Consider the following 115,343-nt stretch of genomic DNA (forward strand, 5'->3'; position numbering starts at 1 on the left):
ACGGGCGAAACAGGTACAGGCAAAGAAGTATTTGCACAGGCTATTCACCAGGCAGGTAAAAGAGCGGCCAAAAGTTTTGTTGCCATCAATTGCTCGGCATTTAGCAAAGACTTATTGGAAGGTGAATTGTTCGGGCATAAGGCGGGCGCGTTCACGGGCGCAACCAAAGACCAGAAAGGCTTGTTGGAAGAGGCAAACAACGGTACTTTGTTTTTGGATGAGATTGGCGAAATGCCCGTTGAATTGCAGGCCAAGATTTTAAGGGTTTTGGAAAACGGCGAGTTCATTAAAATCGGTGAAACGAAACCCTCCAGAACTAACGTGCGCATCATTTCTGCTACCAACAGAGATCTAAAGAAGGAAGTTGAAGAAGGCAACTTCAGAGAAGACCTGTATTTCCGCTTGTCTGTTTTTCAGATTGCTTTACCCGCGCTGCGCGAAAGAAAAGAAGATATACCAGGCATTACTGAAATGTTCATTCAACAATTCGCCCATAAAATCAATAAACAAAATATTGGTATTTCTGCTCCGGCACAACAGGCATTGAACAATTATCAGTGGCCCGGAAATATCCGCGAGTTGAAAAATGTAATTGAGCGCGCCGTTATTCTTTGCGAAGGCCAGATTCAGCTTTCCGATTTGCCTGTTGAAATACAATCTTCAAATTTAACGGGCAAAACACTGTCTGCATTTTCAATTGCATCGGTGGAAAAATCACACATTCAAAAAGTGCTGAGCCACACCAAAGGCAACAAAGCTGAAGCTGCACGGCTGCTGGAGATCGGGATAGCCACCTTGTATAGAAAAATAGAAGAATACGGAATTGGTTGAGCTGAAGGAGAGATTACATACCTTTCACCTGTCATTGCTGGCATCAACTTTCACCTGAAATTTCATTCCTGCTATCCAACAATATTATTCGTTGCTGTCAAATAAAACTATCTCTCTCTCATTTTGATAAACGGCCTATCATTTTGATAGGTTTTTTTTATTAATAATACCAGGTCAATAACCTGAAACCCTTATTGATATTGGGTTTCAGAGTTAAAGATTCGAAATGGAACAGCATTTGGCATATAGCAATTAAAATATTTTAAAATGAAAAACCGTATGGAAACAAAACTGCAATCCTGGCACCTGCTGCTGATTTTTTATGGAAGCATTGCTTTATTTGGAATTGTTTACAGAATCATAACTGCATACACATGATAACAACAGTATTACTCATTGCGGCCGGTATTTTGTGCTTTGCAATCTTTTACCGCGCTATTAATTTCTTTGATAAGATATGACACTATTATTCATCATCGCCATTGCCGTATTTGTGTATATGTGCTATGTGCTTTTAAAACCGGAAAAATTTTAATCAGGTAAATAGTAAATAGTGAATTGGAAATAGACAGCGTTCTTTTTAACATACGACGTCCTTTAACCATCCACAATTAACTATTCACAATTAACCATTCACATTATAACAATGAACTCAGAAATTCTTGGTATCATCGCAATGTTTGCCATTACACTTTTACTAGGCCTTCCGCTCGGAAAGTACATGGCCAAGGTATATGCAGGTGAACGTACATTTTTAGACCCTCTGTTCAATCCGGTAGAAAAAATTTTTTTCAGGATCGGCGGCATTGATACAGGCAAAGAACAAAACTGGAAACAGCAAATGGTGGCATTGCTTACCATTAACCTGGTCTGGTTTTTATTAGGCATGTTCGTGTTTATGAACCAAAGCTGGTTGCCGCTTAATCCGGACGGCAATCCCAATCAATCTCCGGACCAGGCTTTCAATACCACCATTTCGTTTTTGGTGAACTGTAACCTGCAGCACTATTCAGGCGAAACAGGCGTGAGCTATTTGGGTCAGTTATATCTGATGTTCCTGCAATTTGTAACGGCTGCAACCGGTATGGCCGCCGCAGTCACCGTGTTTCATGCTTTACGCAAAGGCGCCCGCAATACATTGGGCAACTTCTATAACTTCTTTACTAAATCGGTTACAAGAGTTTTATTTCCTATCAGCATTGTCATTGCAGTTATTCTGTTATTAAACGGTACACCCATGACTTTTGAAGGAAAACAGCAAATGATAACAATGATGGGCGATACCACGCACGTCTCAACCGGCCCGGTATCAGCATTTGTGCCCATCAAGCATCTGGGAACCAACGGCGGAGGCTTCTTTGGAGCAAATACAGCGCATCCGTTGGAAAATGTAAACTACATCACCAATATGACCTTGATGGTTGCGCAAATGCTTATTCCTTTCGCCATGATTTTTGCTTTGGGTTTTTTCCTGAAAAGAAGAAGGCTAAGCTGGATGATCTTTGGTGTAATGACGGTTGGCTTTCTCATGCTTGCTATTCCAAATATTGTAATGGAAAGCCACGGCAATCCTGCCATTGCAGCTATGGGCGTAAATAATTCACTCGGGAATATGGAAGGCAAGGAAATACGTTTTGGCGCGCCCGCATCTGCATACTGGAGCATTGCCACTACAGTAATTTCCACCGGCTCTATCAACAGCATGCACGATAGTTATATGCCACTTAGTGGTATGAATATGATGCTTGCCATGATGATTAACTCATTCTACGGCGGTGTGGGTGTAGGCATACTTAACTTTTTTGTATTTATTATTCTGGCAGTTTTCATCAGCGGTTTAATGGTAGGAAGAACGCCCGAATTTATGGGAAGAAAAATTGGAGCAAAAGAAATGAAAATCGCGATGATTATAGCTCTATTGCATCCGCTGCTTATCCTTGCAGGTACAGCGCTTGCGGCTGCTTTACCATCGCAAACCGCCGCGACGCTTGCCAACCCCGGTTTTCACGGCTTCAGCGAAATGCTGTATGAATATACTTCCAGCGCCGCCAACAACGGCAGCGGTTTTGAGGGCCTTGGCGACAATACGCTTTGGTGGAACATCAGCACCGGCTTTGTACTCATCCTTTCCCGCTTTTTGCCCATCATCGGTCCCGTTGCTATCGCAGGTATCATTGCTAATAAAAAATACATTCCCGAAAGTGCAGGCACCCTCAAAACCGACACCGCCACCTTTGGCTTTATGGTTTTTGCAGTGATAATGATTGTGGCAGCGCTTGCGTTTTTCCCTGCATTGACGCTGGGACCGATCGCCGAATATTTTTCGTGAGCGGTGAGGATGGGTGAATGGTGAAATGGTTAATGGTGAGAAGTGAAATGTAAGAGGTGAGAAGTGAAATGTAAGAGGTGAGAGGTGAAATGTAAGAGGTGAGCGGTGAAGATGTAAAATATTATTATCATCTGCATTTACATCTTACTCACTAAGCTCTTTTTTAACCCATACATCAATTTTCCAATTTGGTCTAACTGGTTGGTTAATGATTCAAAATCGGATTCGTTTAAATAATTTAATTCAAAAGCAATGATAAATATAGTATCTACTTCAGAAAGCGACGCTATTGCAATGTCTAAAAACCGCACGAATTCCTTTTTTGTGCTTCGTGCAGCGCCTTCCGCAATATTTAATGGAATAGATAAAGTAGCTCTTCTTAATTGGAAAGTTATCCCCAACAATTCTTCCTTAGGGAAAGATTTAGTTATCCCATATACCTGTTTTACAAGAACAATACTTTCCGACCAGGCCTTTAATCTTTTGTGCGGCTTCATTGGTAAGCGTTTCCACAAAACTACTTCATACTTTTTTACTTTTTACTTTTTACTTCTCACATCTTATTTATTATTAAAATGTCAAAACATCCAAGAACCCATAAAATATTCGAGCCTGTATTTGTAAAAGAAGGCATTGCCCAGGCATTCCTAAAACTCAGTCCCGCCAAAATGTTCCGCAACCCGGTAATGTTTACTGTGTGGGTAGGTACAATTGTAATGATTGCCGTGTGTATTTGGATTGCAATATCCGGCAGCGCTGCGGCACAGGGCAGCCTTGCCTACAATGTTACTATTACGGTGTTGTTGTTTATCACGTTGTTGTTCGCAAATTTTGCGGAGGCCATTGCTGAAGCAAGGGGAAGGGCGCAAGCCAACAGCCTGCGTAAAACAAGAGAAGAAACACCTGCTAAAGCGGTAAATAGTGAATTGTTAATGGTGAATAGTGGCAAATCCATTGACAATTTACCATTCACCATTTACCCATCTTCACTGCTTAAAAAAGGCGACATCTTTGTTTGCGAAGCAGGCGATATCATTCCTACCGATGGAGAAATTATTGTAGGCCTCGCCACTATTGACGAAAGCGCTATTACCGGCGAGAGTGCACCTGTGATCCGCGAAGCAGGCGGCGATAAAAGTTCTGTAACCGGCGGCACAAAAGTGCTTTCCGACAAAATAATAGTACAGGTCACCACCGAGCCCGGCGAAAGTTTTTTAGATAAAATGATTGCATTGGTGGAAGGCGCCAGCCGCCAGAAAACACCTAATGAAATTGCGCTGACCATATTATTGGCAGGCTTTACGCTGGTATTCATTATTGTTACTATCACCCTCAAACCCTTTGCTGACTTCGCTTCTGCTCCCATTACCATTGCTGCACTGATTTCATTATTCGTGTGCCTGATACCTACAACCATCGGCGGTTTGCTTAGTGCTATTGGTATTGCAGGTATGGACAGGGCTTTGCGTGCTAATGTAATTACCAAAAGCGGTAAGGCTGTGGAAACTGCCGGCGACATTGATGTGCTGCTTTTAGATAAGACCGGGACCATAACTATTGGAAATAGAAAAGCAACACACTTTTGGCCGGCAAAAAATGTTGATGAACAAGAGTTCATTAAAGCTGCCGTATTCAGTTCTATGGCTGATGAAACGCCTGAAGGCAAATCTATTGTAGAGTTGGGTGAAATGTCAGATGTGGAAGGTGAAATGAAAAACAACCTCTCACTTCTTACCTCTCACATTTCACAAAGTATCCCGTTCACCGCCGAAACCCGCAGCAGCGGTGTAAATCTTAAAAACGGAATGCGCATACGCAAAGGTGCAACTGATGCAATAAAAAAGATCGTGGAAAGTGCAGGCAATATTTTGCCGGAAGATATGACCGTTAAAGTAAAAGAAATTTCCGGCAATGGCGGGACGCCGTTGGTTGTATCACAGGATGAGCAGGTTTTGGGAGTGGTAGAGCTGCAGGATATTATTAAACCGGGTATCCGCGAGCGGTTTCAGCGCCTGCGCAAAATGGGCATCAAAACAGTAATGGTTACAGGAGATAACCCGCTTACAGCGAAATATATTGCAGATAAAGCCGGCGTGGATGATTTTATTGCCGAAGCAAAGCCTGAAGATAAAATGAACTACATACGCAAAGAGCAGGCTGAAGGACGGCTGGTAGCAATGATGGGCGACGGTACAAATGATGCCCCTGCATTAGCCCAGGCAGATGTAGGAGTAGCAATGAACAGCGGTACACAGGCGGCCAAAGAGGCCGGCAACATGGTGGACCTGGACAATGATCCTACAAAATTGATTGAGGTGGTTGAGATAGGTAAGCAATTATTAATGACCCGCGGCACGCTTACCACTTTTAGCATAGCAAACGATGTGGCAAAATATTTTGCTATCATCCCGGCTTTATTCATTGCGGCTATCCCGGCATTGCAGGGGCTGAATATTATGAAGCTGCACAGCCCGGAAAGCGCTATACTGTCAGCGGTAATATTCAATGCGATTATTATCCCATTACTTATTCCGTTAGCAGTGAAAGGGGTAGCCTACAAACCGATCGGCGCAAGCGCGCTGCTGACAAGGAATTTGCTGATTTATGGTGTAGGCGGTGTAATAGTTCCGTTTGCAGGTATCAAGCTGATTGATATGGTGGTGTCATTAATATTTTAACTCTCAACTTTCAGTATAATGTCCTTTGCGGCTAATAATTTCAATGTTCTTACCAAGGTTAATTCTATACACCAGACGGTGTTCCTGGCCAATCCTGCGGCTCTAAAATCCTGCGAGCGGTTCAGGTTTCCCTATGCCTTCAAAAGGATTGCGCTTGATATCTATAAGAAGCTCATAAATTTTTTTGTAAATGGCTTTGTTGATAATGGACCAATCAAAAAACTGGTCAAAAGCATCCTGGTGAAAAATAAATTTCCGCTTCATTATTTCAATTTGGATAAAACCATATTGTCAAGTTCTTCCTCGTCTATTGTGACTGTATTTTTTCCGGCATCCATATCTGCTGCAGCTTTGGATATGCGTTCAGAGTATTTTTCCCGGGACTCTTTTTCCAACAAACCAAACTCTTCCGAAGCAGCAATGGAAATTTGCAACTGTCTTGAATTCTTGAACAACTTTTTTATCAATGCAATAAAATCAGCATTGAGTTCTTCGGGCTTTAAAAAAAACAAATGTTGTTTCCATACACTAATTTATTTATACAAATTAATCCATAAAAAATGAAAAAAAACTTAATTCCCGCAATTCGCCTCACATTGGTAATGCTTATTCTGTGTGTGGGCATCTATTCAGGCATCGTTTGGCTCATAGCGCAGGTAACGCCCAACTATGGCAAAGGCAAAATGGTTCAGGATAAAAACGGTAAAACCTATTATGCCAACATCGGGCAAAAGTTTGATAGCGATATGTACTTCAACAGCCGGCCATCTGCAGTCGATTACAATGCATCAGGCAGCGGTGGAAGTAACAAAGGGCCTAACAATCCTGAGCTTCTGAAAGATGTTCAGGAGCGTGTTGATTTATTCAAAGCTAAAAATCCCGGCGAAGAAGTTCCGGTTGAAATGGTTACGGCAAGCGGCAGTGGCCTGGACCCTGATATTTCTGTTGCAGCTGCCAATGCGCAAATTAACCGTATTGCCAGGGCAAGGCATATAATGCCTGGAGAGTTAAAACGGCTGGTTCAGCAGCATACAGCACAAGGGGCTTTTGGCCCTGCCAAGATCAATGTATTGAAATTAAATATTGCTTTGGATGGTGTGAAAAGGTGAAATAGTAAATAGTGAGAAGTAAAAAGTGAGAAGTAAAAAGTGAGAAGTGAAAAGTGAAAAGTTTCTCAGTCCTTACTCCTCATATCGCCTCCGCTTCTCCCAAAACTCAAAAAAATAAAAATGAGAAATATTCGTACGATTCTATTGCTGTGTATCATTACCTGCCTGCTGTTGGCAACGGCGCCTTCCTATGCGCAAACAGATAGTTCGAAAAAAGACTTCAACATCACAGCTTATGCTGAAGTTTTCTATGCTTATGATTTTGCAAAACCGCAAGATCATATCAGGCAGCCTTTTCTTTACGCGTATAACCGCCACAATACTTTCAGCCTGCATCTGGGAATGATTAAAGCCAATTATGACAATGATAAAGTAAGAGGAAACCTGGCGCTTATGGCCGGGACTTACAGCAACGACAATATGGCTGCTGAAGCCGGTGTGCTGAAAAATATCTACGAGGCCAATGTTGGTGTAAAGATCTCTAAAAAGGAAAATGTCTGGATCGATGCAGGTGTTCTTCCTTCCCATATTGGTTGGGAAAGCGCTGTAGGGAAAGACTGCCCCACGCTTACCAGAAGCATTGCGGCCGAGAACTCGCCTTACTTTGAGACCGGCGCGCGGCTTTCCTATACCTCACACAATAATAAATGGTACATCGCTGGTTTGTTGCTGAACGGATGGCAAAGAATAGAAAGAGTCAATGGAAACCATACGCCCGCGTTCGGCCAACAGCTTACGTATAAACCAAATGACCAGGTTACCATTAACAGCAGCTCTTTTATTGGCAATGATAAACCCGACAGCATCCGGCAAATGCGCTATTTCCATGATCTTTACGGGCAATTCAGCATAAATGAAAGCATTTCATTGACATTGGGTTTTGATATAGGTGCAGAACAGCAATCCAAAGGCAGTAGCCGTTACAACATCTGGTATACACCCAATGTTATTGCCAGCATAAGGCCCGATGAAAAATGGAACATTGGTCTGCGCGCTGAATATTTTAATGATAAAAATGGTGTTATCATTCCGGGAAGTAACGGGGCAGAAGGGTTCCGGACTTTTGGTTACTCTATGAATGTAGACAGGCTTATCACAGATAATTGCATATGGCGCATGGAAGCGCGGGGCTTCAACAGCAAGGATAGAATATTTATGAAAGACGGCCGCGCAACAAACAGCAATTTCTTTGTTACTTCCTCATTGGCAATATCCTTTTAATACCAGGGTTTTTTGATTGTTTTTAAATGTGTGAAGAAAAGTTTGCTTTAGCTTTGGATGACAATATTTTACAATGCCAAACTTTATATCCAATACCAGGTTCGGGCTGATCTCGAGATACATCAGGAGGCAGGTACTGTTGTTCAGAGAAGAAGCTGATGAAATAACGCACCACGAAATTGTAGAGAACGCACAGTACCGGGGCTACAACCTGTGGATACTGGCGTTTTCAATGGTATTGGCCAGTATCGGGCTCATCACCAACTCTGTTGCTGCCATCATAGGGGCCATGATCATATCTCCGTTAATGGGCCCCATCTTTGCTTTTGCCTATGCGCTGGCAATAAGGGATGTCAGCTTAAAAAGAAAAAGCATTTTTAACTGGATAGTAATGGTATTTGTAAGCCTGCTATCATCTTCAATTTTTTTTCTTATTAACCCTTTTGGCAAAAGCACGCCGCTGCTCAACGCATTTACACAGGCTTCTTTCTTCGATATCATGCTTGCTTTTTTTGGAGGAATGGCCGGCTTCATCGGTTTAATAAAAAAAGAAGGCACAAAGATCATTGCCGGTGTGGCTGTAGCTACTGCATGTATGCCGCCATTGTGTACAGCAGCTTATGGCATTGCCCATGCAGACCTGTCATATTTTGCCGGCGGTATGTACTTCTTCCTGATCAACTGTGTCTTTATAGGCTGGGGCACTTACTTTCTGGCAAGACTTATTTACCATGGTAAAAGAGTAAAGAACGAAAAGCTGCTGGCCAACTATAAAGTATGGTTGTGGAATATCTTTACCGTTCTTATGTTGGCGCCCGCTCTTTGGATTTCTTATAATAAATGGCATGCGCAATACGATACATCATTAGAAACAATGGGCGAAATTAATAATGAAAGAATAATTAAACTGGAAAATAAAATAAATCAAATGGACGCTGTCATTCATCGTTTACAAAAACAAAGCAATGGAAAACGGTAACACTCCTGAACACTTTTTAAACCTCATCAAAAAATCAAAACGGGGAAGGTTCAAGATCTACATCGGCATGAGCGCCGGTGTGGGTAAGACCTTTCGTATGCTGCAGGAGGCGCACACGCTATTGCGCAATGGTATTAATGTAAAGATAGGCTTCATTGAAACCCATAACCGCGCCGAAACCCATGCCCTGCTTGCGGGCCTGCCAGAAATTCCACGCAGAAAACTATTTTATAAAGGCAAAGAACTGGAGGAAATGGATACGGACGCCATTATCCACGACCGGCCGGAAGTAGTGTTGGTAGATGAACTGGCGCATACCAATATTGAAGGCAGCAGGAATAGCAAAAGATGGCAGGATGTAATGGACATCCTGGATGCAGGCATAAATGTAATCTCGGCGGTAAACATTCAGCATATTGAAAGCCTGAATGAAGATGTAAAAGAAATTACCGGCGTAAAGGTTGCCGAAAGGATCCCCGATAGTGTATTAAAAGATGCAGATGAAGTGGTGAATATTGATCTCCCGGCAGATGAATTAATAACCCGGTTAAAAGAAGGCAAGATATACCATGCAGATAAAATTCACACAGCGCTGAATAATTTTTTTAAAAATGAAAATATTCTCCAGCTCAGAGAACTTGCATTAAAGGAAGTGGCATCGGCAGTTGAGCGCAAAGTAGAAACGGAAATCCCCAAACAAGCCATGAAGCAGGAGCGCTTCCTGGCCTGCATCAGCAGTAACGAAAAGACTGCAAAGACCGTGATCCGTAAAACAGCGCGACTGGCAAATTATTACCACAGCAAATGGTTTGTACTGTATGTGGAAACGCCCGCAGAAAGCGCTGATAAAATTGCACTGGATAAGCAAAGGCACCTGATCAATCATTTTCAACTCGCTACAGAACTCGGCGCTGATATCATAAAGGTGAAATCTGAAAAAATTTCCACCGCTATTGTGGAACAGGCAGAACAGAGAAAGATCACTACCCTATGTATCGGAAAACCGCATCTTACTATGTGGCAGGTATTGGCTGCTTCCGGTGTTTTTAATAACCTGCTCAAAAAGCTAAGCGACAGTGATGTGGATATAGTGATTTTCTCATAATTAGTATGTTTCAACTAAATAATAAATGAAATGAAAATTAAGCAAAAGCTGTTTGTTGGCATCGGCGCGTTATTCATACTGGTTACATTGCTCAGTATATTATCCGGATTCTATATTACAAAGCTCTCAGGCGATATAAAAAATATTCTTGTGGCAAACTACAACTCCGTGGCCTATAGCCGCGAAATGTTGTTAGCGCTCGACGAAATACAAACCGACAGCAGCGCATATGCAAGATTTGATGCAAGCCTGAAAAAGCAACAAAAGAACGTTACCGAAATGGGTGAACGTGAAGCAACAAATAAGCTGGCCAATAAGTTTAGATCCCTGATCGCTAAAAATACCGACAGCCTGCTTTTCAAAGAAATCCGGAGCAACCTCACCGATGTGATGATGCTAAATATGGAAGCTATCCAGCGTAAAAGCGACGTTGCTCAAAAGTCGGCATCGGAAGCTATTAGCTGGGTCATGCTCGCAGGAACGCTTTCATTTTTCATAGCATTAGTTATGCTCGTCAACTTCCCGGGCGGGGTTGCCAATCCTATCAGGGAGCTTACCGCCAGCATGAAAAGCATCGCCGCCAAAAACTATTCGGAAAGGGTGCATATTGATAACAAAGATGAATTTGGTGAAATGGCAGATGCCTTTAACATAATGGCCGAAAAACTCCAGGAATACAACAACAGCAACCTGGCAAAACTGCTCACAGAAAAAAAGAGAATAGAAACACTTATTGATAATATCCAGGAGCCGGTGATAGGGCTGGATGAGCATAAGAATTTACTTTTTATTAATGAGGAGGCATTGGCTGTAACAAATACAAAAAGAGCAGACGTAATAAACAGGCCTGTTCAGGATTTAGCGGTAAATAATGACCTGATAAGAGTATTGGTTAAAGACCTGTTCCTGGCAACGAAAGACAGAGAACCGATAAAGATCTTCGCCAATGACAGGGAAAGCTATTTTCAAAAACAGATCATACCCATCAAAATTACGCCTACCGGCGAAACACAGGAAAAGCATATCGGCGATGTTATATTCCTGAAAAATATTACTTCTTACAAAGAACTGGATTTCGCCAAAACTAATTTTCTGGCAACTGTTTCTCATGAATTAAAAACGCCCATATCCTCCATTAAAATGAGCACGCAGCTTTTACAAAATGACGGGGTCGGTGAGTTGAACAAAGAGCAGAAAGAACTGGTAGAAAGTATTAAAGAAGATGCCCTGCGACTATTAAAGATCACCGGGGAGCTTTTAAATATGACGCAACTGGAAAGCGGGAAAATACAGTTGCAGATAACTGACACAGATCCGGCTGATTTAATCCGCTCTGCTGTTTCTAATAATTTTACAGTTGCTGAAGCCAAACACATCCGGGTTGCAGCAAATATTCCGCAGCAATTGCCTTTAGTCAGCGTAGACGGCGATAAGACGGTTTGGGTGCTTAATAATCTTATTTCAAATGCTGTCCGTCATTCTTACGAGTATGCCACGGTTGAGGTAGATGCAGGAATCGATGCAAAATTTGTAACCATCGCTGTAACCGATACAGGCCAGGGCATTGCGCCGCAATATGTCCATAAAATCTTCGACCGCTATTTCCGGATACCCGGCAGTAAAAAAGAAGGTACAGGCCTGGGGCTCGCTATAAGCCGCGAATTGCTTGAACAACAAGGCGGTAAAATAGAAGTGCAGAGTGAACTGGGCGCCGGTAGTGTGTTTAGGATTTATTTGCCGGTGAGCGCCTAATGCAACTATATGATTAAGAAGATGGCATAATTTAGTTGTACATGTAGTTTAATATTGGTTTGCAGTAAAAGGCACTGTGGCAATAGAATTTCTTATTTAATTTTATTAATTGAAATTTAAAAGGATACTTAATAATAGAACGGCTTCCTGTTCGACTATAAATTCATATATCCTACGTTAGATATAATTCTGAAAGATTTTGGCATTCCTGGCAATTAAACTTACAATAAGAGGTGAAAGTTTTGCATTGATTAAAAACGCTAGATATATTTTTAAGGAAAAAAATAAAATAAACGCGACATTTGACGTTGGAATTAACACTGCAATAAAAACCTATGTTGATTATGTGGTAAGCAGTACCGGTATCTATTTCTCATGATTTCCAGGTCATAATGGTTACAATAGTATCATGAAATAACCATAAGCAAAGTTGCATACCAACCGCGAATGAATAAAGGTTATTCCATGTGAATAAAGAAAAAATAAAAATTACATGAAGCAAATAATGTAGACTTTAAAAATAATTAAGAATGGCTGCAGGCTACTCCGCAAACCCGCTTTATAAAAAGCTTGGACTGAAAGAGGGTGACATTATTAAACTGATAAATGCACCTGCCAAGTATAAAGAGTTAATTGGCGATCTATATGCCAAATTGTATGTTGCCAACAAAGCAACTACTGACCTCAACTTTATTCACTTCTTCACTAACAGCTTAAAAGAACTGGAAAAGCAGTTGCCTTTACTAATGCAACAGATCAGGAAAGACGGTAGTATCTGGGTATCATGGTATAAGAAGAGCGCTGCACAAACTAGTGAATTAACTGAAAATGTCATTCGTGACACTGCGCTTGCTATGGGGCTGGTGGATGTAAAGGTCTGCGCTATTGATGAACAATGGTCGGGGCTTAAGTTGGTGTATAGGCTGAAAGATCGGTAGCAGAATAGTATTTTATTATTTACAGCCATAAGTATATTACCCGTTCAACAACGCCGATTCACCATTTAAATTACATTACCCGCAATATTATCTTCAACAACTACCACTGTACCGTTACATTTCAGTCTTATGGAATGACGTCGATTTACAGATATCGGTCGGCAACCGACAAACAATTCGCGCTACCTGACTCATATATGCGGAGATATTATCTCAGTGTACTTTTTTCTGTATTCGGCTGGAGTAAGCCCCGTAGTTTTTGAAAATAAATCCCTGAATGCCTTCGTGTCAGAATATCCAACTTCCTACAGCTTTGTGCCATCACTTATTTATCTCATCAATGATCTTCATTAACTTATTAAGCTGCGCCGGAGTTAATACACCATTGTAGTGAAACAGCACCTGGTAATCCTTATCAAGCAGCACCCATGTGGCAAAAGCGATAGGTTCAGGCCAGCTTAATGCTGTTGCAAGCCATGTATGCCTGTGGATGCACCGTTTGGCTTGAAATGGTAATCCCACCCGTGGAGTTTTATGCTTTCTTTACTTTCTGCGTCAAACTCTATGTAGTAAAAGCTATCGCTCTTTTTGTAAACTTGTTGTTTTTCCGAAGCTGGTTTTTCTGCATCCGTCAGTAGCTTCTGCGGCAAATTATACTACTGCAATTTCACCAGGAGAGAATTACAGCAATGCTAAATAATTACAACATTTATTATGGATTACAATAAACATAATAATTACAACTACTGCGGGTAAAATTATAAAATGTATGAAAGCTCGTATACACAGAAAAGCCCTGAAACGTACTGTTTACAAGGCTTTCTATCTGTGGGCCCACCTGGACTTGAACCAGGGACCACCTGATTATGAGTCAGGTGCTCTAACCAGCTGAGCTATAGGCCCGGAATTTTTCAGAGTGATTCTTAAAATTCGAGGACTGCAAAGTTAATGAAAAAATCAAATTAAATAATTTATTTTCGTCCAAAATTTATTGGATAAATGCAAAGCTTTAAAAACATTATTTTCGACCTCGGCGGCATCTTCATAGACATTCATTATCTCCGCACCAAAAAAGCATTTGAGAGCCTGGGCATAATGGATTTCGACAGTTTTTTTATGCAGCACCATTCCAACCCCCTGTTTGCCGGTTTTGAAAAAGGGCTGGTCACAGACGAAGATTTTTTTGAAGGCTTCAGAAAAGAAACAAACACCAGCCTTTCAGATGAGCAAATCACAAAAGCCTGGAATGCCATGCTCGGCGATTTCCGTAAAAGTTCCATCGACTGGCTGAAGAAAATAAGCGCAGATTACAAAGTGTTCCTGTACTCCAATACCAATCGCGTGCACCATATATTTTTTTCAAAGCTGTTTGCTGATACCATTGGCGGCACCTTGGAAAGCCTTTTTGAAAAAGCTTATTTTTCGCATGAATTGCACCATCGTAAACCTGACGCTGCGGGCTTCTTGGCCATTTTACAGCAACAGGGCCTTGCTGCCGGAGAAACGCTGTTTATAGACGATACACCCATCAATGTAGAAGCTGCATCGGCGCTGGGCATGCATACCATTCTCCTGCAAAGCCCGATGCGCGTGGAAGATATAAAGCTGTAGAATTAATCCTTCACCTCTTCAAACTCAATGTATTCGCCCTTGTCAGCAGGCTTGTGCGGAATGTTTTGATTGCTGTTGTCTGTAGCGCTGTGACCACTTTGCTGTGATTGCATCTCGCGCACTTTCCTCTTTACTTCAGCAGTCGTGCGCATTACAGGAAGCACAAAACCAACCGTGAAGCGGTAAACAAAGTATAAGAAGATGGCCAATAGTATGTATCCCATGTTTACAAATTTACTTCTCTTTGTACAATTATCGTTGATCTGCACTAAGATTAACAAAAGAGTTTCCTGTGTGGCTCAAACATTCAGCCACTTTGAATAGCTTTGCAATTATGCAGCCATCTTTTCCTAAAATACTGATTTTTGTCTTATTATCTGCTGTTTCACAAAAGGCGTTGGCACAGGAAATTGACAGTGCGGAGTTGGCAGATATCAAAGTCACAGGCTACATCAACCGGCAGGCTGTATTGCATATCCCCGGCGCGGTAAATGTGGTGGATACCGCACAAATGAATGCCCTCACCGGCAACACGCTGCTGCCCGCTCTGAATGCCTTGCCCGGCATTCGCATGGAAGAGCGTTCGCCTGCAAGCTACAGGCTTTCCCTGCGCGGCAGCCTGATGCGTTCGCCTTTTGGGGTGCGCAATGTAAAGGTGTACCTGCGCCATTTTCCCCTGACCGACGCAGGAGGCAATACCTACCTGAATATCCTTAGCAGGAATGCAGTAGAAAATATAGAAGTGCTCAAAGGCCCAGATGGCAGCCTCTTTGGCGCAAACTCCGGCGGTGTGGTGATTTTAAATCCTGATACGGATAACTTTCCGGACCAGGTAAAAGCAGAGGTGCGCACCGGTTCTTTTAATTTGTTTGAGGAAAATATACTATGGAGAAAAAACGCCGGAGGCCACACGCTGCGTGTGACACAGAGCTATGAATCTGCTGACAACTACAGGGTGAACAGTGCCGCTAAAAGATTTTTTGTTGATGTACACGACCGGTGGAGATATGCCAAAAACAGGGAGCTCGAGCTGCTGGCGCTCTATTCACGTTTGCAGTATCAAACACCGGGCGGGCTTACACAGGAGCAGATGCAAAAAGACCCGTGGCAGGCACGCCCGGCTACGAAAACTATGCCCGGCTCGGCAGAACAAAAAACAGGCACAGTGAATAAATATATGTTCGGCGGCCTCTCGCACAAAACAGATTTCTCTGAAAATCTCTCTCATCTGGTGGCGCTGTTTGCAGGCAATGCAGACTACATGAACAGGTTTATCACCAATGACGAAACCCGCGATGAGCCTACGTTTGGCTGGCGCAGCTATTTTACATACAGTGCTAAAACTTCAGTGTCGGGGAATTTTAACTGGAAATATACCCTGGGTACGGAAGGCGCACACACCAGGGTAAAGATCGCCAATTATGACAACAACAAAGGTGAAGCAGGAAATTTACAATCTGCCGCTGACATTAATACGCTGCAGCATTTTTATTTCAATAAAATTGACCTGTCATTTAACGGCAGGCTGTTTGTTGAAGCAGCCGTAAGCCTTAATTTTTATAAATATTTTTTCAAAGACACAGGCATCACCAAAAGCTTTGCGCCGCAATGGATGCCACGCGCGGCTTTCAGCTATGCGCTTGCAAGCAACTTCATCTGGCGGGGTTCGCTAAGTAAAGGCTATTCGCCGCCCACAACTGCAGAGATCCGCCCTTCGGACAATAAAATATATGATCAGCTTAATCCGGAGCATGGCTGGAACTACGAAAGCGGTTTCCGGCTAAACCTGCTGAACGGCAGGTTATTTGTTGATGCTTCTGTATTTCACTTCGGCCTGCACGATGCGATTGTGCGGCGTACAAATGAAGGTGGCGCCGAGTATTTTGTAAATGCTGGCAGTACAAAGCAGACAGGTATGGAAGCCTGGATGAATTATAAGCTCATAACGCCAGCTCAGCAATTGTTTGTAAAGAAACTGCACGTCAGCGCTGCATTCACCCGAAGCTTTTTCAGGTTTGCAGAGTATGTGTATGACGATAAAAATTATGCCGGCAACCTGATGACCGGTGTGCCCAAAACTATGCTGTCCAATACGCTGGCGGCAGATTTTCCTGCAAACCTGTCTTTATCGGTTTACTACAACTATACCTCATCACTGCCGCTGAATGATGCCAACGATGCGTTCGCAAAGCCGTATCACCTGCTGCAGGTAAAAGCAGGGAAAACTTTCCTGCTGAATAAATCATCTGTAACCCTGCATGTAGGAGCAGATAACCTGCTGAATGCAAGCTACAGCCTGGGCAACGACCTCAATGCGTTTGGGAAAAGGTATTACAATCCGGCAGCGCCCTGGAATTATTGGGTGGGCGTGGTATGGAAAGCAGGTACAAAAAAATAGCCGCAATATATGCAGCTATTTTCTTGAATATCGGAATAAACCATTTCTTGAATAGTTTACTTAATCAGGTGAAATTATTTAATTTCAACTTCAGCGCCTGCTTCTTTCAGTTTAGCAGCAACTTCGTCAGCTTCAGCTTTAGAAACGCCTTCTTTGATTGGTTTTGGAGCGCCATCAACTAATTCTTTAGCTTCTTTAAGGCCTAAACCGGTGATGTCTTTTACTACTTTCACAACACCCAATTTAGCAGCGCCTGCACTTGTAAGAACTACGTCAAAAGAAGTTTTTTCTTCTGCAGCAGCAGCGCCTCCGCCGGCAGCAGGTCCTGCTACAGCTACAGCAGCAGCTGCAGGCTCAATGCCGTACTCGTCTTTAAGGATTTGTGCTAATTCATTAACCTCTTTTACAGTAAGGTTTACTAACTGTTCAGCAAATTGTTTTAAGTCTGCCATGATTTTTTTACTTTTTAAACCGCCTTCATATTCACCGTGTGAATCCGGCGGGTGATGATTGATTTTTCCTCCACTTAAGCCCGGAGGATTAGGCTGTATGTTTACGCTTCCTGTGGAGCGCGTTCTTCCAAAGCTTTGATAAGGCCTGCAAGTTTGCTGCCGGCGTTCAGGCCGCTGATAACATTCTTGGCAGGAGACTGCAACAAGCCGATGATTTCACCGATAAGCTCGTCTTTGCCTTTGATGGTTTTCAGTGTCTGCAACTGATCGTCGCCTACGTATACGCTTCCGTCGAGGAAAGCTGCTTTCAGCACAGGTTTTTCGCCTTTTTCCTTACGGAAATCGCTGATGATGATGGCGGGATCTTTTGCATTGTTGGAAAACATCAGTGCGGTTACATTGTGCAAAGAATCAAATACGCCTGCATATCTTTCAGCATCCAGTGATTCCAACGCTTTTTTAATCAAAGTGTTTTTAGCCACTTTCATTTCAACTTCCTTATCGAAGCAGGCGCGGCGGAGCTGGCCGATCTGGCTCACTGTAAGCGCTTCTGTATTGGTGATGTAGAAGTTGGTATATTGAGAGAACTTTTCTTTCAAAAGTTCGATCACTTCATTTTTTTGTTCTTTAGTCATTTCTCGGAAATTTTAGTGTTGAACAGATTTGGTATCTACTGCAATGCCCGGGCTCATAGTGCTTGCAACACTAACGCTTTTTACGTAAGTACCTTTAGCGGCAGTTGGTTTTAGTTTCATCAAAGCATTGATCAGCTCCTGGCAGTTTTCAACTATTTTTTCAGGAGTGAAAGAAACACGGCCGATTGATGCGTGTACTATACCTGCTTTATCTACTTTAAAAGCAATTTTACCACCTTTTACTTCGTTTACCGCAGCTGCCACATCGTTGGTTACAGTGCCTGTTTTAGGGTTGGGCATCAGGTTTCTTGGGCCTAATACTTTACCAAGACGCCCAATCTTAGGCATTACAGAAGGAGTAGCGATGATCACGTCTACATCAGTCCATCCGCTGTCGATCTTAGCAATGTATTCATCCAGTCCTACATAGTCGGCGCCTGCAGCAGTTGCATCCGCTTCTTTATCCGGCGTGCATAAAACCAGTACAGATTTGGTTTTACCTGTACCATGCGGAAGGGTTACGGTGCCGCGTACCTGCTGGTCAGCTTTCCTGGGGTCTACGCCCAGGCGTACATGCAAGTCAACAGAACTGTCGAACTTGGTTGTGTTCACTTCTTTTACCAATGCAGAAGCTTCGGCAAGAGTATATAATTTGTTCTTTTCTATTTTCGCTTCAGCGACTTTTCTTTTTTTGGAAATTTTTGCCATCTCAAATTAGTTTTAAGGATTAATATTAATTTTCCCAGGGAGCGGCGCCTTCCACTGTTATTCCCAGGCTGCGGGCAGTACCGGCTACCAGTTTCATCGCGCTTTCCAGCGTAAAGCAGTTAAGATCGGGCATTTTGTCCTTAGCGATCTCTTCTACCTGTGCCCAGGTAACCTTGCCTACTTTGTTGCGATTGCTTTCCTTAGAACCTTTTTGAATTTTGGCTGCTTCCATCAGTTGGATAGCTGCAGGAGCAGTTTTGATAACGAAGTCGAAAGACTTGTCAGAATAAACCGTGATAACTACAGGAAGTACTTTTCCTGGTTTGTCCTGGGTTCTTGCATTGAATTGTTTGCAGAACTCCATAATGTTCACACCTTTGGAACCTAAGGCAGGCCCTACCGGTGGTGCAGGGTTGGCTTGTCCGCCCTTTACCTGCAACTTTACGAAACCTGAGATTTCTTTTGCCATTTTAATTAATTTTTTGGTGATAACGTCCCGCCCGGGGCGAGACTCCCAATACAATATTTCTTATAAAGAACTATTTGGGGCTGCAAAGGTAATCAATTCAGGGTAAATGACAAATATTTTTATATCAATATTTGCCAATGCGTACGTTGGCAGTCAGCAGTTTCCTGATTTCCGAAGCCTGCACGCTGCTCATGTCATCTTTCGGTATCAGGAAGAATGCTCTTTTATTAAAATAAAGATGGAAGAAGTGCGGTGTTTCAAAGAAGTTGGAAAAACGGTTCCATTCCCATTCCGACCTGCCGCGCGCATTTTCAATGCTGATATATTGTGGTGTAAAGCCCGCTGCAAAGCTGTCGCGGAAAGTGTTTTTAGATTTTTTGTAAATAATAAGCGGCAGGAGGTAAAAAACCACTATAAAAAAAGCCATCCAGATAAAAGAAGCCAGCAGGAATATCTGGGGATGTATTTTTTTCATAAAAAGAAATACGCCTGCCAGCACGGAAAATACAATCGTGATCACCGCCAATATTTTAATCTCCGGGCGCGAAATAAAATGATAGCGTAGCGCCTGTATCACTTTTTTCTTATCATAATTAAAAAGTATCTGCATATGCCGCTCTTATCGAAAAATAAGTTACAAATAGAGGCATTTATTTCGAAGAAATCAAAAATTTTTCGAATACTGTTTACGATCTTAAAATCCCATGCGCCAAAAGCGCGCTAATTTTGAAGGTTGTTTGTTTTTTCAGCAACTACAAAGGGCATCAAAAAATAGTTATTGATAAGGAATTTTACTACTTTTGCACATAATCTTATTCCGAAATTAGCACTTATGCAGCTATTGAATATTCTTTTATTACAGGCGGCGCAAACACAGCAGGCTTCAGGCACATCGGCGGAGTATATTCCCATTGTAGTGCATATTCTTTTTGCCCTGGCTTTTGTGGCGATACTGGTCTGGATATCGCACCTTTTGGGGCCCAAAAGGCCTACTGAAGTAAAGCTTGAAACTTTTGCCGGCGGCTTAAAAGAGCACCACGGCCACGCAAGGCAGCCGGTATCTGTAAAATACTTCCTGGTGGCTATTTTATTTGTGTTGTTCGACGTGGAAGTGATTTTCTTTTACCCCTATGCCGTGAACTTTAAAGCGCTTGGCTGGCAGGGCTTTATCACTGTATTGATATTTGTAAGCCTGTTTATAACCGGGTTGATTTATTTGTATAAGAAAGGTGCGCTGAATTGGGAAGATTAATATTGAATGAATCAAAACTAAGGAGAAAAAATTATGGCTCGTCCAGTAAGATTTAATATAAATGCAAAAGAGGCAGATATAAATGACAACATTGCACTGAGAGAAATGCCCGAAGGCCTCGCCGGTGAAGGTTATTTTGCTACCTCATTAGAAAAGGTGATAGGCATGGGAAGGCAGTTTTCCATGTGGCCCGTACCTTTTGCCACTTCCTGCTGCGGTATAGAATACATGGCCACGGTGGCCAGTAATTATGATATCGGCCGGTTTGGAGGGGAAAGGATGGCGCATGCACCACACCAGTGCGATGTGCTGATGGTAATGGGAACTATTTCCAAGAAAATGGCCCCCATTATTAAAAGAGTGTATGCGCAAATGGCAGAACCCAGGTGGGTGATGGCTATCGGCGCCTGCGCCTGTTCCGGCGGCATATTTGATACCTACTCTGTATTGCAGGGCATTGACCAGATTGTGCCGGTAGACGTATACGTTTCCGGCTGCCCGCCCCGCCCTGAAGGCATCATTGAGGGATTTATGCTCATACAGGAGCTCAACAGGAATGAAAGCCTGCGCCGCAGAAACAGTGAACATTACAAAGCATTATTAGGCACATACGGAATAGAATAATTACCAACCATGACAAACGAGTCTGTAAAAGAGAAATTAATAAGCACCTTCGGTGATAAGGTTTTCGCGTTCGATGAGCCTTACGGCATGCTAGAATTTCATATCCATGCCGAAGATAATATTGATATTTTAAGAGAATTGTATGAGAATGAAGCTTTCGCATTCCGTTTCCTGACCGATGTCACTGCGGTGCATTTCCCTCATAAAAAAGGACAGGAGTTTATGATCGTGTACCACCTGCACAACCTGGTGGACAATTTCAGGATGAGGATTAAGACTTCGCTTGATATAGAGAACTTAAATATTCAGTCAGCTACGGCGCTGTTCGAGTCTGCTAACTGGCAGGAAAGGGAAACCTATGACTTCTATGGTATCAATTTCGTGAACCATCCGAATTTAAAACGTATTTTAAACCCGGATGAAATGGATTATTTCCCCATGAGAAAAGAATACCCGCTGGAAGATCAGACCCGCCTGGATAAGGATAATGCAATGTTTGGAAGATAATTAAACACAAAATAATATATTCAACTCAAAATGGTTGAAGAACAGATACATACTAAAGACAACGAGCATATAAACCTTCCCGAAGGATTTATAGAGAAAAAAACGGTAACCATCAATTTCGGCCCTGCACACCCGGCTACGCACGGCGTGTTTCAAAATATTATGGAAATTGACGGCGAGCGCGTGGTTTCTACAGAAATGACGGTAGGCTATATTCACCGTGCTTTTGAGAAAATTGCAGAGCGCCGCCCGCTGTACCAGATCACACCGCTTACAGACAGGATGAACTATTGCTCAAGCCCCATCAACAACATGGGCTGGCATATGACCTGCGAAAAGCTTTTAAAAATACAGACGCCCAAACGCGTGGATTACATGCGCATCATTATCATGGAGCTGGCGCGTATTGCCGACCACATCATCTGCAACACCATTATTGTGCAGGATTCCGGCGCCTCTACGCCTTTCATCTACCTGATGCAGGACAGGGAGGCCATCTATGAAATTTATGAAGAGATCTGCGGATCACGCCTTACTACCAACATTGGCCGTATCGGCGGGTTCGAGCGCAATTTCAATGAGGTTGCCTGGAGAAAATTAGAAATTTTCCTGGAAAAGTTTCCGCATAAACTCAAAGAATTTGAAGCCCTTACCCAGCGCAACCGGATCTTCATGGACAGGACCATCGGCGTAGGGCCGATCTCTGCCGAACGTGCGCTGAACTATGGCTTTACAGGCCCCAACCTGCGTGCTACAGGCGTTGATTATGACGTAAGGATTCATACACCTTATTGCAGCTACGAGGATTTTGACCTGCAGGTGCCTGTAGGAAGCACAGGAGATGTTTACGACCGCTACCTGGTACGCAACCAGGAGATGTGGCAGTCTTACAGCCTCATCAAACAGGCGTATGAAAAGTGTATGGAATTTAAAGGAAAAGATGCAGAAGTGTATCATGCGGATGTGCCGGAGTATTATCTTCCCAAGAAAGAAGATGTATACACCAAGATGGAAGCATTGATCTGGCATTTTAAAATTATCATGGGCGAAACGGCTCTGCCGGCGGGTGAAGTTTACCACTCTGTGGAAGGTGGTAATGGCGAGCTGGGCTTCTACCTGATCAGCGATGGCGGCAGAACACCATACCGCCTGCATTTCAGGCGTCCGTGTTTTATTTATTACCAGGCATTTGAAGAGCTGATCAAAGGAGGGTTGCTGAGCGATGCGGTTATCAACATGAGTAGCCTGAACCTGATTGCAGGAGAAATGGATGCCTAAAGATTGGTAAGAAATACCAGGCAGAATTTAAAAGTTAAAGAACGAAATAGAGTATAATGATTCAGTTTTCGGAAGGTACGCTAAAAAAAGTGCAGGAGATTATAGCCCGCTATCCCGAAGGGAAGCAGAAAAGCGCTCTGATACCTGTTTTGCACCTGGCACAACAGGAGTCAGGAGGCTGGCTGGATGTGCCTGTGATGGATTATGTAGCAGGGTTGCTGCAGTTAGAGCCGATTGAAGTGTATGAGGTGGTTACGTTTTACAGCATGTTCCACACGAAGCCGGTAGGCAAATATGTGCTTGAAGTATGCCAGACCGGCCCCTGCATGCTCAACGGCAGCGACAACATCATTGCTTATATTGAAGAGAAGCTGAACATCGGGCCGGGTGAGACCACTCCCGACGGGATGTTTACCCTGAAAACTGTGGAATGCCTGGGTGCCTGCGGCTATGCGCCCATGCTGCAACTGGGAAAATTCTACAAAGAGCATTTAACCAGGGAAAAAGTAGATGCATTGATTGAGGAATGCAGATCCGGCGCTACGCTGGCAAAATAAAGAAATTTACAACGGCTTTTAATTTGATTTTTAATACAAAATGAAATTATTATTAGATAAAGCACACATTGAAGGCATTCGCTTCTTCGACACCTACCGCAAAAACGGCGGCTATACGGCAGTTGAAAAGGCGCTTAAAATGTCTCCGGATGAAGTTGTGGAAGAAGTAAAGAAGAGCGGGCTCAGAGGAAGAGGCGGCGCGGGCTTCCCCACAGGGCTTAAATGGTCTTTCCTGGCTAAACCAGAAGGCATTCCCCGCCACCTGGTGTGCAATGCAGACGAGTCTGAGCCGGGTACTTTTAAAGACAGGTATTTAATGGAATTTATTCCTCACCTGCTCATAGAAGGGCTGATTGTTTCAAGCTATGCATTGGGATCTAACAACACCTATATTTATATCCGCGGCGAATATGCGTGGATACCCGATATACTGGAACAGGCAATTGAAGAAGCAAGAAGCAACGGGTGGCTGGGTAAAAACATCCAGGGCAGCGGCTTCGATTGTGAGATATATGTGCACCGCGGTGCCGGCGCTTACATTTGCGGCGAAGAAACTGCTTTGCTCGAAAGCCTGGAAGGAAAACGAGGCAACCCGAGGATAAAACCTCCGTTCCCGGCCGTAAAAGGCGCCTGGGACCGGCCTACTGTGGTAAACAACGTGGAAACGCTGGCAGCGGTAGTTCCGATCATGAATATGGGCGGGGCAGCTTACGGAAACATAGGCGTAGGCAAATCTACAGGTACCAAACTTATTTCTGCCTGCGGCAACCTCAACAAGCCGGGCGTGTACGAGATACCTTTTGACCTGAGCGTAGAGGAATTTATATTCAGCGATGAATGGTGCGGCGGCATTCCCAACGGAAAACGTTTGAAAGCCTGCATTCCGGGCGGTTCATCTGTTCCTATTTTGCCCGCAAGCTTATTGCTGACTACTTCTACCGGCGAAAAAAGGCTGATGAATTATGAAAGCCTTTCTGAAGGGGGCTTTGCCACGGGATCGATGCTGGGCTCCGGCGGTTTTATTGTGTTGGATGAAGACCAGTGCGTGGTGAAACATACTTATACTTTGGCGCGTTTCTACCGTCATGAAAGTTGCGGTCAGTGTTCACCATGCAGGGAAGGCACCGGCTGGATGGAGAAAATATTGAAGAATATTGAAGACGGCCGCGGAAAAATGAGCGATATTGATTTATTGTGGGATATCCAGAGGAAGATTGAAGGCAATACCATTTGCCCGCTGGGCGATGCAGCAGCATGGCCGGTTGCAGCAGCCATCAGGCATTTCAGGGATGAGTTTGAATGGCATGTGACCAATCCGCAGGAAGCGCTGACAAGAAACTACGGCCTGGCAAATTATGCAGAACCAAGAATAACAGATACGGCGGCAGTACCGGCATAGTTGCTCCGCTGAAAAAGATATAAAATGGCTGAAGAACAATTATTTAAGGTAACCATTGACAACATTACCATAGAGGTTCCGGCAGGAACATCTATCCTGGAAGCTGCCAGGAAGATTGGCGGAGACGTTACACCCCCGGCCATGTGCTACTACAGCAAGCTGAAGGGTACCGGCGGTAAATGCCGTACCTGCCTGGTTGAGGTCAGCAAAGGCTCGGAAAAAGACCCGCGCCCTATGCCTAAGCTGGTGGCAAGCTGCCGCACAACCGTAATGGATGGCATGGAAGTAAAAAATATCACCTCCTCCAAAGTGGTGGATGCACGCGCAGGCGTAGTGGAGTTTCTGCTCATCAACCATCCGCTGGATTGCCCCATCTGCGACCAGGCAGGAGAGTGCCACCTGCAAGACCTCAGCTACGAACACGGCGATGCAGGCACACGCTTTGAGTTTGAAAAAAGAACTTTTAAAAAGGTTGACCTGGGAGATAAGATACAACTGCACATGACGCGCTGCATACTCTGCTACCGCTGTGTGTACCTGGCCGACCAGCTTACCAACAAAAGAGTACATGGTGTGCTCGACAGGGGCGATCATGCTCAAATAGCTACTTACATTAAAGAAAGCCTGGACAATGAATTTATCGGCAACGTAATAGACGTGTGCCCGGTAGGCGCATTGACAGACAGGACATTCCGTTTTAAAAACCGTGTTTGGTTCCTGAAGCCGCAGAACGCGCACAGGGACTGTCCTACCTGCAGCGGTAAAGCCACTGTATGGCTAAGAGGCGATGAAGTATTCCGCGTTACAGCCCGTAAAGATGAGTGGGGAGAAGTGGAAGACTGGATCTGTAATGAATGCCGCTTCGATAAGAAGCTCACCAGCGACTGGGTAATTGAGGGGCCAAGAGAGATCAACAGGCATTCCGTGATCTCGCAGAACCATTATACCAAAGAAACAAAAGACCCGCAGGAGTTTTTACCGGAAATTCTGGGCCGCAAGCCAAGGATTCTGCTCGACATCCATGATGTAAGCGATGTAGACAAGCCGGGCATAGACCTTAGCCTGATAGAAGGCCCTGCGCACTCAACGGATTTTGATACAAACACTAACGAAAACTACGAAAGCAAATGATATTGTTAGCTATTGACTGGTGGATAATCTTTGAGAAATTTATTCTCACAGTTATCGTAATTTTAGTATGCTTTCTGATAGCATTATATTCCACTTATGGCGAGCGTAAGGTTGCTGCCTTTATGCAGGACCGCCACGGCCCGAACCGTGCAGGCCCCTTCGGCTTGTTCCAGCCTTTAGCCGACGGCGCAAAATTTTTCTTTAAAGAAGAGGTTATACCCAATGCTGCCAACAAATGGCTTTTTATCTTAGGACCCATTATTGCCATGACCACCTCTTTGCTTACCAGCGCAGTAATACCCTGGGGAAGCCACCTGGAGATCGGCGGGCGTGTGATACAGCTACAGATAGCAGATGTAAACATTGGTATTTTATATGTGTTCGCCATCTTTAGCATCGGCGTGTATGGTATGATGATCGGCGGTTGGGCATCTAATAATAAATACTCACTGCTGGCATCCCTGCGCGGCGCTTCACAGATCATCAGCTATGAACTTGCACTGGGCATCACACTGATTGCAGTACTGATGATCTCCGGCACACTCAGCCTGAAGACAATTGTAGAGCAGCAAATGGCGCCGGGCGCTATGTGGAACATTGTATACCAGCCTCTGGGCTTTATTATATTTCTTATATGCATGTTTGCAGAGTGCAACCGTACCCCGTTTGACCTGGCAGAAGCCGAGCAGGAGCTGAACCAGGGCTATCACCAGGAATATTCTTCCATGAAATTCGGTTTTTACATGTTTTACGAGTATGTAAATATGTTTATTGCCGGTGCATTGATGTCTTCGCTTTATTTCGGCGGCTACGATATCCCTTTCTTTGACGAAAGCAGGCTTAGCACCAACTGGGCGGGTATATTAGGCATTATAACCATCGTGGTAAAATCATTGATATTTGTTTTCATATTTATGTGGGTAAGATGGACCATACCGCGTTTCCGGTATGATCAGCTGATGAAGTTAGGCTGGAGAGGGCTGCTGCCGCTGGCCCTGGCAAATATGCTTATCACGGCAGTGCTTGTATTGTTGTTTAATAAATAAGATTTTTTAAGAGGGAGATAATATGCAGAAGTTAACAGGCAAAAGTTACCAGGTAGACAGGCGCCCGATGAATTTCGGGGAGAAACTCTACCTGCCCATACTCAAAGGCATGGGCATTACCCTGAAACATATGTTCCAGAAAAAGGTAACTACTCAGTTTCCTGAAGAAAGACGTCCGTTCAGCCCGGTATTCAGAGGGCTGCATGTGCTGAACAGGGATGAGGAAGGCCGCGAACGCTGTACAGCGTGCGGGCTGTGCGCGCTGGCATGCCCTGCGGAAGCCATTACCATGGAAGCGGCAGAAAGGCTGGAAGGTGAAGAACATTTGTACCGAGAAGAAAAGTATGCAGCCAAGTACGAAATAAACATGTTGCGTTGCATCTTCTGCGGCCTGTGCGAAGAAGCCTGCCCCAAAGATGCTATTTACCTGAGTGAAACCTATCCGCCAACGGCTTTTGCCAGGCAGAAATTTATTTATAAAAAAGAAGATCTTTTAATACCTAACCCGATCACAGAAAAAGAAGCATACGAAAAAGCATTGGGCAAGGATATGGAAACAACTGCAGGAGCATTGAATAAAAGAAAATCGTAGTGTAATGATGGAACTAACTTCTATACTTTTTTGGATCTTGAGCGCAGCATCTATTGTGTGTGCTTTAATGGTGGTGATCAGTAAAAACCCCATGTACAGTGTGCTTTGGCTCATAGGCGTTTTTTTTACCATTTCAGGCCACTATGTAATGATGAACGCACAGTTCCTGGCAGTGGTGAACATTATTGTGTATGCCGGCGCCATTATGGTACTCTTTCTTTTCGTAATAATGCTCATTAACCTGGAAAATATCCCGCGGCCAAATAAAAATATCCGCATGAAGTTTATGGCAGTTGTCAGTGGCGGATTATTGCTGTGGATGTTCCTCTCTGCAATCCGCACGGCCGACGAGTTAAAGCCCGGACAGATGGTGGAAGTTAATACAGGCAGCATCGGGCTGATAGAAAACCTGGGAAAAACATTGTTTACGCAGTATGCCATACCGTTTGAAATATGCAGCGTTTTGTTTTTGAGCGCGATGGTGGGTGCCGTTGCAATTGGTAAAAAAGATTAAACTATAAATTTATAAAGACTTATGCCGGTAGAATATTATACAGCCTTATCAGCCATCTTGTTTACCATAGGTGTTGTGGGTGTGTTGTCAAGGCGCAATGCCATTATTATTTTTATGTGTGTGGAACTGATGCTCAACTCGGTAAACCTGCTGCTGGTAGCATTCTCTAAAATGCATCATGCAGCGCACCCGGCAACCGTGGCCGGTACGGAAGGGCAGCTGTTTGTGTTTTTTGTGATGGTAGTGGCTGCTGCAGAAGTGGCTGTGGGCCTGGCTATCATTGTGATGATGTACAGGAATGTGCGTTCCATAGATGTGAACTTCCTGAACAGGTTAAAAAATTAAAATCAGAAACGCTTTATAAATTATATTATGAATGTAGCTTTATTAGTGCCATTATTGCCTTTCCTGGGGTTTCTTATCAACGGGCTGTTCAGAAAACAACTGAGCAAATCCATGATAGGTATTGTTGGTTGCGGCGCCGTGCTGGCTTCTTTTCTTATTTCGTGCTATCTTTTCGGAAATGTGTATGCAGCATCTAAGCTCGGCAATGAAGCATCAACGGTTTATGCTTATTTCAATTTTATAAAAGTTGCAGATTTTACCATACCCTTTGCCTTCCAGATAGATCAGCTTTCTTCCATATTCCTCCTGATTATAACCGGTGTAGGGTTTTTGATACATGTGTATTCCACTTCTTACATGCACGAAGAGCCAAACGAACATTACGGCAGGTATTTCGCTTACCTGAACCTGTTCGTGTTCTCCATGTTGCTGCTGGTAATGGGCGCCAACTTTGTAGTAATGTTTATCGGCTGGGAGGGTGTAGGCCTTTGTTCTTACCTGCTCATCGGTTTCTGGTTCAAAGACATCAACAACAGCAAGGCTGCGCGCAAAGCATTTGTCATGAACAGGATCGGCGACTTTGGTTTCCTGATAGCTATTTTCTGGATCCTGGCTAAAGTTGGCTCTGCTGATTTTTCGGTTGTTTTCAACAATCCTTTACAATATTTTTCTACCGGGGATATTACCGCCATCACCTTATTGCTTTTCCTGGGAGCAACCGGAAAAAGTGCACAGATACCGCTTTATACCTGGCTGCCCGATGCCATGGCCGGGCCGACGCCTGTATCGGCTTTGATACATGCGGCAACCATGGTTACGGCCGGTATTTACATGGTGGCAAGAAGCAATATTTTATACACGCTGGCGCCAACTTCCATGATGATCGTTGCAATTGTGGGTGTTGCTACTGCTGTATTCGCTGCTACCATTGCGCTGAAGCAAAACGATATTAAAAAAGTGCTGGCATACTCTACGGTAAGCCAACTGGGATATATGTTCTTAGGCCTGGGCGTAGGCGCATTTGGCGGCGCGGTTTTCCACGTTATGACGCATGCCTTTTTTAAGGCCTGTTTGTTCCTTGGAGCAGGGTCTGTGATCCATGCAGTTGGCGGCGGGCAGGACATTCGCCGGATGGGCGGCCTGAAAAAATATATGCCCGTTACACACATTACCTTTTTGCTGGCATGTCTGGCTATTGCAGGCGTACCGCCGTTCTCGGGTTTTTTCTCTAAAGATGAGATACTCGCCGCGGCATTTGCCGGAAACCCGGTTTACTACGTATTGGGATTGATCGGCGCGCTGATGACAGCTTACTACATGTTTCGCTTGTATGGTATGACCTTCCTGGGCAAGTTCAGGGGAACTGCGGAGCAGGAAAAACATCTGCACGAGAGCCCCAAACCTATGACCATTGTGTTGATCGTGCTGGCAATACTCTCTGTTGGCGCCGGTTTGTTGGGCATACCTCCGGTAATGAAAGAAGGAGCACACGCGCTTAACAATTTCCTTGCGCCGGTTTTTGCCGACTCATTTGCTATCAGCCACCCCAAACACCCACCACACTCTACAGAATGGATGCTGATGGGAGTAACTACTTTGCTGGTGCTGGGCGTAATATTCTGGGCGTGGAAGAAATATGCCAACTATGCAGATAACAACCGTGAAGCTACAGGCCTGGCCAAAGTACTGGAAAATAAATGGTACGTAGATGAGCTGTACGATGGTATGATCGTAACACCACTGCACAGGTTTGCGGGCTTTTTGAAAAATGTAGTAGAGAAAATGGGTATTGACGGCCTGGTAAACGGCATGGGCAGCCTTGTGCATTACTCATCCAGGCAGTTGAGGCTGGTGCAGAATGGTAAGGTAGGATCTTATATTTTAATCATGGTATTGTCACTGGTAGGGTTGTTTGTATTGTTCTGGTTCCAGGGCGGCATATTAGATTTCGTTCATAAAATATTTGGATAGAGAAAGTTCGTGTAAAGCGCTTGCGGCAGAAACGATGCGAAAACTTTAAAAACACATTATGTTATATTTACTTATACTCATTCCGGTCTTAGCAGGTATAGGGCTATTCTTTGTAAAGGACAGAAGCGCTACAAAAGCCACGTCTTTGTTTGTTTCGGTAATAATTTTTTTGATAACGGTATGGCAGCTGGCATCGCCCGGCGTATTGCATACGGAAGCAGAATGGCTGCCGATGATGGGCGCTAAATTCAGCCTTACGGCAGATGGCATGGCCAAAATGTTGTGCCTGCTGAATGCTGTATCCATGCCGCTGATCCTTGCAGGTACCTATAACAATAATTACAGGCGCTCAGGCAGCTTTTACGCCCTGATGTTCCTGACGCAGGCTGGCATGATGGGCGTATTCCTTGCAGCAGATGTGTTGTTGTTCTACTTTTTCTGGGAGCTTGCCCTGATACCCGCTTATTTCCTGGCTTCCATGTGGGGAGGAGAAAAGCGCATCCAGGCAGCTTTTAAATTCTTTGTGTATACATTCATAGGATCTTTGCTTTTACTGATAGGAATCATTTACCTGTACACAAAAACTCCTGACAACTCTTTTGCCATAGCTTCATTTGCCAACCTTGACTTATCTGTCAGGGAACAAAACGTAGGCTTCTGGCTCTTCTTCTTTGCTTTTGCCATTAAGATGCCTATATTCCCTTTGCATACATGGCAGCCCCTGGCCTACCAGCAGTCTCCTACCGCAGCTACCGCTGTATTGAGTGGTGTAATGGTAAAAATGGGTATCTATGCCATGCTGCGTTTTGTGCTTCCGGTATTTGCTACCTCTACAGATCACTTTCAAAACATTATTATGTGGGCAGCTATCATTGGTATATTGTATGCTTCGCTGATAGCCATACGCAGCAACGATCTGAAAAAACTGGTTGCTTATTCTTCCATAGCGCATATTGGCGTAATGGCGGCGGCTATATTTTCTTACCAGAAACCCGGCGCCGAAGGCGTAATGCTGCAAATGTTTAACCACGGCATCAACGTAATAGGTCTGTGGATCGTGGTAAATGCTATAGAGCAACAATTGGGCACAAGAAAGATCAGTGAGCTTGGCGGACTGGCACAAAAAGCGCCTACGCTTGCTATACTGTTTACGATAATGGCGCTTGCCAACGTATCCCTGCCGCTTACCAACGCATTTGTGGGAGAATTTTTAATGTTCAACGGCATATTCAGGCACAGCATGTGGATGGCCATTGTAGCCTGTATTAGCATAATACTGGTGGCTGTGTATACGCTTAACATCATACAAAACGTATTTTATGGCACTACCAATGCACTTACCGAAAAAGCGCACGACAGCAATGCAGGCGTAAACACTGCATTGATATGTATAGCCTTGTTTATTTTGTTGCTGGGAGTTTACCCCGAACCTATATTGAACCTGACAAGAGATACTGTGACGGCTTTGTTTGCCAGATAATAAAATTAATTTTCTACCGGTAATTATTAATAAAAAGAGAGATGAACGCGATTATACTTTTAGCAATATTTGGAGTGATCATGATGCTGAGCAGTGCATTTATAAAGCGCAGGCGGACTTATAAATACATTGCCATAGGAGGCATAATCATCACGCTGATAGCAAATTTTTACGAAACGTATAACGGCGCTTTGGTGAATATTGACCTGCACGACCTGTTGCTTTTCACCCAGACCGGCTATCTCTTCAATACGATTATTTTATTGTCTACTGCCATTTATTTTATGCTGTCATCAGACGAGATCGGCCGCGTAGGCAGTAATGCTGGAGAATATTTTGCCTTGATATTCTTTGTGCTGTGTGGTATTTCCGTGCTTACCTGTTACAACAATCTCCTGATGTTATTCCTGGGTATAGAAATTATGTCCATACCCCTGTATATTCTCACAGGTTCTGAAAAGCGTAACCTGAAAGGCAATGAAGCAGCCTTGAAGTATTTTCTGATGGGCTCTTTTACTACCGGTGTGATGCTGATGGGGATAGCGCTTATCTACGGCGGCACAGGCACTTTCCAGCTTACAGGCGGCTATACAGACATTCCGCCCATGACTTCAGGTGTAAAATACATGTCTTTCTTTGATGTTACGGGTATGATATTATTGCTGGCCGCACTCGGTTTTAAGGTTTCAGCAGCGCCTTTCCATTTCTGGACCCCCGACGTGTACGATGGTGCGCCAAGCGTATTCACCTCATTTATGGCTACCATTGTAAAAGTAGGTGCGTTCGTTGCTTTCTATATTTTGTTTGCTGCAAGGGCTAATGAGCTGAGCGTTCAATGGAATGCTTCGGTAGGCATAAACTGGCATATGCTGTTTGCAGTAGTGATAGTGCTCACATTGCTTATAGGCAACATCACAGCAGTGTTCCAGTATAGCGTTAAACGCATGTTGGCGTACTCGAGTATTGCACAGGCCGGCTTTATGATGTTTGCCTTGTTCAGCCTGAACAAAATGGCAACGGAAGGGCTGGTATTGTATTCCGTAGCTTACAGCTTTGCCACCATTGGTATCTTTGCTGTGCTGATGAAATTAAAAGATTATTCTTACGACGGTTTTAACGGGCTGGCCAAAAAAGAGCCCGTATTGGCAGCCACAGCCATCGTATTTTTACTGTCGCTGACAGGCATACCGCTTACAGCAGGTTTTTTTGCAAAATATTACATGCTTGCTTCTGCCTTGCAGGTACCGGGGTACATGTGGCTGGTGATTGTAGCGGTTATTTTTGCCGCCGTAAGTGCCTACTATTATTTCAGGGTGATCCAGGCAATGTATTTCAAAGACGGAGAGCCAGAATTAAACAGTGAAATAAAAACAACTTTCAAAGCTGGGCTGATCATCCTGGCTGCTATTATTCTTCTGCTGGGCATTTTCCCGCAATATGTACTGAATTATTTGTATTTCTAAATATGCAGGAATAAAATAAGATATGGTAATGCTGGATAGCGTGGCAAACAGCTACCTGTTAAACAAAACCTTAAAGTAAAATGATGGCTTGCGCAACTGATCGCGCACCTGCATATCATTGAACATGCCGCTAAGCGTCTGCTGCAGGGCTTTGCTTTTGCCGGCTTTATTCACCACCCAGTTGAACAGCCAGGGCTGCTTCGTGAGTTTTTGCAGGGTTGCGCTGATCTTGAATTCTGCTCCGAAATAGCGCCATACAACCGCATCGTAATTTTCGCGGAAGAATGCCGCAGTGTAATTGTTTTGCTCTATTGCCTTCTCCGCTGCATGGGCTGCAAGCATGCCGCTGTAAAGCGCGTTGCCTATACCTTCGCCGCTGAACGGGTCTACCAGATGGGCTGCGTCACCGGCCAGCAGGTAGCCTTCGCCGGAAATAGCTGAAGGAGACATACGCATAGGCAATCCCCAGCCTGCGTTTTTGCCGGCAACCTCCGCTTTCACAAAACGATTTTTGATTGTAGGGTGCAAATCAATGATCTCCTGCATTTTATCCCGCAGATTGATCCTGTTGTTGCGTATATCTTCTGAAAGCATTACCAGGCCTACGTTTGACATGTTATTGGCCATAGGGAATATCCAGAAGTAACCCGGCAGCAGGCCTTTGATAAAATGCAGTTCTATAAAATTGTTTTCGTCCATGCCCTGCACGCCCTTATAATAGTTGCGTACACCAACTGCATAGGATTTTGCTTTGTCTTCTGCTAAGTGTATGTTTTTGCGCACCTGGCTTTTATCACCGTCAGCCGCAATGAGCAAGGAGGTTCTGTATTGCAGGGTTTGGTTGAGATATTTAAAATGCACTACAAACCCCGGGCTTCTTTCAACTGTAAGCCCCGATATGCCTGTAAATACCTCTGCATATTCACTCCTGGTTTTTTGAAAAAGAAAATGATCGAAATCAATGCGCCTGCAAGTAAAGCCGGTTATTTTCTCATTGCTGCCATTAAAAGGAATAGATATAGGCTTGCCGTTTGGAGCATAAAATTTTATGCCGCGGCTTAGCAGGGTGTTTCCGGAATCTTGTACAATTTCCTGGAGCCAATCGGGGTTAGCTTTGAGGAGCACCTGTGCAGTTTTACCGCTGCAACCGTCGCCGCAGACTTTATCCCGGGGAAATGTCTGTTTATCCAGCAGTAAATGCCTGATGCCTGCCTTTGAGAGAAACACAGAAGCGGCGCTGCCTGCGGGCCCCGCGCCTATGATGATCACCGGGATGTCTTGCATCTGCAATTAGTTAATTTTTGTAAGGACTTTGCTATAGTTTAAGGCATTGCTTCAGCAAATTTGCTGCTTTTATTTTTATAAAAAATTATTTTTCAGGAATTATTTCACAAAAAATCATTGAGGTGGGTGGGTGCAGATGGCTGGTGTCTTTAGGCTGAAATATAATGCCGGTATTGATGCTGCCCGGTTTCGGCTCAAAAGCAAGGTCATTGCATGTGTGTAAATTTTAGTTCGCCGCTTTGCGGCTGTTTTTAATGGTCGCATAGAATAGCCTTTATTCATTCACGGTTGGTATGCAACTTTGCTTATGGCTATTTCATTATACTATTATAACAAATTGCAGGCCTGAGCATTACCTGCCCGTAACCTGCAATCTGTAAATTTGCAATTTGCAATCAGCAACCTATTTCCCAAAGCTCACATCATCTACATTTATCCTTAAACGGTTGTTATTAGAGCGTAAGAAGGAGATGTTTACAATTTTGATACGCACGTCCTGCGTTGCTGTTGCATTGGTATTAAACACAGCTTCCGATAATACCCCGCGCGAGCCTGTTTGGGTACCAATCGACGTCCAGGTGGCGCCGCCGTCAACAGATTTAAATACTTCAATTTTTATTTCTTTATCGGCATCCGTGCTTTCGCTGAATTGCGAGCCGCCAAACTTCAGGGTAACTGTTTTCAGGCCTTTAATATCAAACTCAGTGTTGATAAAAGCTTCAAGCACATTGGTGCCCCTGAGCCTGATGGTTTTAGAACCGTTGCCTATATCGCCCGTGCCTGCAGAAGATGGCGTGCCGGGAATCGTTTCAGTGCCTAATCTCCAGTTGCCGGTTTCCAGGGCCTGTACTACGTTTTCTTCGTATTTTTTAGCAGTAGCCTTTTCAAAATCTTCTGTGATGGGGCCGGTAACGGGCGGTGTGCTCGTAGCATTTCTGCCACCTTCAATATCGGCCTGCGTACGCAAAATAAACTGTGGTTTATTATCATAAATAGAGACATAGCCTGTAACGCTCTTGGCACTATCATAGACGGTAATGCCGGATTTGTTTTGTATAAACGTTACGACCTCGCCGGTAGCATCTTTGATAAGTGATTTGCTTGGAAATAAAGCGTCTTTAATAGTGACCACAGTAGATTCCCAGGCTCTTGCATTGGCAATGATCTCTGCAATGGTGGCTACACGCGGAGTTACACTTCCCTTTCCGCTGACTTCTGAAGTTTCCACGCCGCTCACCTGTAAGCCGCCGCGGAATACGCTGAGCTTCAGCCCGCCCACGTACGCTGAGATTTTATCATTCAGATTGCCATCTGGGTTAAAACCTTTATTAAAGCGCAATTGTATGCCTGCGGTTGCATCCTGAACCCTATAATTTCCGGGAGACTCGTTGGAAGTATCTGATACAATCACGCCGTCGATCCGGATGCCTGCCGGGATGATAGAATCTCCCTTAGCATATTGCAGTAATTCTGCAATGGTGATGGTTTTTGCAACAGGTGCCTGTCCGCTGCATCTGGTACCGGTAAATTTCACATCAGCTGTGTCGCGGATAGTTAGCTGTATGGTTTTGTTGAAGACGCTTGATACACCAATCAAAGGTCCATTGCCCTGCGGTACAGGTAAGCCTGCAAAGGTGGCATAGCTGCTGTTTCTCATTACAATGGATTTTGTATCGTCACAGGGTTTAATGGTGAAGTTCACAGCGCTAACTTTTTGAGTGACATCCGCATAGGTCTTTGCAAGGTCTGCATCTTTAAATTCGGCATTGTTTATCTGTACCAATATGTTTAGCAACGGGTCATTGGCGCTGCCGTTAAATTCTGAAGGCTTTACTATTTTGGGAGTTACCTCATTGCCGAAAGAACCCGTAATAAGATACTTGCTGAACAGTGCTGAAGGAATGAGACCGAGATTCAAATACTTTCCGTCCTTATCCCGAACGGAGTCTAAACCAAGTTGTATATTTCCGCCATAATCTCCGAGCATCAGGCCTTTTACTTTTACATACACTCTTCTGCCAACAGGGTAGGAAGCATACAGGCTGTTCTGGTCCATTCGGATAGGTATGCCCCCGGTCTGGTCTTGTATGACTATTTGTTTGTAGAAATTTCCTGATTTATCATCAGCTACTACAATGCCTGAAATTACTTTATCCGCTTCGACTGTGATAAAAGACCCTTGCGTAGGATAGAGCGCTTTTAATTCCTGGATGGTCATTGTCACCGGGATATCAGGATCCTCATTGATAGGCGGTTGATCAAATTTTTTGTTACAGGAGAGTACGAACAATAGGCAGCCTATCGCCGTAATGCTCATTAATTGGTTTAAAAAATTATTTTTCATCTGTATGTTCATTTAAATTAATTAAAACGGAATATTACGCTGGCATAATAGTTTATGCCGTATGCATAGTAATATTTTGACGGAAATTTATTGGCGTTCAGTGTTTGAGGGTTATTGTCAAACCTGGCCTGTTCAAAACCGCCGGAGCGTATATTTGTATTGTTTAAAATATTATTAACACCCAGGTTAAAGACCAGGTAGCTCGGTTGATTGTTGAAGTAGTATTTTCTGGATAATCTTTTAGACCAGCCGCCGAAGAAATCCAGTGTAAATTGCGGTTCGTATTTTTCCTGCTTAATGGTAGATGTGTAAAAATCATTGACCTTAGGGTCTGTTATATCCAGGTTCTGGAAAATCTCTTTTGCTCTTTTCGAGGGTGCCGGATCAACCCACATGTTGTCGAAGTAGTTTGCCGTAAGGCTTACATACCAGTATTTCGGCGAACGATAAAAGAAGCCTGCGCTATATGCATTCTGCGGTGTGGAAGGAATGCGGTAGTCTTTCAGGTAGATTGTTTGCGGTGCAAATTTTTGCCCGCTGTTATCTATGGAAATAATGGCCTTTTGCCTGCTGTCGTAATAAGCTCTTCCGGCAAATGCTGCGCCATTGAATGTCAATGTTTGAGTGAGTTTTACTTCAAGTCCTATTTCAGTGCCAAAGAATAATTTATCTATACCGCTCAAAGAATAATTGATAAAATCCTGCCTTTCTATTACATCGCCGCCATCATAATAAAAACTTCTTACATCATAGCCATTTTTGCTTTGGGTGTAATAGGCGGTAAGCGTGGCTTTCACGCGTGGTGTTACAAGCCTGTAGCCGCCTTCAACGGTTTTAAATATCTCGCTTTGTACACTATCCTGCATCGTATTCTGCGTACGCGGAGCAATAAAAACATTTTCAAAGAAAGGTGGTGCGGTAAAGTAGCCTCCGTTTAAAAAGAAATAATTCCTTCCGTTGTACTTGTAAGTTACTCCCGCTTTGGCAGACACATTAGTAAAGTTTAGTTTTTTAGAATCTCCGTAGGATTGCTCCAGGAAAAGACCGTTCTTATTCAGGCCTGTCCTGTAAAAGTTTGACCGGGAAATTTCGCCGCCGGCAAAGAAATCAAAATTGTCCAGCACAATTATGCCCTGCGCCCAAGCAGCGGCACGGTTCATAGTCATGGTATAATCGTAGCCGTATTTTTCACCGGTTTTTACAATACGGTTGGGCGTGTTCACATCATGCTGCCATTTGTCTCTCTCCAATGGAAAAGCTCTTTGCGCAAACTGGTTGATGTTTACAAGGAAATCTCCGCCTAAAAGATCTTTCACTTCCTGGTAATAAGCATTTACCTGGTTTTGGAAATTGGCGCCGGCAGTCAGGGTCACTTTATCATTCAGTTGCGTTTTATACACCGTATTGGCCATGATCCTTTTCAGATCATTCACACGGTTAGATAAAATGTACAAGGAGCGTTTGCCTGTCAGCGTGTTGCCTGCATTGCCGTTAATGTTGTTCACAGTTTCTATGTTACCGTAGTTTACATCGTAGAGGCTGTGCCAGTTTATCTGCAATGCATCGGGATTATTCTTAAAATAATCGCGTAAAATATTGGCTTTATTCGGCTCGGTTAGGTCGTAATAGCTTGGCAGGTTCCGGTAATAATCCGGCCGCGGGTCAGGAGCATTGAACCAGTCTATGCCGGAAGTTTTTCTTTTGCCAAACACATAGGCTACAGAAGTCATCAGGCTGCTTTTGTTGGTTGGTTTGTACTCATGCACCGCCATAAACGCGGGTTGAAAAGTCTCAGCCACATTAGCATTTCTTTTTTTCCCGTTCTGGAAACCCCAGGCAGGGTTGTAGTAGTTTGTGCCTGCCAGGTCCATGGCTTCCTGGGTGCTTGGCGATTGGCGTCCGTTCTCAGTCGGCGTGCCGAAAGCTATCAGGGAAAATGTGTTTTTTGTGCCGATAAGCTTATCCACCGCAGCATAATAGCTCAGGCTTCTGTAATATGAGCCGGGTATATAGCCTTCATTAGCATAGCGCGGGCTGAGCATAAAACTGTAAGCCCAGCCTTTTTTATTAAATCCCGATCCGTGTGTCAATAGTATGCGATGGGTATAATTGCGGTTAGAAACAGCATAGCCTATTTGTGTTTGAGCCCATTGCGCACCGGCACGCATATCAATGTTGGTGTTAAGTCCAAGGCTGCCGATCGCAAAGTCGCCGGCGGCAAGGCCGTATGCATTTTCACGTGAGCGCATTACGTTGGTTAAGCCGGACCAGAGCCCGTAAGGTGTGAAACCGTTGTCGAGCCCCGTAAAGTCAATGCCGTTGAGATAAACAGCATCACCGTTTTCGTAACTGCGCAGCCTGAAGCGTGCCGGGCTGAAATTGTACGACACCGCAGAGAGGAAAGGGTCTCTCCCCGCTGTTAAAATGGATGATACCGTGCCCAAAGAGCCGTCTTCCAGATCATCGTCGTTAATGGTAATGGTTGGAAGATTATCTATAGCCTGCGATTTAATATCAGCGATCATAGAATCTGTGCGCGGAATGGTATCCGTGAGCAGATCTGCCTGTGCCATCAATGCTGAGCCTGAAACGAGTAGGAAAATCGTGAGTAAGCTTGCCTTCATAACATGTATTTTAGATTATAGCAAACAAATTGTATGTAAATATAAGCATTATTCGTTTTATTTGTTAAAAAAAGTTAACTTTATTTATTGGTATTCAGGTAAAGCGATGAAAAGGTAATTGATTGGTAAATATAAGCATATAATTCCCTGAGCAGAAACATACATTGAGCCATAAGAAGGTTGCATATGACCGAGGAATAAGCGAAGGTTCACTGCATGTTATTCCATGTGGCAAACAGAAAAACAAATTAAATATATACGCATGAAATAGCCATAGGCAAGGTTGCATACCAACCGCGAATGAATGAAGGCTATTCCATGTGACCATTAAAAAACAGCCGCAAAGCGGCGAACTAAAATATATACGCATGAAATAACCATAAAGATTAGGAATCTACACCAACCGGAATGAGTATTGAATCTAAAAAAATGGTTATTCCATGTGGCAAACAGAAAAAATAAAAATTATACACATGAAAAGATATTCACTGCTTACAATTTTTATCTGTGTCTTTATCTTTTGGGGTCAGGCACAAACTACTTATAAAACGGCAGTAGTAAGCTTTTACAACCTGGAAAATCTGTACGATACTATCTGGCACGGTAAAAATGATGATATTTCCTTTACCCCGCGAGGCTCAAAAGCTTATACTACAGCTATCTTTACCGATAAGATCAACAAACTGGCTACGGTTATTTCCCAGATCGGGACCGATGTAAATCCCGACGGCGCGGCTATCCTGGGCGTTGCGGAAGTGGAGAATCTTAGTGTTTTACAAACGCTGGTAGCACATCCGTTACTGGCAAAGAGAGGCTTAAAGATCATTCATTATGATTCTAAAGATTTCCGTGGTGTAGACGTGGCGCTGATATACAATCCAAAATATTTTCAGGTGGAAGCAAGTAAACCGTTGTATGTAGCCCTGCCAAGCGGCTCAAAGGATGCGGTTTTTACCAGGGATGTATTATGGGTTACAGGCAACATGGACGGCGAAAGGGTGGATGTGTTTGTGAACCACTGGCCAAGCCGTTCAGGCGGCGAGAAGAGGTCTATGCCGGGCAGGATGGCGGCTGCCAAAGCTGTACGCTCGGTAGTTGACAACCTGCTGAGCAATAATGCTGATGCAAAGATCATTGTCATGGGCGACCTGAATGACGATCCCGTGAATGAAAGCATCACTATTGGTTTGCGTGCTCACGGCGATGCCAGGAAGCTAAAAGCAGGAGATCTTTATAATCCATGGGTGGAATTTTACAAAAGCGGGCTGGGCACGCTGGCTTACCAGGATGCCTGGAGCCTGTTTGACCAGATCATTGTGTCGCCGGCTTTTCTTGACAAAAAGCAACAGGGTTTTTTCCTGTATAAGCATCATATCTTTAAACCCGGCTATCTGATAGAAAATATAGGCAAGTACAAGGGCTATCCTATGCGTACCTATAGCGGAGATGTGTACCGCGGGGGCTATAGCGACCACTTCCCCACCTACCTGGTGTTGTTGAAAAGAAGTGAGAGGTGAGAGGTGAAAAGTGCCATCCCTAAATAGTGTTGACCGTTTTTAAACTATTATCGTTGTGGATAATGTAGTCAAAAATAGTTTTTTGGTGCCGGGTGTTTTCCCTGGCATCATAGAATTTTATTTGGAAAGCTTTAGCGTCCTTTGCGCAGAGGCCAAAAAGAGTTTCAGTAACTGGATGATTGCAGTCAATTTCAAACATAATTCATAAACAGGCTATATTCCCAGCTTTTCTATGGCTGCTGCTGCAGCAGCCTGGCTGGCTTCTTTTTTATTGTAGCCGCGTCCTTCGGTTACAGGCGCACCGTTTAAAACAATGGCAACGGTAAATACCCTGCGCCCGCGGTCGTATTTCTCATCAATGGTTTCAAAAGAAAGCTGGTGGTTGTTTTTATTAGCCCAGCCGATGAGTTTATTTTTAAGGTTGATCTCTACCAGCTCCAGGTCTTCCACAAACAAATAAGGAATAACGATTTGGTTCAGTACCCACTTCTTGGTTTTCTCATAGCCTTTATCCAGGTAAACCGCGCCAACAATAGCCTCCAGTGTATTGCCAAAGATCTGGCTGTTCTTTATAGCGTTGTCGTGTTTGTTGAAGAAAGTAATATTGTTTAATCCCATCTTGATGGCAATAGCATTCAGCGTTTGCCTGTTCACCATTTTGCTGCGCATTTCTGTGAGGAAGCCTTCGTGCTTGTAAGGATATCTTTTAAACAGGTAATCTGCTATCACGGCGCCAAGCACCGCATCGCCGAGGTATTCCAGGCGTTCATTGTTTTCAATGGGGTTGTTGTTAGACGATGAATGGCTCAGTGCGCGCGTAAACAAGGGAGCATTGTTGAGCTTAAGCCCCAGGACATACTCAACCTGCTGTTTGGATGAAGATTTTTTTTTGCTGAAAATATTTTTCCTGATCAGTTTCACAAGATCATGCAACGTATTTCTTTACAATGATCGCAGCGTTGTGTCCGCCAAAGCCGAAGGTATTGCTAAGCGCTGCATTCACCGGCCTTTCCTGTGCCTTATTAAACGTCATGTTTAATTTCGGGTCAAGGTCTTCGTCGTCAGTAAAGTGGTTGATAGTAGGTGGTACAATATTATGCCTGATGCTCATAATACAAGCTATGGCTTCAATCACGCCGGCTGCACCCAGGCAGTGTCCTGTCATTGATTTGGTAGAGCTGATATTGAGCTTGTAAGCGTGTTCTCCGAATACATTCAGGATGGCTTTTATTTCTGCCATGTCTCCAAGTGGCGTAGAGGTGCCATGGGTATTGATGTAGCCAATTTCTTCTACATTCATATTGGCGTCTTTCAAAGCCTGTCGCATTACATTTTCCGCGCCCAGTCCCTCCGGATGAGGCGCTGTAATGTGGTAAGCGTCTGCAGTAGCGCCGCCGCCTGCAATTTCGCAATAGATTTTTGCACCCCGATTCAGGGCGCTCTCCAGTGTTTCTAAAACCAGTATGCCGCCTGCTTCGCCTATCACAAAGCCGTCTCTGTCCTTATCATAAGGCCGGGAAGCTGTCTGCGGATCATCGTTTCTTTCGCTGAGCGCTTTCATGGAGTTAAACCCGCCAACGCCTGCTTCGCTGATCACCGCTTCGCTGCCCCCTGTAAGCACAATGTCTGCTTTATCCATGCGCAATACATCCAACGCATTGATAATAGCGTGTGTACTGCTGGCACATGCACTCACCGTGGCATAGTTAGGCCCGCGGAGGTTGTGTCTCATAGACACTTGCCCGGGGGCAATGTCCAGGATCATTTTGGGGATGAAGAAAGGGCTGAAGCGTGGCGTGCCGTCGCCTTTAGCAAACTCCATCACCTCATTCTGGAAAGTGATAAGCCCGCCGATGCCGCTGCCAAGGATTACGCCGGTCCTGTCGGGATTGATGTTGTTCCTGTTGAGGCCTGCATCTGCCATTGCCTGGTCGCTGGCTACAATGGCCAGTTGGGCAAACCTGTCGAGTTTGCGCGCTTCTTTTTTGTCGAGCCCGTGTTCTTCGGGATTGAAATTCTTAATTTCGCAGGCAAATTTGGTCTTGAACTTAGAGGCATCAAAAAGAGTAATGGGTGCAGCTCCGGAAACCCCGTTCACTAATCCATTCCAATATTCTTCCAAAGTGTTTCCAAGTGGCGTGATCGCACCAATGCCAGTTACTACTACTCTCTTCTGATCCATAAAATTCTTTATAAAAGTTTTAATCAATATACGTAAAACCGTACTAACAGCGTGAAAAGGTATCAACGATGAGAGTACGGATTTATATCTTAAAGATTGTTGCTACCGCGAATATTATTTGGCGTGTTCTTCCAAATAGCTAACTGCCTGACCTACAGTAGTTATAGTTTCAGCCTGTTCGTCGGGAATAGAGATATTGAATTCTTTTTCAAATTCCATGATCAATTCAACGGTATCTAACGAATCGGCGCCCAAATCGTTGGTGAAGGAAGCCTCAGTAGTTACTTCTGATTCTTCCACGCCTAATTTGTCAACAATAATCTTTTTAACTCTGTTTTCGATTTCTGACATTGTAATTTAAATTTTAGTTACAAGGGCAAAAATAGATATTTTAATTAAAATAAAGAAGTTTCTCATCTTTTTTTTATTTAGCCTCCGGGCGTGCTTTTATGGAAAATTAATTAGTTGATTTTATTGATAAAAAAGATAAAAATTAATCAAAAAGAATTAATTTACGTGCAAGTTAATTATCCATTATGTCATTGCAATACATTGATTACGGAACAGCCCAGTACAAAGAAATGGTGAAATTAAAGAAAACTGTTCTTGAAAAAACTTTGGGAATAGATTTCAATACAGATTACCTTAAAATGGACCAGGACAATATCCTGCTGGGCTGCTACGACGACGGCAGGTTAGAAGGCTGTTGCCAGCTCAAAAGAATAGATGATAAAACCATGCAGCTGCGCCAGATGGCTGTAGCAAGCGGGCTACAGGGCAAGGGCATCGGCAAGGTGCTGTTGCGTTTTGCCGAAACGCTGGCAAAGGATCAGGGGTACAAACGCATTTACATGCATGCACCCGAGGCTTCCAGGGGCTTTTATGAAAAGTGCGGCTACGTGGTCTATGGCGAGCCTTTTTACAGGCAGGGCATCAGGCATTTGCTGATGGAAAAAAAGCTGTACAACATTTAGAAAATAAGATGTGCCTTGCTGGAAAGCTTATCAACATCTATCTCAGAGATCATTTGTACCTCTTTTGTTGAACGTACAATTTCTATAATTTCGTTGCAGGCTTCTTCATCAATATAATATTCACCTTTCATCAGCCATAGAAAATCTATGTGCTTAAATTCGGGTATCAGGTATTCGCCGTCGAAGGAATTGTCGTACAGGTAATGGGTTACTGCACTGTTCTGGATATTGTATTGGTAAACCGGAAAAAAATACTGCCGGTTTTTTTTACTGGTAATGATCTCAATATCTGTATTCAGCCGGAAGTCGTAGCCAAGCATTTTATTGATGTACCAACAGAATTTGTAATTCTTGAAATTGGTAACTATCCCGTAGGCTCGGCATCCCTCGAAGAAATCGTTGATCATTTCATCTACATTCAGCGAAAAGGTTTGCAATTTGGCCATAGGCAAATTTAGCCTGTTTTCCTGAATTCGTAAATAATTATACAAATCTAATTGTACTTTTGCCCTTCTCATGGGCAAAAACAATAAGAGTGTAAACATAGCTGTTGTTGGGAATCCGAATTGCGGCAAAAGTTCGCTTTTCAATCTGCTGACAGGGCTGCATCAGAAGATCGGTAACTTTCCCGGTGTAACTGTTGATAAAAAGACCGGCACGGCCAACCTGGGCGATGGCATTACCGCCAACGTGATCGACCTGCCCGGCACCTACAGCCTGTACCCGAGAAGAGAGGATGAATGGGTTACCTACAAATTACTGATGCAACAGGAGCCTGCGGTAAAACCAGATATTGTTTTACTGCTATTGGATGCCAGCAACCTTAAAAGAAATTTATTGTTTTGCAGCCAGCTGATAGACCTTAATTATAAGGTAGTAGTAGCCATGACCATGGGAGACATCGCTGCCAAAAAAGGGATTAAGATAGATGTGGACGGGCTTTCGCGCGAACTGGGCGTGCCCGTAGTGCCGGTAAACCCGCGTTCTGAAAAAGGCATACACGAATTAAAGAAAACACTGTCTTTTGCGGCAGGCTACCGCCCCGCAGAAATGGAGCATAATTTTATAGACAATAAGGCGCTGGCGCCTGAAGCCATTCGTGAGATCCAGTCAAAACATCCCGGCCTGCCATCTTATACAGCGCTGCACTACCTGATGCATCACCGCGAGCTTGACGGGGAAGAAAATAAAACAGTGTGCGAAATAAAAGACCGCCACCATTTCAACGATACAAAAATACAGGCGGAGGAGATATTGCACCGCTACCAGAAAATAAATCAGATACTGCAAAGCACCGTATCGGAGCCGGATCCGCTGAAGAAAAAAATTTTTACAGAAAGGATAGACAATATTTTACTGCACCGCTTCTGGGGCTATGTAATTTTAACGGCAGTTGTATTTCTTTTATTTCAAAGTATTTTCTGGCTGGCAAGTTTCCCGATGGATGCTATAGACAGCGGCTTTACACAACTCACATCATGGGTAGACGCTTTGCTGCCCGAAACCTGGTGGGCCGATCTTTTGGTGAACGGATTGTTGGCGGGTATCGGCGGCATTGTTATATTTATACCGCAGATCATGATCCTGTTCGGGCTCATCAGTGTGCTGGAAGATACGGGGTACATGGCACGCATTAGTTTTTTAATGGATAAGGTAATGCGCAAAGTAGGCCTCAACGGCAAGAGCGTAATGCCCATGATCAGCGGTTTTGCCTGTGCCATACCGGCCATCATGGCTACCCGCAACATTGAAAACAAAAAAGAAAGGCTGCTTACCATCCTCATAACACCGCTGATGAGTTGCAGTGCCAGATTGCCTGTATACATTATACTTACAGCGCTGGTGATACCCGATGTTTACTACTTTGGATTTATCTCTCTGCAGGGGCTGGTAATGATGGGGCTGTACCTCTTTGGCTTTGTAACGGCATTGGTGGTAAGTTATGTACTGAAGTTCCTCATTAACATACAGGAGAAAAGTTTTTTTATACTGGAGTTGCCTATTTATAAGGCTCCCCGCTGGAAAAATGTGGGTGTAACCATGCTGGAAAAAGGCAAAGTTTTCCTGGTAGAAGCCGGCAGGATCATTATGATCATCAGCCTTATTATCTGGTTCCTGAGCAGCTACGGCCCGGCCTCGCGCATGGAAAAGCTGGATCAGAAATATGAAACAATTGCGGCTGCAAATACTTATGGGGCTGAAGATATTGAAAGAAATTATTCCGCAGAAAAACTGGAAAACTCCTATGCAGGCATACTGGGCAAAGCTATAGAGCCGGCAATTGCACCGCTTGGCTTTGACTGGAAAATAGGCATTGCGTTGATTACTTCTTTTGCAGCCAGGGAAGTTTTTGTAGCCACCATGGCTACACTCTACAGTGTGGATGATGCAGATGAATCTACCTTAAAACAAAAAATGGCCAACGCAACACGCATGGACGGCTCCAAAGTCTATACGCTTGCAACGGGGCTTTCTTTATTGATATTTTATGTGCTTGCCATGCAGTGCATGGCCACACTTGCCATAGTGAAAAGAGAGACCAGAACGTGGAAGTGGCCTGTGTTCCAGCTTGTTTATATGACAGCATTAGCGTACCTGTTTAGCTGCATCGTATACCAACTGTTCAAATAGTGATATTTGCTTATTTAAAACATGATTATAATCACAAAAAAATTTCTGATCTAAAATGTCAGCGTAATATATTTTGTGATACATTTGTCTGTGCATTTTTTTAGAAAACGACTTAAAGAACATACTAAAGCTTAACCTTTAAAAAAACTTTTTTGTTTTTCAAGAAAATTCTTCTAAAATTGTGCCTTCGAAATTTTAAAACTAAAAACTAAAATTTATCATTTAAAAAAATTGTATTATGGCGGACATCAAACCAACTACTCCTGTAGCAACTAAAACAACAGCTACTCCGGTAAAAGCAAAAAAATCTTCAAACATTATTTCATGGATTGCTCCTTTTCTTTGTATTGTTTTGGGTTACGTTATCTGGCGTTTCTTGATCGGTCATCCATCAAACTTTACCAATCCTGATCCGAACGGTGGTTTCTGGCCCAGTCATGTAGGTCCTAAAGATGCGTTTTCCCGTATGTATGAAGGAGGTATTGTAGTACCGGTATTGCTTGGTACGCTTTTCACCTGTATCACTTTTGTGATTGAGAGAATGCTCAGCATTGCAAAAGCAGCAGGCAAAGGCAACATCAATGAATTTATCAGAAACGTACAGTTCGCTTTGGCAAACAAAGATGTAGATAAAGCTATTGCGCTTTGCGACAAACAAAGAGGTTCTGTAGGAAACGTAATGAAGCAAGGATTATTGAAATACAAAGAAATGATCCACGTGCCATCAGAAGAGTTAGATACAGATCAGAAATTAATGGTTATCCAGAAAGAAATTGAAGAAGCTACAGCGCTTGAATTGCCTATGCTGGAGAAAAACCTGGTATTCCTTTCAACCATATCTTCCGTAGCAACTTTGATCGGTCTGTTAGGTACGGTAATCGGTATGATTAAAGCGTTCTCTGCCCTGGGTGCTGAAGGCGGCGGTGGTAACGCTTCTGCAGAATTGTCTGTTGGTATCTCTGAGGCCCTGTATAACACGGCATTAGGTATCGGTACTTCTGCTATCGCTATCATCATGTACAACGTGTTTACTACACGTATCGACGGTATCACCTACGGTATTGATGAATCAGGCTTTACTTTACAACAAAGCTTCGCTGCTAACTACAAATAATTTTCTATATGTTTTTAGCTGTACCATGTGCAGCTAAAAACTTTTCTGATATTTTTTTTAAAAAAAATGCGGAAAATTTATGGAAAAGAGATGCATGGTGCATCTTATTAATGACACAAAACAAAAAATAAAAAATGGCAAGAGCGAAATTACCACGTAAGAGTACGTTTATTGATATGACCGCGATGTGTGACGTAACTTTCCTTTTGTTGTCTTTCTTTATCCTGACAACGAAATTTAAGCCCGATGAGACCATTGCCGTGCAGACGCCGAGCTCCGTTGCTACCAAGCCGGCGCCGGATAAGAATGTGATAACGATGACACTGGATAAAGACGGAAGAGCGTTTCTTTCTTTTTCAGAAGATCTGCAGGATCAGAAAAGGTCTATTATTGAAACAATCAATTCACAAAAGAACGCAGGACTGTCAGGAGGTGAAATAAACGCATTGGTAAAACAGGAGCTGATAGGCGTGCCCATTGCAAACCTGAAACAGCAGGCAACCCTTGATCCTAAGCAATTAGCCGGTCTTCCCGGAATTCCTGTAAAGGATACATCGAATAACGAGATGAGATTCTGGATCAGCGCTTATAACCAGGTATACCTGGGTAATGAAACCCCGCCCATGTTTCTTTTCAAAGGAGACAACGTATCTAAGTTCCCTCAGTTTAAAAATATCCTGAAAGCATTGACTGATAACAACGTGTTTAAGTTCTCAATGGTTACCAATCCCGAGCAGGCTCCGGAAGGTTCCGAACTGTGGAGAAAGCAAATGCTTGGTGGCGGTAAAGATAATGCAGAAACCGGCGCTCCGGAAGCATAAAACTATTTTTTAAAAAAGATTAAACTAAGCAGATATGGCAGATTTAGATACCTCGGCGCAGGACTCCAAGAAGAAAGGTCCAGGGGTCAAGAAAAGCGCTAAAAAATCTTTACGTGTGGATTTAACACCTATGGTGGATCTGGGATTTCTCCTGATTACGTTTTTCGTATTCACCACTACCATGAGCCAGCCTACAGGGATGTTCCTGAACATGCCTGACGATAAAGTGAAGCCGGGAGAAGAAACGCTAACTGCAGAGTCAGGAGCGCTAACGCTGTTGCTGGGCAAGAATAACCACATATACTACTATGAAGGCCAATTACAGGACAATTTTACCAACGTAAAGGCTTCTTCCTTCAAAGAGATCAGGGACGTGATACTGAATAAAAAGAAGAATACAGATCCTAAGAACTTTATGGTTATCATTAAACCGGGTAACGAAAGCACTTATAAAAATGTGGTAGATATTTTAGATGAAATGGCTATCAATGATATTGACCGTTATGCGTTGATAAATAATGTGGAAGAGTCAGATCAGCAGGCCATTACCCTGTCAGACGCAGCGAACCCCTAATTAAACAATTAAATTATTAAGATATGGATGCAAGTAAAATAGCAAATGCCGATTTTCTTGATATTCTTTTTGACCAACGGAATAAAGAATATGGAGCATACGAGCTAAGGAAGACCTATCGCAGGCGCCTCTGGGCCGCTGTTGTGGGAATGACTGTGATCGCCCTGGCTCTGGCAGGTTACCTGTTCTTTAACGTAGCCAATAAGAATAAAGAAAAGACGACAATGATGATCGAGGACATACAGTTGAGCCAGGTAGACCAGGCAAAAGTAGAGGCACCGCCACCTCCGCCATTGCCCCCGCCGCCACCTCCTCCGAAGTCCGAGCCGGTGAAATTAGATATTACTAAGTTTACTCCTCCAAAAGTAGCTCCGGATATACAGGTGAAAGAACCGCCAAAAACCCAGACCGAACTGAAAGAAGAACGTATCGGTTCATTTGACCAGGAAGGTTTGAAAACCGCAGCAGTAGCTCCTCCGGTAGAAGTTAGCGGCGCCGGTGGTAAAGCATTCGTAAACGTGGCAGCTACAGCAGCCCCTGCCGTGAAGGAAGACTATGATAAAGAGTTTACAACCGTACAGGTAGAAGCAAAATACCCGGGCGATTGGGAAAACTTCTTAAGAAGAAACCTGAACAACGATACACCCGTTGATAACGGTGCGCCTCCCGGACAATACAGGGTAACAGTTTCTTTCCGTGTGGATAAACAAGGAAATGTTACGGAAGTAAAAGCCCTGAACGATCCTGGTTATGGTACTGCCGCAGAAGCTGTAAGAGCTATTAAAGCGAGCGGTAAATGGGAGCCCGGTATTCAAAACAACCAGAAAGTAATCTCCCGTAAAAAACAAGCCATCGTGTTTGTAGTACAAGAATAATACTTAAAAAAACATAGATCTGATAAAAGTGGATATTGTAAAATATCCACTTTTTTATTTTATATTCGTTGCCCGTCTGATGCATACATGCAATAGCCATAAGGAAAAGTTGCATACCAACCGAAATGATTATATGGCATATTCCATGTGACGATTAAAAACAGCCGCAAGCGGCGCAAAAGCTATCTGCACTCATTGAAAAATAGTATATACGGATGAAACAACCCTTATCTGAAATTATCCTTGGCATAGACCCCGGTACACTGCAGCTCGGCTATTCGCTGGTGAGCTGCCGGGCAGAGAAGCTGGAGCTTATTGCTATGGGTACGCTGTTGCTTTCCTCCCATAAAGACATGTATGTACGGCTGGAAAAAATTCATGCAACCGTGCATGAACTGATAGCTTCTTACAAGCCTACCATATTTGCCATCGAAGCGCCATTCTTTGGCAAGAATGTGCAAAGTATGCTCAAGCTGGGCAGGGCGCAGGGAGTAGCTATTGCTGCAGCTATGCAGCACGGGCTGCCGGTGACAGAATATTCGCCCAAAAAAGTAAAGCAGTCTGTAACTGGTAACGGCAATGCATCGAAAGAGCAGGTGTGGGGCATGCTCAAAAATATTTTTGCCTTGCAGGAAGTGCCTCGCTACCTCGATGCCTCCGATGCACTCGCGGTAGCCATATGTCATTACTACCAGCTCAGCAGCCCGGTAAAAAGGGCTTCCTCAAATATGAAGAACTGGGCAGATTTCATTAAAAAAAATCCGGATAAGATCATAGGATAACAAACCAACATATTTATGTATACGCTGAAGAAATCTCTTGGCCAGCACTTTTTAAAAGATGAAACCGTTTCCCAAAAAATTGTTGAAGCGTTGCTGAACGAAAAGCCTGAGCGCTTGCTGGAGATAGGCCCCGGCGGCGGAGCGCTCACAAAATATTTACTTAAGATTGAGGGCATTGATTTCAAGGCAATTGAGCTGGATGAAGAAAAGGTACAGTACCTGTATAAACAATACCCAGCCATACAGGACAAACTTATCCATACAGATTTTCTCAAAGCCGTTAAGCCGTTTGAAGAAGCGTTCACTGTTGTCGGCAACTTTCCTTACAATATTTCTTCTCAGATAATGTTTAAAATTCTGGATTGGAAGGAAGAGGTGCCGCGCATCATCGGTATGTTTCAGAAAGAAGTGGCACAGAGAATTGCCGCCAGGCACGGTAACAAAACCTACGGCATTTTAAGTGTACTGATACAGGCTTTTTATGACACCACTTATTTGTTTGATGTACCTCCGGAAAGCTTTAACCCGCCTCCTAAAGTAATGAGCGGCGTGATAGAACTGAGGCTGCGCCATGATTTCCCGGAAATGAAAAGCCAGCGCCACTTCTTTAACCTGGTTAAAACAGCTTTTAACCAACGCAGGAAAATGCTGCGTAATGCAGTAAAGCCCTTGTTTCCGCCGGAAGCACTGCAGGATGAAATTTTTAATCTTCGTGCTGAACAGCTTTCCGTGGAAGATTTTGCCGCGCTTACATTTAAAATGCAATAAATTTTTTATTTTTGAAATAACCTATAATCTTATCACCATGCGTACATCTTTCTTCACCCTTGTACTTTTATTTTTATCGGTAAATGTTATGGCACAGGAAAACGTTACATATCAGAAACCTCCCAAAGAGATATTAGAGCTGGTAGATTTTAAAATGCCGCCGTCTGTACTGTTTAGCGAGAAGCAGAGGAAGGTTGTATTCCTTTACCGCAATACGTATAAAACATTGGCAGAAATATCCAGCCCTGAAATGAGGTTGGCAGGCCTGCGCATCAACCCGAAAACAAACATATCAAGTACTACTACGTACATTATTGACCTGGCAACCAAATCGCTGGATGCTGAAAAAATAAACAAGGTTGCCGGTTTGCCTGCTAATGCACAGCTTTCTAATTTCACTATGTCTCCCGATGAGCAATACATGGCTTTTACCAATACCGTATCAAAAGGCCTGGAGCTCTGGGTACTCGACATTGATAAAAACATGGCAAAGAAACTACCTGCCAAGTTGCTGAACGCTAATTTAGGCAACCCCATTTCCTGGTTCAGGGACAGTAAAAACCTATTGGTGCGAACAATTCCTGCCGGCCGCAAAGAGCTGATCAATTCGCAGGATACATTGCCCAAAGGCCCCATCGTATCTGTAAGTGACGGCACCAAAGCGCAGAACAGGACGTACCAGGATCTTTTGAAAGATAAAATTGATGAGCAGAATTTTGAAACGCTTGCTACATCTGAATTGCACAAAATATCACTTGATGGAAAATCTTCGGTATGGAAAACAAAATCCATGCACAGCGGCGTGAGCTTTTCACCGGATGGCAAATATGTACTGGTAGATGAAGTGCAACGCCCTTTCTCCTACATTGTACCCTACAGCCGTTTTCCTGAAATAACTACGGTGTACGATGCAGCAGGTAAAAAAGTAAAACTTATAAACAGCAAGCCTCTGATTGAAACCCTGCCGCAGGGATTTATGGCTGTGCAACAGGGTAAAAGAAACATTTCCTGGCGTGCCGACAAACCCTCAACGCTTTACTGGGTAGAGGCTTTAGACAAAGGCGATCCCGCTGAAAAAGTTGAATACAGGGACGAGCTTATTGTCTCAGACTTCCCTTTTACCAAAGAAGAAAAAATTGCCCGCACTAAGAACCGTTTTTCAGGAGTTACGTGGGGGGATGATAAAAACGCGGTGGTTTATGATTCGTGGTTCAACAACCGCAACAGCAAGATTTACCACATTGATCCATCATCCAGAGAAATGCAATCAAAGATCCTGTTCGACAGGAATTACCAGGATGCATACAGCAACCCCGGAAGGTTCGATACCAAAAAGAATGCATACAATTATAATGTCCTCAACCTGGATGCAGGCAACAATGCATTGTTGCTTGGTGAAGGCTTTACTGAAAAAGGCCAGTTCCCTTTTATAGATGAATACAACCTGTCAACCGGTAAATCACGCAGGCTATACCAGTCGGCTTATACAGATAAGGCAGAAAATCTTTCCAGGATCATAGACAGGGAAAAAGGAGAGGTATTTGTAAGCATTCAGTCCCCGGTAGAATACCCGAATTACTTTATCAGGAACATCAAAAATAATACCTTGAAACAGGTTACTGCTTTTGAGAATCCTTTTAAAAACATGAGTAAGGTAAAGAAAGAACTGATAACCTATAAAAGAGACGACGGGCTGGAGCTTACAGGCACCTTATACCTGCCTGCGGACTATGACGGTAAATCAAAATTGCCGCTCATTATCTGGGCATACCCGCAGGAATTTAAAAACAAGTCTACAGCGTCTCAGAACACCACCAACCCCAACGATTTTATATTCCCTTACTACGGCTCGCCGATTTACTGGGTTACCCGCGGCTATGCCATATTAGACGATGCCGCCTTCCCGATCGTGGGTGAAGGGAACAAAGAGCCCAACGATAATTTTATTGAGCAGTTGGTTGCCAATGGTAAGGCTGCTATTGATGTATTAGATAAGAGAGGCATCATAGACCGCAAAAGAGTTGCGGTTGGCGGACATTCTTACGGCGCGTTCATGACGGCAAACCTGCTGACTTATTCTGACCTCTTTGCTGCAGGCATTGCACGCAGCGGAGCTTACAACAGGACGCTTACCCCTTTTGGTTTCCAGAGTGAAGAAAGGCATTACTGGGACGCACCGGACGTGTACAATGCCATGTCGCCCTTTCAGAATGCACATAAAATGAAAACGCCATTACTGCTCATTCACGGCAATGACGACAACAACTCAGGCACCTTTACCATGCAGAGCGAAAGATATTTCAATGCCCTGAAAGGGCTGGGTGCGCCTGCGCGTTTGGTGTTGCTACCTAAAGAGAGCCACGGCTATGCAGCCAGGGAATCGATACTGCATGTTTTATGGGAGCAGGACCAATGGCTGGAAAAATACCTGAAGCCAGCAAAAAAACCAGTAGCAAAATAAAAAGTTTTTGTATCTAAAATGTGCGACCTTTGCGTAATTTTTAGCGTGATATGTCAACTTTAGATATAGTAATTTATTGCGGGATATTTGTTTTTTCTCTCACCGGGGCGCTGAATGCGCGTGCCCACCACATGGATATATTCGGCGCCATTGTGCTGGCTTTCGTGACTTCCTACGGTGGGGGTTCCATCAGAGATATTGTGATGGATGCCAGGCCTATTAACTGGATGAACGATAACCTGGCGCTGGCGCTTGTTATAACGCCGGTGATCATAATTTCCCTGGTAAAATTTAATTTCAACAGGCTGAGGAGGCTGATATTTTTTACCGATGCCGTAGGTTTGGGATTGTTTACAGTGGCAGGCATTGACCGCAGCGCGCAGTTTGGCGCCAATGAGCCCTACAGTTTGCTGATGGGAGTGGTTACAGCTACCTTTGGAGGCCTCATCGCCGATATTTTGTGCAACAATGTACCCAATCTGTTGAGGCGTGGAGAGCTGTATGCTACAGCCTGTGCCATCGGCGGAGCGGTGTATATTCTTTCAAAAAGGTTTGTAGAAGATTCCACATTCAGCCTGATCATCTGTATTTGCCTGATCGTGATCATCAGGATTATATCCAAATACAAAAAAGTGATGTTGCCTGAAGTGTAGTATCCGTCAGTCTTCTACGTACACCCGCTTTACGCGCCGGCCGATACCGGTGAGTATTTCATAAGTATTGGTTTCACACCAGGAAGCTAATTTTTCTATGGGCAGGTTGCTGCCGAATATTTCTACCACATCGCCTTCGTGCACATTATCAATACCGGTGATGTCTACCATAGTCATATCCATGCACACAATGCCTACCACCGGCGCCAGTTTGCCGTTGATAAAGACTGCGCCAGTGCCGTTGCTCATTTTGCGTTTAAAACCATCTGCGTAGCCTATGCGTATGGTTGCTATCACGGAGTCGCGCTGTAAGATCCCTTTGCGGTTGTAACCTACGCTTTCATTGGCTTTTAGGTGCCTTATCTGCGCAATGGTGGTCTTTAGAGCAATGGCAGGTTCCAGCAGCAGCTTCTTATTGTTGGTGCTGTCAATTCCATACAAGCCGATGCCCAGGCGCACCATGTCCATCTGCAGCTCCGGGTGTTGTATTATGCCGGCTGAGTTTGAGATATGCCTGAGGAAAGTATAGCCGGTATTTTGCTGAATCAGATCAGCACATTCGTTTAGCAGCGCAGCCTGCTGTGCCGTAAAAGCATCTTCCTGCTCATCTTCACTGGCTACCAGGTGGCTGAAAACAGATTTGATAACTACTTCCCTGCCTGCATTCAATATGGCTGTGATCCGCCCTATATCTTGCTTTTCAAAGCCGAGCCGGTGCATGCCTGTATCAATTTTTATGTGTACAGGATATTGTTGAAGGCCTTCGCGCCTGAGAAAGCTAATGAAAGAGTCAAGTATCTTAAAAGAATAGATCTCAGGTTCAAGATTGTAAGTCACTATTTTTTGAAAGGCATCTTCATCATCATCAATGTTCATGATCATTACAGGCAAGTGGATACCTGCATCGCGCAGCTCTACCGCTTCATCGGTGTATGCTACCGTAAGATAGTCTACATGGTTGTATTGCAGCAGGCTCGCTACTTCCAGGCTGCCGCTGCCATAGCCAAACGCTTTGACCATAGCCATCAGCCGGGTGCCTGCGGACAGGTTTTCTTTATAGGCCTTCAGGTTGTGCGCGATGGCTGAAAGATTTACTTCCAGGAAGGTGGAATGTATTTTCTTTTCAAAAAGCGGTACAATAGTTTCAAATAAAAAACTTCTTGCACCCTTGATCAGGATGGCCTCGTTTGCGTAAGCCTGTGAATTAAAATGATTGGTAAAGTCTTTGGCAGAAGTGTAAAATGTGGTTAAGTTCAATGCATCCTGCACTATATTTTTACGGCTCTGCCATTCCTGGCCTATGGCTATGAAACGGTTGATATGCCTTGCTTTCAGCATTTCTGTTACAGCGGTATAATCGCTATCCGCGGCATCCGGAATGTCGGAAAGTATAACTGTTTTGGTCAATGGCTGCTTTGATAAAAAGTCCAGCGCAATAGAAAGAGACTGCAGATCAAAACTGTAACTGTCGTTGATAAAAATGCAATTGTTGATACCGGGTAAAACCTGCATGCGCATCTCAACCGGCTGCAACAACAATATTCTTTCGATGATCTTGCCAACCGGTAAGCCAAAGTTCAGCGCTACAGCAATGCACATCAAGGCATTGTGCAAAGAGGCGTCATCGGTAAAGGGAATGTGTATTTTAAAACATGCATTTTGGTATACAAGAGCTATTTCAGTAAAACTATCCTGCTGTTTTATTTCTTTTACCCGAAGTGTACAGCTCGCTTTTGTACCGATGGAAAATATTTCGCAGGTTAGTGTTTCAGCCAGCATAGTGCTTGCCAGTGCATCATCTGTATGTGCAAAAACTATACGGCATTGCCTGAATAATCTGAGCTTTTCTGATAACTTTTCTTTTTTTGAGCTAAAATTATTTTCATGCGCTTCGCCGATATTAGTAAGTATGCCGATAGTGGGGTAGATAATTTTTTCAAGCTTATCCATCTCTTCTTTTTTTGAAATGCCTGCTTCTATAATTGCAAGGTCATTTTCGGAATTCATTTCCCATACGCTTAGCGGCACGCCGATCTGGGAGTTGTAGCTGCGCGGGCTTCTTACAATATCATAATCTTCAGAAAGCAGGGTGTAGAGCCATTCTTTCACAATGGTCTTGCCATTACTGCCGGTAATGCCTATTACCGGATAGCGGAATGATTGCCTGTGTTGTGCCGCTATTTTTTGCAAAGCATCTAAAGTATTGTCAACAAAAAGTACATTGGCACCTGGCAGGTTGGCGGTATAATTTTTTTCAACAATAAAGTTTCTTACACCCAGCTGATACACATCTTCCACAAAATTGTGGCCGTCCCTGTTTGCTGTGTGCAAAGCAAAGAATAAAGATTCGTGCGGGAAGGATATGCGCCGGCTGTCGGTAGATAAATGTTTAATAATATTATTGGTATGCATGATCGCTCTGCAGCCAAGCATTTCCTTTATCTGTTGAATTGAATACATAACCTTTTCTTGAGGCGTAAAGGTACAATTCAGAAAGAGAAAAGCGCTATAAAAACTTACAGCGCTTTGATCTTAACAGGTCACTTTACCTTTATACGCAAACCTGCTGAATGGCTTGTAAACTCAGGCGCATACATGCATTGAATGCTGGCAGTGCCCACGGAATAATCTCCGGAGTGTGTGATGTGTAATGGGTAATCAAATACGTACGTGCCTTTGCGCAGGTAGCTGATAAAGAAGTTGCTGGAAGCATCTTTGGTAGCTTCGTAGTAGCCAAGCCCGTCCTGCCATTTGTAACCGCTCAATACATTCACAGGCTCCATAGAAGCTGCACGCATATCTTTCAGGTGCAGGTATTCCATATCCCTGTCTGATTTTAATTCTACTCTTACCACAACCTTGTCGCCAATATTCAATACATCTCCGTTATTTACAGGCAGTAGTTTTTTGCCGGCGCCTGTATTTTTTTCTATGAACAGTTGCTTCTTTAAAGAGAGCGGCGTGGCTGCGGGTGTGATCTTATCCATCTCTTCAAAGTATTGCCAGTACACGCTGCCATAAGCCGGCGTACGATTAACATTGTTTTTATCGTTGGAAGAAGTTGTCACTTTTATATCCGCCATATCCCTGCCGGCCTGCTGTTGTGTAAATGTTTGTTTTACATATCCTGCACCTGCCTGTCCTTTCTCTGTGGAGATAGTTGTATTATTGCCCAACTGTATCACTACATTTTTGCTGCTGCCGATAAGGTTATTTACCTTTAGTAGGGCGTAACACGCATCGGCAGTGGCTTTGGTGGTACGCCAGTTGTTGGTTTGCTTGTTCCTGATCAGCCAGTTCTGCATACCGTTCACAGATTCGCGCAATGGATGGTTGTTTTCACCTTCGGCAATTTCATGGGTTACTTCTATCATCAGCGCCTGTTGTTCTATCGGCACCTGGTACCAGTAATATCCCCACTGCATATCTTTCCAGTAAGTACCCTGCACCTTGTCTTCCACAGCATTTTCCAGCAGCGATTTAAGGATAGTTTCCTTAGCAAAAACTTTTTCATTGTTCCTGTAAAAAATGCCTGCCAGCATGCCTTTGAAGTACGAAGACTGATCAATCCAGTATTTCTTCGCCTGCCCATAGAAGTATTTTTCTGCAGCAGTAGCCGGCTTTTTATCGAAATAGCTGTTGGCAAAAAGATAGTGTATCTGTAAGCCGCTCACATTGTTTTTAGTAAGGTCCTTACTGTATTTTTTCAGATCGTTATAATCTTTGGTAATGGCGTTCCGCAGGTATTGCCGCGCCTTAGCCGTGATCTGGTTCAGCGTGTTCAAACTGTTTGCCGGTACGGCCTCCAGCGTTTTTAACCTGCCAATGCCCGTAAGGATATATTGTGTAATGTACCTGTCTGCATCGCCGCCTTTGAACCAGGGGAAGGAGCCGTCAGCCAATTGCATATCGCTGAGCTGGTTGATGCTTTTATTAATACCTTCGCTCATTTTTGCCAGGTCGAACAACAGGGCAATATTTTTTCTTTGTTCAGTTTCATTTTCTGCCTGTACCAGCCACGGCGTTTCCTGCAGCAGTATTTGTTTCAGTTCCTGGTTTTTCTGCAGGTTACTTTGCAGCGCAGTTGAATCTTTCAGCCATTCATTGAATATTTGTTTAATGCCCGGTTTTGTGTTCACGATATGCGTAGCAAGCGCGTTGGCATAAAAACGGTTAAACACCTGCTCAGCACAATCATACGGATACTCCATGAGGTATGGCAGTGACTGCACGGCATACCAAACCGGGTTGGCAGTAAACTCTACAGTCAACGATTGCGTTTGCAATGTATTGCTGGTATGATTTTTTAATTTGTGGAATGTATAGTTTATTGTGGTATCACCCTGCTGGAACACAGGCATAGCCTCGGTTACAAGCATTTTATTGGTAAGTACGGGAATGATATGTTCTTCGCCGTCGCTGAATTTTCCCGATGTGCCTGCGATCTTTATAAGAATGGGCTCTGTGGCATCAGCAGGAATGGTTACCGGGAATTTCACAGAGGTGCTTTGCCGCGCAGCTGCTTTAAAGTTTACAGGAGTAGTCGGAGCCGTCCACCCGGTGATGGGTTCACGCGTAATGGCATTCAGTATCTGTATTTGTGCAATGCCGTCCAGGTTGTTTTCTGATAGGTTGCTGATTTTGGCGCTAAGCTCTGCCTTGTCGCCCGCACGTAGAAAGCGCGGCATGTTCGGTTGCACCATCATTGTTTTTTGTGAAACAATTTCTTTTTCGCTGTAGGCATGCTGCAGCGTTTTGGTGTATGCCAGGTTCATCCATTTCCATTTAGTCATTGCGTCCGGCATAGTAAATTCAAGCGTGTACGATCCATCTTTACTGGCATATACGTGCGGCAAAAAGAAAGCGGTTTCGTTGAAATTGGTTCGCAAAGGTTGCTGTATAGCGGGCTCTTCTTCTACACTTATAGGAGCTGCATCCGGACTGGCAGCTTGTTGCGCATTATCAGAGGAAATTACATGAATGTCTTTTAAATTTCCAGCGCTTGCGGCATCACCTTTATATCTGGCTTCTAACTGAACAGTTGTAAATTCCTTATCATATTCTTCTTTTACAAGTCCTCTTATCATAATACCACGCCTGTTTTCGTAATTAAGGTTCATAAAATAATATCGGTCAGAAAATATCAGGTGATCATATATTTTTGCTTTTATGCCATAAGAACTATTATAATGGTCTGCATTCGTGAATCCGCTTTGAGCCGTAAACTGCCTGTAGTCTGTATTCCAGGCATGATGCGGTATTTGGGTATTCGTTATAAATGGATTATGCCATTCATGAAGCCTGATTTCATCCAGTGAAGCATCATACATGGAGGAAAGCAGTTCTGCTTCTACATTTTTATTATTTTGGCCGGATATTTTTATCTGCCATTTCTCTTTCGCGCCGGGCTCGGTCTTATCCCTGAATGTAGCATACGCAATTTCCAGATTTTTGGTGCTGTCAGTCACCATCACTGTATTATCAGTGGTATACAGCCGGTTGTGTTTAATAAAGCCATAGACATAACTGGAAGCATTGAGATCGTTGGCAGTAGTGGTCTGTACAATTGTTTTAATCTCGTTATTCAGTTTGAAATCAGAAAATACTATTCCGGATTTTTCCCCGGGCTTAGCAGTTTTTTTTGCCTGCAATATATGTACATCTTCTGCCGCAGTACCTATTTTAAAGATATCCTGCTCCCCGATTTTACCTGCCGATTTTACTTTGCTTACCCACAGGTATTCTTTCTCTGTTAAACGAACGGCATCATCATTATAGATGCGTATATACTTCCTGTTTTCAACATCATTCCCGTTCTTGTCTTTTGCTGTGGCTTCTACCAGGTACCAGGCCGGTGCGAGCTTCGTGTTTCCCAGGCTGAAAGCTTTGTTTTCATTGGCTTCCGCGGTTTTGCTGTAAACTTCTTTAACCTTATTCCAGCTTGCTTTATCGGTTTCATTATCATACTCATCGTGGGGGAAATAGCTCAGGTAGGATTGTTTATCCATCACGAACTGATCCGGACGCTGCCAGTAGCGTTTGCGTATCAGGCGGCCAGGCATTTCCAGCGCATAAATTTTCACGGTAACAGTTGCGGGTACTTCCTGATCAGAAAGGTTTGTAGCTTTTACATTGACAGCTTTAAATTTACCCGCTTCTCCGTTTTCGTCATTTTCAATTTCCAAAATCAGCGACTGGCAGCCAATACTTATTGACGTGTTGGCCTCCCTGGTTTCGCCATTGTTATCGATAATTGCAGCTTCTACCTGGTAGTTAAATATTGGCTTCAGATTTTTATCAATACTCTCGTCAGGCACAGCTTTAAATGTAAAAGAAAATTTTCCGTTGGCATCTGTTGTTACAATCTCATTGTGTATTTGCGCACTGGGCCTATTTGGCATAAAGCCGCGCCATAGCCAGGGATAAGGATAACGTGCTAACCGCGTAACATTAATTTTCACCTGTGCGTTATCAATGGTATTGCCCGCAAATGCTTTGGCTGTGCCGGTTACGGTAATGCTGTCATTCAGCCTGTAATCGGTTTTGAGCGTATCCAGTTCAACGAAGAAAGTAGGGCGTTTATATTCTTCTACATTAAAATGAACAGTGCCGTTAAGTTCTTTCGTGTCGATAAAGAAGCTGCCGGTTAAAACATTCAATGGTAGTTTAAACGAACCGCTGAAACTACTGAATTCATTGGCCTTTACATATACAGAATCTATTATTTTATTGTTTGCGTCGTATAGCCTTACATTAATTTTGCCGGGGGAATTGTACAATTTCTTTTGTTTTGTTTTTTGCTCCAGCGTAGTGAGTATACCTTTAAAATATACAGTCTGCCCCGGCCGATACAAACTTCTGTCTGTGAAGAAATGTGCTTTGGCTTCATCATGTTCAAATTGTCCTGAGCTGATTTCAGGTTCACTTACGCTCTTCTCGTTGCTGTAATAATAGTAGTGCCCGTCAAACTCAATCCTGTCGCCGTCTTTGCTGATATAGCCGCGCCCTGTTGTTTTTAAGGGTGGAGCTTTCGCATAGCCCTTACTGTCTGTTGTTACAGTTGTATAAATAGGCGCTAAGTTTTTCGTGCCCGTTTGAAAGTGAATAACAGCGCCGGGTACAGGCTTTCCGGTTTCCCTGTGCAGTACAAAATAATTGCCTTCATTTTGCACATAGGCAAGATCTGAAACATCAAACAGCCGGGCAGAGAGTTTGCTTTTGATGCTGAAATCAGCATCGTCACTGGTTAAGAGCACATAGCGCCCTATTGGCAATGCATCAATTTTTATTTCGGTAAAGTGGTATTGATAGTCCTGCGGTAACGGCAGCTTTTGCATAAATGACTGCACTATGTTTTTGTTTTTTACAATAGCTTTCCAGAATATGTCGTTGTTGTAAAAATTTTCTTTGGATGTTCTTTCCCATTTTATAACCCGTACAAATAGCTGATCTGTATTTTTATATTTTAGCAGCGCACGCATGGGTTTTCCTGGAACATTGATGTTTTCCGTGGTGATCTCCACAGATTTATTAAGGATATGCTGCCTCAGGTTTTTTAACGCAGCCACTGCACTGGTGCTGTCGTTAGATGGTACAAACTTATTAATGATATCCAAAGCCGTGATGTATTTTAAGCGGTGGGTAGAATCTTTGTACATCTCATATTTTCCCGCCATATCGAAATAATATTGCGCCAGCAGGTAAGCGGCTTCTTTGGTGTATTTATTATCAGGATGTTTTTTGAGAATATTTTCCAGCGCCTGTACATACAACGTATCTTTCCCGGCTGCCGTTGCGTGTTGGTACATCCATGCTATGCGGTTTACATCTGCATCCACAAGGGCAGATGTGGCGTTGTTCGCCAGATAATATTTCAGCAGGTCCTGGAATGTTTCTACTGCTATTTGTTTGGAGGAAAGTGTATCTGCTGTTTGCAGCGGTAATTTTATAAACCGCTCTGCGGGTGAAAAATATTCAGGCTTATTGAGCAGGAATTCATTCTCCGGTTTTATGGCCAGGTCATCATTGTTTTTGTAATAATCCAGCTTGTAATTTACCAGCACATCATACATGGTCAGGCGGAGTCCGGGCGTATTGCCTTTTTCTATTACTGCGCTGTAATCCTTTAGCTGCGCTTGTTTCAGCGCTCCTGCGTTAACGAATATCGTATCAAAGATACCCGCGATGCGTTTGTTAAAATCAGATGCGTTCCAGGTAAGGATGTCCGCTTTGCCTGTGTTTTCTGCCTCTGCGCGCTGACGTATGCGCCAGCCGTTGTTGTTTTTATAATTTATCAGTTGCTGTGCCTGCAAGGCGTACAACAGGCTTTTTGCTACAGGCTCGCGGGTGGTTTTTATTTCATTGCCGATGGCTTGTACGTATTCATTGATCTCCTTGTCGCTGGACTTATCTTCCAGGTTGAATTTGTAGTACAAAGCCTTGATCATTTCACCGGCATCGCCATCTTTTTTTGCACGGTTGTAGATGTTGTTTACAATAACAAGCGCAGATTTAGGCAGTGATTTTTTTATGATCAGGGTATCTGCCTGCTGCCATTCTTTTTTATATTTATTCGTTTGAGCGTTAGAAGCCATGGCTGTAAAAATCAGTAAAGCAAAGAGAATAAGTTTCTGCATAAAGAATTATGTTTATTATAAGATGCAATCAACCTGTAAATTACATAAATGTGTATAATAAATTTAAATGCCGCTGTTAATTTAACGAAGCAAGACTTATTAAGCGGCCACGAATACACGAAAGCGCGAAGGTCTTTTTTGAAGCTTGTGTCTTCTTATGATTATTGTGGTAAAATAAATCCTCCGAAACACAAAGGGCCACAAGGGTTTGCGGAAGGTGCAACAGCGGCCGCGAAGACACGAAAGCGCGAAGGTCTTTTTTGAAGCTTGTGTTTTCTTTATGATTATTGTGGTAAAATAAATCCTCTGAAACACAAGCGCCACAAGGGTTTGCGGAAGGTGCACCAGCGGCCGCGAATACATGAAAGCGCGAAGGTCTTTTTTGAAGCTTGTGTCTTCTTATGATTATTGTGGTAAAATAAATCCTCTGAAATATAAGAGCCACAAGGGTTTGCACAAGGTGCACCAGCGGCCACGAATACACGAAAGCGCGAAGGTCTTTGGCGAAACTTTGAGTCTACATTCTGGTAAAAATAAAAAAGCGCCCGGATAGCCCGGACGCCTTAGTATATTTTGTTTAGCGAGGTGAATAGTCGTCTTCAAAATCGTCTGTTTCTAAAAACAGGTCATCGTCGTTACCGAAAATATCATCGTCTTCAAAGTTGAAATCTTCTTCCCCGTCTCCGCCTTTCTTCTTTCCTTTGGCAGGTTTTTTGGCAGCAGAAGATTTTGATTTCGGAATATCAAATTCATCAAAATCAGGGTCCCATTCTTCTTCATCGTCCACCGCATTCCAGTCGTCGCCTAATTCATCATCTTCAAAATCATCTTCATCCTCTCTATCTTCTTCTTTCGTTTTTTTAGCAGATGCATTCCTGCCCGCTTTTTTGGAAGGTACTATATCTTCATCCAAAAGTTCGTCATCATTTTCATCAAGTTCATCTTCATTTGTTTTCTTCTTAGAAAGAGGAACTTTATCCTGCGTTGTGTCTTTCACTTTCTGTGATTGTTTCTTTATAGGTTTTGCTGCCATAATTCAAAAAATTTCTATTGTAAAAATCTTATGTCTTTTCTAATCAAACAAAATTTTTTACTATAAAATTCAACTCGTTTATAAACTTACAATTTGTTCTCGTCCGGGGCCGTTAGATACGTATTTCACAGGGCATCCCAGGTATTCATTAATAAAATTAATATAATTTTTCATATCTGCGGGCAGGTTTTCGCCGGCGGTAATTACAGAGCTGTTTGTATTCCATCCTTTGAACGATTGGTAGAGCGGCTCTATGTTGTGTCTTTCCATTTGCAGCGGCAATTGCTGCGTGGTTCGGCCGTCTACATTGTACGCTGTGCAGACTTTTAATTCTTCAAAAGAATCAAGCACATCTGCTTTGGTCATGATCACCTGTGTGGCGCCGTTGATCATGCAGGCAAATCTCAGTGCAACGAGGTCTATCCATCCGCAACGGCGAGGGCGGCCTGTTGTAGCTCCGAATTCAGTGCCTATCTCTCTTAGTTTCTCGCCATTCTGGTCAAACAATTCCGTCGGGAACGGCCCGCTGCCTACACGTGTGCAGTAAGATTTGGTGATGCCGTACACTTCTTTGATCTTCTGCGGTGCAATGCCCAGGCCGGTACAAACGCCCGCAGAAATGGTGTTGGAAGAAGTTACAAAGGGGTAGGTGCCAAAATCAATATCCAGCAGCGCTGCCTGAGCGCCTTCTGCCAGTACTTTTTTGCCTTCGGTAATTTTATTGTTGATGAAATACTCACCGTTGATGATGTTGAGCTCACGCAAAAATTCTATTGCTTCAAAGAACTCTTCTTCCCATTGGGAAATGTCTTCATTAAACCCGAAATTATCCAGCAGCCGCTGGTGCTTCATGCGCAGCTTAATGTATTGCGAGGTGAAGTTCCTGTTGAGCAACTCGCCTACGCGCAAAGCGTTCCTGCCCGTTTTATCCATGTATGCAGGTCCTATACCTTTGAGGGTGGACCCGATCTTACCTTCGCCTTTCTGCATCTCGGAAGCCTTGTCCAGAGCGCGGTGTGTAGGAAGGATCAGGTTGGTTCTTTCAGAGATGTAAAGATTTTTCTTCACGTCGATGCCAAAAGAAGCCACATTGTCGCACTCTTTTTTCAGGGTAACAGGGTCAAGCACTACGCCGCCGCCAATGATGTTTATCTTTTCCTGGTGAAAGATGCCAGAAGGGATCTGGTGCAGTACTACTTTTTTATTGTCGACATACAAAGTATGTCCGGCATTGGGGCCGCCCTGAAAGCGGGCAACAATGTCGTAGGCCGGGGCGAAATAATCAACAACCTTTCCTTTGCCTTCATCGCCCCACTGTAAACCCAAAATAACGTCTACCATTTGTGTAAATAAATTATAATTGTAAAAGGCAAATTTAGTTAGTTTCACGCTAAATGTCAAACACATTTGTGCGCATGTTTTCTAAGCGTTCGTGGTATTAAATTAGAGCACTAAGGGGTAAGGTGGTAAGTTTTTATTTGCAGTCAGCTGCGCAGGATCTTTTCCATCTTCTTCCCCTTTGCCAGTTCGTCTGCCAGTTTATCGAGGTAGCGCACCTGGCGGGTTAAATCATCTTCTATTTCTTCGATCCGGTAGCCGCAGATAACGCCTGTAATGAGGTGTGCTTTCGGGTTTAGCTTAGCCTGGCTGAAAAAAGTTTCATAAGTCACCTCATCTTTTATCAGCTGCGCCAGTTTTTTGTTGTCGAATCCGGTGAGCCATTTTATTACCTCATGCAGCTCTTCCTGCGTTCTGCCTTTCTTCTGCACTTTAGCGAGCAGCAGCGGGTAAATCTTTGAGAAAGCCATATTGGCAATGCGTTTGCGGGCGGAGGATGTATTTTGCATATGATGAAAATATAAATTTTTAGTGATTAAATGCGATACGCGGCTTTATTGAGGTTAACTTTTATTCTTCTTTCTTTCTCATCAGCAATGATATGATGATCAGTGTGCCCAATACTGCTGAAATGCAGATTGCGGTTACGTTTCCCTGTGATCAGTTCCAGCCGGTTAAAAACCTTACAGTAACGATTTCTAAAGTGAAGCCTCAACGGTCACCGGTATTTCAAATTTACATTTTGTTTTTCAATTCTGTTTGCCGGGTCTGTTTTAACTTGTATACACAACAACCAGCGCGCTGTTGAGGTAAATGTATTTCCAAGCCAGGATGAATGTACACTGGCGCAAGCGTCCGCTTGTACCGGTAATGCTCGGATAGTCTGATCTTCGATATGTTCTACAGGGCATCAAGAGTGTAGATAAAAATAATTTTTAATCCGTAAAAGTTTTTTGAAGCAAAATTAATGCAAGTGCGATCCCTGCTAATAAACAGTTATTATTTTACACTCAGCAAACCAGTGAAATTTCGTAATTTTAATTATGGAAAGGTGGTTATTGTATTAGAGATTTTAAATCCCCCTATACTGCTTCGCGATTGCAAATCACGAAGAGCAGGGTTAGTTTTATCAATAAATATCAAAACCGATTTACATATTGTATAATAATGAAATATTCAAAGTCTCGTCGTGACAGATTATAAAAGTCAAGGTACATGGTAAAACATTATATAATTTTATTGATATGCTTGTGTATATCAATCTCTATCAGAGCTCAGTTTAATAAGATGTTTTTCAACAGTATAGATAATGATATACTGAGAACAGAAATTGCCAACTACATGAAGAGTAGTGATAGTGTTTTTTCCCAAAGAGCAGAAAAAGCTGTAGTTGTCGTTGTTGATAGTATAACAAATACTGAAATAGTTATAAGCATGCATACGCAAACTCATGGTCCTTTCTTGCTAAAAGAAAACATTCATTTTTTTGCAGTTATTAACAATAGGATTGTGCCTATAATAATTCCACAAATTAACTTCCTATCTCTTCCGCTGAATATTAAAAAGATGTATATCGAAAAAATATTTCCCAAGCAATTTGCATTTTTAAATAGAAGCAAATATGTTAATGGTCTAAAACAAGAGTTAGTGCCAAATTTTGATGAGGATTATATAAGGACGATTTATATACTTAGATAAAGCGAGATGTTGATGAATTAGGTAAATAATAAAGTGTAAGTCTCACACTGGCGCAAGCGTCCGCTTGTGCCGGTAATGGTTTGAATCTGCAACCCGCTCTTCTTGATGTTCCGCAGGGCATCTCTAAGCCTAGATAAAATAGATTGTAATCCGTAAAAGTTTTTGAAACATATTTAATGCAAGTACACCCTGCTAATAAACATTTATTATTTTACACCCACCAACAGTGAAATTTCGTAATTTTAATTATAGAAAGGCGGTTATTATATTAGAGATTTTAAATCCCCCGATACTGCTTCGCGATTGCAATCACGAAGAGCAGGGTAATTCTCTGCTATACACCACCAAATAGTAAGAACTCGTTACAAATTTTAATAGCTACAGGCGCAGGAGCATTAATAGGTGGAGCAACCTATGTTGTAGCTTCCCTACACTGGCACAAGCGGACGCTTGCGCCAGTAATCGGGGTGCCTATTCTTTTATATTGGAACTTTTGGCTTTCAAATTTATCAGCAATTCTTTATCTACCTACACTGGCGCAAGCGTCCGCTTGTGCCGGTAATGCACGGATAGTCCGATCTTCGATATGTTCCGCAGGGCATCTCTAAGCCTAGATAAAATAGATTTTAATCCGTAAAAGTTTTTGAAACATTTTTAATGCAAGTACACCCTGCTAATAAACATTTATTATTTTACACCCACCAACAGTGAAATTTCGTAATTTTAATTATGGAAAGGCGGTTATATTAGAGGTTTTAAATCACCTGATACTGCTTCGCGATTGCAAATCACGAATAGCAGGGTAATCCTCTGCTATACACCACCAAATAGTAAGAACCCGTTACAATTTTTAATAGTCGCAGGCGCAGGGGCATTAATAGGTGCAGCAACCTATGTTGTAGCTTCCCTACACTGGCACAAGCGGACACTTGCGCCAGTAATCGGGGTGCCTATTCATTTTATATTGGAACTTTGGCTTTCAAATTTATCAGCAATTCTTTATCTATTGTATGTAGCTTAGCTAAACGATTCAACCCCGGCACCCACATCTTCAAATGCTACACGACACAGTATAGAACGGTGGTACTATACAAAAAACAATTACCGCAGTAAAGCTGCTGCTTAATCATCGGGGTTTATCATTCCTTCCCAACTTTAGCCAATCCAACCTTGCGGGTGGATCAAATCAAGTATATTTTAAGGCTTCAGCACGCCCAGCTCATTGCCCACCTTAATGAACGCCGCAATGGCTTTGTCCAGGTGGTGTTGCTCGTGGGCGGCGCTGAGCTGTACACGAATGCGGGCCTTGTCTTTGGGCACCACCGGGTAGAAGAAGCCGGTCACGAAGATGCCTTCCTGTTGCAGGGCTGCAGCAAAGTTCTGTGCAATCACAGCATCATAGAGCATTACAGGTACAATGGGGTGTATGCCGGGCTTGATGTCGAAGCCTGCTGCGGTCATCTTTTCGCGGAAGTAGGCGGTGTTGTATTCCAGCTTGTCGCGCAGCTCGGTTGTTTCGCTTAGCATATCCAGGATGGCGATGGAGCCTCCCGTAATGGCCGGGGCCAGGGTGTTGGAGAACAAATAAGGACGGCTGCGCTGGCGCAGCATTTCAATGATCTCTTTCCTGCCGGAGGTGAAGCCGCCGCTTGCGCCTCCAAGGGCTTTGCCCAGTGTGCCGGTAATAATGTCTATCTTACCCATCACGCCGCAATGTTCGTGGGTGCCGCGGCCGGTTTTGCCAAGAAAGCCTGTAGAGTGGCTGTCGTCTACCATAACCACGGCATCGTATTTTTCTGCCAGATCTACAATTTTGTCCAGCTGGGCAATGGTGCCGTCCATAGAGAAGGAGCCGTCGGTAACAATGATGCGGCTGCGCAGGTGAGCGCTGTCCAGCAGCTTGGCTTCCAGGTCTTCCATATCATTGTGCTTATAGCGGTAACGCTGTGCTTTACACAGCCGCACCCCGTCAATGATCGAAGCATGGTTCAGCTCATCGCTGATGATGGCATCTGCTTCGCCAAACAGGGGCTCAAACACACCGCCATTGGCATCGAAGCAGGCAGCATACAAAATGGTATCTTCCGTGCCTAAGAAGGCAGATATTTTTCTTTCCAGTTCTTTGTGTATATCCTGTGTGCCGCAAATGAAGCGCACGCTGGAAAGACCGTAGCCTCTTTCTTCCAGCGTTTTCTGAGAAGCTGCTATAGCCTGCGGGTTATTGGAAAGTCCAAGGTAGTTGTTGGCACAAAAGTTCAGCAGCGTTTGCCCGTTTACCTGTATTTCCGCGCCTTGCGGGCTTTCAATCAATCTTTCTTTCTTAAACAGGCCGGCTTGGGCTATATCTTCCAGCTCTTCGCTGATGCGTTTTACAAAATGCTCATTCATGTATTTCAGATTTAGAATATGTGATAATTGGCTTATAAAAGTAAGTAAATTATTCTGTGGAAAACGCTGTTTCCAGTGCACAATCGTTTTTAACCTAATACTTTTTCCATGGCAATGCCGCGTGAGCCTTTTATCAGGATGTAAGCGTCCTGGAGTTGTTGCGCGCGCAGCCACTTGCCAGCCTCTTCCGGTGTGGGGAAATACAGGAAGTTGTGGCCGGTTTTTGCAAAGTCGCCGCCCACGAGTGCTACGTGCTTCCACTTGTATTGTGCTATCTGGTCCACCAGCTGCTGGTGTTCGGCTATGCTGTCTGCGCCCATTTCTTTCATGGCGCCCAGCACTAATACTTTTCTGCCGGATTCAATGCCGGCCATATTTTCTATGGCTGCCATCATGCTGGAAGGGTTGGCATTGTAGGCGTCAAAGATAATTTTATTGGTTCCCTGCTCCACCAGTTGCGAGCGGCTGTTCGAAGGTGTGTAGCCTGCAATAGCTGCTGCCACTACATCCTGGGGGATGTGAAAATATTTACCGACTGCTGCTGCGCAAAGTATGTTGGGCAGGTTGTAGTCTCCTACCAGTTGCGTTTCTATCATCGGTCCATCTTTGATCTGTACGGCTATATACGGCTTGTTGTGAGCAACGTTGCCGCTTACAAACCCTTTATGAATTCCGTAGGGAATAATTTTTTCAATACCGGCAGACATCTCGTGCAGGTAGTCATAATCATCAAAAATAAAAGCCGTGCCGTTATTGCCGCGAAGAAAATCAAACAATTCCCCTTTGGCTTTCCTTACACCTTCCGGGCTGCCGAAGCCTTCCAGGTGCGCCTTACCGCAGTTGGTAATAATGCCATGCGTGGGCAGTACGTATCTGCAATAGGCTTCTATCTCTTTCAGGTGGTTAGCGCCCATTTCTATTACAGCTATTTCGGCATCTTTTTTAATTTTCAGCAAAGTCAGCGGTATCCCGATGTGGTTGTTGAGGTTGCCCTCAGTAGTATATGTAATATATTTTGAGCTGAGCACGGTATGTATAAGCTCTTTGGTAGTGGTTTTGCCGTTGCTGCCCGTAATGGCTATAAAAGGAATGTCGAAAGTGCGGCGGTGGTGAAGTGCAAGTTCCTGCAGACTGCTCAGCACATCTTCTACCAGTAAAATCCTGTCATGCGGTGCGCCTGTAAGTTCATCAGCTACCACGTAAGCGGCGCCTGCATTCAGTGCATCGTGGGCAAATGCGTTGGCATTGAAGTTTGGCCCCTTCAGGGCAAAGAAAACATCGCCTGGTTGCAACTTTCTGGTATCTGTCTGTACGGTAGGATGCTGCAGGTACACCTGGTATAAATCGCCTGTGGAAATCATATAACAAAAATAGCAATTGATATTGACCAATTGCTGTTTTTAAAGGTGTTTATAAATATTAATTTATCCTGACTGTAATAATATTGTCCCTGCCGCCGCTTTCCTTAATCATAAGGGTGATGTTATAATCCCTGGTGCCCTGCAATTTTCCTGCAATATACTTGGTAGACCCCAGCTCTCTCTGTGAGATCAGGTTGAAACCGGAAATTTTCTCCGAATCAAAAAACGTCTTCAGGGTAATGGAAGCCTGTGAGCGGCTCACACTCCTCATCTCATCCCTTTCAGGCAGTTTAAAATCTATTACATCACTGAAATACCTGCTTATTTTATTTACGTCGGCCTCTTTTAATGCCTGGATGATATCAATATTTACCACGCTGGGTGTGTAAAATGCTGCATCAGTTTCGCTCTTATCATTGACAGCAAGCAGTGGTGTTTGCAGCAAACTAACAAATAATAAAGCCAAAATTATAATTAAGTTCTTCATTTCAACATCATGCTTAATTCTTCTATTGTAGATTAACTAAAAAACTGAACAATTTTTACGCCAAATTTATGGATTTTCATATAATATCCGGTAGTTGTTGGAAGATATAAATTTTACTAACTATAACTTATTCTAAAAGAAGTAGTTACGAGCTGCGTAGGTAAAGAAAATAACCAATGATTAACAAGTAATAAAATTTGCAAAAAACGAACAAAAATGCATTTTTGTTCGTTAAAATCTATGGGTACAACATTAAAAAGCCGTAATTTTGCACTGTGATCAGCTGCGGCCCAAAAACCGCGTCAATAGAAATAAGAGAGCAGCCGCACACATCGTGGTGAAGATTTTTGGTGCGGAAAAAATAAATACACACATGAAATAACCATAAAAATTAGGAATCTATACCAACCGAATGAGTATTGAATCTAAAAAGCTGGTTATTCCATGTGGCAACTGAAAAATAAATAAATACACACATGAAATAGCCATAAGCAAAGTTGCATACCAACAGTTAATGAATAATGGCTATTCCATGTGACCATAAAGAAAAAATAAAAAATACACACATGAATAACAAAGCAATGCTCATCATTATGGATGGATGGGGACTGGGACAAAATCCTAACGGCGATGCAATTAAACAAGCTAACACACCTTTTACAGACAGCCTTTATGAAAAATATCCGAATTCTACGCTGGTTACCTGCGGAGAAGCCGTAGGCCTGCCAGAGGGGCAAATGGGCAACAGCGAGGTTGGGCACCTGAACCTGGGTGCCGGCAGGATCGTGTATCAGGAGCTGCAACGCATCAACGTAGCCATTCGCGACCGTTCATTTCATCAGAACCAGGTATTGTTGCAGGCTATCAATACGGCAAAAGCCACATCAAAACCTTTTCACATCATCGGACTTGTAAGCGATGGCGGTGTACACAGCCACATTGACCATTTTAAAGCCGTGATAGATGTGTGCAAGGAGCAGGGCCTGGCAGACGTGTATGTACATGCCTTTACAGACGGAAGAGACTGTGACCCTAAAAGTGGCCTTGGCTTTATTGGCGAATTACAGGACTATATGAATGCCGCAGGCGTTGGGAAAATCGCCAGCATTACCGGCCGTTATTACGCCATGGACAGGGATAAACGCTGGGAGCGTGTAAAGCTGGCCTACGATGCGCTGGTAAACGGCGCCGGTGAGCAAAGCCACGACCTGCTGAAATCAATAGAGCAGTCCTACGAAAACGGTGTTACTGATGAGTTCATCAAACCCATTATCAATGCCGCGTTGGCCAACGATCCTAAAGCCAGGATCAAGGATGGCGATGTGGTGCTTTGCGCCAATTTCCGTACAGACAGGTGCCGCGAAATCACCATGGCGCTTTGCCAGGTAGACTTCCCCGAGTTTGATATGCACAGGCTGAAGCTCGATTATACCACTATGACAGAGTACGATGCTACTTTCCTCAATGTGAAGGTGATGTTTGAAAATGATAACCTGCACAATACGCTCGGCGAGGTGCTGCACGCTGCCGGCAAAAAGCAGATACGCATAGCAGAAACAGAAAAGTATCCGCACGTCACTTTCTTCTTCAGCGGCGGCCGCGAGCTGCCTTTCATGGGCGAGGAAAGGATTATGGCAGCTTCACCAAAAGTGGCCACCTATGACCTGCAGCCTGAAATGAGCGCTTTTGAACTGAGAGACAAGATCATCCCTGAAATTCAGAAAGAATCAGCCGATTTTATCTGCCTGAATTTTGCAAACACAGACATGGTGGGCCATACAGGCGTATTTTCAGCCGTAGTAAAAGCCGCAGAAACCGTGGATAGCTGCGTGGCAGCCATTGTACCTGAAGCCCTGGCGCACGGCTACTCCATCTTCCTGACTGCCGACCATGGCAATGCAGATAATATGGTGAATGAAGACGGTTCGCCCAATACACAGCATTCCATGAACCCGGTACCCTTGTTCTTTATCAGCAATACTTACCATACTACCCGGCTGAAACCAGGCAAGCTGGCCGATATTGCACCATCCATATTGAAAGTGATGGGTATAGAAGCGCCGATGGAAATGACGGGCGAGGTATTGGTAGATTAATGGTAATTAATGACAGAATATATCCATATAGGAAGAATTGTGGCATCGCACGGCGTGCACGGCGACGTAGTGGTTGTGCACAGCCTGGGCAGCCGCAACAATTTTAAAGACGTGAAGGCCCTGTTTGTGGAGCAGGTCAAAAATTCTTACATACCCCATTTCATCTCATCCGCCACCGCGCGTGATGCCGAGCAGACACAGGTAAAGCTGGAAGGGACAGACTCTAAGGAAAGTGCGCACAGGCTTATTAAAAAAAATGTGTGGATCACCGAAGCCGATTTTAACCGTATTGCAGATAAGAATGCACCCATTTCATTGCTCGGCTATAAAATCTATAACAGGCAGGATCTGTTGGGAACCGTGGAAGAAGTGATAGAGCAGCCGCACCAGGTGCTGCTAAAAACTAATTTTAAAAACAAAGAAGTACTTGTGCCCCTGCATGCAGGCACTTTGGAGGCCGTTGACAGGAAAACCAAAGAAGTGCGGGTAATACTTCCCGATGGTTTGTTAGAGATTTATTTGGAAAATTAATTGGGAAATAGGATTTTATACCTTACTTTGCATACGGATATGATTGATTTAAATTATTGTACTGCCTTACAATATTAGAAAAGCAACAACTTAAGTAGTGTTGCTTTTTTTAATGCAATTATATCAGCCTATTGCAGGAGCATGTAGCTTTATGAAGATGTTTCTTTATTTACACCTGTGAAAAATAAACTAATTGCACAGCCAGGTTGCCGGCAAATCTTTATTGCCGCGAAGAGAGTTTTCTCGCTTTTGTGGTTTTATGTTGCAGCAGGGGTGCCTTACGCCAAGTGATGGTACTTCCATACCTTAGAAGCTACGGGAGAAGCCGGCGCCATGTGAAGGCATATAGATGCTGTATGGTAAAAAATGTCAGCAAAAACATCCACCCTTTGGTGTTTCGCAAGTTGCTGTTATTTATTCCGCAGTGATTTTGCGGGTATGTTCATCCACGATGTCAATGTGCAGGTAGAGCGTTTCATCGGGTAGCAGGCCTGCTGCCTTTTCGGGCCATTCTATCAGGCATAATGCGCCTGCGTACAGCGCGTCTTCCACACCTGCTTGTATCGCTTCCTCTTCATCTTTTAAACGGTACCAGTCCATGTGAATGATCTTGCCGCAGGCTTCACTTTCATATTCGTTGATGATTGAAAAAGTAGGGCTCGACGACACATCTTTTATATGCAATACTTCCCTGCAAAGCGCATTGATGAAAGTGGTTTTGCCCGCGCCCATTGGCGCGTCAAACGCCCAGTAGCGCCGGTTTTGAAAGGCTTTGAAAAATGCGGCCGCGGCCGCGGCGATGTCTGTATGGGTAAAAGTTATTTCCACAAATATTTATTATCAAAAGTAATAAAATCAATTGACAGAAACTACCAGCTCTTTCAGCTATTGTATAAAAATCATTAATTTTATTGCTTAAACCAGATTCATGTACAAAAATATTTTCAGCTTGTTCTTCGGTTGTTTGTTTGTCACGGTAATGCAGGCGCAGGAATTGTATATGCCGCGTAATGTGAAAAAAGCTTATCTCCATGGCACCCGTTCCATGACGGGCGCACCCGGGAAAAACTATTGGCAGAATAAAGGTGTTTATGACATGCAGGTAACCGTAACCCCTGAAAACGGCATGGTGCAAGGGTTTGAGACGATCAGTTATTCTAATAACAGCCCTGATACCCTGTATGAATTAGCCCTAAGATTTGTAAACAACATGCACAAGCCCAATGTTGCCCGGAGCAGTACCGTGCCGATGCAATTTATTACACGGGGCTTGCAGATAACTTCTTTAAAGATCAATGGCGAGCCTTACAAAGTAAATTCAGACAACTGGGGTACGGTAGAAAAAATAAAGCTCACAGCTGCTTTGATGCCCCGCAGTAAAATGAATGTAGAGATAGCATGGAATTACCCCTTATCTGAGCTCAGCGGCAGGGAAGGCCGCATAGACAGTACCACTTTTTTTGTTGCCTACAGCTACCCGCGCATTTCTGTGTATGATGATTGCGACGGCTGGGATATGCTGGAACACAACGGCGCACAGGAGTTTTACAATGATTTCAATGATTATAAAGTGGCGGTAAAAGTGCCTGCAAACTACGTGGTATGGGCCACAGGCGACTTCCTGAATCCGGATGAAGTGCTGCAGCCGGCAATAGCTGCGCGGTTGAAAGATTCTTACGTTTCTGACAGTGTAGTACATATAGCCACGCGCGAAGAAATGATCGGCGGCAAAGTAACCAGGCAAAATGAATGGAATACCTGGAAGTTTAGCTATAACCACATTACGGATTTTACGTTCGCTATCAGCAATCATTACGTTTGGGACGGCGGCAGCACAATCGTTGATAAAAATACAAAACGCCGCGCTTCCATGCAGGCTGCCTACGCTGCTACTGCTGCAGACTTCACCAATTCTGTGGCTTGGGGAAAGCAGACATTGCATTATTATTCAAATGTAATGCCTGCTGTGCCGTATCCATACCCGAAAATGACTGCCTTTCACGGCTACGGCGATATGGAATTTCCTATGATGGTAAATGATGAAACAGTGCCCAACAATCTGTTGAGTGCACGCATGTTGCAGGACCATGAAATGTCGCACACGTATTTTCCTTTTTATATGGGTATTAACGAAGCGCGCTATGCCTTTATGGATGAAGGCTGGGCAGTATATTTTACGTACCGCTTATCCTGTGAGCTGTTCGGAAAGCAGGTGGGAGACAGCATCCTGGCAAACTCACGTATCAAACGCTGGAATGCAGATGCATCAGCAGAGATGGATATGCCACTAATTACAATGTCTTCTCAGCTTGCGGGCAAAGCGTACAGGGCAAACTCCTACAATAAAGCAGTAGCCGCCTATGCTGCTTTACATTCACTGCTGGGCGAAGAAAAATTCAGGCAGGCATTGCACCATTATATGAAGCTGTGGCATGGCAAACATCCCATTCCCTGGGATTTTTTCAATAGCTTTAATACAGCAACTGCACAAAACCTCAACTGGTTCTGGAACAACTGGTTTTTCTCCAGTCATTATATGGATTTAAAAATTGATGAAGTAAAAACCGGTAAAAAAGATTGTGTGGTAAAAGTCTCAAACCCTGGCGGGCTCTACATTCCTGCCAAAGTGATTGCCTACTATAGCGATGGCACCACAGCAGTTAAAGAAATACATGTAGCTCACTGGGGATTCAATAAATTAACCTACAAACAAATCTCTTTTGTACAGAAGCCAAATGTGGCGATCAGTAAAATAACGATAGACAACGGCGTATTTGCAGATGCAAATCCCGAAAATAATGTTTGGATGAAATAGTAAAACGATGCAGGAAGAAGATATTTTACCGGAAGAAAATACCGAAGAAGTTTACGAGCGTAAAACCTTTACCATAGATAAAGGGGAGGAGCCGAAGCGCGTGGATAAATGGTTGCAGGCACGACTCGAAAATGCTACCCGAAATAAAATACAACAGGCCATAGATATTGGTTTATTAACGGTGAACGGAAAGCCGGTAAAAAGCAATTACAAAATAAAGCCGGGCGACAACCTGGTGCTGCTGAGCCTGGTAAACCCGGAGTATTCAGAGATTGTACCTGAAAAAATGCCGCTCGATATTGTGTATGAAGATGATGCCGTGCTGGTGATCAACAAGCCGCATAACATGGTGGTACATCCGGGCGTAGGCAATTATTCAGGCACTTTGCTCAACGGTGTGGCCTGGCATTTAAAGGAGCACAATCCCGGCATTACAGAAGATACATTGCCGCGCTTCGGCATGGTGCACCGCATAGATAAAAATACCACCGGCCTGATACTGCTTGCTAAAACGCCCGAAGCTGCCGTGCACCTGGCTAAGCAGTTTTTTAACCATACCGTAGACAGAAAATACCTGGCAGTTGTTTGGGGCGATGTGCAGGAAGATGAAGGTACCATCAACGTGAATATCGCGCGCCACCAGCGTTTCAGGAAAATGTTTACGACTTATCCTGATGGGGAAACAGGCAAGACAGCCATTACCCATTATCGCGTGCTGGAAAGATTGAATTATGTAAGTGTTGTAGAATGCATGCTGGAAACAGGGCGCACCCACCAGATACGCGTACACATGAAATCCATCGGCCATACGCTTTTTAATGATTGGGAATACGGGGGTGATAAAATCCTGAAAGGCACTATCTATGCCAAATACAAACAGTTTGTAGAAAATTGTTTTGCTATTTGTCCCCGCTGTGCGTTACATGCAAAAACATTAGGCTTTGAGCATCCTGTCACCGGGCAGCGTATGTTTTTTGAATCCGCTTTGCCTGAAGATATGCAGCAGCTAATCGAGAAATGGCGAAAATATGTGCGTGTAAAACCGCTGGAAGAAGAGTAAAGTTTTTATGTATGCATATTGAAGAGATAAGAGCCTATTGCCTCAGCTTCGGTGAAGTAGAAGAGTCATTCCCTTTCGGCGATGATACACTCGTTTTTAAAACTAAAGGAAAAATATTCCTGCTGCTGTCGCTTGACAGTGAGGAGCTGCGTTTCAATGTAAAATGCGATCCGGAGGAAGCCATTGAGCTGCGCGAGAAATATGCAGCCATCCTCCCCGGATGGCACATGAACAAAAAGCACTGGAACACGGTGATCGTGAATGGTGAATTGCCCGGGGCACTGTTAAAACAGCAGATCAGCAATTCATACAGGCTGGTGCGCGGCAAGAAATAGCCTGTGCAACTTTCCAATGCAGGGATTAATGTTTACTTTTGCTTCCGTATCTCCTGCTTATAAAAATGAACAAAAGAATTTTCGTAGAAAAAAGAGGCCTTTTCGATGTAGAAAGTCCAAAGGTTTTTAATGAAATCAAAAGTATCGTTCCGCATATCCGAGACGTAAAAATCTATAATGTTTACGATATTTTTGGCTTGAATGATGAGGATTTTTCAAAGGTGGTAAACAGCACATTTGTAGACCCGGTGACTGATATTCTTCACCCGCAAAACCCGGCTAAAGAACTGCATTTCGCCACAGAATATCTCCCCGGGCAATACGACCAGCGAGCCGATTCAGCACAGCAGTGTATTGCCCTGCTAACCGGTAATAACGCTGCCCGGGTACGTAGCGGCAAGCTCTTCGAACTTTTTGGCATTTTTGAAAATGATCTGGCGAAAATCAGGCACCTGCTCATCAACCAGGTAGAATCCCAGGAGAAAGATTTAGCGCGGCTTGAAATCCCGGCAGAAGAAATGCCGCATCCGGTAATTACGCATGAGGGTTTCAAAGATCTTAATGCCGGCGCACTCAAAAATTTCTACGAAAAACATGGCTTCGCCTTTGACCTGGACGATCTGCAGCATATTCAGCATTATTTTAAATCCGAAAACCGCAATCCTACAGAAACCGAACTGAAAGTTCTGGACACCTATTGGAGCGACCACTGCCGGCACACAACTTTTGAAACGGCTTTAACAGACATTAGATTCAATGGCCCTTATAAAGAAACTTTAGAAACAATTTTTGCCGATTACCAGGAAAAAAGAAAATTCCTCGGCCGCGAAAACAGGGCAGTCTCCCTGATGGATCTGGGAACTATTGCTGCCAAATATTTACACAAAACCGGAAAGCTTGATAATCTGGTGGTTTCAGATGAGATCAATGCCTGCACCGTAGAAATTGAAGCAGCATACGACGGCAGGAAACAACCGTGGTACCTGCTGTTCAAGAATGAAACCCACAATCACCCGACCGAAATCGAGCCTTTTGGCGGCGCTTCCACCTGCCTGGGCGGCGCCATACGCGACCCTTTGTCCGGGCGGGCTTATGTATACCAGGCCATGCGTTTAACCGGCGCCGGCAATGTGCTGGAACCCATTGCTGAAACCTTGCCGGGAAAACTTCCTCAACGCACCATTACGAAGCAGGCAGCCAACGGCTATTCCTCCTATGGCAACCAGATTGGCCTGGCCACCACATTAGTTAGCGAAATCTACCACGAAGGTTATAAAGCCAAAAGAATGGAAGTTGGTTTTGTAGTTGGCGCCGTGCCTAAAGACTGGGTAAAGCGCGAAAAACCCCAAGCCGGAGATGTAGTGATCGTGTTGGGTGGCGCCACAGGCAGAGACGGCGTGGGCGGCGCTACCGGCAGTTCCAAAGAGCAGGACGAAACTTCCATTCATACGCTTTCCACAGAAGTACAGAAGGGCAATGCGGTGGAAGAGCGTAAAATCCAAAGGCTGTTCAGGAACCCGGGAGTTACCAGGCTAATTAAAAAATCCAATGATTTCGGAGCCGGCGGTGTGTCAGTAGCCATTGGCGAGATTGCAGAAAGCATCGAAATTAACCTGGATGTAATGCCGTTAAAATATGAAGGGTTGAACGGAACTGAGTTGGCGATCTCCGAGTCGCAGGAACGTATGGCGGTGGTGGTTGCTGCTGAGGATAAAGAAAAATTCATTCAATTCTGCCAGAAAGAAAATATTTATGCTTTTGAAATCGCCCAAGTCACCGGCAGCGGCAGGATGCAGATGTTCTGGAAAGGCAATAAAATTGTAGACCTGAGCCGCAGTTTTCTGGATACCAACGGTTGCGCAAAAGCTCAGTCGGCAGAAATTGCACATTTAAATGAAATTAAAAATCAGCATATACCCTTCACAGAAGAAAATTTTAAAAATATTTTAGCCGATAAAAATGTAGCTTCCCAAAAGGGCCTCCACGAAATGTTCGATGCATCCGTGGGGGGCACTACGGTAGCGATGCCTTTCGGCGGAAAACACCAGGAAACCCTCATGGAGGGCAGCGTGCAGACCTTGCCGGTCCTGGATTCCCAGCATGTGGAAACCGTTTCTTTTGCCAGTTGGGGCTATGATGCAGATCTGTCGTCGGAAAATTCAATGATCGGCGCCGCAAACGCAGTAGTGGAAAGCGTGGCCAAAATCGTGGCCATGGGCGGCGATTACAAAAATATACGTTTGAGTTTCCAGGAATATTTCGAGAAGCTCGGAACCAACCCACAGAAGTGGGGCAAGCCTTTGGCTTCCTTGCTGGGTGCATACGATGCCCAGATGAAGCTGGAGCTGGCGGCCATCGGCGGCAAGGATTCCATGAGCGGAACTTACCAGGACCTGAATGTGCCTCCTACCCTGATTTCTTTTGCCTGCGCCCACGGTGAGAAAGCCCATGTAATTTCGCCCGAGTTCAAAAAAGCCGGAAATAAGATTTATTTATTCAACCATCAATCCAAAGAAAATGGGCTGCCGGATTACGAAAGCCTGAAAAAAATCTTTGAGTTCATTCATGAAAATATTAAATCGAAAAAAATAGTTTCTGTAAAAACCGTTAAAGAAGGCGGCGTGGCTGTGGCCATTGCCAAAATGGCCTTTGGGAACGGATTGGGCGCGGAAATTTCTCTGGATGAAAACCTGCTGCTCGGCAAAAATATTGGCAGCCTGATCATGGAAGCCCAGGAAGAACTTTCAAGTAATATGCTTCAGGAAATAGGTTTCGTAAACGACAGCAAGGAATTAAGCATCAATCATCTCAAACTTCAGATCTCAGATCTTAAATCTATCAACAAAGCCACGTTTGAAGAGCTTTTCCCGACCAAAGAAAAAGAAAAAATCGTGGTTGAGATGGATGAAAAGCTAAACGCAACCGTTCCTCGCAACATCATCCTTAAAAAACACGGCATTGCGAAACCACGGGTTTTTGCACCCGTTTTCCCGGGCACCAACTGTGAATATGAAACCATCAATGCCTTCCGCAAAGAAGGCGCAGAAGTGAACAGTTTGCCGCTTATCAACCTCAATAACCGGCTGCTGAATGAGAGTATCGGCCAGTGGATCAATGAAATTAAACAGTCACAGATCATTGTGTTTTCCGGTGGATTTTCGGCCGGTGACGAACCGGACGGCTCGGCAAAATTCATCGTGAATGTGCTGAAAAACGAACGGATGAAAGAAGCTGTGCACGAGCTTTTATCTCGAGACGGCATGATTCTCGGCATTTGCAACGGCTTCCAGGCACTGGTAAAATCGGGGCTGCTGCCGTACGGTGAAATCCGCGACCTGGATGAAAATTCTCCGACATTAGCTCACAACGCCATCGGAAGGCATATTTCGCAAATGGTGCATGTGAAGGTAGTTAACGACGATTCCCCTTGGCTGAAAGGCACTAAAGACCACATCTTCACCATACCGATCTCGCACGGTGAAGGCCGTTTTATGGCTTCGGAAGCTGTGCTGGCCGGCCTGTACAAAAATGGCCAAATCGCCACACAGTATGTAGATTTAGAAGGAAATATCGCTCATGGCATGCCGTTTAACCCCAATAATTCACTGTTTGGAATTGAAGGCATCACTTCGCTCGATGGAAAAATTTACGGGAGAATGGGACATACCGAACGTTTCTCGAAAGGCCTCATGAAAAACATTCCGGATGCCAATTACCACAATATTTTCAGGAACGGGGTGGAGTATTTCAGGTAGGCGGCGCCTCTTTAATGGCGTAAACTTTTATCGTATATTTGTATATGCTGTCGCAAAAGCAGATAGATATAATTGTGCATACCATGTTGCCATACAACCCTGTGAAAATAGGCGTGTTCGGCTCTTATATGCGTGACCGGAATGACGACAGAAGCGATATAAATATTTTATATCGTTTCAGAGGCCCGATCAGCATTTTTCAGAAATCAGATATTGTAGAAGAGCTTAAAATGAAACTTCAAAAAAACGTAAACTTAGTTTCTGAGAAATGTATTTCCCCATATTTAGAAAAACAGATTCAACAAGACCTGGTTGTTATTTATGAAGATAAATGATTTATGAGCGCGTTGCTTAGATAAGCTTAATTAATCCTAAAAAAACTTATATCAAAAACCCCGAACTATTTGTTTAGCTGATTATCTTTGAACGGAAATCATGCTATAAAAATGTTTCCAAAACTTATCGCTTTAGAATTAAAGAGTCTTTCGTTCAAAAGCTTTTGCCGGCAACCTGGTCATGAAAATACTGCGCGTATTTATGACCATTTATTTTTCTCTTGTCTTTATTGGTTTAGGCATAGGCCTGTTCTTCCTGATAGATGAGCAGTCTGCGGAGGATCCGTTGCACGTTATCTGCCGTTTTCTATTATACGCTGTGGTGGCGGATATTTTACTGCGGTATATGTTTCAGCAATTGTCTACCCAAAATGTAAAACCTTTTTTATCGCTCAACATAAAAAGAAATACGCTGGTAAAGTATAGCATGCTACAGACATTTACCTCGTTTTTCACCTGGGGTTATGGATTGCTGTATGTGCCGCTTGCCATCACGCTGATAGTTAACGGCTATCCCGTGCTGAATGTCATTGCCTTAAGCCTGGCTATTTTTTCCTTCTACCTGTTCAATAATTTCCTGAATATTCTTATCAACGGAAAGAATATTGTTGCCGTTGTTATATTCGCTGTAATTGCTGTTTTTGCATTGCTGGATTATTATGGCTTGTTCCGGCTGTCAGACTATTCACAACATATTTTCCTGGCATTTTATAACCATCTGTGGTTATGGTTGTTGCCTCTTGTGCTGATGGTCTTTACCTGCTACCTGGCAGCGCGCTATATCAAAGGTAATTTTTACCTGGACAAAGCGTTTGACCTTAAGAGCAGTGCAGGACAGAGCGGCGACATACAATTCCTGAATAAATATGGCGCTATCGGTACTTTCATCAACAACGATATAAAGCTTATCAGGAGGAGCAAAGCCGCTAAGGCTACCATCTTCAGCAGTACCATGTTTTTGTTTTACGGATTGCTGATGTTTTCTTCAGACGCCTACCGCTCACCGGCAATGATGACATTCCTGGGAATATTCACTACAGGCGGCTTCCAGTTTTTCTTCGGGCAGAATGTGCCGAGCTGGGACAGTTCTTACTACCCGCTGATGATGACGCAGCAGGTGCCTTACAAAGAATACCTCAAAGCCAAATGGTGGCTGATGAATATTGCCACTGCCGCAAGCGTTGTTTTGGTGATATTCTATGCTTACTGGGGATGGGAAGTGTATGCCACTTTCTTTGCTGCCGGCTTATACAATATTGGCGTTAATTCACAGATCACGCTGCTCAGCGGCGCCTTTAACAAAAGGGCGATTGACCTGAATAAAAAAGCAAAAACCACGGGAGGCAAAAACAGCTTTAACATGAAAAGTATTTTGCTTACTTTGCCCAAACTTGTCCTGCCCATGATTGTATTTGCTATTGTAAAACTGTTTGCAGGCACAGTTGCGGCAGTGGCAAGCCTGGGCATACTGGGGTTTGCAGGATATTTGTTGAGAGATAAAATTTTTGATTACATAGCCAGGTTGTATAAAAAAGAAAAATACACCACGCTTGCTGCATTTAAAGAAACGGAATAAAAAAATTAAAGATGATCACTGTACATAACCTCACCAAACAATATGGAGCAAACATTGTTTTAAATATACCGGAACTATCCATACCTCAGGGTCAAACGTTCGGATTGGTAGGCAACAACGGCGCAGGCAAAACCACGCTCTTCAGCCTGCTGCTGGACCTGATAGAGGCTACAACGGGCTATATCCAGATAGGAGATAATGTTGTAAGCCGTAATGAGAACTGGAAAAGTGCCGTATCTGCTTACATTGATGAAACTTTCCTGATAGGCTATCTTACGCCTGAAGAATACTTTTATTTTTTAGGTGAGTTGAGGGGCATGAACAAGCCGTCAGTGGATGAGTTTATTCAGCCATTCACCACTTTTTTTAACGGTGAAATTATTGGTGTAAAAAAATACATACGCGATCTTTCCAAAGGCAACCAGAAAAAAGTAGGAATTGTTGGCGCCATGATCGGCAATGCACCTATTGTAGTACTGGATGAACCGTTTGCCAACCTGGACCCTACTACGCAGATTGTGCTGAAAAATATTATCAAAGAGCGGTCAAAAAACTCAGACGTCACATTTCTAATCTCCAGCCACGACCTTATGCATACCACGGAGGTTTGCAGCAGGATCGTGGTGTTAAACAAAGGTGTTGTGGTAAAAGACCTGGCTACGAATGAGGCAACTTTGGTTGAACTGGAGAATTATTTTTCTTCTACGGTAGAATAAAATAAGCCACTCCAGGAATGAAGCGGCTTTGGAAATAAAACTAAAATTTATGTCAGTAATCGTTCTGAAAAAATAATGTTGCTGCCGGAATATAAGATGCCCGGAATAGCAAAACGTTTAATACGAACGATCGTGTTCCTCAGGATGCATCCTGGCTGGGAAAAAATAGTATGCAGTCATCATGGCCATAAAACCCATGACAGGATATAAGTATAAACAGGATTGCAGGCTTTCATTGAAATACAAACAGCTACTGAATAAAAATAAAAAAAACCGGCAGTATTCGGCGGATTCTACAACCATTACTTAGCACTGAAAGGCAGCTTCAGTTTAGGCTTAAATGCATAGCAGCAACAAAGCGCTGCGTAAAATTTATACGGCTGTTGTCCGGTGATAAGAACTATCTTTGCCAAAAGATTCTGCGTTGTTAAAAAAGTTTTTTTACAAAAAAATCTATTTTGTTGTATCGTTGATCGGCGTAGTGATCGCTTGCGGCCTGTGGGTTATCAATGCCGGCTGCGCCGATACGAATCCTTACAAATTGTCTGCCCAGAATCGTTATGCCGGCGATGAGGCCTGCAAAAGCTGCCATGCGCAGGAGCATGCCGATTGGAAAATATCTGATCACTTCAAAGCCATGCAGCATCCTAACGACACCACCGTGCTGGGAGACTTTAACAATGCAGTGTTTGCTGCCGATGGCGTTACCAGCCGATTTTTTAAACGTGATGGAAAATTCTTTATCCATACAGAAGGCGACGACGGTGTTAACCGCGATTACGAGATCAAATATACATTCGGCCATTATCCTTTACAACAATATCTTGTGGAATTCCCCGGCGGGCGAATGCAAGTGACGCGCCAGAGCTGGGACAGCCGTGAAAACAAATGGTTTCACCAGTACAAAGGAGAAAAGATCCCGGCCGGAGACTGGCTTCACTGGACCGGCAACGCGCAAAACTGGAACACTATGTGTGCTGAATGCCACAGTACCAACTTGCTGAAGAATTATGATTTTGAAACTGATACCTACCATACAACTTACGACCTGGTGACGGTAAGCTGTGAGAGCTGCCATGGAAAAGCGCAGCATCATATTGATTATATGAACAGCGCGGCCTACAAAGCAGGTAAAAGACAAAAAGGTTCTTTTGTAGAAACCCTGGCTGCACATAGCACACAGGCCATGGAGATCAATGCCTGCTTCCCATGCCACTCGCGCAAAGGCAACATCAGCGCTGATAAAATTGTATCTGCTGAATTGCTGGACAATTATATTCCTGAAATCCCGGCGACAGACCTATACTATGCCGACGGTCAGGCGCTGGATGAGGTGTATAAGTATGCTTCCTTTATCCAGAGTAAAATGTACAGGCATGGCGTAAAGTGCAGCAATTGCCACAACCCGCACAGCGGCAAGCTCATATTCTCCGGCAACAAACTCTGCGGCCAGTGCCATGCAGAGAGCAAGTACGATACGCCTGCGCACACCTTTCACGCGGTGAACACCACCGCTTCGGAATGCGTAAGCTGCCATATGCCTACCAAAACTTACATGGGCAATGATGTGCGCCACGATCATGTATTTCGTGTGCCGCGCCCAGACCTTTCTGCCAAATATGCCGTACCCAATGCCTGCAACGATTGCCACAATGATAAGCCCGCACAATGGGCTGCCGATGCTGTGGTGAAATGGTATGGCCCGGAAAGAGTGTACCATTTTGCAGAAGACCTCATTCCCGGCAGTATGGCCGGAGCCGGCGCCGAAGCTCATTTAAATAAAGTGATTAATGACAGCGCCACACCCAAAAATATTGTTGCTGCTGCAGTGCATTACCTGTCGCAAAGCAATACCTCCGGCGCCCTGCAGGCCATTTTAGCACAATTAAAAAATGCAGATGCACTTGTGCGGTACAGGGCATTGCGCGGACTGGCAAACTTTTCGCCGGAGCAATGGAAAACTGCTGTAATCCCCATGCTGGAAGACAAGGTGCGTGCAGTGCGCATTGCAGCGGCTGATCTGCTGGTAAGCGCCGAAGGGACGGCAATTAATCCTGATTATGGAGAAGCGTATGTACGCGCAAGAAAGGAGTTGAACACGTATGTTTTATACCAGACGGATTTTGCTGCAGGCAATGCTTTGGCAGGAGATTATTTTCTAAAAATGCAGGATTATACGCTGGCAGAAAAATTTTATTTAAGAGGGTTGCAGAAGGATAATAAAATGAATTATACCCGCCTGAACCTTTCTGCCGTGTACAACATGCTTCAGAGAAACAACGATGCGCTGAAAGTGTTGCAGGAAGCGCTGAAGTATGATGATAAGAATGACCGTATCTATTTCAACCTGGCATTGTTGAATAATGAAATGAACGATATGCAGAGCGCTGAAAAAAATCTTGCCAGGGCGGCTGCTCTCAACAGTGCCAACCCGCGTGTTTACTACAACTACGGCATTTTGCTGCAACAAAACGGTAATACAAAAGCGGCTGAAAAGCAATACCTCAAAGGGCTTAGTTTATCTCCTGATGACCTGGATATCAATTATGCCATCGCTGTTTTATACCTGCAGAATGGTGATGTAAAAAAAGCTGTGCCTCACGCCCAGGTATTAAAAAAGTTTGGCGCCGGCAACCCGCAATATGCACCTGTATTGAAGGAATCGGGTATTTGATTTTTAATCTCTTTGCGCGGTAGTGCTCGCTAATAACAATTTGCTTAATTATATTTAATTTGCAGCATGAATGTGTTGATAACTGCTAAAGTACACCAGGTGCTGCCTGAAACGCTGAGAAATAAAGGCTATGAAGTGATTTATGCACCTGAGATCACTTACGAAGAACTGGAAACGGCTATTGCTGATATAGACGGGCTGATTTTGACCACGCGCTTAAAGGTTGATAAAAATATTCTTGACCGCGCGCCGAAGCTCCGGTGGATAGGACGTTTGGGCAGTGGCATGGAATTGATTGACGTGCCTTATGCAGAAGCGAAAGGTATTCAATGCGTGAGCAGCCCCGAAGGCAACAAAAATGCTGTTGCAGAACAGAACCTTGGCGTATTGCTGAGCCTGCTTAACAATGTAAAACGTGCTACACACGAAGTAGCGCAGGGTATCTGGAAGCGCGAAGCCAACCGTGGTACCGAACTTTCAGGAAAAACCGTCGGCATCATCGGCTATGGAAATACCGGAAGTGCATTTGCCGGATTATTGCAAGGATTCAATGTGACTGTACTGGCACATGATAAATACAAGTCAGGCTTTACAAATAATTATGTACATGAAGCCACTATTGAGGAAATTGCACAACGCGCAAATGTGATCAGCATGCACCTGCCGCTTACAGAAGAAACCTGGCATTATGCAAATGAAGAATTTTTTAAAAAGCTGGCAAAGCAGCCGGTGTATATTACCGCATGCCGCGGCAAAGTAACTGATACTGCGGCTTTGATACATGCTTTGCAGAATGGCTACATCTCAGCCGCCGGTGTAGATGTGCTGGAAAATGAAAAACTCAGCACCTATACCTCCCAGGAATACGAAACGCTAACCTGGCTTACACAGCAGCCAAACGTAATAGTAACGCCCCATATAGCAGGTTACACCCACGAAGCATTTTACAAAATGGCTGCAGTAGTGCTGGAGAAACTGGGCTTGCTGTAAGGGTTCAAGAAGGGTTTTTCTCAAGCGCTTCTATCAGCGCTTTGGCTACAGGCCCCGCAGAGAGCGGGTTCTGGCCGGTTATCAGCAATCCGTCTTGTTCTACATGGCTGGTATAGGGTATCATGGCAGCATGAAAATCTGCGCCAAGCTCTTTCAACCTTGTTTCAAGTTTGTACGGAATATTATCGCTTCTGAAAGCCAGCGCTTCTTCGGTATTGGTAAAACAGGTAATGCGCCTGCCTTTCAGCAATCCGGGTTGTTGTTTTTCTGCTGCCAGCAATGCAGCCGGCCCGTGGCATACGGCAGCTACCGGTTTATGGCTGTTTAAAAATTCAAGAATCATTTTCCCGCTGATCTCATTGGATGCCAGGTCCCAGACTGGGCCGTGGCCACCGGGGAAGAACAATGCGTCAAACTCCCTTCCAGCCACTTCTTCCAGTGTAAGCGTATTATTAAATTTCTCCTGCGTATCTGCATCATTTTTGAACCTGCGGTTAGACGCGGTAATATTTTCGGTGAGCGTACTCATGGGGTCTACCGGTATTTTCCCGCCTTGAGGGCTTGCAAGCGTAACGTGATAGCCTTTATCTACAAACTCATAATACGGATCTGTGAACTCCCCCAGCCATACGCCGGTGGTACTGTCGGTATTCTCCATTGTTTCATGGGAAGTGAGTATTACCAGTATCTTTTGCATAGTATTGTTTATTTTCAAAAGTGCAATAATCATTCCACTATAAAACAAAGATGCCTGGCAACCACGGCTGCCAGGCATTGATTGTGAAAATGAAATGGTAACGTTACAACTCTTTCACCTCTCCCAATAACTTTTGTAACACCGCTTTGGCATCGCCAAACAGCATTCTTGTTTTATTGTTGTAGAACAACGGGTTTTCAATAGCTGCATACCCTTTGCCCATGCCGCGTTTAACCACAATGATATTTTTGGAATCAATCGCTCGGATGATAGGCATGCCGTATATCGGGCTTCCCGGATCATCAAGCGCAGCGGGGTTTACCACGTCGTTGGCGCCTATAACCACCGTTACGTCTACGTTCTGCATTTCAGCATTTATTTCGTCCAGGTCAATCAGTTTTTCGTAAGGCACATCAGCCTCGGCTAAAAGTACATTCATGTGGCCCGGCATACGCCCGGCTACCGGGTGAATGGCATATTTTACTTCCACACCTTTTTCGGTAAGTAATTTATCCAGCTCGTTGATCAGGTGTTGGGCCTGCGCCACTGCCAGCCCGTAACCGGGGATGATCACTACTTTATGTGAATAGCTCAGCAACACGGCCGAGTCGCTCAGGGATATTTCCTTGATGCTGCCTGTAACATCCTTAGAGGCAGCTCCGCCGCCGCCAAAAGAGCCGAGGATCACGTTCAGCAGGGAACGGTTCATAGCTTTACACATCAGGATGGTAAGCAATGCGCCCGCTGAGCCTACAAGCACACCACCCGTAAGCATCGCACGGTTGTCGTACAGGAATCCGCCCATGGCAGCAGCCACACCAGTAAATGCGTTGAGCAGGGAGATCACTACAGGCATGTCTGCACCCCCTATAGGCACTACGAACATGATGCCGTAGAGCAGGCTCAGTACCAGCAGGCTGTAGAGTAGCAGACTTGTCGGCTGTGCCACTACCATGTAAATAGTAAGTGCGGTCACTGCCATCAATAAGGCCAGGTTGATGAAGCTCATCGCCGGTGAATGAATGTCTTTGATCTTGCCGTCCAGCTTAAAGAAGGCGATGATGCTCCCGGAGAAAGAAACGCTTCCGATTACCAGCCCGAGAGAAGTGGCTATGAGGATGCCGACAGGAATATTGCCATTGTACAAATGCGTCATGTGCGGCAGTTCTATCAGCGATATCAGCGCAGCCGTGGCGCCTCCCATACCGTTGAAAAACGAAACCAGTTGCGGCATAGCGGTCATCTTCACTTTTACGGCTATCATCCAGCCTACAACTGTGCCTATGCCGATGGCCAGCAAAATAAGTGGAATATGTTTAATGCCATTACCTGCACTGTCTGTGTGAAACGCAATGGTGGCAACGATTGCCAGCACCATACCGGCAGCCGACCACAGGTTGCCGCTGCGCGCCGTTTCCGGATGGCTGAGTTTTTTTAAGCCGAGGACAAACAGTACAGAGGCAAGGATGTAGCTTATTTCAAGAATATATTTTCCAATTTCCATTTTATATTTTTTGTAGTACTCTCACAGTACTGTTTAAGCATTTTTATGATGAGAAGCAGTGATCGACTGAAAGCTCCGGGGGATTTAAAAAAAACTACTTGGAAACTTTCTTTTTCTTTTTAAACATTTCCAGCATACGGTCGGTAACTACAAACCCGCCGACTACATTCAGTGTTCCCAGCAATACAGCCAGGAAGCCGAGGATGAGGGCTGTAACGGATTCTGAGTGCCCCATAACAATGATGGCGCCTACGATCACAACGCCGTGGATGGCATTGGCGCCCGACATCAGTGGTGTATGCAATACTGCAGGGACGTGGGAGATCACTTCCACACCCAGGAAAATAGAGAGTATTATGATGAAGAGCGCATCGCTGTGTTCAAAAATCAATTGCATGATTTGTTCCATATTCAGATTATGTTGTTATAGATGTAAGAATGATTTTACCCTTTCGCTCATTACCTGTCCTCCATGTGTAACGCAGGTGCCTTTTACAATATCATCTTCAAAATTCAGGTTTAGTTTGCCTTCTTTATCAATGATCAGTTTTAAGAAGTTTAATACGTTGGTACCAAACATCCTGCTGGCTGAAGTGGGCAGTTCTGAAGCAAAATTGGAATTCCCGATGATGGTAACGCCTTTATGAACAATAGTTTCATTGTCCCTGGTAAGTTCGCAGTTGCCGCCTGTAGACGAAGCAAGGTCTACGATCACGGAGCCGGGCGTCATTTCTTCAACGGTTTCTTTTTTGAGCAGCAGCGGAGCGGGCCGTCCGGGTATCTGCGCTGTACAGATCACTACATTAGATTTTACTGCACTGTCGTGTATTGCTTGCGCCTGTTTGGCTTTAAACGCTTCTGTCTGTTCCACTGCATATCCGCCGGCAGAGGAGTCGTCTGTTGCGCCCTCTACTTCTACGAATTTTGCGCCCAGGCTCATCACTTCTTCCTTCACCGCTGCGCGCACATCAAATACTTCTACCACACCGCCCAGCTTGCGCGAGGTAGCAATTGCTTGCAGGCCAGCAACACCGGCGCCTAAGATCAGCACTTTAGAGGGTTTAATAGTGCCGGCAGCAGTCATGAACATCGGGAAAAACTTAGAAAGCGTGTTGGCTGCAGTAAGTACGGCTTTGTAGCCGGCCACGGTAGCCATGGAAGAAAGTACGTCCATTGCCTGTGCCCTTGTGGTGCGCGGAACTACATCGAGCCCGAAAGCGGTAACGTTTCTCTGCATCAGCTCTTCCACATACGCCTTATTTGCCAGCGGGTTCAGGATTGCTATAATCATTTGTCCCGGTTTTAACAGGCGGAGTTCTTCGCTGGTAAAGGGGGTGATCTTTGCGAGTATGTCTGCTTGCGTGTACACCTCTTCTCTGGTAGCGATGGTTGCTCCGACGGCTTTGTATTCTTCATCTTTTGCAAAAGCTTTTTCGCCAGCGCCCTGTTCAACTATAACAGAAACGTGCATATTTACAAAGGTCTTTACGATTTCAGGAAGCATTACAACGCGGTGGTCATGAATTTCTTTTAGAATGCCAATCGTCATAAAATTATTTATATGAGTAGTGATTAATGTTTTCAAATTTCGTAAAAATATCTAAGGATAATCATGATATTTATCAGTTGCATTAAATGCATAAAAAAATATTTTGTCAATGTCAGCTTTTGACATACTACCCTGTGTACATTTGTTATAACAAAAACAGGATAAATTATGGACAAAAATCAGATAAAAGCCGCACTGATAGAACACTCCGGAAAGATATTGGCTTGTGGAGACAAGGATGATGATTTTGATGATGTGCTGGAGCTTGAAATAAAGATTCTTAAAAAGTTCGGGCTGCCACCAACTTTTGAAAACCGTATGATAATTGAAACCTTTGGGTTGGATGGAAACCTTGCCAATACGGATTTGGATAATGTTATAAATACTCTGGCGCAAAAAGCTACTGAACACTTTACTGCGCCTATAATAGGTGATCAGGAATTTCTTTTAATAAGCAGAAATAAAGACGAATCGTATGACAATGTTTTGCAGGCTATCGGCTTAGGAGGCAATGATTACCAGGTTTTCATATACGAAGAATTGTTTTGTAAAAATCTCATTGATGTGAACACAGCGTTGACAGAAATGAAAAAAGCAGAATCTTTTTCGGCGGAAATGAACAAATTGATTGTTTTTTCAAAATCTAAAAATAAAATTATTAAGGCGTTGAAGAAAGCACGCGTCCAATTTCCAGAGAAATATTATCAGTACCGCGTAAACTCGACTATCACAAAGGAAGAAATTAGTTTTTTAAGAAAGTTAGAGAAGAACTTTTTTAAGAATACTGAAGAACGCCCTTATTTTATCTCGCAGGAGTTGTTACATAAGCAAGAAAATAAATATTTATGTGGGTACTTTCTTGATGCATCCGGCGATATCTACTTTCTGGCATTCGCAGGTTCCGGTAATAAATTCCGAAGCTATTTGCTTAAAGGAAACTTAAAACATACTTTGCAACTATTCAAGAAAGTACAACAAACCAATTTAGCCAATTTGTACAAAGCAGAAATTATAAGTAGAATACAAAACCGTAATTTTGATGATGCTTACTTTTCTTTTGGTTCTCCGGAAAGGCAATATCTGAAACTTATCAATAATTGATCATTCACAACATAAATTTCACCAATGCCATACCATAAAAAAATAAAAACCTACTTACACATACTGGAAAAGTTTAGCGGTATAAACAGAGTAAATCTCAATAGCATACAACATTCACTGAAATGCAATTATCTTCCTGCATCTCTAAGCAGCATCAATAGAGCAATTAGAGAACTCCGAGCAATGGGTTATGATATTTGCTGGAATGCTGAGGAGAAATATTATACGCTTGAAAGCAGCCCCAATGAAAACAATAAATTGCTGAAAGGCACGCTGAATCTTATGGTGTATGCAGATTTCCTTAAGGAAATTACTGAAAGTCCCGAGGGCATCCTTGATTATATTGATTTCGACGAAAAAATTGTAAGTAAAGGCGCTGAATACCTTAAACAGATATTCGACGCAATTAAAACAAAAAAATGGCTTAAAATAACTTATTCCAATTTTCGTGACGATAAACTTCGTAAACACAAGCTTGCTCCACTAATGATTAAGGAATACAATGCCCGTTGGTATTTGTTTGCAGTGTTGAAAGCTCCATCATGTAATAAGCAGGACGAAGCGTACTTTTTTGGTTTAGACAGGATTGTGAAAATGGCTATTCTGAATGATAATGTACCTGAAGGAGTGTTTCAGCGATTACAGTCGATACAAAAGCTAAAGAAAGAGAACAAGCAAAAAGAAATATCTCCTAAAGACTGGATGCGTGAATTCATGGGTGTGATTTTTTCAAAAGAGAATGTACAGGAAGTTATCCTTAAAATAGAGTCTTCTCAGGCGCCTTATGTAAAAAGCCAGCCTTGGCATCATACCCAAATTGTTTTGGCAGACGAGCCGGATAATTTTCAGATAGCTTTATACCTTAGGCCGAATGAGGAATTGGAATATAAAATACTTTCGTTTAGCGGAAGAGCGGAGGTAATAGCGCCTGTAACGTTCAGAAAAAAAATAATTAACACATTAGAAAAAGCTTTACGTTTATATCATGAATAGAAAAATATCAAACAATAAAATTTTCAGGTGTTAAATTCATCTAAATTAAGGAGAGTGGAGATTTAATACACGTAAAAGCTATTATAGTAAACCAATGTGGCGGTAAGGGTGAGCTATTTGATATTACGAAAATAGATTTACTTGCCTTCTCAATTTATCACAACTTTGGATATAAAGATGTAGTGGTTGACACAATTGAAAGGGATCAGCAATCTTTGAGTTTATACAATAAAAATCATAAAAAATGAAAGTAATTTTAAGTAGAAAAGGGTTTGATTCAAAAATGGGCGGTAAGCCAAGCCCAATTATTAATATTGATGGCAAATGGAAATATTTACCTTTGCCTATTCCCTATCCTGTGTCTGATACAATCTATGATGATATTGTTTTGTACAATAAGTATAAAATATCCGATGTAATAGAAGAGTTAGTTTCTGAAAAAATTAGAAAGAAGAACAATATAAATGCATCTGACAAGTGTCACCTAGATCCTATTTTAGAGTTAACAAAGATTGGTAACAAAACATTACAACCTGCGTTGGGGCAAAGTGATCAGGCAGAATCTGCATTGAAGAAATGTGGGGTTGATAAGGGCGATGTTTTTCTGTTTTTTGGTTGGTATAAGTTTGCTAAAAAAAATCAAGAAGACAAATATCAATATTTTAGCAAGGGTGATAAAGATCAATTAAGAGAGTTGTTAGGATTAGAAGGTAGGGCAAACAATGCGCTTCTGGATAAGATCATTTCAGACGGTATCCATGTTATATATGGTTATTTGCAGGTTGGCGAAAAATATGACTTGTGTGACGAAGGTCATAGCAATATTCCTGAAGGCCTAAAATGTCACCCACATTACAAATTCCATCAAGAATATTTTTCAAAAAGTAATAAAGAAAGAAAAAAGCTTGAACCCAAATTAAAGACTAATACTCACAATTCAATTTATGCTGCAGCTAGTTTTTTAAATAATCAAAAAGGTATCCCTGGCTCTGGTTTATTGAATTATCATAAAGATTTGGTTCTATCGCACTTTGATATACCGCAGTCCGAAACCTATAAAAAGAGTCAGTGGAAGAAAGATTTCTTCTCATGTAACAATTATACGTTTACTCATATAAAACAAGAAAAAGATTATATACAATCTCCAGCCAGAGGACAAGAGTTGATCTGTAAAGATAATGCATTACAACAATGGGCAATCAATCTCATTGAAAACCATAAACAAAAAAAGTAAGTAGAAAATGGCCATACAAAAGATTGCCCATGACTGATAACTTATAATCGTAATGAGCACCTGGCAATTCAATAAGAGAATCAAGATCGTACTGACGCAAATGATTTCACAAGTCACAGGTTCAAAATCTCCATGATTACACTACTTTTGTCATGAACCTAAAAGCTGTTGATGTTATACGGAGAAATCTTTGCGGAAGCGCACAAGCCATCCAGGAAAAAAATTACTTTTTCTATCAAGCCGCCATTGAGAAGCTATCTCAAAAGATACGGCCGGGAAGTGCCGTTGCCGGTAGAATACAGGGATATGATGCGTTTTACCTATGCACGCCCTTTGATAGACAACGAAGGAAAGGAAACTGCGTGGGAAGAGGTAAGCTATGACATGCGCGAATGGGAATACCTCAATGAATCGCTGGTAAAATGCTACTCAATACTGAAGACCGAAGGCGACTTCTCCTTTGCAGGCAACCTGCGCATTGAGCGTATTGATTTCTGCAGCTTTGGCAACAGCCAGCCATTCCGCATCAAGATCATCAACGTACACAACGGACACTACGATTTCTTTTACATAAAAAAAGCAGACGCCAGCCGTGTCTACGGGCTGGAGCTGGAGAATATGCTCTCCACTTCCCGGGTAGTATTTCATACCTGCAATGAAACACTGGTAGAAGAGCATATAGCCGGCGTGCCGGGAGATGTATTTATAAAAGATTACCTGCAACGCCCCGATACAGACATGATCAGGGTGGTGAAAAGTTTTGTAAAGTTCAATGAAGTGTGCTTCATCAGGCTGTTGGGCGATATGCGTTCTTACAATTTCGTGGTGCGCGTAATACCCGACATTGAAATGATCCACTATAAATTCAGGGCAATAGATTTTGACCAGCAATGTTATGAAGGCCGGTCAAAACTGTATATACCGCAGTTTGCCAAAGAAAACTACCCGCTCGTAAAGATCGGCAGCGAACTGCTGAACCAGGAATCTTTTAAACAATACCGTGCTGAAGAGCGTTCCAGGCTTGTGTACCGTATAGCTGTTGAAAGATACAGGATGAAGGCGCTGATGGACGTAATGATTTATGATGAAATATCTGTGCCTGAAAAAATAGACCAGCTGAAATTGGAGCTGGCAAATTACCACAAAGATATTGGCTTCTTAAAGCTGAAGACAATGGGGCAGATATTGAAAAGGCACATGAAAAAAATATTAGGCCCGCACATGGCTAATTTTTCAAAATCGGGCAGAAAGAGAATGCTTTAAATTAAATTTTATCAGCGATCAGCCGGTACCAATAATAATTTTAAGATATAATAATTTATTTTATCTTTGCAGCGCTATCCGGCAAATATAAAAACGTAAGTCGTGCTTAAAAGGTTTTCTGTATTTTTTATACAGCCCAAATATATTTACGGGTTATACCTGATCGTTTCGGTTGTTACTGCCATTTCCAAATATTGTGGCAGTGATTATAATAATTATAAAATATTCAAAAATGTTTTTTACAATGCACGTGCAGCAAGCAACCTGTATGCATTCTATCCCGAACAGTATTGGGATTGTAATCACTACGGTATTTTATTCGGCCTGATAATTGCGCCGTTTGCTTTATTGCCCGACTGGCTGGGCATAATATTGTGGAACCTGGCCAATGTATCGCTGTTGATATATGCTATCAGCCGGCTGCCGTTTTCTGATACTAAGAAAGCAATATTTGCCTGGCTCTGCCTGCAGGAATTAATCACTGCCTTATTAAGTTTTCAGTTCAACGTGGCGCTTACGGCATTGCTGATATTGTCTGCCTGTTTTATTATCCGGCAGCAAGAAGTAAAGTCCGCTGCCGCCATACTCGCCGGTACCTTTGTAAAGATATACGGTATAGTGGGCCTCTCTTCTTTTTTCTTTATCAGGAATAAAAAGAAATTTATTACAGCTTTCATTGTGGTTGCGCTGGTATTTTTTTGCCTGCCCATGTTATTTTTCGGCGCCGGCTTTACGGTACAGTCATATGCCGACTGGTATATACGCCTGCTGGAAAAGAACCAGGCAAACTTAGCTGCCACAAGCGGCCAGGACATTTCTTTGATGGGCGTGTTCCGCAGGATATTTCACAGGCCTGATATCTCCAACCTTGTTTTTTTAGCTATCGGCTTACCCATCTTTGCTTTGCCTTATTTGCGTATAAAGCAATACAGCAATATCTATTTTCAGTTGTTAATAGTAGCATCAACCTTACTGTTTGTAGTGCTTTTCAGTTCGGGCTCAGAGTCACCCACGTACATCATAGCGGTTGCCGGTGTCATGATCTGGTTTTCAATACAAAAAAGAAAAACACATTGGGTTTATTTCCTGTTGTTTTTTGTAATGCTGCTTACCTGTTTTTCACCTTCAGATATTTTTCCGGCATATATTCGCAGGCAATACATCAATACCTATTCTTTAAAGGCCTTGCCTTGTATTTTCGTATGGTTGCAGATAATTGTGGAATTGCTTACAGTAAAAGATTTTGATAAGAAATACGCGTTACGTTAAAACTTGCCTGATGAATAGCCTGATAAAATCTATAAAAAGATATATGGTAAATTTCAACGATAATACCGGGAGCCATTGAAAAAATAAAAAAAATTTCGGATGAAAACAATATCTGTTGTTATACCCGCTTATAACGAAGCTTCCAATATAGAAGCAGTATTCTGTAAGGTCAGGCACGTTTTTGATAGCCTGGCGGATTATGCATTCGAAGTAATTTTCGTGAATGACGGCAGCAGTGATGGCAGCGGCCATATGCTTCAAAAGCTTGCCGCCGAAAATACTGCTGTAAAATATATAGAATTTTCCAGGAACTTCGGCCACCAGCTTGCCCTGAAAGCAGGCATGGATCACGCTTCCGGAGATGCAGTGATTTCTATGGATTGCGATATGCAACATCCGCCAGAAATGATCGGCCAGATGATAGCTGAGTGGGAGCAAGGCTACGACATTGTGTTTACGCTGAGAAGCTACGCTAAAAAAGCGCCGCGCTTCAAGAGATGTTCTTCACGGTTTTATTATAAATTTATCAATACTATTTCTGATGTGAAAATAGAAGAGGGCAGCGCAGATTTCCGGCTGCTCGACCGGAGTGTGGTAAACGTATTAAACAATATTGAAGACAAAGAACCTTTCCTGCGCGGATTAACGCGGTGGGTGGGCTTTTCGCAGAAAGCAATTTACTACACGGCCGATGAAAGGTTCTCCGGTGAGAGCAAATACAGTCTAAAGAAGATGCTTCGCCTGGCTATGACGGGCATCACTTCTTTCAGCACAAAGCCGCTGCACATTGCGGTATATTTAGGTTTCTTTTTTGCAGCCATGTCATTGCTCTACATTCCTTATGTGATCTGGTCTTTCGTGTACGATGTTGAAATCTCCGGCTGGGCTTCGTTGATAATGACTATCGTTTTCTTCGGAGGGCTGCAGTTGGTGATACTTGGCATCCTCGGCATTTATATTGGTAAAATATTTAAGCAAACCAAGAACCGCCCGGCGTACATTATCAAAAACAAAAATTTCTGATCATGGTTTGTATAAGTTTCGATGTGGAAGAGTTTGATATGCCATTGGAATACAATGGTACCATATCTTTGGAAGAACAGTTGAGTATCTCGCGCACGGGCGTTGAAACCATACTGAACCTGTTGAACAGGTATCATGTAAAAGCTACCTTCTTTATCACTGCAGTGTTTGCTCAAAACAATGAAGATATTATTAAGCGCATGGCAGAGCAAGGCCACGAGATTGCATCGCATACTTATTATCACTCCGCCTTTCATGAAAGAGACCTGCTGCATTCGAAACTTGTTTTAGAAGCGATCAGCGGCAGCAAAGTGTATGGCCTGCGAATGCCGCGTATGCAGGATGTAAACCCCGAGGCCGTTGCTGATGCGGGTTACAGATATAACTCATCGGTGAACCCTACCTGGTTGCCGGGCAGGTACAATAAGCTGCACATACCGCGCACGCTGTATAAAGAAGGCAGGCTGATACAAATACCGGCATCTGTATCGCCGCTGTCGCGGTTTCCTCTATTCTGGCTGAGTTTTCACAACCTGCCATTTAATGTGTACAGGTACCTGCTAAAACGCGCGTACGATAAAGACGGCTATGTAAACATTTATTTTCATCCCTGGGAGTTTGCAGATATCAGTAATCAGAACTTCAGGCTGCCATCTTATACCATTTCCAATACCGGCGATAAGATGACACGGCGTTTTGCCAGGTTACTGGATTGGATACGCGCAAATAATTTTCCTACAGGCACATTGTATGAACTAACACATCAAAAGCCCGGGTATTAGTATTTTGCAATGCTGAAGAAGAATAAATATACATTTCACAGGCTGATGTTGCAGATGCTCGATATTTTTTATCCGGTATTCAGGAAAGTAATGCCCAAGCAGGTGTACCGCTTCCTTGCTGTGGGGGGCGTATGTTTTTTAATAAACATAATTGTATTCCACTTCAGCTATCATTTGTATGATTCGGGCAAGTTTGGCCCACTGCCTGCACCTGCCTATATTGCAGCGTTTTTTACCTCGTTATCTATAACTGTGCTGGTTGGTTTTTACCTGAATAAAAATTATGTGTTCCGTGGTTCTGTGCTGGAGAAGCGCACCCAGTTTTTCAGGTTTTGTTACTCTACTGTTTTGGAAGCAATTATTTCTTATTATCTTTTAAGGTTCTTTGTGGAAGGCCTGCACTGGCATCCTTCGCTGGCGCTGATAGCCGGCGTGGCAGTGATACAGACGGCCAATTATTTTATTCAAAAGCATTATTCTTTTAAAAGAACGCATTAAAAACAGGTTGTAAGAAAATGCACCGTCTTGTATTTCTAAGCGTAAATTAACAATTTTAATATGTAAATTTGTGCTCTTACTTTCTATAAAAATTAATACAGATGAGCGATTTAAAAAAGCCGGTGATCGGTTTTACATGTGGCGATATTAATGGAATTGGTTTAGAACTGATCATAAAATCTTTGAGCGATACGCGTATCAATGAATTGTGTACACCGGTAGTTTTTGCCAACAGTAAATGCATTAATTTTTATAAGAAAACAATCGGGGAGATCAACTTTGCATACAGCCCGGTAAAAGATAAAACCAGGCTCAATCAAAAGCAGATAAACCTTTTCAGCTCCTGGGACGAGGAAGTAAACATCAATCCCGGGCAGCTGGATGAGCAGAACGGCAAGTACGCATTTCTTTCTTTGCAAAACGCGGTAGACGCGTTGAAAGAAGCGTGGATAGATGGCATTGTTACTTTGCCGATCCATAAAAAAACAATACAGTCAGAACAGTTTCAGTACAGCGGCCATACGCCTTACCTGCGCGATGCTTTCGGCCGTAAAGATGTGCTGATGCTGCTTGTAGCAGACAATATGCGCGTGGCGGTGGTTACCGAGCATGTGCCTGTGAAAGAAATTGCCAATCATATTTCTACAGAAGTTATTATGGGCAAATTGCAGTTGCTCAACGAAAGCCTTAAAAAAGATTTTGGTATAGACAAGCCGAAGATTGCTGTGCTGGGCCTAAACCCGCATGCCGGCGATGAAGGGCTGATTGGCGATGAGGAGGAAAAAATTATTAAGCCGGCTATCAGGCAGGCAAAGCAAAAGGGCATGCTATGTTTCGGGCCGTACAGTGCAGACGCGTTCTTTGCGCGGGGGCAGTACAGCCGCTTTGATGCCGTGCTTGCCATGTATCACGATCAGGGGCTGATCCCTTTTAAGTCTCTTGCAACAGGAGACGGGGTAAACTTTTCAGCAGGTTTGCCCATAGTGCGAACAAGCCCCGATCACGGGACTGCTTTTGATATTGCAGGGAAAAACAAAGCCGACGCTGCTTCTACACTGGAGTCGCTTTATAAATGTATCGATATTTTAAGAAGCCGCCGTGAATACACCGAAGCGCATAAAAACCCTGTGAAGCGCACCAGTGAAAAAGTAATCGGTAATGTAGATGAAGAAGTGAAGGATGATGCCGAAAGCTAATGATCACCAGCCTTTCATGTATTCTTTAATCACGCGTTCGTTTTCTTTTACAGCTTCATCCTGCCAGCGCGGGTTGTATTTTACAAACCAGCTCAGCCAAAGGCTTCGTGCAAACCGCATGAACAACGGCTGCATTACCAGCAGCAGGACCAGGTTTACAAAAAACCAATAAAACACCCGGTTGTCATCTATCGAGAAACTCATCCCGATCAATACTTTCCACGCAATGAAAGTTGCTACGGAAAAAGCCACCGTTAAGGCATAGCTCACATAGCTGGTACCATAGTAGAACCCAACCTCAATATCCGTAGGTTGCCCGCAAACGGGGCAGGTTTCGTTCATTTTCATGAACCTGTTATGCTTTAACGCATATGGCTTCCGCGAAACAAATAGGTTGCCCTGCCTGCATCGCGGGCATTTGTTGGTTAAAACAGACAATAAATAGTTGGGTGTTTTCTTTTTCATACGAACAGTTGAGTGCAACAAAGGTAGTATTTTAAGAATTTATCTGAAATAACCATAAAGATTAGGAATCTATACCAACCGTGAATGAGTATGGAATCTAAAAAGCTGGTTATTCCATGTGGCAACTGAAAAAACAAATAAATATACACACATGAAATATTCATGAGCAATAATATGCACACCAACCGGGAATGAGTATTGAATCTAAAAAAATGGTTATTCCGTTTGGCAAACAGAAAAACAAATAAAATATACACACATGAAATATTCATGAGCAATAATATGCACACCAACCGGGAATGAGTATTGAATCTAAAAAAATGGTTATTCCATGTGGCAACTGAAAAAACAAATAAATATATACACATGAAATAGCCATAAGCAAAGTTGCATACCAACCGCGAATGAATAAAGGTTATTCCATGTGACCATAAAGAAAAAATAAAAAATATACACATGAAATAGCCATAAGCATAGGTGCATACCAACCGCGGATGAATAAAGGCTATTCCATGTGACCATAAAGAAAAAATAAAAAATATACACATGAAACCAAATGCTTAAATTTGCCTTCCAAATTACAGCGAACATGACTATCTCTTATAAATGGTTGAGTGAATATTTACCCGAAAAAATTGAACCCGAAAGATTATCCAGAATACTTACTTCCATTGGGCTTGAAGTGGAGAGCCTTGAAGATTATGAAAGTATTAAAGGGGGACTGAAAGGCGTGGTGATTGGCGAAGTGCTTACCTGCGAACAACACCCCAATGCTGATAAATTAAAATGTACTACTGTGAATGTAGGTGCAGAGGCGCCCCTGAAAATTGTTTGCGGTGCACCAAATGTAGCTGCAGGTCAGAAAGTGGCAGTAGCAACAGTAGGCGCTACACTATATCCATCCGTAGGAGAGCCAATGACTATGCGGGTTGCAAAGATACGTGGAGAGGAGAGCTACGGCATGCTGTGTGCAGAAGATGAACTCGGCATGGGCCAGAGCCATGAAGGCATTATGGTGCTGCCGCAAGATCTGAAGCCCGGCACGCCTGCTTCGGAATATTTTTCCGTTTATGAAGATAAAATATACGAGATAGGCCTTACGCCCAACCGCATGGATGCCATGTCTCATTTTGGCGTGGCAAAAGATGTATGTGCTTACCTGGTACGGCATGAGAACAAAGGGCAGAAGCCTGTAAGCCCTTTTAAAAACGGCTTCAAAGCAGACAACAATAACCTGCCTGTAAAAGTTACGGTAGAAAATACGGAAGCATGCCCCCGCTATGCCGGCGTAACCATAAGCAATGTCACCGTGGCGCCTTCACCTCAATGGCTGCAGGACAAGCTTAGAGCCATTGGCCTGCGCCCCATCAACAATATTGTAGACATTACCAACTTTATACTGCACGAGACAGGACAGCCCCTGCATGCTTTTGATGCTGCAAAGATCACCGGCAATCATGCGATTGTGAAAAATCTTCCGGAGGCAACAACTTTTATCACTTTAGACGAAAAAGAGAGAAAACTTTCTTCCGAAGACCTGATGATCTGTAATGAAGATGGGGGCATGTGCATTGCCGGCGTTTTTGGAGGAATCGAGAGTGGTGTAACGGAAGCAACTACAAATATTTTCCTGGAAAGTGCAGCCTTCGATGCGGTGTCGATCCGTAAAACATCTTTCCGCCACGGGCTCAGAACCGATGCTGCTACACGCTTTGAGAAAGGGGTAGACATCAGCAATACCGTAAATGTGCTGAAGCGTGCAGCCATGCTGGTAAAAGAAATTGCAGGAGGAGAGATAAGCTCGGAAGTGGTGGACATTTACCCGGAACCTAAAGAGAAAAAAACAGTTTCTTTAAAATATCATTACCTGAAAAAACTCAGCGGCAAAAACTACCACCACGATACCATTGTGAATGTGCTGGAAGCGCTGGGCTTTGAAAAAGTAAAAGATGCTACAGATGAAATTGTGCTGGCAGTGCCCTACAGCAAGCCCGACATTAGCCTGCCCGCAGATATTGTAGAAGAGATCTTACGTATAGACGGCCTGGATAATATTGAGATCCCTGCAACCATCAGCATCACACCCGCTATTGACCCGTATACTTTAAAAGAAGATACCAAAGAGAAGATCGCTAACTTCCTGGTGGGGCTTGGTTTCAACGAGATCATGACCAACTCCATTACCAACAGTAAATATTATACCGAAGAAGAGTTAAGCTCTACTGTAAAAATGCTGAACAACCTCAGCGCTGAACTGGATGTAATGCGCCCATCCATGCTTGAAACCGGCCTGGAGGCATTGGCTTATAACATCAACAGGAAAAATGCCAACCTGCAGTTTTTTGAATTCGGTAAAACTTATGCTGTCAAAGAGGCCGGCCAATATGCCGAGCAGGAAAAACTGGCTTTGTACATTACAGGTAAAACGTATGAAGAAGCATGGAATGAAAAAGGAAAGCCGCAGTCTTTTTTCCGGTTGAAAGGAATTGCAGAAGCAGTCATGCATTTGCTGGGTTTTCAAAAACTTAAGTACAAAATCCTGGAGCAGGAAGCCGGCGTGGCGCTGATATCAGATAAGATACAAGTGGGAAAGATCATTACTGTACCTAAAAACAAAGCCACACAATTCGACATCAGGCATGAAGTTTTTTATGCGGATATTGATATGGCTGCTGTACTTTACCTGAAAGAAAAACAAACCATCCTGTATAAGGAAGTGAGCAGGTTCCCGGCCGTGCAGAGAGACCTGGCAATGGTATTGGATAAATCGGTAAATTATGAAAGCATCCAAAACATCATCAGCAAATCAAATTTAAATTTATTGAAAGATGTGCGCTTATTCGATATTTTTGAGAGCGATAAATTAGGCAAGGATAAAAAATCTGTAGCCATCAATTTTACTTTTATGGATGATCAGAAAACACTCACCGATAAGGAAATTGATGCTATGATGAGTAAGCTTACCAATGGTTTCATAAAGGAATTAAATGCAGAGGTAAGAAAGTAAAAAAAATGTAGCGTATTCCAGTTATTCACAACCAAATTTATACCCGGATACTATGGATAACACACAGCTTCAAAGCCTTGAAGAAAAATTGCAGCAGTTGCTCCGGCGCTATAAACGCCTGCAGAAAGAGAATGAAAATCTTAAAGAAGAACTTCACCGGACTTCAAAAGAACTGGCATTGAGCAGGAACGATATTTCTGTATTGCAGCAACAGCTGGATGTAAAAAAACTGGGCGTGCAAAACTGGACAGACCAAGAGAAGAAAACGCTGAATGCAAGAATTGACGCCTATCTGAAAGAAATAGACAGTTGCCTTCACCTGCTAAACTCTTAATAGCTGCATGACAGACATCATTGTGATCAATATTGTAGTAGGCGACAGAACCTATCGTTTAAAAGTAAATAAAAACGATGAAGAGCTGGTGCGTAAAACAGTAAAACTGATCAATGATAAGATTGTATTTTTCAAAATAAACTTTGCCGGGAAAGACATGCAGGACTACATTGCTATGGCTATACTCTGGTTTGCTACAGAACAAAACCAGGCCGGGCAATTCATGATCAAAGAGGAAGAAACAAAAGCTCGCTTATCTTCACTGCAATCCTTACTGGATCAGGCTTTAGATGAAGAAGAATAAACAGATTGTTTAACTCTTGGATGCAAGGATTAAATGCAGATCGGTATATTTCAGGCCGAACCTTTCACTGATATGAAAATTTGTTGAGTAGCCTTTGTACAGGTATATGGCATCGCGCAGGTTAAAATCGTGCCACAACAAATGCTCAAAACCGCCTTCATCTGCAATGTTCATCAGCAAGGGAGACAAAACGTTGCTGATAGCCTGGCTGGCCGTGCGTGCAAAGCCGCTGGCAATGTTAGGTACACAATAATGTATTACTCCGTATTTGGTAAACGTAGGATTTTCGTGGGTAGTAATTTCGCTGGTTTCAAAGCAGCCTCCCCTGTCTATGCATACATCCACAATCACACTTCCCGGACGCATCTGCGCAACCATTTCTTCCGTAACAACTACAGGAACGCGGCCTTTGGTATTGTTTAATGCGCCAACGGCTACTTCACAGGTCTTGATTTGCTTGCTCAGAATGTTCGGCTCTATAACACTGGTCCACACGCGATGGCCGATGTGGTTTTGCAGGCGTTTAAGCCTGTAGATATCGTTGTCAAAAACTTTTACCGAAGCGCCTAAAGCAAGCGCCGCTCTTGCAGCATATTCGCCTACGATTCCTGCCCCGATGATGATTACTTTCGTTGGCGGTATGCCGCTGATGCCGCCCAGTAAAACACCTTTTCCATTGTTCAGCGAATCAAGGTGCTGCCCGGCTATGAGCATAGAAGCGCTGCCTGCGATTTCACTCATGCTTCGCACGATCGGGAAGCTGTCGCTGTCATCTTTGATGAGTTCAAAGCCAAGCGCCGATATTTTTTTGTTTAATAAAACTTCCAGTATTTTTTTATTCAGCAGCGAGTAGTGCAGCGGTGAAATGATGGTTTGATTTTTTTGTAAATGCGGCAGGTCGCATTCCGTGATCGGTGCACTTTTTATGATGATGGCAGATTTGAACACTTCTGCCCTGGAGCTTACTATTTTTGCGCCGGCATCGCTGTAGTCTTTGTCGGTAAATTTACTTCCTTCACCCGCTTTGGATTGCACGGTTACCTGGTGGCCATTGTTTACCAGCACCTGCACTGCTTCGGGTATCAGGGAAATGCGGTTTTCCTGCATGGCTTCTTCTTTGGGAATGCCTATCACCAGCCTGGCTTTACCCGGTTTTACGTCTAAGGTCTCTTCCAGGGTTTCATAGCTGAACTCAGCTGCTACAATAGGTTTTGCAGTTGCCATACAATTATTTTATACAACAAAAATAGTCAATTATGCATTAAAAAAAGTTCCGCAACAGTTTGTACGGAACTTAATTTTATCGACGTGGAAAATCTTATGCTTCAGGTTGTGCAGTTTCTCCTGTTTCTCCTTCCGGAGTGCTTTCAGCAGAAGGAGCTGCCTCTTGCTGAGCAGTTGCTTCTGTAGATTTTTCAACTTTTTTGAAAGCAGGTCTGCGTTTGTCCTTTTGTTGCTTTTTGTGCTCTTCGGCTTTTTTGGCAACAGCTTTTTCATGTTCGTCGTACCAGGCCTGAAACTTTTCCATAGCGGCAGCTTCATCGAACAAGCCTAATTTCACACCTCTCAATAAGTGTTTTAAATAAAGCACTCCTTTGAAAGATAAGATCTGGCGTACTGTGTCGGTTGGCTGTGCTCCTTTGTGTAACCATTCCAATGCTTTCTGGCGATCGAGTTGAATAGTTGCAGGAACTGTCAATGGATTGTAGGTGCCTAGTTTCTGGATGAATTTTCCATCTCTGGGAGAACGTGCATCTGCTACTACGATAAAGTAGAACGGACGTTTTTTGCTCCCATGTCTTTGTAATCTGATTTTTACTGCCATAATTAAATAGACATTTAAAGGGCTTAATAATAGGGTTTAGGTTATTCCGAAAAGTTCGGAGTGCAAATGTAGGGAAAATGATGATAAAACAGCCTGATCAGCTTATTATTTAGTAAGTTTTTATATTTCAGCCATCCTGAAATCCACAACTTTGAGCTGTACTGTTTTCACTCCGTTCCATTCATTGAGGTCTAAGGTATATACTACATCAATATATTTTGTTTTTCCCGAGCACAGTGCTTCAAATTTTTCTGACATAAAAAAGCCTATACCTGTGAATATGGTGTTGTGCTGGCGTAGCACGAACTTTACATGCTTTTCTTTAACCACCCTGCAGCCGTCCAGTACTTCTACATTGCGCGAGAGAAATACCGGGCGCATATTAGCCGGCCCGAAAGGCTCCATCTGGCTGATGATATTGTAAAAAGACAGGGTGATATCTTTAAAACTGATCTCAGTGTCGATAATTATTTCCGGCGAAAGAGATTCCTGGGCAATGGTTGCTGCTACCACCTGCTCAAAGGCTTCCGCAAATTTCTCCACGTTCTCCGGAAGCAGCGTTAAGCCTGCCGCAGCAAAATGACCTCCGTATCCCAGCAGGTGTTCCCGGCATGCATGGATAGCTTCGTACAGATTAAAGCCTGTAACGCTGCGTGCGCTGCCGCTTACGATCCCTTCGTTTTCCGTGAGCACAATTGTTGGGCGGTAATAGGTTTCAATAAGCCGGGAAGCTACAATGCCCACCACGCCTTTGTGCCAGTGCGGCCTGAACACTACGGTAGATTTGCGTGTAAGAAATCTTTCATCATTCACGATCAGATCTAATGCTTCGGTGGTTATAAATGCGTCCGCTTCTCTCCTGTCTGTATTGTCGCTGTGCAGCGCCTTTGCCAGCTCAAAAGCCTTCTTCGGATCTTTTTCTATAAACAGGCTTACGGCTTTTTTGGCATCGTCCATACGGCCGGCAGCATTGATCCTTGGCGCTACAATAAACACAATACCGCTGATGTCTACATAATCTTTTTTTTCTGCAAGCTCCAGCAATGTTTTAATGCCCACAGAAGGGTTAGTATTTATTTTTTTTAAACCATAGTAGGCGAGTATGCGGTTCTCCCCGTCAATGGGTACAATATCTGCCGCAATAGCTGTTGCTGCCAGATCAAGGTATTCCAGGTAGCTGTCTGCCGGCATAGCGAAATGTGCCGCCAGTGCCTGCATCAGCTTGAAGCCTACCCCACAGCCGCACAATTCTTTATACGGGTAATGGCAATCTGCCTGTTTGGGGTTTAAAACGGCTACCGCTTCCGGTATCACAGCCTCCGGCAGGTGGTGGTCACAGACAATAAAATCTATACCGATCTGGCGTGCATAAGCTATCAGCTCAACAGATTTAATGCCGCAGTCCAGCGAAATCACCAGGGTAAAGTTGTTTTCCCGTGCAAAGTCTATTCCCTGGCGGGAAATGCCATAACCTTCGCGGTACCTGTGGGGGATGTAAAAATCAACCTGGCCGTAAATTTTTTTCAAAAAAGAAAATACAGACGCTACTGAAGAAGTGCCGTCTACATCATAATCTCCATAAACCAGTATTTTTTCCTGCTTCTGGATGGCAGCCTCAATCCTGGCGACTGCTTTTTCCATATCTTTCATCAGGAACGGGTCGTGCAGCCTTGCCAGTTCCGGCCGGAAAAATTCCTTTGCCTTCTCGAAAGTATAGATTTGCCTTTGCGTAAGTATTCTGCAAAGTATAGGATTTATCTTCAGCACTGCATGCAGGGCCCTGGTGTGCAGTTCATCATATGGTAATATGGTCCATCGCTTTTCAGGCATTAATATTTTCTGTCGGTGGTAAATCTCACAAGTTCTTCCAGCGCATCACGCACGTCTGTTTTAGGATAATGAAATAAAAGTTCCAGGGCTTCATCGCGGAACCGGTACATTTTTTCGGTGGCGTACTGAATGCCGCCTGCTTTTTCTACCTGGCTGATCACGAAGGCAACTTTTTCTTTGTCCTGGTTTTGATTTTTAATAATGTAGATGATCTTCTTTCTTAAATCTGCATCACAATTGTTCAGCGTGTAGATCAGGGGGAGGGTTAGTTTTTTTTCTTTAATGTCGTTGCCGGTTGGCTTTCCTATATCTTCTGATCCATAATCAAACAGATCGTCTTTGATCTGAAAGGCCATGCCTACTTTTTTCCCAAAAAGTTCCAGTCGTTCCACATCTTCCATACGCTCAAACGTGGAGCAGGCGCCAGCGCCGCAGGAGGAGGATAGCAGAGAAGCTGTTTTGCCATCTATAATATTATAATAAACATTTTCATCCAGGTTAAGCTTGCGCGATTTTTCCACCTGCAGCAATTCGCTCTCGCTCATTTGCTTTACAGCCTTGGACAGAATTTGTAACGTTTTAAAATCTCCGTTGTCCAGTGACAGTAAAAGTCCTTTTGAGAGCAGGTAGTCGCCCACCAGCACAGCAATTTTGTTTTTCCAGGCTGCATTTAATGAAAGGAAACCTCTTCTTTCCATTGCTTCATCTACCACATCATCGTGTACAAGCGTAGCAGTATGCAATAATTCTACCAGTGAAGCTGCCCTGTAACTCTTTTCATTGATCTCCCCTCCCAGCTTGGCGCTTAAGAGAACGAACATTGGCCTGAGCTGCTTTCCTTTGCGTTTAACAATATAATGCATTACCCTGTCGAGCAAAGGTACTTTACTCTTAACGGCTTGTTTAAAATGTTCCTCAAATTTCTCCAGTTCTGTTTCCAGGACCTTAGCAGCTTTTTTCAACCTTGTTATGCTTTTAGTAGATTAGCACGCAATATAATTAACATTTATGGTAAGCTACCTAAAATATGTGGGTATTTTTGCCAAAGATTTGACCGGATTTATAAGTTTGGCATGGTTTGTGATTTGTTAAAATGTGTAAATTTGTTTACAATTTAGTTCTTACCTGGGTTAACAATAGTGAAGCGTTATTTTAAAACAAAATTTACTATTAGAATTTGGTAATTAATAATATGTGAATATCTTTGCATCGAATATTCGGAAATAAAACCTTAAACAAAAATTTTAAATCATATCTATGGCAAACAAAAAGTACACTGTGATGCTGGGCCTATTAGGCTTAATTTCTACAGCTTCATTTGCACAGGAAGTTACCACGGTAGAGACTACTACAACTACTACCACTACTACTCCTGTGAACCTACACAAAACTTATGTAGGAACCGATGCAGATAATGCATGGGTTTATAATTCTGAAATGGTAAAAAATGCTGATCAGCAAAACCGTTTCGTAACGGATGCTTATCCTTACCCTGCAAAACCGAGAAATATGTGGGAGTTAAGCTTAGGCGTAGGACCGTCTTTCCTGATCTCTTCAATTGATCCTACATTAGGCTATGGCGCTACTTTCTCTTTGAGGAAAGCAGTAGGCCACGTATTCTCTATCAGGCCTCAATATGGTTTCCATATTATGTACGGCCATGATTACCGTGCCAGAACATCCGCTTTGAGTGCAACTCCTTACCTGCACAACTACAGGACTAATATGCACCAGGGATCATTAGACCTTTTGGCCAGCCTGAATGCTATCAGCGGCTACAGAGGTAATTCTAAAGTTGACTGGTACCTTTTAGCTGGTTATAGTTTTAACTCAGCAAGAGTTGGCGTTAACGTTGATGGAGGTCAAAAGTTAGCAGGTGTTACCGGTTCAAGATCAGATATTAGGTCTAAAGTTAAAGATGCTTTCTCTTCTGAAGATAACCCATTCCTGTCTCTTGAAGATAACAAGCGTTACGAAACTATCGTGTTAGATCGCGGTGATGGTTCAAGATCTAACGCAGTTGGAAGCGAAGACAGAATCAACCGCCATGGTCTTAACTATGGTATGGGTGTAGCTTTTAAAGTATCTCCTCGTTTCAATATCGGTGTTGAGCAGAAATTTACTACTGTTTTAAATAACTCTGATATCTTAGCAGGTCTTGCAGTTCAGCCTCAGGGACGTAATGCAACTGTAAGCTCTACTCAGTTGAAATTCAACTTTAACTTAGGTAGCTCTGCAAGAGCAATTGAACCACTTTGGTGGGTTAATCCTAACAACTACGTATATTCTGAGTTGAAATCTACAAAACCACTTCCAGATGCTGATGGTGATGGCGTAACTGATCAATTCGATCTTGAGCCTAACACTCCTGCTGGTTGTGCAGTTGATACTCGCGGACGTAGCTTAGATACAGATGGTGACGGTGTTCCTGATTGCCGTGACAAACAAGTTGTTACTCCAAACACATGGTTCCCTGTAGACGCTGATGGCGTTGGTACTGACCCATGTTGCAACCAGGCTCCTGTAGTTGTTGCTGCTGACTGCGCAATTACAAGCTTACCAAGCGTAACTTTCTCAGGTTCCAGCGTAAATCTTAGCAGCGGTGCTGAATCAGCTTTAGCAAATGCAGCTTCTCAACTGAACGCTAACCCTAACTGTAAAGTGAAAGTTGTAGCTTACGGTTCATCTAACAAAAGAGCTCAGCAACTGAGCTGGGATAGAGCAAACGTAGTAAGAAACTACTTAGTAGAAAGACAAGGTATCTCTGAAAGCCGCATCATCTTCCAATATGGTAACGATGGTAACGCAAACGCAGTAGACCTTTACCCAACTACTGAAGAAGGACCAAGCACAGTTCCTGCTCCGTTCCCTCACTTACAAAAATCATAATTAATACTTTAAGTATTGATAGATAAATTAAGCCGCTCGATTGAGCGGCTTTTCTTTTACCATTTCCTTATATAGAGGAATAGTATTTTTGCCATATGAAGCAATTGTTTATTATGCCGGTGTTTGTATTTATCACTTGTTTGTGCAATGCACAAAGCAAAACCGTATACGGGTTTGTGATTGACAGTATTACCCGCGAACCGGTCTCCGCCGTTAAGATAGAAAACCTCAACAGCAAATTTATTGCACGTACAAACAGGTTCGGCCAGTTTGGGATCAATGTTTCTGTAGGTAATAAAATCCTCGTAGCAGCTCCTGGCTATGAGCAATATGAATTTATCTATACACAGCTGTTGTATGAGCTCGATACGATAAGGGTTATTGTAAAACCTGTAACCACTACCATGAAAGATGTAGTAGTATCGGCATACAGCTATACAGATTACCAGCGCGACAGCACAGAGCGTAGAAATGAATTTATTCAGCGAAACGGCCAGATCAAAAAATTATTTGATAATAATAATTCAGGCGTAGGCCTGGGTATAAGTATTGATAACCTTTTCAGCAAAAGAGAAAAAAGAAAAAAACGTGCCTATAAACAATTTGAATACCTTGAGCAACAGCAATACATCCGGTTCAGGTACAATCCCGAGCTTGTACAATCATTCACCGGTTTGAAAGGTGCAGAACTACATAATTTTATACAGAAAACACAGCCTTCTTATAAGTGGCTGAGAACGCACCAAAGCCGTGAAGATATATTTTATTACATCAATGCGCAGATGAAAAAACATTATCCTTAAATACATTATAAGCAAGCTTTTGTTTAAATTTGATATATGCAAGCATACTCACCCATCGGCGTTTTCGATTCCGGCTTTGGCGGACTTACCATTCTGAAAGAAATTACTGCCCTGCTCCCCGAGTACGATTATATTTACCTCGGCGACAATGCACGCTCTCCGTATGGAACACGTTCATTTGAAACTGTTTACGAATACACATTGCAAAGCGTAAAATGGTTTTTTGATCAAAACTGCCCTTTGGTAATTATTGCCTGCAACACGGCTTCTGCCAAGGCTTTGAGAAAGATACAGGAAGAATTTTTGCCGCAAGATTACAGCGAAAAAAGAGTGCTGGGTATTGTACGGCCCACAAGTGAAGTCATCGGTGATTATTCCAACACAAAAAAAATAGGCATAATGGCTACGCCGGGCACCGTGCAGTCTGATTCTTATAAAATAGAGGTTAATAAATTTTTCCCGGAAGTAAAGGTAGTACAAGAAGCCTGCCCCATGTGGGTTGCTTTGGTAGAGAACAATGAACACGAAAGCAAAGGCGCAGATTATTTTGTAAAAAAACATATTCATGGCTTGCTGAAACAGGATAAAAATATAGATACGGTATTGCTGGCCTGTACCCATTACCCACTTTTAAAAGCTAAAATTGAAGAGTTTATGCCGGTTGGCATCACAGTGGTTTCACAGGGAAAAATCGTGGCCGACAGCCTTGCTGATTATTTAAAAAGACACCCGGAGATCGAATCAAAATTATCGCAGAAAAACCGTAGAACTTTTTACACAACAGAAGATACGCAAAAGTTCGACAGGCAGGCAAGCTTGTTTTATGGGCAGTATGTGGAGTCTAAATACGTAAAATTGTAATCTATGTCAGCAGAATCTTTTATCAAAACAATGAATGACGGGTATACTTTTAAGGCCGAAAGTGTAAAGATTGGCGTTGGTATATTGAACGGCGCCACTGTACCTGAAGCGGGTGTTTACCTCCCTTTGAAAACAATGAATCGCCACGGATTGATTGCAGGAGCAACGGGTACAGGTAAAACAAAAACATTGCAGGTGCTGGCAGAAATATTCAGCGATAACAGCGTGCCTGTAATGATGATAGATATCAAAGGCGATCTAAGCGGCTTAGGAGCGCCGGGCGCTTTGAATGAAAAAATAGCAGAACGGTATAAGCTGCTGAATCTCGATTACATACCCGAAGCTTACCCTGTAGAGTTCTTAAGTTTGAGTGCTGAAAAAGGCACACGCTTAAGAGCAACGGTTAGTGAGTTCGGTCCCATATTGCTAAGTAAAATATTAGGGCTCAATGATACACAAGCCGGCATCGTAGCAATCATTTTTAAATACTGTGATGATAATAAACTACCGCTGATTGACTTAAAAGACTTCATAAAAATACTACAGTATACAAGCAATGAAGGCAAAAAGGATATAGAGCAGCTCTATGGAAAGATATCAACCACATCAATAGGGACTATACTTCGAAAAGTAGTTGAACTTCAGCAGCAACATGCCGACCAGTTTTTTGGTGAACCAACGTTTGAAGTAGAAGATCTGATGCGTATAAATGCTGACGGCCGCGGAATGGTAAATATATTACGCGTAACAGACATGCAAGACCGGCCTAAACTCTTTTCAACATTCATGTTGCAAATGCTGGATGAGCTCTACGCAAGCTCCCCGGAAGAAGGAGACCTTGATAAGCCAAAGCTGGTCATATTTATAGACGAGGCGCACCTCTTGTTTAGTGAAGCTTCTGACGCATTACTGCAAAAGATAGAAACTATTATAAAGCTGATACGCTCCAAAGGCATAGGCATCTTCTTTTCTACGCAAAACCCCCAAGACATTCCCGCTAATATACTCGGCCAACTGGGAATGAAGATCCAACACTCCCTGCGTGCATTTACTGCAGCAGACAGGAAGAATATCAAAACGGCTGCAGAGAATTTTCCACTGACAGAGTTCTACA

Annotated in this window: 98 protein-coding genes, 1 tRNA gene and 2 pseudogenes (2 of these 101 cut by a window edge); 65 read left to right on the plus strand and 36 right to left on the minus strand. The window is 43.4% G+C overall.

Annotation, left to right across the window (positions count from 1 at the left end; genetic code table 11):
* The 3 genes from OD355_RS05085 to kdpA form a co-directional block, all read left to right on the plus strand.
* Window positions 1–831, plus strand: partial view of a sigma-54-dependent transcriptional regulator gene (locus OD355_RS05085; RefSeq protein ID WP_263037378.1) — the 3' portion only. The gene continues 507 nt to the left of window position 1, outside the view; 831 of the gene's 1,338 nt are visible here — the last part of the coding sequence; its start codon lies off the left edge, out of view; it ends in the stop codon at window positions 829–831.
* A gap of 457 nt (window positions 832–1,288) precedes the next feature.
* Window positions 1,289–1,366 (plus strand): K(+)-transporting ATPase subunit F, encoded by a 78-nt coding sequence (gene kdpF / locus OD355_RS13935; protein ID WP_382303400.1) that lies wholly within the window; start codon window positions 1,289–1,291, stop codon window positions 1,364–1,366.
* 111 nt (window positions 1,367–1,477) lie between these two features.
* The gene (gene kdpA / locus OD355_RS05090) at window positions 1,478–3,160 is read left to right on the plus strand and encodes a potassium-transporting ATPase subunit KdpA (protein ID WP_263037379.1); all 1,683 of its coding nucleotides are present in this window, start codon (window positions 1,478–1,480) and stop codon (window positions 3,158–3,160) included.
* 137 nt (window positions 3,161–3,297) lie between these two features.
* On the opposite strand, the gene OD355_RS05095 is transcribed toward kdpA, so the two are convergent.
* The gene (locus OD355_RS05095; protein WP_263037380.1) at window positions 3,298–3,657 is read right to left on the minus strand and encodes a four helix bundle protein; all 360 of its coding nucleotides are present in this window, start codon (window positions 3,655–3,657) and stop codon (window positions 3,298–3,300) included.
* Between the two features lie 78 nt (window positions 3,658–3,735).
* Between OD355_RS05095 and kdpB the strand changes: the two genes are divergently transcribed.
* Window positions 3,736–5,838 (plus strand): potassium-transporting ATPase subunit KdpB, encoded by a 2,103-nt coding sequence (gene kdpB / locus OD355_RS05100; protein ID WP_263037381.1) that lies wholly within the window; start codon window positions 3,736–3,738, stop codon window positions 5,836–5,838.
* Between the two features lie 3 nt (window positions 5,839–5,841).
* Here kdpB and OD355_RS05105 read toward each other — a convergent pair.
* Window positions 5,842–6,102, minus strand: a pseudogene (locus tag OD355_RS05105) (Txe/YoeB family addiction module toxin).
* On the minus strand, window positions 6,102–6,350 hold the full coding sequence (locus tag OD355_RS05110; RefSeq protein ID WP_263037382.1) for a hypothetical protein: 249 nt from the start codon (window positions 6,348–6,350) through the stop codon (window positions 6,102–6,104). The pseudogene OD355_RS05105 and the gene OD355_RS05110 overlap by 1 nt, the downstream one beginning before the upstream one ends.
* A 48-nt stretch (window positions 6,351–6,398) precedes the next feature.
* Between OD355_RS05110 and kdpC the strand changes: the two genes are divergently transcribed.
* The 6 genes from kdpC to OD355_RS05140 all read left to right on the plus strand — a co-directional run bounded on the left by kdpC (window position 6,399) and on the right by OD355_RS05140 (window position 12,942).
* Window positions 6,399–6,947 carry a K(+)-transporting ATPase subunit C gene (gene kdpC, locus OD355_RS05115; protein WP_263037383.1) on the plus strand — a complete coding sequence of 183 codons (549 nt, stop codon included), beginning with the start codon at window positions 6,399–6,401 and terminating at the stop codon, window positions 6,945–6,947.
* Window positions 6,948–7,067: 120 nt separating this feature from the next.
* Window positions 7,068–8,168, plus strand: coding sequence for a porin (locus tag OD355_RS05120; protein ID WP_263037384.1), 1,101 nt, complete (start codon window positions 7,068–7,070; stop codon window positions 8,166–8,168).
* Between the two features lie 73 nt (window positions 8,169–8,241).
* Window positions 8,242–9,147: a DUF389 domain-containing protein gene (locus tag OD355_RS05125; protein WP_263037385.1), complete on the plus strand. Its 906-nt coding sequence runs from the start codon at window positions 8,242–8,244 to the stop codon at window positions 9,145–9,147.
* Window positions 9,134–10,252 (plus strand): sensor protein KdpD, encoded by a 1,119-nt coding sequence (locus OD355_RS05130; RefSeq protein WP_263037386.1) that lies wholly within the window; start codon window positions 9,134–9,136, stop codon window positions 10,250–10,252. The genes OD355_RS05125 and OD355_RS05130 overlap by 14 nt, the downstream gene beginning before the upstream one ends.
* Before the next feature lie 30 nt (window positions 10,253–10,282).
* The gene (locus OD355_RS05135) at window positions 10,283–12,004 is read left to right on the plus strand and encodes a HAMP domain-containing sensor histidine kinase (RefSeq protein WP_263037387.1); all 1,722 of its coding nucleotides are present in this window, start codon (window positions 10,283–10,285) and stop codon (window positions 12,002–12,004) included.
* A 530-nt stretch (window positions 12,005–12,534) separates the two neighbouring features.
* Window positions 12,535–12,942, plus strand: a complete 408-nt coding sequence (locus tag OD355_RS05140; RefSeq protein ID WP_263037388.1) for a hypothetical protein — start codon at window positions 12,535–12,537, stop codon at window positions 12,940–12,942.
* A gap of 321 nt (window positions 12,943–13,263) precedes the next feature.
* Here OD355_RS05140 and OD355_RS05145 read toward each other — a convergent pair whose 3' ends face one another.
* Complete coding sequence (locus tag OD355_RS05145) at window positions 13,264–13,464, minus strand: hypothetical protein (protein WP_263037389.1); 201 nt, start codon at window positions 13,462–13,464, stop codon at window positions 13,264–13,266.
* Window positions 13,465–13,771: 307 nt separating this feature from the next.
* Window positions 13,772–13,845, minus strand: a tRNA-Ile gene (locus tag OD355_RS05150).
* Between the two features lie 96 nt (window positions 13,846–13,941).
* On the opposite strand from OD355_RS05150, the gene OD355_RS05155 reads away from it, so the two are divergent.
* On the plus strand, window positions 13,942–14,553 hold the full coding sequence (locus OD355_RS05155) for an HAD family hydrolase (RefSeq protein WP_263037390.1): 612 nt from the start codon (window positions 13,942–13,944) through the stop codon (window positions 14,551–14,553).
* 2 nt (window positions 14,554–14,555) lie between these two features.
* Here OD355_RS05155 and OD355_RS05160 read toward each other — a convergent pair whose 3' ends face one another.
* A complete protein-coding gene (locus OD355_RS05160; RefSeq protein WP_263037391.1) occupies window positions 14,556–14,777 on the minus strand; it encodes a DUF4834 family protein in 222 nt (73 codons plus the stop codon).
* Between the two features lie 110 nt (window positions 14,778–14,887).
* Between OD355_RS05160 and OD355_RS05165 the strand changes: the two genes are divergently transcribed.
* The gene (locus tag OD355_RS05165; RefSeq protein ID WP_263037392.1) at window positions 14,888–16,951 is read left to right on the plus strand and encodes a TonB-dependent receptor; all 2,064 of its coding nucleotides are present in this window, start codon (window positions 14,888–14,890) and stop codon (window positions 16,949–16,951) included.
* Between the two features lie 74 nt (window positions 16,952–17,025).
* Here OD355_RS05165 and rplL read toward each other — a convergent pair whose 3' ends face one another.
* The 5 genes from rplL to OD355_RS05190 form a co-directional block, all read right to left on the minus strand.
* On the minus strand, window positions 17,026–17,403 hold the full coding sequence (gene rplL / locus OD355_RS05170) for a 50S ribosomal protein L7/L12 (RefSeq protein WP_263037393.1): 378 nt from the start codon (window positions 17,401–17,403) through the stop codon (window positions 17,026–17,028).
* A 101-nt stretch (window positions 17,404–17,504) separates the two neighbouring features.
* The gene (gene rplJ / locus OD355_RS05175; RefSeq protein WP_263037394.1) at window positions 17,505–18,038 is read right to left on the minus strand and encodes a 50S ribosomal protein L10; all 534 of its coding nucleotides are present in this window, start codon (window positions 18,036–18,038) and stop codon (window positions 17,505–17,507) included.
* Window positions 18,039–18,050: 12 nt separating this feature from the next.
* Window positions 18,051–18,746, minus strand: coding sequence for a 50S ribosomal protein L1 (gene rplA, locus OD355_RS05180; protein WP_263037395.1), 696 nt, complete (start codon window positions 18,744–18,746; stop codon window positions 18,051–18,053).
* Window positions 18,747–18,771: 25 nt separating this feature from the next.
* Window positions 18,772–19,215, minus strand: a complete 444-nt coding sequence (gene rplK / locus OD355_RS05185) for a 50S ribosomal protein L11 (RefSeq protein WP_263037396.1) — start codon at window positions 19,213–19,215, stop codon at window positions 18,772–18,774.
* A gap of 124 nt (window positions 19,216–19,339) precedes the next feature.
* Complete coding sequence (locus OD355_RS05190) at window positions 19,340–19,825, minus strand: YcxB family protein (RefSeq protein WP_263037397.1); 486 nt, start codon at window positions 19,823–19,825, stop codon at window positions 19,340–19,342.
* A gap of 222 nt (window positions 19,826–20,047) precedes the next feature.
* On the opposite strand from OD355_RS05190, the gene OD355_RS05195 reads away from it, so the two are divergent.
* From OD355_RS05195 to OD355_RS05260, 14 genes are read left to right on the plus strand one after another with little or no spacing between them, the layout of a single operon-like run.
* Window positions 20,048–20,467 carry an NADH-quinone oxidoreductase subunit A gene (locus OD355_RS05195; protein ID WP_263037398.1) on the plus strand — a complete coding sequence of 140 codons (420 nt, stop codon included), beginning with the start codon at window positions 20,048–20,050 and terminating at the stop codon, window positions 20,465–20,467.
* Between the two features lie 33 nt (window positions 20,468–20,500).
* Window positions 20,501–21,091, plus strand: coding sequence for an NADH-quinone oxidoreductase subunit B (locus OD355_RS05200; RefSeq protein ID WP_263037399.1), 591 nt, complete (start codon window positions 20,501–20,503; stop codon window positions 21,089–21,091).
* Between the two features lie 9 nt (window positions 21,092–21,100).
* Window positions 21,101–21,598 carry an NADH-quinone oxidoreductase subunit C gene (locus tag OD355_RS05205; RefSeq protein WP_263037400.1) on the plus strand — a complete coding sequence of 166 codons (498 nt, stop codon included), beginning with the start codon at window positions 21,101–21,103 and terminating at the stop codon, window positions 21,596–21,598.
* Between the two features lie 30 nt (window positions 21,599–21,628).
* The gene (locus tag OD355_RS05210) at window positions 21,629–22,876 is read left to right on the plus strand and encodes an NADH-quinone oxidoreductase subunit D (protein ID WP_263037401.1); all 1,248 of its coding nucleotides are present in this window, start codon (window positions 21,629–21,631) and stop codon (window positions 22,874–22,876) included.
* A gap of 56 nt (window positions 22,877–22,932) precedes the next feature.
* Complete coding sequence (locus OD355_RS05215) at window positions 22,933–23,433, plus strand: NADH-quinone oxidoreductase subunit NuoE family protein (RefSeq protein ID WP_263037402.1); 501 nt, start codon at window positions 22,933–22,935, stop codon at window positions 23,431–23,433.
* Window positions 23,434–23,473: 40 nt separating this feature from the next.
* Window positions 23,474–24,832 carry an NADH-quinone oxidoreductase subunit NuoF gene (nuoF, locus tag OD355_RS05220; protein WP_263037403.1) on the plus strand — a complete coding sequence of 453 codons (1,359 nt, stop codon included), beginning with the start codon at window positions 23,474–23,476 and terminating at the stop codon, window positions 24,830–24,832.
* 24 nt (window positions 24,833–24,856) lie between these two features.
* Complete coding sequence (locus OD355_RS05225) at window positions 24,857–25,963, plus strand: 2Fe-2S iron-sulfur cluster-binding protein (RefSeq protein WP_263037404.1); 1,107 nt, start codon at window positions 24,857–24,859, stop codon at window positions 25,961–25,963.
* Window positions 25,960–27,009: an NADH-quinone oxidoreductase subunit NuoH gene (nuoH, locus tag OD355_RS05230; RefSeq protein ID WP_263037405.1), complete on the plus strand. Its 1,050-nt coding sequence runs from the start codon at window positions 25,960–25,962 to the stop codon at window positions 27,007–27,009. Before OD355_RS05225 ends, nuoH begins: the two co-directional genes overlap by 4 nt.
* Before the next feature lie 22 nt (window positions 27,010–27,031).
* Entirely contained in the window at window positions 27,032–27,601 is a 570-nt protein-coding gene (gene nuoI / locus OD355_RS05235; RefSeq protein ID WP_263037406.1) for an NADH-quinone oxidoreductase subunit NuoI, read from the plus strand.
* A gap of 4 nt (window positions 27,602–27,605) precedes the next feature.
* Window positions 27,606–28,115: an NADH-quinone oxidoreductase subunit J family protein gene (locus tag OD355_RS05240; RefSeq protein WP_263037407.1), complete on the plus strand. Its 510-nt coding sequence runs from the start codon at window positions 27,606–27,608 to the stop codon at window positions 28,113–28,115.
* Window positions 28,116–28,136: 21 nt separating this feature from the next.
* Window positions 28,137–28,460 (plus strand): NADH-quinone oxidoreductase subunit NuoK, encoded by a 324-nt coding sequence (gene nuoK / locus OD355_RS05245; RefSeq protein WP_263037408.1) that lies wholly within the window; start codon window positions 28,137–28,139, stop codon window positions 28,458–28,460.
* Between the two features lie 27 nt (window positions 28,461–28,487).
* On the plus strand, window positions 28,488–30,431 hold the full coding sequence (gene nuoL / locus OD355_RS05250; protein WP_263037409.1) for an NADH-quinone oxidoreductase subunit L: 1,944 nt from the start codon (window positions 28,488–28,490) through the stop codon (window positions 30,429–30,431).
* Window positions 30,432–30,489: 58 nt separating this feature from the next.
* Complete coding sequence (locus OD355_RS05255; protein WP_263037410.1) at window positions 30,490–31,911, plus strand: complex I subunit 4 family protein; 1,422 nt, start codon at window positions 30,490–30,492, stop codon at window positions 31,909–31,911.
* Window positions 31,912–31,952: 41 nt separating this feature from the next.
* Window positions 31,953–33,374 carry an NADH-quinone oxidoreductase subunit N gene (locus tag OD355_RS05260; protein ID WP_263037411.1) on the plus strand — a complete coding sequence of 474 codons (1,422 nt, stop codon included), beginning with the start codon at window positions 31,953–31,955 and terminating at the stop codon, window positions 33,372–33,374.
* 51 nt (window positions 33,375–33,425) lie between these two features.
* Here OD355_RS05260 and OD355_RS05265 read toward each other — a convergent pair whose 3' ends face one another.
* The 3 genes from OD355_RS05265 to OD355_RS05275 all read right to left on the minus strand — a co-directional run bounded on the left by OD355_RS05265 (window position 33,426) and on the right by OD355_RS05275 (window position 39,626).
* Entirely contained in the window at window positions 33,426–34,658 is a 1,233-nt protein-coding gene (locus OD355_RS05265) for an NAD(P)/FAD-dependent oxidoreductase (RefSeq protein WP_263037412.1), read from the minus strand.
* Between the two features lie 403 nt (window positions 34,659–35,061).
* Window positions 35,062–37,014 carry a DUF5689 domain-containing protein gene (locus OD355_RS05270; protein WP_263037413.1) on the minus strand — a complete coding sequence of 651 codons (1,953 nt, stop codon included), beginning with the start codon at window positions 37,012–37,014 and terminating at the stop codon, window positions 35,062–35,064.
* A 5-nt stretch (window positions 37,015–37,019) separates the two neighbouring features.
* Complete coding sequence (locus tag OD355_RS05275) at window positions 37,020–39,626, minus strand: TonB-dependent receptor (protein WP_263037414.1); 2,607 nt, start codon at window positions 39,624–39,626, stop codon at window positions 37,020–37,022.
* Between the two features lie 473 nt (window positions 39,627–40,099).
* Here OD355_RS05275 and OD355_RS05280 point away from each other — a divergent pair, with 473 nt between their 5' ends.
* Entirely contained in the window at window positions 40,100–41,143 is a 1,044-nt protein-coding gene (locus OD355_RS05280) for an endonuclease/exonuclease/phosphatase family protein (protein WP_263037415.1), read from the plus strand.
* A gap of 213 nt (window positions 41,144–41,356) precedes the next feature.
* Here the strand turns inward: OD355_RS05280 and rnc are convergent, their stop codons facing one another.
* The 3 genes from rnc to OD355_RS05295 all read right to left on the minus strand — a co-directional run bounded on the left by rnc (window position 41,357) and on the right by OD355_RS05295 (window position 43,676).
* Window positions 41,357–42,076 (minus strand): ribonuclease III, encoded by a 720-nt coding sequence (rnc, locus tag OD355_RS05285; RefSeq protein WP_263037416.1) that lies wholly within the window; start codon window positions 42,074–42,076, stop codon window positions 41,357–41,359.
* Window positions 42,069–43,325 (minus strand): beta-ketoacyl-ACP synthase II, encoded by a 1,257-nt coding sequence (fabF, locus tag OD355_RS05290; protein WP_263037417.1) that lies wholly within the window; start codon window positions 43,323–43,325, stop codon window positions 42,069–42,071. Before fabF ends, rnc begins: the two co-directional genes overlap by 8 nt.
* Window positions 43,326–43,439: 114 nt before the next feature.
* Window positions 43,440–43,676, minus strand: a complete 237-nt coding sequence (locus OD355_RS05295) for an acyl carrier protein (RefSeq protein WP_263037418.1) — start codon at window positions 43,674–43,676, stop codon at window positions 43,440–43,442.
* A 185-nt stretch (window positions 43,677–43,861) separates the two neighbouring features.
* Between OD355_RS05295 and OD355_RS05300 the strand changes: the two genes are divergently transcribed.
* Entirely contained in the window at window positions 43,862–44,299 is a 438-nt protein-coding gene (locus OD355_RS05300) for a GNAT family N-acetyltransferase (RefSeq protein WP_263037419.1), read from the plus strand.
* On the opposite strand, the gene OD355_RS05305 is transcribed toward OD355_RS05300, so the two are convergent.
* Entirely contained in the window at window positions 44,296–44,745 is a 450-nt protein-coding gene (locus OD355_RS05305) for an IPExxxVDY family protein (RefSeq protein WP_263037420.1), read from the minus strand. The two genes, OD355_RS05300 and OD355_RS05305, sit on opposite strands and share 4 nt — an antisense overlap.
* Before the next feature lie 70 nt (window positions 44,746–44,815).
* Between OD355_RS05305 and feoB the strand changes: the two genes are divergently transcribed.
* The 9 genes from feoB (at window position 44,816) to OD355_RS05350 (ending at window position 54,978) form a co-directional block, all read left to right on the plus strand.
* Window positions 44,816–46,930 (plus strand): ferrous iron transport protein B, encoded by a 2,115-nt coding sequence (feoB, locus tag OD355_RS05310; RefSeq protein WP_263037421.1) that lies wholly within the window; start codon window positions 44,816–44,818, stop codon window positions 46,928–46,930.
* Window positions 46,931–47,168: 238 nt separating this feature from the next.
* Window positions 47,169–48,044, plus strand: a complete 876-nt coding sequence (locus OD355_RS05315; protein ID WP_263037422.1) for a MotA/TolQ/ExbB proton channel family protein — start codon at window positions 47,169–47,171, stop codon at window positions 48,042–48,044.
* Window positions 48,045–48,178: 134 nt separating this feature from the next.
* Window positions 48,179–48,865, plus strand: a complete 687-nt coding sequence (locus OD355_RS05320) for an ExbD/TolR family protein (protein ID WP_263037423.1) — start codon at window positions 48,179–48,181, stop codon at window positions 48,863–48,865.
* A 34-nt stretch (window positions 48,866–48,899) separates the two neighbouring features.
* Window positions 48,900–49,439 (plus strand): ExbD/TolR family protein, encoded by a 540-nt coding sequence (locus tag OD355_RS05325; protein ID WP_263037424.1) that lies wholly within the window; start codon window positions 48,900–48,902, stop codon window positions 49,437–49,439.
* A 23-nt stretch (window positions 49,440–49,462) separates the two neighbouring features.
* The gene (locus tag OD355_RS05330; RefSeq protein WP_263037425.1) at window positions 49,463–50,314 is read left to right on the plus strand and encodes an energy transducer TonB; all 852 of its coding nucleotides are present in this window, start codon (window positions 49,463–49,465) and stop codon (window positions 50,312–50,314) included.
* Window positions 50,315–50,529: 215 nt separating this feature from the next.
* A complete protein-coding gene (gene ruvC, locus OD355_RS05335) occupies window positions 50,530–51,096 on the plus strand; it encodes a crossover junction endodeoxyribonuclease RuvC (protein WP_263037426.1) in 567 nt (188 codons plus the stop codon).
* A gap of 15 nt (window positions 51,097–51,111) precedes the next feature.
* Entirely contained in the window at window positions 51,112–51,864 is a 753-nt protein-coding gene (gene rsmA, locus OD355_RS05340; protein ID WP_263037427.1) for a 16S rRNA (adenine(1518)-N(6)/adenine(1519)-N(6))-dimethyltransferase RsmA, read from the plus strand.
* Window positions 51,865–51,901: 37 nt separating this feature from the next.
* On the plus strand, window positions 51,902–54,325 hold the full coding sequence (locus tag OD355_RS05345) for an alpha/beta hydrolase family protein (protein WP_263037428.1): 2,424 nt from the start codon (window positions 51,902–51,904) through the stop codon (window positions 54,323–54,325).
* Between the two features lie 50 nt (window positions 54,326–54,375).
* On the plus strand, window positions 54,376–54,978 hold the full coding sequence (locus OD355_RS05350) for a trimeric intracellular cation channel family protein (protein ID WP_263037429.1): 603 nt from the start codon (window positions 54,376–54,378) through the stop codon (window positions 54,976–54,978).
* A 6-nt stretch (window positions 54,979–54,984) separates the two neighbouring features.
* Here the strand turns inward: OD355_RS05350 and OD355_RS05355 are convergent, their stop codons facing one another.
* From OD355_RS05355 to OD355_RS05375, 5 genes are all read right to left on the minus strand, one after another.
* The gene (locus OD355_RS05355) at window positions 54,985–57,438 is read right to left on the minus strand and encodes a bifunctional UDP-N-acetylmuramoyl-tripeptide:D-alanyl-D-alanine ligase/alanine racemase (RefSeq protein WP_263037430.1); all 2,454 of its coding nucleotides are present in this window, start codon (window positions 57,436–57,438) and stop codon (window positions 54,985–54,987) included.
* A gap of 80 nt (window positions 57,439–57,518) precedes the next feature.
* Complete coding sequence (locus tag OD355_RS05360) at window positions 57,519–63,614, minus strand: alpha-2-macroglobulin family protein (RefSeq protein ID WP_263037431.1); 6,096 nt, start codon at window positions 63,612–63,614, stop codon at window positions 57,519–57,521.
* 577 nt (window positions 63,615–64,191) lie between these two features.
* A complete protein-coding gene (locus OD355_RS05365) occupies window positions 64,192–64,647 on the minus strand; it encodes a hypothetical protein (RefSeq protein ID WP_263037432.1) in 456 nt (151 codons plus the stop codon).
* Between the two features lie 78 nt (window positions 64,648–64,725).
* Window positions 64,726–66,036 (minus strand): adenylosuccinate synthase, encoded by a 1,311-nt coding sequence (locus OD355_RS05370; RefSeq protein WP_263037433.1) that lies wholly within the window; start codon window positions 66,034–66,036, stop codon window positions 64,726–64,728.
* Window positions 66,037–66,131: 95 nt separating this feature from the next.
* Window positions 66,132–66,494, minus strand: a complete 363-nt coding sequence (locus OD355_RS05375) for a DUF2200 domain-containing protein (RefSeq protein WP_263037434.1) — start codon at window positions 66,492–66,494, stop codon at window positions 66,132–66,134.
* An 832-nt stretch (window positions 66,495–67,326) separates the two neighbouring features.
* Between OD355_RS05375 and OD355_RS05380 the strand changes: the two genes are divergently transcribed.
* Window positions 67,327–67,683, plus strand: a complete 357-nt coding sequence (locus tag OD355_RS05380) for a hypothetical protein (RefSeq protein WP_263037435.1) — start codon at window positions 67,327–67,329, stop codon at window positions 67,681–67,683.
* A gap of 1,197 nt (window positions 67,684–68,880) precedes the next feature.
* On the opposite strand, the gene kbl is transcribed toward OD355_RS05380, so the two are convergent.
* The 3 genes from kbl to OD355_RS05395 form a co-directional block, all read right to left on the minus strand.
* On the minus strand, window positions 68,881–70,071 hold the full coding sequence (kbl, locus tag OD355_RS05385) for a glycine C-acetyltransferase (protein ID WP_263037436.1): 1,191 nt from the start codon (window positions 70,069–70,071) through the stop codon (window positions 68,881–68,883).
* Between the two features lie 89 nt (window positions 70,072–70,160).
* Window positions 70,161–71,432: a UDP-N-acetylmuramoyl-tripeptide--D-alanyl-D-alanine ligase gene (locus OD355_RS05390; protein ID WP_263037437.1), complete on the minus strand. Its 1,272-nt coding sequence runs from the start codon at window positions 71,430–71,432 to the stop codon at window positions 70,161–70,163.
* Between the two features lie 58 nt (window positions 71,433–71,490).
* On the minus strand, window positions 71,491–71,898 hold the full coding sequence (locus OD355_RS05395; protein ID WP_263037438.1) for a DUF4783 domain-containing protein: 408 nt from the start codon (window positions 71,896–71,898) through the stop codon (window positions 71,491–71,493).
* A 587-nt stretch (window positions 71,899–72,485) separates the two neighbouring features.
* Between OD355_RS05395 and gpmI the strand changes: the two genes are divergently transcribed.
* Window positions 72,486–74,015: a 2,3-bisphosphoglycerate-independent phosphoglycerate mutase gene (gene gpmI / locus OD355_RS05400; RefSeq protein WP_263037439.1), complete on the plus strand. Its 1,530-nt coding sequence runs from the start codon at window positions 72,486–72,488 to the stop codon at window positions 74,013–74,015.
* A gap of 9 nt (window positions 74,016–74,024) precedes the next feature.
* Complete coding sequence (rimM, locus tag OD355_RS05405; protein WP_263037440.1) at window positions 74,025–74,546, plus strand: ribosome maturation factor RimM; 522 nt, start codon at window positions 74,025–74,027, stop codon at window positions 74,544–74,546.
* Window positions 74,547–74,960: 414 nt separating this feature from the next.
* Here the strand turns inward: rimM and tsaE are convergent, their stop codons facing one another.
* A complete protein-coding gene (gene tsaE, locus OD355_RS05410) occupies window positions 74,961–75,374 on the minus strand; it encodes a tRNA (adenosine(37)-N6)-threonylcarbamoyltransferase complex ATPase subunit type 1 TsaE (RefSeq protein ID WP_263037441.1) in 414 nt (137 codons plus the stop codon).
* A gap of 100 nt (window positions 75,375–75,474) precedes the next feature.
* On the opposite strand from tsaE, the gene OD355_RS05415 reads away from it, so the two are divergent.
* From OD355_RS05415 to OD355_RS05455, 9 genes and pseudogenes are all read left to right on the plus strand, one after another.
* Window positions 75,475–77,361 carry a M1 family metallopeptidase gene (locus OD355_RS05415; protein ID WP_263037442.1) on the plus strand — a complete coding sequence of 629 codons (1,887 nt, stop codon included), beginning with the start codon at window positions 75,475–75,477 and terminating at the stop codon, window positions 77,359–77,361.
* Window positions 77,362–77,368: 7 nt separating this feature from the next.
* Complete coding sequence (locus OD355_RS05420) at window positions 77,369–78,421, plus strand: RluA family pseudouridine synthase (RefSeq protein ID WP_263037443.1); 1,053 nt, start codon at window positions 77,369–77,371, stop codon at window positions 78,419–78,421.
* An 11-nt stretch (window positions 78,422–78,432) separates the two neighbouring features.
* Window positions 78,433–78,756 (plus strand): MmcQ/YjbR family DNA-binding protein, encoded by a 324-nt coding sequence (locus OD355_RS05425; protein ID WP_263037444.1) that lies wholly within the window; start codon window positions 78,433–78,435, stop codon window positions 78,754–78,756.
* Window positions 78,757–78,821: 65 nt separating this feature from the next.
* Window positions 78,822–82,511, plus strand: coding sequence for a phosphoribosylformylglycinamidine synthase (locus tag OD355_RS05430; protein WP_263037445.1), 3,690 nt, complete (start codon window positions 78,822–78,824; stop codon window positions 82,509–82,511).
* Window positions 82,512–82,555: 44 nt separating this feature from the next.
* The gene (locus OD355_RS05435; protein ID WP_263037446.1) at window positions 82,556–82,846 is read left to right on the plus strand and encodes a nucleotidyltransferase family protein; all 291 of its coding nucleotides are present in this window, start codon (window positions 82,556–82,558) and stop codon (window positions 82,844–82,846) included.
* A 157-nt stretch (window positions 82,847–83,003) separates the two neighbouring features.
* Window positions 83,004–84,422 (plus strand): annotated as a pseudogene (locus OD355_RS05440) (DUF5687 family protein); the annotation flags it as partial.
* A gap of 11 nt (window positions 84,423–84,433) precedes the next feature.
* Window positions 84,434–85,138 (plus strand): ABC transporter ATP-binding protein, encoded by a 705-nt coding sequence (locus tag OD355_RS05445; protein ID WP_263037447.1) that lies wholly within the window; start codon window positions 84,434–84,436, stop codon window positions 85,136–85,138.
* Between the two features lie 424 nt (window positions 85,139–85,562).
* Complete coding sequence (locus OD355_RS05450; RefSeq protein WP_263037448.1) at window positions 85,563–87,812, plus strand: tetratricopeptide repeat protein; 2,250 nt, start codon at window positions 85,563–85,565, stop codon at window positions 87,810–87,812.
* A 66-nt stretch (window positions 87,813–87,878) separates the two neighbouring features.
* On the plus strand, window positions 87,879–88,802 hold the full coding sequence (locus OD355_RS05455) for an NAD(P)-dependent oxidoreductase (RefSeq protein ID WP_263037449.1): 924 nt from the start codon (window positions 87,879–87,881) through the stop codon (window positions 88,800–88,802).
* Window positions 88,803–88,806: 4 nt separating this feature from the next.
* Here OD355_RS05455 and OD355_RS05460 read toward each other — a convergent pair whose 3' ends face one another.
* The 4 genes from OD355_RS05460 to OD355_RS05475 form a co-directional block, all read right to left on the minus strand.
* Entirely contained in the window at window positions 88,807–89,499 is a 693-nt protein-coding gene (locus OD355_RS05460; RefSeq protein ID WP_263037450.1) for a type 1 glutamine amidotransferase domain-containing protein, read from the minus strand.
* A gap of 103 nt (window positions 89,500–89,602) precedes the next feature.
* Window positions 89,603–91,003 carry an NAD(P)(+) transhydrogenase (Re/Si-specific) subunit beta gene (locus OD355_RS05465; protein WP_263037451.1) on the minus strand — a complete coding sequence of 467 codons (1,401 nt, stop codon included), beginning with the start codon at window positions 91,001–91,003 and terminating at the stop codon, window positions 89,603–89,605.
* A gap of 94 nt (window positions 91,004–91,097) precedes the next feature.
* Entirely contained in the window at window positions 91,098–91,412 is a 315-nt protein-coding gene (locus tag OD355_RS05470; RefSeq protein WP_263037452.1) for an NAD(P) transhydrogenase subunit alpha, read from the minus strand.
* A gap of 15 nt (window positions 91,413–91,427) precedes the next feature.
* Complete coding sequence (locus tag OD355_RS05475; protein WP_263037453.1) at window positions 91,428–92,552, minus strand: Re/Si-specific NAD(P)(+) transhydrogenase subunit alpha; 1,125 nt, start codon at window positions 92,550–92,552, stop codon at window positions 91,428–91,430.
* A 318-nt stretch (window positions 92,553–92,870) separates the two neighbouring features.
* On the opposite strand from OD355_RS05475, the gene OD355_RS05480 reads away from it, so the two are divergent.
* The 9 genes from OD355_RS05480 (at window position 92,871) to pdxA (ending at window position 101,911) form a co-directional block, all read left to right on the plus strand.
* On the plus strand, window positions 92,871–93,653 hold the full coding sequence (locus OD355_RS05480) for a hypothetical protein (RefSeq protein WP_263037454.1): 783 nt from the start codon (window positions 92,871–92,873) through the stop codon (window positions 93,651–93,653).
* Window positions 93,654–93,677: 24 nt separating this feature from the next.
* Window positions 93,678–94,646: a helix-turn-helix transcriptional regulator gene (locus OD355_RS05485; RefSeq protein ID WP_263037455.1), complete on the plus strand. Its 969-nt coding sequence runs from the start codon at window positions 93,678–93,680 to the stop codon at window positions 94,644–94,646.
* A gap of 244 nt (window positions 94,647–94,890) precedes the next feature.
* Window positions 94,891–95,880 carry an Nmad3 family putative nucleotide modification protein gene (locus OD355_RS05490; RefSeq protein WP_263037456.1) on the plus strand — a complete coding sequence of 330 codons (990 nt, stop codon included), beginning with the start codon at window positions 94,891–94,893 and terminating at the stop codon, window positions 95,878–95,880.
* A 171-nt stretch (window positions 95,881–96,051) separates the two neighbouring features.
* The gene (locus OD355_RS05495) at window positions 96,052–97,143 is read left to right on the plus strand and encodes a hypothetical protein (RefSeq protein WP_263037457.1); all 1,092 of its coding nucleotides are present in this window, start codon (window positions 96,052–96,054) and stop codon (window positions 97,141–97,143) included.
* Window positions 97,144–97,245: 102 nt separating this feature from the next.
* Window positions 97,246–98,412, plus strand: coding sequence for a glycosyltransferase family 87 protein (locus tag OD355_RS05500; protein WP_263037458.1), 1,167 nt, complete (start codon window positions 97,246–97,248; stop codon window positions 98,410–98,412).
* 99 nt (window positions 98,413–98,511) lie between these two features.
* Window positions 98,512–99,435, plus strand: coding sequence for a glycosyltransferase family 2 protein (locus OD355_RS05505; RefSeq protein WP_263037459.1), 924 nt, complete (start codon window positions 98,512–98,514; stop codon window positions 99,433–99,435).
* 2 nt (window positions 99,436–99,437) lie between these two features.
* A complete protein-coding gene (locus OD355_RS05510; protein WP_263037460.1) occupies window positions 99,438–100,217 on the plus strand; it encodes a polysaccharide deacetylase family protein in 780 nt (259 codons plus the stop codon).
* A gap of 9 nt (window positions 100,218–100,226) precedes the next feature.
* Window positions 100,227–100,715: a GtrA family protein gene (locus tag OD355_RS05515; RefSeq protein WP_263037461.1), complete on the plus strand. Its 489-nt coding sequence runs from the start codon at window positions 100,227–100,229 to the stop codon at window positions 100,713–100,715.
* Between the two features lie 101 nt (window positions 100,716–100,816).
* Window positions 100,817–101,911 (plus strand): 4-hydroxythreonine-4-phosphate dehydrogenase PdxA, encoded by a 1,095-nt coding sequence (pdxA, locus tag OD355_RS05520; protein WP_263037462.1) that lies wholly within the window; start codon window positions 100,817–100,819, stop codon window positions 101,909–101,911.
* Between the two features lie 3 nt (window positions 101,912–101,914).
* Here the strand turns inward: pdxA and OD355_RS05525 are convergent, their stop codons facing one another.
* On the minus strand, window positions 101,915–102,376 hold the full coding sequence (locus OD355_RS05525; protein ID WP_263037463.1) for a DUF983 domain-containing protein: 462 nt from the start codon (window positions 102,374–102,376) through the stop codon (window positions 101,915–101,917).
* A gap of 589 nt (window positions 102,377–102,965) precedes the next feature.
* On the opposite strand from OD355_RS05525, the gene pheT reads away from it, so the two are divergent.
* Genes pheT through OD355_RS05540 form a run of 3 tightly spaced genes read left to right on the plus strand, consistent with a single transcriptional unit; the run spans window position 102,966 to window position 106,021 of the window.
* Window positions 102,966–105,383 carry a phenylalanine--tRNA ligase subunit beta gene (pheT, locus tag OD355_RS05530; RefSeq protein ID WP_263037464.1) on the plus strand — a complete coding sequence of 806 codons (2,418 nt, stop codon included), beginning with the start codon at window positions 102,966–102,968 and terminating at the stop codon, window positions 105,381–105,383.
* Window positions 105,384–105,435: 52 nt separating this feature from the next.
* Complete coding sequence (locus OD355_RS05535) at window positions 105,436–105,717, plus strand: hypothetical protein (RefSeq protein ID WP_263037465.1); 282 nt, start codon at window positions 105,436–105,438, stop codon at window positions 105,715–105,717.
* 7 nt (window positions 105,718–105,724) lie between these two features.
* Window positions 105,725–106,021, plus strand: coding sequence for a cell division protein ZapA (locus OD355_RS05540; protein ID WP_263037466.1), 297 nt, complete (start codon window positions 105,725–105,727; stop codon window positions 106,019–106,021).
* A gap of 9 nt (window positions 106,022–106,030) precedes the next feature.
* On the opposite strand, the gene OD355_RS05545 is transcribed toward OD355_RS05540, so the two are convergent.
* From OD355_RS05545 to OD355_RS05560, 4 genes are all read right to left on the minus strand, one after another.
* Window positions 106,031–107,245 (minus strand): alanine dehydrogenase, encoded by a 1,215-nt coding sequence (locus OD355_RS05545; RefSeq protein ID WP_263037467.1) that lies wholly within the window; start codon window positions 107,243–107,245, stop codon window positions 106,031–106,033.
* A 94-nt stretch (window positions 107,246–107,339) separates the two neighbouring features.
* Window positions 107,340–107,846: a 30S ribosomal protein S16 gene (gene rpsP / locus OD355_RS13885; RefSeq protein ID WP_317619106.1), complete on the minus strand. Its 507-nt coding sequence runs from the start codon at window positions 107,844–107,846 to the stop codon at window positions 107,340–107,342.
* Between the two features lie 120 nt (window positions 107,847–107,966).
* Window positions 107,967–109,676 carry a single-stranded-DNA-specific exonuclease RecJ gene (gene recJ, locus OD355_RS05555; protein ID WP_263037468.1) on the minus strand — a complete coding sequence of 570 codons (1,710 nt, stop codon included), beginning with the start codon at window positions 109,674–109,676 and terminating at the stop codon, window positions 107,967–107,969.
* Entirely contained in the window at window positions 109,676–110,638 is a 963-nt protein-coding gene (locus tag OD355_RS05560) for a polyprenyl synthetase family protein (RefSeq protein WP_263037469.1), read from the minus strand. The genes recJ and OD355_RS05560 overlap by 1 nt, the downstream gene beginning before the upstream one ends.
* 295 nt (window positions 110,639–110,933) lie before the next feature.
* On the opposite strand from OD355_RS05560, the gene OD355_RS05565 reads away from it, so the two are divergent.
* The 4 genes from OD355_RS05565 to OD355_RS05580 form a co-directional block, all read left to right on the plus strand.
* Entirely contained in the window at window positions 110,934–112,565 is a 1,632-nt protein-coding gene (locus tag OD355_RS05565; RefSeq protein WP_263037470.1) for an OmpA family protein, read from the plus strand.
* A gap of 95 nt (window positions 112,566–112,660) precedes the next feature.
* A complete protein-coding gene (locus OD355_RS05570; RefSeq protein ID WP_263037471.1) occupies window positions 112,661–113,368 on the plus strand; it encodes a hypothetical protein in 708 nt (235 codons plus the stop codon).
* Between the two features lie 36 nt (window positions 113,369–113,404).
* Complete coding sequence (murI, locus tag OD355_RS05575; RefSeq protein ID WP_263037472.1) at window positions 113,405–114,229, plus strand: glutamate racemase; 825 nt, start codon at window positions 113,405–113,407, stop codon at window positions 114,227–114,229.
* 3 nt (window positions 114,230–114,232) lie between these two features.
* On the plus strand, window positions 114,233–115,343 hold the 5' portion of the coding sequence (locus OD355_RS05580; RefSeq protein ID WP_263037473.1) for a DUF853 domain-containing protein. 410 nt of this gene lie beyond the right edge of the window; 1,111 of the gene's 1,521 nt are visible here — the first part of the coding sequence; the start codon lies at window positions 114,233–114,235; its stop codon lies beyond the right edge, outside the window.

It is taken from the genome of Haoranjiania flava (assembly GCF_025631005.1).
Lineage (GTDB): Bacteria > Bacteroidota > Bacteroidia > Chitinophagales > Chitinophagaceae > Haoranjiania > Haoranjiania flava.

Excerpts from the sequence above, each read along its gene's own strand:
- kdpF (WP_382303400.1), top strand. The coding sequence starts at position 1,289 with ATGACACTATTATTCATCATCGCCATTGCCGTATTTGTGTATATGTGC.
- kdpA (WP_263037379.1), top strand. The coding sequence starts at position 1,478 with ATGAACTCAGAAATTCTTGGTATCATCGCAATGTTTGCCATTACACTT.
- OD355_RS05095 (WP_263037380.1), bottom strand. The coding sequence starts at position 3,657 with ATGAAGCCGCACAAAAGATTAAAGGCCTGGTCGGAAAGTATTGTTCTT.
- kdpB (WP_263037381.1), top strand. The coding sequence starts at position 3,736 with ATGTCAAAACATCCAAGAACCCATAAAATATTCGAGCCTGTATTTGTA.
- kdpC (WP_263037383.1), top strand. The coding sequence starts at position 6,399 with ATGAAAAAAAACTTAATTCCCGCAATTCGCCTCACATTGGTAATGCTT.
- OD355_RS05120 (WP_263037384.1), top strand. The coding sequence starts at position 7,068 with ATGAGAAATATTCGTACGATTCTATTGCTGTGTATCATTACCTGCCTG.
- OD355_RS05125 (WP_263037385.1), top strand. The coding sequence starts at position 8,242 with ATGCCAAACTTTATATCCAATACCAGGTTCGGGCTGATCTCGAGATAC.
- OD355_RS05130 (WP_263037386.1), top strand. The coding sequence starts at position 9,134 with ATGGAAAACGGTAACACTCCTGAACACTTTTTAAACCTCATCAAAAAA.
- OD355_RS05135 (WP_263037387.1), top strand. The coding sequence starts at position 10,283 with ATGAAAATTAAGCAAAAGCTGTTTGTTGGCATCGGCGCGTTATTCATA.
- OD355_RS05140 (WP_263037388.1), top strand. The coding sequence starts at position 12,535 with ATGGCTGCAGGCTACTCCGCAAACCCGCTTTATAAAAAGCTTGGACTG.
- OD355_RS05155 (WP_263037390.1), top strand. The coding sequence starts at position 13,942 with ATGCAAAGCTTTAAAAACATTATTTTCGACCTCGGCGGCATCTTCATA.
- OD355_RS05160 (WP_263037391.1), bottom strand. The coding sequence starts at position 14,777 with ATGGGATACATACTATTGGCCATCTTCTTATACTTTGTTTACCGCTTC.
- OD355_RS05165 (WP_263037392.1), top strand. The coding sequence starts at position 14,888 with ATGCAGCCATCTTTTCCTAAAATACTGATTTTTGTCTTATTATCTGCT.
- rplL (WP_263037393.1), bottom strand. The coding sequence starts at position 17,403 with ATGGCAGACTTAAAACAATTTGCTGAACAGTTAGTAAACCTTACTGTA.
- rplJ (WP_263037394.1), bottom strand. The coding sequence starts at position 18,038 with ATGACTAAAGAACAAAAAAATGAAGTGATCGAACTTTTGAAAGAAAAG.
- rplA (WP_263037395.1), bottom strand. The coding sequence starts at position 18,746 with ATGGCAAAAATTTCCAAAAAAAGAAAAGTCGCTGAAGCGAAAATAGAA.
- rplK (WP_263037396.1), bottom strand. The coding sequence starts at position 19,215 with ATGGCAAAAGAAATCTCAGGTTTCGTAAAGTTGCAGGTAAAGGGCGGA.
- OD355_RS05190 (WP_263037397.1), bottom strand. The coding sequence starts at position 19,825 with ATGCAGATACTTTTTAATTATGATAAGAAAAAAGTGATACAGGCGCTA.
- OD355_RS05195 (WP_263037398.1), top strand. The coding sequence starts at position 20,048 with ATGCAGCTATTGAATATTCTTTTATTACAGGCGGCGCAAACACAGCAG.
- OD355_RS05200 (WP_263037399.1), top strand. The coding sequence starts at position 20,501 with ATGGCTCGTCCAGTAAGATTTAATATAAATGCAAAAGAGGCAGATATA.
- OD355_RS05205 (WP_263037400.1), top strand. The coding sequence starts at position 21,101 with ATGACAAACGAGTCTGTAAAAGAGAAATTAATAAGCACCTTCGGTGAT.
- OD355_RS05210 (WP_263037401.1), top strand. The coding sequence starts at position 21,629 with ATGGTTGAAGAACAGATACATACTAAAGACAACGAGCATATAAACCTT.
- OD355_RS05215 (WP_263037402.1), top strand. The coding sequence starts at position 22,933 with ATGATTCAGTTTTCGGAAGGTACGCTAAAAAAAGTGCAGGAGATTATA.
- nuoF (WP_263037403.1), top strand. The coding sequence starts at position 23,474 with ATGAAATTATTATTAGATAAAGCACACATTGAAGGCATTCGCTTCTTC.
- OD355_RS05225 (WP_263037404.1), top strand. The coding sequence starts at position 24,857 with ATGGCTGAAGAACAATTATTTAAGGTAACCATTGACAACATTACCATA.
- nuoH (WP_263037405.1), top strand. The coding sequence starts at position 25,960 with ATGATATTGTTAGCTATTGACTGGTGGATAATCTTTGAGAAATTTATT.
- nuoI (WP_263037406.1), top strand. The coding sequence starts at position 27,032 with ATGCAGAAGTTAACAGGCAAAAGTTACCAGGTAGACAGGCGCCCGATG.
- OD355_RS05240 (WP_263037407.1), top strand. The coding sequence starts at position 27,606 with ATGATGGAACTAACTTCTATACTTTTTTGGATCTTGAGCGCAGCATCT.
- nuoK (WP_263037408.1), top strand. The coding sequence starts at position 28,137 with ATGCCGGTAGAATATTATACAGCCTTATCAGCCATCTTGTTTACCATA.
- nuoL (WP_263037409.1), top strand. The coding sequence starts at position 28,488 with ATGAATGTAGCTTTATTAGTGCCATTATTGCCTTTCCTGGGGTTTCTT.
- OD355_RS05255 (WP_263037410.1), top strand. The coding sequence starts at position 30,490 with ATGTTATATTTACTTATACTCATTCCGGTCTTAGCAGGTATAGGGCTA.
- OD355_RS05260 (WP_263037411.1), top strand. The coding sequence starts at position 31,953 with ATGAACGCGATTATACTTTTAGCAATATTTGGAGTGATCATGATGCTG.
- OD355_RS05265 (WP_263037412.1), bottom strand. The coding sequence starts at position 34,658 with ATGCAAGACATCCCGGTGATCATCATAGGCGCGGGGCCCGCAGGCAGC.
- OD355_RS05270 (WP_263037413.1), bottom strand. The coding sequence starts at position 37,014 with ATGAACATACAGATGAAAAATAATTTTTTAAACCAATTAATGAGCATT.
- OD355_RS05275 (WP_263037414.1), bottom strand. The coding sequence starts at position 39,626 with ATGAAGGCAAGCTTACTCACGATTTTCCTACTCGTTTCAGGCTCAGCA.
- OD355_RS05280 (WP_263037415.1), top strand. The coding sequence starts at position 40,100 with ATGAAAAGATATTCACTGCTTACAATTTTTATCTGTGTCTTTATCTTT.
- fabF (WP_263037417.1), bottom strand. The coding sequence starts at position 43,325 with ATGGATCAGAAGAGAGTAGTAGTAACTGGCATTGGTGCGATCACGCCA.
- OD355_RS05295 (WP_263037418.1), bottom strand. The coding sequence starts at position 43,676 with ATGTCAGAAATCGAAAACAGAGTTAAAAAGATTATTGTTGACAAATTA.
- OD355_RS05300 (WP_263037419.1), top strand. The coding sequence starts at position 43,862 with ATGTCATTGCAATACATTGATTACGGAACAGCCCAGTACAAAGAAATG.
- OD355_RS05305 (WP_263037420.1), bottom strand. The coding sequence starts at position 44,745 with ATGGCCAAATTGCAAACCTTTTCGCTGAATGTAGATGAAATGATCAAC.
- feoB (WP_263037421.1), top strand. The coding sequence starts at position 44,816 with ATGGGCAAAAACAATAAGAGTGTAAACATAGCTGTTGTTGGGAATCCG.
- OD355_RS05315 (WP_263037422.1), top strand. The coding sequence starts at position 47,169 with ATGGCGGACATCAAACCAACTACTCCTGTAGCAACTAAAACAACAGCT.
- OD355_RS05320 (WP_263037423.1), top strand. The coding sequence starts at position 48,179 with ATGGCAAGAGCGAAATTACCACGTAAGAGTACGTTTATTGATATGACC.
- OD355_RS05325 (WP_263037424.1), top strand. The coding sequence starts at position 48,900 with ATGGCAGATTTAGATACCTCGGCGCAGGACTCCAAGAAGAAAGGTCCA.
- OD355_RS05330 (WP_263037425.1), top strand. The coding sequence starts at position 49,463 with ATGGATGCAAGTAAAATAGCAAATGCCGATTTTCTTGATATTCTTTTT.
- ruvC (WP_263037426.1), top strand. The coding sequence starts at position 50,530 with ATGAAACAACCCTTATCTGAAATTATCCTTGGCATAGACCCCGGTACA.
- rsmA (WP_263037427.1), top strand. The coding sequence starts at position 51,112 with ATGTATACGCTGAAGAAATCTCTTGGCCAGCACTTTTTAAAAGATGAA.
- OD355_RS05345 (WP_263037428.1), top strand. The coding sequence starts at position 51,902 with ATGCGTACATCTTTCTTCACCCTTGTACTTTTATTTTTATCGGTAAAT.
- OD355_RS05350 (WP_263037429.1), top strand. The coding sequence starts at position 54,376 with ATGTCAACTTTAGATATAGTAATTTATTGCGGGATATTTGTTTTTTCT.
- OD355_RS05355 (WP_263037430.1), bottom strand. The coding sequence starts at position 57,438 with ATGTATTCAATTCAACAGATAAAGGAAATGCTTGGCTGCAGAGCGATC.
- OD355_RS05360 (WP_263037431.1), bottom strand. The coding sequence starts at position 63,614 with ATGCAGAAACTTATTCTCTTTGCTTTACTGATTTTTACAGCCATGGCT.
- OD355_RS05365 (WP_263037432.1), bottom strand. The coding sequence starts at position 64,647 with ATGGCAGCAAAACCTATAAAGAAACAATCACAGAAAGTGAAAGACACA.
- OD355_RS05375 (WP_263037434.1), bottom strand. The coding sequence starts at position 66,494 with ATGCAAAATACATCCTCCGCCCGCAAACGCATTGCCAATATGGCTTTC.
- OD355_RS05380 (WP_263037435.1), top strand. The coding sequence starts at position 67,327 with ATGAAGAGTAGTGATAGTGTTTTTTCCCAAAGAGCAGAAAAAGCTGTA.
- kbl (WP_263037436.1), bottom strand. The coding sequence starts at position 70,071 with ATGAATGAGCATTTTGTAAAACGCATCAGCGAAGAGCTGGAAGATATA.
- OD355_RS05390 (WP_263037437.1), bottom strand. The coding sequence starts at position 71,432 with ATGATTTCCACAGGCGATTTATACCAGGTGTACCTGCAGCATCCTACC.
- gpmI (WP_263037439.1), top strand. The coding sequence starts at position 72,486 with ATGAATAACAAAGCAATGCTCATCATTATGGATGGATGGGGACTGGGA.
- rimM (WP_263037440.1), top strand. The coding sequence starts at position 74,025 with ATGACAGAATATATCCATATAGGAAGAATTGTGGCATCGCACGGCGTG.
- OD355_RS05415 (WP_263037442.1), top strand. The coding sequence starts at position 75,475 with ATGTACAAAAATATTTTCAGCTTGTTCTTCGGTTGTTTGTTTGTCACG.
- OD355_RS05420 (WP_263037443.1), top strand. The coding sequence starts at position 77,369 with ATGCAGGAAGAAGATATTTTACCGGAAGAAAATACCGAAGAAGTTTAC.
- OD355_RS05425 (WP_263037444.1), top strand. The coding sequence starts at position 78,433 with ATGCATATTGAAGAGATAAGAGCCTATTGCCTCAGCTTCGGTGAAGTA.
- OD355_RS05430 (WP_263037445.1), top strand. The coding sequence starts at position 78,822 with ATGAACAAAAGAATTTTCGTAGAAAAAAGAGGCCTTTTCGATGTAGAA.
- OD355_RS05435 (WP_263037446.1), top strand. The coding sequence starts at position 82,556 with ATGCTGTCGCAAAAGCAGATAGATATAATTGTGCATACCATGTTGCCA.
- OD355_RS05445 (WP_263037447.1), top strand. The coding sequence starts at position 84,434 with ATGATCACTGTACATAACCTCACCAAACAATATGGAGCAAACATTGTT.
- OD355_RS05455 (WP_263037449.1), top strand. The coding sequence starts at position 87,879 with ATGAATGTGTTGATAACTGCTAAAGTACACCAGGTGCTGCCTGAAACG.
- OD355_RS05460 (WP_263037450.1), bottom strand. The coding sequence starts at position 89,499 with ATGCAAAAGATACTGGTAATACTCACTTCCCATGAAACAATGGAGAAT.
- OD355_RS05465 (WP_263037451.1), bottom strand. The coding sequence starts at position 91,003 with ATGGAAATTGGAAAATATATTCTTGAAATAAGCTACATCCTTGCCTCT.
- OD355_RS05470 (WP_263037452.1), bottom strand. The coding sequence starts at position 91,412 with ATGGAACAAATCATGCAATTGATTTTTGAACACAGCGATGCGCTCTTC.
- OD355_RS05475 (WP_263037453.1), bottom strand. The coding sequence starts at position 92,552 with ATGACGATTGGCATTCTAAAAGAAATTCATGACCACCGCGTTGTAATG.
- OD355_RS05480 (WP_263037454.1), top strand. The coding sequence starts at position 92,871 with ATGATAATTGAAACCTTTGGGTTGGATGGAAACCTTGCCAATACGGAT.
- OD355_RS05485 (WP_263037455.1), top strand. The coding sequence starts at position 93,678 with ATGCCATACCATAAAAAAATAAAAACCTACTTACACATACTGGAAAAG.
- OD355_RS05490 (WP_263037456.1), top strand. The coding sequence starts at position 94,891 with ATGAAAGTAATTTTAAGTAGAAAAGGGTTTGATTCAAAAATGGGCGGT.
- OD355_RS05495 (WP_263037457.1), top strand. The coding sequence starts at position 96,052 with ATGTTATACGGAGAAATCTTTGCGGAAGCGCACAAGCCATCCAGGAAA.
- OD355_RS05505 (WP_263037459.1), top strand. The coding sequence starts at position 98,512 with ATGAAAACAATATCTGTTGTTATACCCGCTTATAACGAAGCTTCCAAT.
- OD355_RS05510 (WP_263037460.1), top strand. The coding sequence starts at position 99,438 with ATGGTTTGTATAAGTTTCGATGTGGAAGAGTTTGATATGCCATTGGAA.
- OD355_RS05515 (WP_263037461.1), top strand. The coding sequence starts at position 100,227 with ATGCTGAAGAAGAATAAATATACATTTCACAGGCTGATGTTGCAGATG.
- pdxA (WP_263037462.1), top strand. The coding sequence starts at position 100,817 with ATGAGCGATTTAAAAAAGCCGGTGATCGGTTTTACATGTGGCGATATT.
- OD355_RS05525 (WP_263037463.1), bottom strand. The coding sequence starts at position 102,376 with ATGAAAAAGAAAACACCCAACTATTTATTGTCTGTTTTAACCAACAAA.
- pheT (WP_263037464.1), top strand. The coding sequence starts at position 102,966 with ATGACTATCTCTTATAAATGGTTGAGTGAATATTTACCCGAAAAAATT.
- OD355_RS05535 (WP_263037465.1), top strand. The coding sequence starts at position 105,436 with ATGGATAACACACAGCTTCAAAGCCTTGAAGAAAAATTGCAGCAGTTG.
- OD355_RS05540 (WP_263037466.1), top strand. The coding sequence starts at position 105,725 with ATGACAGACATCATTGTGATCAATATTGTAGTAGGCGACAGAACCTAT.
- OD355_RS05545 (WP_263037467.1), bottom strand. The coding sequence starts at position 107,245 with ATGGCAACTGCAAAACCTATTGTAGCAGCTGAGTTCAGCTATGAAACC.
- rpsP (WP_317619106.1), bottom strand. The coding sequence starts at position 107,846 with ATGGCAGTAAAAATCAGATTACAAAGACATGGGAGCAAAAAACGTCCG.
- recJ (WP_263037468.1), bottom strand. The coding sequence starts at position 109,676 with ATGCCTGAAAAGCGATGGACCATATTACCATATGATGAACTGCACACC.
- OD355_RS05565 (WP_263037470.1), top strand. The coding sequence starts at position 110,934 with ATGGCAAACAAAAAGTACACTGTGATGCTGGGCCTATTAGGCTTAATT.
- OD355_RS05570 (WP_263037471.1), top strand. The coding sequence starts at position 112,661 with ATGAAGCAATTGTTTATTATGCCGGTGTTTGTATTTATCACTTGTTTG.
- murI (WP_263037472.1), top strand. The coding sequence starts at position 113,405 with ATGCAAGCATACTCACCCATCGGCGTTTTCGATTCCGGCTTTGGCGGA.